Genomic DNA, 113,210 nt, shown 5'->3' with positions numbered 1-113,210 from the left:
GCCGCAGGCGCGCCCGCCTCGCGGCAGGTCCCCCCTCCTGTCGGCGCCCCCGGCGGGAGGGCGGCCCCCGGCGCCCACGCTCCCCCCACGGGAACGGTCCCTGACACCGGCGACGCCACCGGGCCGGGACGACGTACCGGCGCCCCCGCCGGTGACGCCACCGGTGCGACCGCCCGCGCCCGGACCGTCCGCGCGAGAAACCGCCACCCCCGGAACGGCCACCCCCGGGACGGCCGCGACCGGAACGACCGCGCCCAGAGCGGCCGCGCCCAGGCCGGGCGCGTCCCCCTATCCGCCGGTGGCGTCCAGGCCGTCGGCCGCCCCACCGGGCACGCGGCGACCGGACGCGAGCCTTCCCGGCGCGGCGTCGTCCGCGACGGCACCGCCCGGCGCGCCACCGTCCCGCGCGACGTCTCCCGGCGCCGGCTCGTACGAAGCCGGCTCGGGGGGAACGACCGCGCCCGGGACCACCTCGCCGGGGTCGTCCCCGGCGGGCGGGCCCGCGGCGGGCTCCCCCCTCTCCTCGGGACTGCCCCCGCTGCCCGCCCTGCCGCCCCACCGGATCCGGCCGTCCCGCCCGCCGGTCGCACCCCCCGTCGCCGGGCACGACACCCCCCTCTACGACGCCCTGCGGACCCAGGCCTGGGCGCGCGAGGTCCTCGCGCAGAGCGAGGAGATCACCGGCACCATCCCCCGGCAGGCCCCCGCACCCGTCCCCGAGCCCGAGGTCAGGACCGAACCGGTCGTCCTCGCCGGGCAGGCGTCCGTCGAGATGCGGACCCCTGCCCCCGCGGACGACGACCAGGTCCCGGCCCTGCGCTTCCACACCGAACCCGACGACCGCCCCGAGGAGGCGCGGGACGAGCGGGCGGTCCACGTACTGGAGGCGATGAGCTGGGCGGGAACGCGGATCAGGAACACGACCGTCAAGATCGCCATCATCGTCGTGGCCGGTACGGCCGGCACCCTGACCGGAATGAACTTCCTCGGCCCGGCGATCGGGCCCGAGGAGCCCGCGAGCTCGCTGCAGTCCTCCACCAGCCAGGCCACCCGGCCGCCCCCGGCCGACGACGCGCCGGCACCCCAGGACGGACTCGCCTCCCGCCTGCGGGTCCCGCCCATCGTGGCGCTGGACGAGTTCGGCCAGGGAAACCTGGTCCTCGGCCTCTCGGGAGAACCGCTCACGTGGCGGATATCGGCTCCCGGGCTGGCCGTGAGCCCGTCCACCGGCACCCTGCGGCAGGGGACCACGCAGGTGATCAATCTTCGTGCCCACAGGGTCCGCAACTGGTGCGGCAACCCGGCCACCGTCACCGCCCCGCTGACGGTTCACGGCCCCGACGACTCGATAGGTACCACGGTGCGCTGGCGGACCTGCTGACAACCTCCCCTCCCCCCCGCGATCGCCCCCTGCGAAAGGACCTTGGCAATGACGGATACCTCCCCCCACATCCAGAAATCGCCGCCCACCCCTCCCGAACAGTTCCACGAGGTGGTCCCGCTCACCGCGGAACACCTGCTCACCAACCGCCGCCCGGAGCCCGCCGGAGGGTGGCGCCGCCTCGTCTGGCAGCTCTCCGGCAGGCGCATCATCCCGGCGGAGTCGGCCGCGGAGCTGGAACGCCGCACGCTGATGGCGCAGGCACAGACCCCGGTGGCCAGCGGTCACCACCGGATCGCGGTCATGAGCCTCAAGGGCGGGGTCGGCAAGACCACCACGACCGTGGCGCTGGGCAACACCCTGGCCTCCCTGCGCGGCGACCGGGTCATCGCGATCGACGCCAACCCCGACCGCGGCACCCTCGGCATCAAGGTCAAGTCCGAGACGGCCGCGACCATCCGCACCATGCTGGCCGAGGCCCCGCACATCCTGCGCTACGCCGACGCCCGCGCCTTCACCTCCCAGTCGCCGGCCCGCCTGGAGGTCCTCGCCTCCGACACCGACCCCGCGGTGAGCGAGGCGTTCAACGCCGAGGACTACCGTACGGTCGCCGGTCTCATCGAGCGCTACTACTCCATCTGCATCACCGACTGCGGGACCGGCCTGCTGCACGGGGCCATGGGGGCGACGCTGGAGCTGGCCGACCAGATCGTGCTGGTCAGCCTGGTCGCGGTGGACGGGGCGAGCTCGGCCGCCGCGACGCTGGACTGGCTGACCGCCCACGGTCACGCCGACCTCGTCAGGAACGCCATCGTGGTGCTGAACGCGGTGGAGCCCAAGTCCGACGTGGACCTGGACCTGCTGGAGCGGCACTTCAGCTCCCGCTGCCGCTCGGTGATCCGCATCCCCTACGACCCGCACCTCAAGGAGGGCGCCGAGGTGGACCTGGTCCGCCTGCGCCCGACGACCCGGGGCGCGTACCTGCGCCTGGCGGCGGCGGCCGGAGTGGCGTTCGGCCAGCGTTCCGACCGGAGCCACTAGTGCCACATGTCGCCGAGGATCCCTCGCTGGACTGGGATCTGGGCCCTCCGCCGACCAACCGGCGGAGAATGCTCATCGTGGTCGTCTCGATCGTGGGGGCGATCCTGCTGGCGGCCGGCGCGTGGCAGCTGCTGCGGGCCACCCTCGATCCCGCGGGTGCCACGGCCTCGCAGAGCACCGGGAGCGCCGGGAACGCCGGGGACACCATCCGGCTCGCCGCGCCCTCCGGCTACGAGGGCGCGGCCGGTTACCCCGTCGGGTTCCCGCACACCGAGCTGGGCGCGGCCTCGGCCGCCGCCGCGGCGCTGGAGGCGGCCTGGACCCTGGACGGCGAGCAGGCCGAGCAGGCCGCGGTGCTGTACGCCCCGCCGGACCAGCACGACGCGGCGCGGGCGGGGGCCCGCGAGGCCGCCGCCGGCTGGCGGGAGATCCTCGGCCTTCCCAAGGACGGGGCGCTGCCCGAGGGCGCCGCCATGCGGACGCGGACGATCGGCGTCCAGTGGCGGGCCCGGGAGCGGGACCAGATCCAGGTCTCCGTGCTGGTGCAGGTGACCGCCACCAAGGGTGTCAACGACACCGACCCGACCTACTCCAGCCCGTACGCCATGAGCCTGCTCATGGTCTGGCATCCCGGCCTGCGCGGCGCGGATCGGGGGGACTGGGTCAACGTCCCCGACCCCCTCACCACCTCGGTACCGCCCGTAGCCCTTCCGGGCACCCCCGAATTCACGACCGCGGGATGGAAGCCCGTCTCCGGTCCAGAGCCCACCTCATAACCCAGGAAGAGCCCCCCAATGCCCCAACGCAGCTCATCCCGGCGTGTCAGCCTGCTCTCCGGACTCCTGCTGGCCGCGGTGTCCGCGACGACGAGCGCGATCATCGCTCAGCCGTGGGCCGCCGTGGCGGACCCGGGCGTGAACGCCGGCGCGCCCTCGCAGGAGTACGCCCCCGCCCCCCGCGCCGAGCCTCGTTCCGCGCCCGAGGAGGTCGCGCCGCGGGGAAGCGTCTCCGAGGCGGACATGCCGCAGGCCGAGCCCCCCTCCCGATCGCTCCGCAACCCCCCCGTCGACGCCGACCCGCCCGCCCGATCGACCAGGAACACCTCGCCCGACGAAACGGGGAACCGCGGCGCTCCGCGGGAGCGCGCGCGGTCCCTCCCGGAGACCGAGGAGTTCCCCTCCCGTACCGCCGACCGGCCCACCGGCACCAGGGTCGCCCCCCGGGAGTCGCCCGACGAGCGAACCCGGACACCCAGGGAGGCGCCCGTCGAGCAGTCCCGGACGCCCCGCCGGGACAGGGCGGGACAGGAGCCCGCCCAGACCAGAAGTGCCAGGACCACGGCCTCCCCGTCCGGCAGGACACGTTCCACCGAGGAGGCACCGCGCACCACGGCGACGGCCCCCCGCAGAAACGCGGAGGCGCCCCGCACCACGGCGACGGCCCCCAAGAACGGCGCGCGTGCCGCGAAGCCGTCGGCCGCGCCGAAGTCGTCCCAGGCGGCGCCGAAGAACGCCGCGCCCACGCCCCCGCCCGACGACCGGGAACCCGCGACCAGACCCACCACGGACGGCAGCCCGGCGCCGTCGTCCAGCGCCGGCACTCCGCCGTCGAGCCCGGCCCCCTCCGGCACGGCCACGCAGCCGGCGCCGAAACCGACCACGAGCGCGAGCACCGCGCCCAAGCCGACCACCAGCACCACGCCCAAGCCGAGCACCAGCACCACGCCCAAGCCGAGCACGAGCGCGACCCCCAAGCCGAGCACCAGCGCGAGCGCCACCCCCAAGCCAAGCACCAGTCCCGCGCCGACCGCCACCCCGAAGCCGACCACGTCGGCCACCGTCAAGCCGGCCTCGCCGAAGCCCTCGACGAGCCCGTCCCGCCGGGCCACCACGCCACCGCCCACCGCGCCGTCCGCCACACCGTCCACCGCGTCGGCACGGCGGCCCTCGCACGCGCCGAGGCCCACCCCCGGCAGGACGGGCGTCCACGACGCCGACCCGCTGACCGACACGTCGGAACTCGTCCGGGTCCCGACGGTGGTCCCGTCCCCGACGCCCCCGGCCCGGGCCGTCGTGCCGCTCCCCCCGCTCCGGCGTTCCCTCGAACCCTGCCGTCCCGGGGATCTCGCCTCGTGCTGGAGTCTAGCGCCCTGGCTGGGCCGTACGGCGGAACCCGGTGTCCTGCTGATCGCGAACCAGGGGCCCGTGACGCCTGAGACACCGCGCTGGGTGTTCGCCCCGCCCGCGTCCCCCCTTCCGCCGTCGCCGAGCACGGCGCCGGCCCCGATGCCCAGCCCGACGGGTGTCGGCTGCTGGAGCTTCAGCCCGTCCACGCTCTGCGCCAGATCCTGGGAGGAGTAGCCATGGTCACCAGGTCCCACATGCGCGTGGCCGTACTCAGCATGGTGGCCGCGCTGACGGTCAGCACCCTCAGCTCGGCCCAGGGCCAGGTGGCCTCGGCGGCGCCCTGCGCTCCCGCCGCGTCCGGCGAGACCAGCGCCGCGCAGGCCCTCGGCTGGGGCGCGCCGGCCTGGTGCGCGGAGTTCGAGGACTACCTCGACGAGTCCGACTGGGTCTTCTACGACTCCGCCGGGCACGCCGGCAACGGCCGCCGTTCCCCGCAGCAGCTCTACCTCGGCAACGGGGCGCTCTACCTGCACGGCCGCGAGGACGGGACGACAACCGGCCTGGCCGCGCGTCACGACCAGGCCTACGGGCGCTGGGAGACCCGCGTCCGGCTGTACCCGGGCGCCGGCTCGTACCATCCGGTCGCCCTGCTCTGGCCCAAGGACGGCGGCGGCAACGTGCGCAGTTCCACCGGTGAGGAGGTGGACTTCCTGGAGGTCATCGACGATCCGGAGCGGCGGCGGCCGAACTTCTTCCTGCACACGCCCCAGGGGCAGGAGCAGGCCCACGCCGACATCGACATGACCACCTGGCACACCTACGCCGTGGAGATCACCCCCGCCGCCGTCGTCGGGTACATCGACGGCAAGGAGTGGTTCCGTTCGGGCAACGCCACCCGCAGCTCCATGTCCGTCTGCCTGCAACTGGACTGGTTCCCCGGCCAGGGCAGCGCGGGAGAGGCGTGGATGGAGGTGGACTGGCTCCGCATCTACCCGGCGTCGGGCACGGCGGGCTGAGCCCGTACCGGCGGCACGAAGGGCGCGGGACCCCGGTCCCGCGCCCTTTCGCGGTCCGGCGCCGTCCCCCGGTGGTGACCCCGGGCGACGGCGGCGCGGTCACACGGCGCGGAGGAAGTCGCCGAGGATCTCGTCGAACTCCTCGGGACGCTCCATGTTGGGGTAGTGCGCGGCCCCCTGGATCGAGACCGCGCGACCTCCGGCGACGGCCCCGGCGAGACGCTCGGCCATGCCGACGTGGTCGGGCGAGTCGGCGGCGCCGTTGATCGCCAGCACGGGGACGCCGATCGTGGCGGCGCGCTCCCAGGTGTCGCGTACCGGGACGAGCAGGTCGGGCTCGCCGCCGGTGTGCTTGGACATGGTGGCCCTGGCCATCCGGCGCAGGCGGCCCGCGACCTCGGGGTCGAGGTCGTCGAGAGCGCGGTGCGGGCCCGCGGCGAAGAGCATGAACCCCTCGACCGAGGCGTCCAGATCACCGGCGGCCATCGCCGCGTGCCAGGTGGCCAGCCCCCGGGTGGTCCAGGGGTCGGTGAAGTACGGCTCGCTGGTCCCGGCGCCGCTGACGACCACGGCGTCGACCAGTTCCGGGTGCTCCAGCGCGGTGTCGACCGCGATTCCCGCACCCATCGAGACCCCCACCAGGATCGCGGGCCCGGTGTCCAGACGGCGCAGCAGCGCGGCGAGGTCGTCGGTGGGCCGGTAGGGCTCGGTGGCGTTGGCGGACCGGCCGTGGCCGCGGGCGTCGGGCGCGACGACGCGGTACCGCGAGGCGAGGACCGGGATCTGGTCGTCCCACATGTGGTGGTCCACGAAGCCGCCGTGCAGCAGGACGACGGGGCGGCCGGTGCCGGTGTCCGTCCAGAACAGATCATTCATGACACCTAAGGTGTCATTTTTGCGCCAGTATGACAACCCAGGTGTCATGATGGTGAGATGAGAGAGACCGGAGACGGCCCGGCGGCCGCAGCGGTGACCGACCGGCTCACCGAGGTGTTCGACCTGGTGGGGCCGCTCTACCGGCGCGCCCAGCGCAAGGTCGAGCAGGACGTGCCCCTGGAGGGCCTCTCGGTGGGGACGCGGGCCGTGCTCACCATGCTGCACGGGCACGGGCCGATGACCGTCCCCCAGATGGGTCGCGCCCAGGCGCTGAGCCGCCAGTTCGTGCAGCGCATGGTCAACGAGGCCGCGGCACGTCACCTGGTCGAGTCCGTCCCCAACCCGGCGCACAAGAGGTCCTCGCTCATCCGGCTCAGCGAGACGGGCCGGGCCGCCGTCACCGCCGTGACCGACCGCGAACGCGCGATGCTGCGCCAGGTCGGCGACGACCTGACCGACGCCGAGGTCACCGCCTGCCTGCGGGTGCTCTCGCGCCTCCTGCGACTCCTCGACGACGTCGACATGGACTGAGGACCGACGTCGGGCAGCGGGGACGACCGCCGGGGGCCGGGTGAACCGGGACCGCCGCCGGCCTGCGCACCGCGATCGCCACCCGGGCGCGGCCGGCACGGTCGGGGTCAGGACGGTCAAGGTCGGGACGGTCCGGGTGGCCCGTATCTTTCGTGTGTGACAATCAGGCCATGCACAGGGTCGTCATGTTCGCGATGGACGGTGTGATCCCCTTCGAGCTGGGCATCCCGCCACGGATCTTCGGCGGTGCCCGCGGGCCGGCCGGCGAACGGCTCTACGAGGTGATCACCTGCAGCGTCGACGGCGCCCCGGTACGCTCCGACGCCGACTTCTCGATCACGGTCCGGCACGGCCCCGAGGCCCTGTCGGACGCGGACACCGTGGTGATCCCGGCCACCTACGGGCTCGGTCCCATCTCCGCCGAGGGGCGGCTGCCCGCGCCCGTGGCGGACGCGTTCGCGCGCATCCGGCCGGGCACCCGCCTGGTCTCGATCTGCACGGCCGCCTACGTGCTGGCGGCGGCCGGGCTGCTCGACGACCGCCCGGCGACCACGCACTGGAGCAGCTCGGAGCACTTCCAGCGGCTCTTCCCCCGGGTCAGGGTCGATCCCGACGTGCTCTTCGTCGACGACGGGGACGTGCTCACCTCGGCCGGCGTGGCCGCGGGCATCGACCTGTGCCTGCACATCGTCCGGCGTGACCACGGCACCGAGGTGGCCAACCGGGTGGCCAGGCGGTGCATCGTCCCGCCGTGGCGCGACGGCGGCCAGGCCCAGTTCATCGAGCGCCCGCTTCCCGCGCCCGCCGCCACCACGACCGCCGCCACCAGGACCTGGGCGCTGGAGCGGTTGCACGAGCCGCTCCCGCTCGGCGAGCTGGCCGCCCACGCCCGGATGAGCCGGCGCACCTTCACCCGGCGGTTCCGCGACGAGGTGGGCCTCAGCCCGGGCCAGTGGCTGACCCTGCAGCGGGTGGAGCTGGCCCGGCGGATCCTGGAGACCAGCGACCTGCCGGTCGACGGCGTCGCCCTGCGTGCCGGGTTCGGCACCGCCGCCTCGCTCCGCCAGCATCTGCAGGCGACCGTCGGGGTCTCACCGATGGCCTACCGCCGTACCTTCCGGACCGCGGACGCCTGAGACGTCACCGGCCCCGCGACGCCCCAGGACGTCACCGCCGGTACGTGAACGCCTGGGACGCCCCAGGACGTCACCGCCGGCCCGCGGGCGCCCGGGGCTCCGGCGGGCCGGGAAGGTCACTGGCCGCGCGACCACTCCTTCTGCAGGCGGTCGGCCGCCTTGCGTGCGGTGAGCCTGCCATGGGCGACGTCGAGGATGATCTCGCCCTCGGCCCGCTCCAGGAACACGGTGTCGGGAACGTTCGCGGAGTCGCCGTCACGGACCAGCTCCTCGATCGCGGTGTACCCCTTCTTGCCCTCGGGGGTGGCGAAGGTGGACGACTCCACCCGGAAGCCCTCGCGCGCGGGGACCATCGTCAGGTCCTTCGCCCAGGCGGAGACACCGTCGCCCACGGTCAGGAACTCGACGAGCGCGGCCGCCTCGGCCACGTGCTTGGAGCTCCTGGTGACGGCGAGACCCACCTCGGGCGTGCTGCGGACGGCCGGCTCGGCGTCGGGCAGGATGGTGGGGAACGGACCGGCGCCGACGTTCTTGACGGAGATCTTGCCGGTCTTGCGGTGGGACGCGGACAGCATCGTGCTCTGGCGCGAGTCGTCCACCAGGAACAGCGCCTTGCCCGAGCGGAAGAGCTCGGCCGGGCGGTCGCCCTTGAGCTTCAGCGCCGACCTGGCCAGCACCCCGCGCTCGAAGAGCGATCCGTAGGCGGTCAGCGCCGAGACCATGCCGGGGCCGTTCCACTTCCCGCGGCCGGCGAGCAGCTCGTCGGAGAGGTCGGGGTCGGTCTGGCCCGCGAGGGTGAAGAGCAGTTCCTCCTGCCGGCGCGGCTCTCCGGAGAAGACGACCGGCTGCACGTCGGGCAGTTCCCTCTTGAGCCGCCTGACGATGGTCTCCAGGTCGGCGGCCCTCTTCGGGAAGGACATCCCGAGCTCGGAGAGCAGCCCGGCGTTGTAGTACATGACCGCGCCGCCGCTGGACCCCATCGGGACGGCGTAGAGCTTCCCGTTCCGGGCGGCCTTCTCGGTCCGGTCGATCGCGGTCTCGTCGAGTTCGTCGAGCCAGTCCGCGGAGACCGTGTCCTTCCAGTCGGCGACCGGGCGGAGCCGGTCCCTGATCTCAGGGGTCATCGCCGGGATCCGCAGGCCCACGACGTCGGCGGCCTTGTCCACGGCGAGATCCTTCGGCAGCCGCGCGTGGTAGCCGGACTCGTCGAGGACGCGCAGCTCGACCTTGACCCCGGGGTTCGCCTTCTCGAAGGCGGTGAGCGCCTCGCGCAGCGCCGCCTCCGGCAGGAACGAGGTCTGGTAGGTCAGGGTGACGGGCTTGGCGGGCTTCTTGCCTCCCGTGGGAACGGCCTGCTGGACCGGCGTGCGTCCGTCGGCCGTCCCGCTCGGGGAGCAGGCCGCCAGCCCGAGGGCGAGGGCGGCGGTAGTGGTCACGGCGAGCGCGCGAGTGGTGCGACGCATGCATACCTCCAGCGGAATCGTGGTGCGGCCGACGACGTCAAGCCCGGGGAGGCCCACCGCGGAAAACGATCTTAGGGGTCCACTGCCACCACAGAAGGGGATCAAACGCGCCGAACGTCCGACCGGGACGCCCTCAGCCCGTGACGATCTCGTGGCGGAGGTGCTCGCGGCTGAGGTCGAGAAGCATCCGGACATGGGCGTCTGCCAGGCGGTAGTAGATCATCCGGCCGGAGCGCCGGCCGGCCACGATGCCCGCCGTCCGCAGCAGCCTCAGCGCGTGCGACACGGCGGTGTCGCTGACCTCGACCGTCTCGGTGAGATCGCAGACGCACATCTCCCCGGCCTCCAGCAGCGCGTACAGCAGCTGGGCGCGGGTCTGGTCACCCAGGAGCCGGAACAGGTCGGCGAGCCGGGCGGCCTCCTCGGGGGTGACGAGCCGGTCCCGCGTCGCCGCCACCTTGCCCTCGTCCGGCTGTACGGTCGCGCACGTGTCCAGGGCGGTGACGGCTTCCATGACAACTCCTGAACAGATGCTCAATGATAACGACTATCGTATCAAGGTCATCAATCGGGAAAATCGCCCCAAGCCCGGTCCCACGCCGCACCGGGGGTGGCACGCGGTCCGACGCCGCGTCACGCCACGCCGTGCCGTGCCGTGCCGTGTCACGCCTTACGCCCCGCCTCACCCCAGCGGACGCGAACGCCCCACCGGACGCGACGCCCGGCGGCTCGTGTCCCCGCCCTCAGTCCGACGCCGGAGCGGACGCGGTGCTCAGCGGTGCGGCGATGTCCTCCAGCCCCTTGCCCTCGGCCTTGACGCCCAGGAAGAGCTCCACCAGACCGGCGGCGATCATGAGCGCGGCACCGATGCTGAAGGCCAGCGCGGTTTCGCCGGGCCTGCCGCTCTCCACGAGACTGGCGAAGATCAGCGGGCCGGACACGCCTCCCACGAAGGTGCCGATCGCGTAGAAGAACGCGATGGCCATGGCCCGCGTCTCCATCGGGAAGATCTCGCTCACGGTCAGGTAGGCGGAACTCGCCCCGGCGGAGGCGAAGAAGAGCACCACGCACCAGCAGGCGGTCAGCGTGACCGCGGTCAGCATCCCCTGGTTGAAGAGCCAGGCCGTGCCCAGCAGCAGCACCCCCGACCCGATGTAGGTACCGGAGATCATCGGGATACGGCCGACCGTGTCGAACAGCCGCCCGAGCAGCAGCGGGCCCAGGAAGTTGCCGACCGCGATGACCGCGAAGTAGTAGCCGGTCTCGGTCTCGATGCCGAAGAAGGTCGACAGGATCTGCGCGTACCCGAAGGTGATGGCGTTGTAGAGGAACGCCTGGCCGATGAAGAGCGACAGGCCGAGGACCGTGCGCCTGGGGTAGCGGGCGACCATCGTGTGCGCGATCCTGCCGAACCCGATCGCCTTGCGCTGGTGGATGGTCATCGACTGCGACGGCTCGTCGAGCCGGACGCCCTTCTCCCGCTCGATCCGCGTCTCGACCTCGCCGACCAGGTCCTCGGCCTCCCGGTCGCGGCCGTGGATGAACATCCAGCGCGGGCTCTCCGGCACGTGCCTGCGGACCAGCAGGATGGCCAGGCCGAGCACCACGCCCAGGCCGAACGCCACGCGCCAGCCGATGTTCAGCGGCAGGTTGTTGAGCAGCGGCACGGTCAGCAGCGCGCCGCCCGCGGCACCGAGCCAGTAGCTGCCGTTGATGATGATGTCGATCCTGCCCCGGTGGCGGCTCGGGATGAGCTCGTCGATGGCCGAGTTGATCGCGGCGTACTCACCGCCGATGCCGAAACCCGTCAGGAACCGGAACAGGAAGAACCACCAGGCGGAGAACGAGAACGCCGTCGCGGCGGTGGCCACCAGGTAGACGACCATGGTGATGATGAACATCTTCTTGCGGCCGAACCTGTCGGTGAGCCAGCCGAAGAACAGTGCCCCCAGGCACGCCCCGGCCACGTAGAGGGCCGCGGCCGTGCCCGCCACCTGGGCCTGCGTGATCGCCAGCCCGCTGCCCTCCTTGGCGAGGGTGGCGGAGAGGTTTCCGATGATCGTCACTTCGAGACCGTCGAGGATCCAGACGGTCCCGAGGCCGATCACGATCATCCAGTGCCAGCGCGACCATGGCAGCCGGTCCAAACGCGCGGGGACCTTCGTGGTCACCGCCTTCGCCTGAGCGTCGTTCATGTCGGCTCCGATTACCCCGGCGGGATCGGCTCATGCGGCGGAGGAGGGCCCTTTTTTTTTCCTGATTTCCGGCGGTCCCGCCGTCCCTCCCCACCAGGCAATCAGGACAAATACCTGCGTTTTAGATACATTGCGCCAAACAGAGCGATACATGACGCCGTTCAGGGGGATCAATGAGGGCCCGGATCACGGGCGTGGCGACGTACCTGCCCGAACGGACCGTGTCCAGCGCGGACGTGGAACGGCGGATCGAGGGCTACACGCCCCGTCGCGGCATCGTCGAGCGCATGACCGGTGTCAGGCGGCGCCACGTGGCCGGTGACGGCGAGCAGGCCTCCGACCTGGCCGTCCGCGCGGTACGCGAACTCGACCACTCCGGCACCGACCTGCTGATCTTCGCGTCGGCCTCGCAGGACATGATCGAACCCGCCACCGCGCACATCGTGGCGGCCAAGCTGGGGCTCACCTGCCCGGTGTTCGACGTCAAGAACGCCTGCAACAGCATGCTCAACGGGATCCAGATCGCCGAGGCGCTGATCCTGTCCGGCGCCCACCGCAAGGTCGTGGTCTGCGCCGGGGAGATCCCGTCGCGGGCGATCCGGTGGCACGTCAGGGACCGCGCGCAGTTCGCCGACTCCTTCGCGGGCTACACCCTGTCGGACACCGGCGCCGCCGTGACGGTCGCCGCCGATATGGAACGTGGCATTTTCTACCGCGACTTCGCGGCCGACTCCACGGCCTGGGAGATCGGCACCCTGCCCGGGGGCGGCTCGGCGCACCCCCGCGACCTGGAGTACTCCTACTTCCGCGGCGACGGGCGCGCCCTGAAGCGGGCCTTCGAGGCGGTGGGCCCGGACATCTTCCTCAACGCCCTCAAGCGCACCGGCCTGACCTGGGACGACTTCGCCATTGTGGCGGTGCACCAGGTGGCGCTGCCCTACCTGCGCTTCCTGGCGGAGGTGCTGGACATCCCCGAGGACAGGCTGGTGGTCAGCCTGACCGAGCACGGCAACTGCGCCTCGACCACGCTGCCGCTCCAGCTCGCGCTGGGCGGCTGGAGCCCCGGCGACCGGGTGGCGCTGCTCGGGCTCGGCGGCGGGATCAGCACCGGCGTGATACTGGCGGAGATGTGATGGACCTGTGGGTGATCGTCCCCGCGTACGACGAGGCCGCGGGGATCGAGGCGACGCTGCGGGCACTGGCCGGGCAGGACGACAGGGACTTCACCCTGCTCGTGGTGGACAACGCGAGCACCGACGGCACCGCCGACGTCGTCAGGCGGCACGGCGTCCAGGTGATCGTCGAGACCCGTAAGGGCACCGGCGCCGCCTCCGACACCGGGATGCGCCACGCCATCGCGCACGGGGCCACGCACCTGGCCAGGACCGACGCCGACTGCCTGCCCCGCCCCGACTGGACGCGCAACATCCGCCGCGCGTTCGGCGACGGGCTGGAGATGGTCGGGGGACAGTTGCGGCCCCGGACCGACGAGTTCCGGCTCAAGCTCTGGGAGCGGCACCTCATCCCGTTCGTGATCGGGGTGGCGGCGTCCTTCGGGCGTTTCCGGCCGGGCAACAGGGACCCGCGCTACCTGGGGCCGTACGTGATGATGCCGGGCGCGACGCTGGCCATCACCGCGGACCTGTACGTGCGGGCGGGCGGTTTCCCCAGGACCGCGATCGAGGAGGTCCACGAGGACCGCGCCCTGGTCAACCGGGTGCGCGCGCTCACCCCGGCGTACGCCTCGCGCCGCGACGTGGTGGTCTTCGGCTCGGTGCGCAGACTGCGCGCGTACGGCCTGGCGGGCACCCTCGCCTGGTACGCCGACCACCACTACCGGCCCGACGTGGTCGACGTCCGGTGAACCACGAGAGCAGGCTCCAGCTCGCCGCCCACCCCTTCGCCTACCCGCTGATGCGGCTGCTGGCCCGTCTCGGGCCGGTGGTCCGCGTCCCCGGCCTGGGCGTCGTGGTCAACGACGCGGCCGTGGCGCGCGCCGTGCTGATGGACGAGCGCTTCCGCAAGGACGGCCCAGGATCGCCCGGCGACCTGTGGACGCCCGTGCTGGGCCCGTCCGTGCTGCTCAACATGGAGGGTCCCGGTCACCTCGCGCTGCGCAGGAAGCTGACACCGCTGTTCACCCCCGCCCACGTCTCCGCGCTGGTGGACGACGTGCTCCGCGCCCCCCTGGCGGACCTGGAGGCGCGCCTGGCGAGGGGGGAGACCGTCGACCTGGTGGACGCCATGCGGCTGATGGCCGGGGCGGTGATCTGCCGGGTGATCGGCCTGGGCGAGGTCTCCGAGGCGCGCGCCAGGGAGTTGTTCGCCGACGGCGAGCGGGTCGTCTCGATGGTCTCGCTGCGCTCGCGCCGGCTGTCGGAGCGGCAGGTGGCGGCCGCCCGGCGGGTGCTGGACCGGATCGGCGACATCGCGCAGGCCGCCTACGAGGCCGGGGATGAGTCCACGGTGATGGGCCGGATGCGCGCGCAGGGGCTGTCGGCGGCGGAGGCCAGGGGCGCGGCCGGGGCGTTCTTCCTGACCGGTACCGAGACGGTCGCCACGTTCGTCCCCCGGCTCGTCGCCCTCGTGCACGACCACCGCACCCCGGTCGCCGACCCCGCCGGCCCCGGCGGCCCCGGCGCGCTGGACGCGCTCGTCGAGGAGGCCATGCGGGTCACCACGCCGACGCCGGTGATGCTGCGCTCGGTCTCCGCCGCCGCCCGCGTCGGCGGGGTCGTGGTGCGGCCCGGCGACCGGGTGCTGATCGTCACCCACAACTGCGCCAGGGCGTACGGCCCGTTCGACCCCTCCCGGCCCCACCCGCCCGAGCTGCGCAGGCTCTGGTTCGGCGCGGGGCCGCACTTCTGCATCGGCTACCCGCTGGCCCTGGCGGAGATCCGGGCGGTGGCCTCCGTCCTGCTCCCCCACCGGGTGCGCGTGGTACGGCGGCGCGCGGCCAGGGGCGTCCTCATCCCCACCTACGAGAGGCTGTGGGTGAGCGCCGCGTGAACGACGTCATCGCCGGGATCATGGCCGTCGCCGCCCGGGAGCCCGCGCGGACCGCCATCGTCGACGGCCGGGGCCGCGAGGTCACCTACGGCGAGCTGGCCCGCCGGGTGTCGGCGGTACGCGACGCCATGGGCGGCCCCCCGTCACGGCGGGCCCCGTCCGGGAACGGGTCTCGACCCGGGAACGGGTCTCGACCCGGGGAAGGGTCTCGGCCCGGGGAAGAGCCGGGGTCCGAGCCGAGAGCCGGGGACGGGCCCGGTGGCGGGAAGATCCGGCCGGGAGACGGGGTGCTGTTCGCGGTGCGGCCCGGGGTGGACGCGGTGGCGCTGGCGCTGGGAGCGGTGGCGGCGGGCGGGACGCTCGTCCTGGCCGACCCCGGCCTGGCGCCCGACGTCCTCGCGGCCCGCATGACCGCCGCCCGGCCCGCCTGGGTGGTCGCCGAGTCCCTGCTCTACGCCCTGGGCGGCCCGTTCAGGAGCCTGGCCCGCCGCCGCGGCCTGCTCCTGCCGAACCTCGCGGACCCGCTCCCCGGCCGGCCCGTCCGTCACCTGTACACGGGTCCCTGGCTGCCCGGGGTCCCCCGCGGGGCGCTGCGGCTCTCACGGATCCTGCGTTCCTCCGGCCGCCTCCGGCCCGGAGGTCCGCCGGACCCGGCGGGTCCGTCGGGTCCGTCGGGTCCGTCGGGTCCGTCGGGTCCGTCCGGATCATCCGGATCATCCGGATCGTCCGGGGAAGGAGAGCTCTCCTGGGAGCGGGAGGCCCACGGCCCCGACCCGGACCGCCCGGCGGCGGTGATCTTCACCTCGGGGACGACGGCGAGCCCGCGCGGGGTGGTGCACACCCGCGGGTCGCTGGCGGCCGGGCTGGAGATGTTCAGGAGCGCGTTCCCGCTGGGACCGGGCGACGTCGTGCACACCGACCAGCTCATGCTCGGGCTGCCGGCTCTGATGGCCGGGGCGACCTGGTCGCTGCCCGGCGGCGGGGACCTCGCCACGGAGCTGGCCGAGCGGAGGGCCACCCACACCTTCGCGGTCCCGGTACGCCTTGACCGGCTGCTGCGCGAGACGCCCCGGCTCCCGAAGACCCTCCGCTACCTGCTGCTCGGCTCCGCCCCCGCCCCGCCGGGCGTGCTGCGCCGCGCGATCGAGGCCGGGCCCGAGGTGCTGTCGGTCTACGCGATGACCGAGGCGCTTCCCGTCGCGATCGCGTCGGCGGGCGAGAAGCTCGCCCACGACGAGGGCGACCTGCTCGGGACGCCCCTGCCCGGCGTCGGCGTCCGGATCGCCGAGGACGGCGAGCTGTTCGTCTCCGGTCCTCACCTGGCGCGGTGCTACCTCGGCCAGGAGCCGCTGCGGGAGGTCGCCACCGGTGACCTGGTCCGCCTGGACGGGGACCGGCTGGTGCTGCTCGGCCGGAAGAAGGACATGATCCTCCGCGACGGGTTCAACATCTACCCGGGCCTGTACGAACCCGGCGTCGCGGCGCTGCCCGGGGTGGCCGAGGCGGCGATCGTCGGGCTCGCCGATCCGGAGACCGGGGACGAGGAGGTCGTGCTGGCCGTCGTCCCGGCCGACGGCTACGACGAGGCCCTGCTGCGCCGGGCGCTCCCCGGCATCGTCGACGCCGCGGCCCTGCCCGACCGGATCGAGCCGCTCGACGCCTTCCCTCGTTCGGGACGGTCCGACAAGCTCGACCGGGCCGCCCTGCGGGACCTGGTCACCCGCCGTGCCTGAACCCAGCGAGCCTGAACCCACCGTTTCCGAGCCCACCGTTTCCGAGCCCATCGTGCCTGAACCCGCCGTTCCTGAACCTGCCGGATCTGAGCACGCCCGGCCCTGGTTCACCGAGCCCCGGCCCGCCAGGCCACGCGACGAACCCCGGTCCGACGAACCCCGGTCCGGCGGGCCGGTGGGCCGGGGGCGGATGGCGGTGACCGGGGCGTCGGGGTTCGTGGGGGGCGCGATCTGCCGGGCGGCCGTGGCGGAGGGCTGGACGGTGTCGGCCTTCGGCAGGCGTCCCTCCGTGCCCGGGGAGCACGTCGGCGGCGCCCCGTACACCTCCTGGGATCTCCTCGGCGCCGCCCCGAGGCCGTACGGGACGGACGTGGTGGTCCACTGCGCCGGGAGCGTCACGGACTGGGGCCCGCCGGGCGCCGTCTGGGCGGCCAACGTGGACGGCACCCGCAACGCCGCCGCCGCCTTCCCCGGCGCCAGGTTCGTGCACGTCAGCACGGCCAGCGTCTACGACCCGTTCCGGCCCACCGTGATGGCCTCCGAGGACGAGGCCCCGGTCCTGCGGTACGTCAACGCCTACGGCGCCTCCAAGGCCGCGGCGGAGAGGTGCCTGGACGGGGCGGTCATCCTGCGGCCCCACGCGGTCTACGGCAGGGGTGACACCACGCTGCTCCCCCGGATCCTCGGCGCCGTCAGGGGCGGCAGGCTGTTCGCGGTGGGCGACGGGCGCCAGCGGATCAGCCTGACCTCGGTGGAGAACCTGGTCCGGGCCTGCCTGCTCGCCGCCTCCGGCCCGGTCGGCCACGGCGTCTTCAACGTCACCGACGCCGAGCCCGTGGTGCTGGACGACGCCCTGCGCGCCCTTCTCCGGGAACGCGGCCTGGACGTCGAGCCCCGCTACCTGCCGCCGGGGCCGGTCGGCACGCTCGCCGCCGTGGCCGAGACCGCGTTCAGGGCGCTCCGGCGCCCGTACCCGCCCCGGCTGACCCGCTACGCCGTGGGACACCTCGCCGTCGAGCGGACCCTCGACATCACCGCCGCCCGGACCCGGCTCGGCTACCGGCCCTCGGCGACGTCCTTCGCGGGCGCCGCGGGCTGGTGAGGAACGCTCTCCTGGACCAGGGGGGACACAGGCGATACGGACGGCACCGGGGACGCCGGGGCCACCGGGGGGCCGGAGTCGCCGGGGACCGTGGAGGGCCCGGGGGCGCGATCGGGGCGGGTGAGGCCGTTCCCGGCGATGAAGGTCGCCGCCGCCACCGCCAGCCCCAGTCCGAAGAGCACCCGCAGGCCGCTGCGGAGCGAGCCCGTCAGCGTGTCGAACATCGCGAGCAGGGCACCGACCCGCAGGCCGTCCCTGGGAGTGGACTCCGGCAGGTAGACGTTGCGGAGCGCGGACAGCGTGATCGCCAGCACCAGCATGCCGAGGGCCGTCCCGAGACCCGCCCCGATCAGCCCGACGTGCCGGTCGCGCACGAGGAACATCCCGACGGCGATCAGGAGCGGTGAGGCGCCGGCCAGGATCCACCTCAGCGAGAGCAGTCCCCCGCACACGTGGTGGGCGCCGTTCGCCACGGAGGGCGGGATCAGCCGGGCGGTGAGGCGGGTGTCGGGCAGGCGGCCGGCGGCCTCCAGGCCGGTCTGCCGCAGCCGCTGCTTGACCAGTTCGTACATCGGGGCGAGGTCGTACCCGACGCCCTCGCGCCGCGTGAAGGGATCGGAGCCTCCCCCGCCGCCCAGCACGGCGAGGAACCGGCGGTGCGCCACCCGGTTGATCTCCACCCAGGCCGCGGCGAAGTCGTCCCCGGAACCGGTCCGCGCCGTCTCACGGATGAGCTCGCCGCGCGCCGGGACGCCCAGCTCGCGCAACCGCAGGGTGACCTCGTCGGCGACCTGCTCCGTGACGGCCTGCCGGACGGCGGGGTGACCCGCCAGCGGGGCCATGGTGCGCAGATACCCTCCGGGATCGGCGACCTCGCTCGCCGCCCATCCGGCCATGAGGGCCAGGGGAGCGAGGAGACAGCCGATTGCGATCACCAAAGAGCCGATCAGGGTGCGCACGGAGACCTCCTGCCTGCTTTACCAGCAAATCCCCCCTTTTGCCTGCTAAAACCATCTATGCAGCATTTTTGACGATAACTTGAGACTTGTTGTCAATGTGGCGGTGAGACGGGGTTGACAAACCTTGACCGACCCTCCTCAGCGCGTCGAACGACCACATGGCCCATTGATCCGAAAACCATTACTAACCTGCGACGTAACGGGTTTACGGACAGCGGGGACAGGGTCATGACCGGCGATACGGGGCGGACGGACGTGAGGTCGAGCCTGGCCCTCACGCTGGGATCCGCCGTGCTGTGGGGCCTGGCCCACCTCTGGGTCGGCCGCCGCCTGACCGGCGCCTTCCTGCTGGGCATGGAGCTGGTCCTCGCCGCCGCCGCGGCGACCGCGATGCTGACCGCCGGTCCCGCCCTGCTCGCCCTCGCCGTGCAGCCGGTCTGGCTGTGGTCCTTCGCGCTGGCCGCCCTGCTGGTCGCCGGGACGACGGTGGCCGTGGTGATCCGCTCCTACCTGCTGGTCCGCCCCAGGAGGGCGTCCCGGGCGGCGCGGTACCTCTCGGCCGCCGCCATCGGCCTGCTCTGCGTCCTCCTGGTCACCCCCCTGGTGTACGTGGCCCGGCTGGCGTACGTCTCGCAGACCGTGGTGACCTCGGTGTTCGCCGAGAGTGTCACGCCGATCCCGGTCGACGACCCGTGGCAGGGCACGGAGCGGATCAACATCCTGCTCGTCGGCGCCGACGCCGCCGCCAACCGCGTCGGCGTGCGCACCGACAGCATGACCGTGGCCAGCGTCGACACCAGCACCGGCGACACCGTGCTGTTCGGCCTGCCCAGGAACCTGGAGAACGTCCCGATGCCGCCGGGACCCGCCCGCTCCCGCTTCCCCTACGGCTTCGAGGGCCTGCCGCCGTACACGCCGGGCATGCTCAACGAGGTCTACCAGTACGCCGAGGACCATCCCGAGATGGCCCCACGGCTGGGCAGGCGGCAGCGTGGTCCCGCGCTGCTGAAGAGAACGGTCGGCGGCATCCTCGGCCTCGACATCCCCTACTACGCGATGGTCGACATGCGAGGGTTCACCGAGATCGTCGACGCGATGGGCGGCGTGCGGGTCCGCGTCAAGGACCCCATCGTCTACGGGCTGTACAACGAGGGCCGGATCGAACCGGGCAGGCGCCGCCTCTCCGGCGAGCAGGCGCTCTGGTACGGCAGGTCCCGCACCTACAGCGACGACTACGTGCGGATGAGCCGCCAGAAGTGCCTGCTGAACGCGGTCGCCAAGCAGGCCGACCCGGCGACGGTGTTCAGGAGCTTCGAGAGGCTGGCCCGCGCCGCGGTCGACGCGATCTCCACCGACATCCCGCGCGAGCTGCTGCCCGACCTGGTGGAGCTGTCGGAGAAGGTGAAGCACTCCAGGATCAGGAGCCTGCAGTTCGTGCCGCCGCTGATCTACTCGGGCGCGCCCGACTACCCCCTGATCAGGCGCGAGGTCGCGATGACCCTGGCCGCGCCGCCTCCGGTTCCGCGCGCCGCCGTACCGGCCGGTAACCGTGGCAGGAACGCGGGCGGGCGCGCCGGGGCGAGAGCCGTCGTGCTCGACTCCGCCTGCGACTGACGTCCGGCGGACCCCGGCCCTCGAGGACGTCCAGGGCGTCCGGAGCGACCGGGGTACGCCGGGCGCGGGCCCGGCCGAGGTGCCACGCCGTCTCCGACCGGCGGGTCCCGTGCCGGGCCCGGTCCATGGATCCTCACGCCCGGCGGGCGAGGACTCCCGCCGGGGTTCCATGACCCGCTCGATCGGCGGGCCCCGCGGATCCCGCGAGCGGCTCGATCCCGAGGTCTCCCGGGGATCTCGTGCCCGGTTCGACCGGGAGTTCCCGCCGAGGGGATCCCGGGCTCGCCCGGCCGGAGGTCTCCGTACCGGGACGGGTCAGGGACGCGGCACGCCGGGCCCCGTCACGGGGCGCCTCGGCGGGTGCACCGCCGCAGGACCAGGCCGAGGAGGATCAGCGACAGTCCCGCCGGGAGCGGGTCGAGCCGCGATCCGGTGAAGGGGAGGACCGGAACGACCGCCGGGTCGCAGGAGCCGCCGACACCGCAGGCCGCAGGGAAGGGCCCTTCCGCGTCCGGCTCCAGAAATCCTCCCGCCTCCTCGTCGAGGTGATCCCCCGCCCTCCGCGACGGGACAGGCCCGCCCCGGGTCCCCTCACTCCCGGCCGGGGCCTCCTCGAGAACCGCGTCCGCCCCGGCGGCCGGAACCTCCCCGGGTGACGCCTCCGTCCCCGTGACGGCGTTCACCCCGGTAACCGTGTCCGCCGTGACAGCGTTCACCCCGGCCACCGCGTCCGCTCCCGTGACCGCGTTCACCTCGGGCACCGCGTCCGCTCCCGTGAGCGCGTTCACCTCGGGCACCACATCCGCCGCGACGGCCGTTGCCTCCTCGGGAGCCGCATCCGCCCCGGCGGCCGGAACCTCCTCGGGCACCTGCTTCGGGGGGATCGTCGCGTCCTCCACGGGGATCCGCTGGGCGCAGCCGAGATTCGTCCCGGGAACGGGACCGGAGAGCCTGGCGGCCCCGGCCCCGGTCCCGGCTCCGGGCATCGGTGCGGGTGCCGGAGCCGGGCAGTTCGTGCCGCCTCCACCGGCCTGAACGGCGCTGTCCAGCACGCGGTCCCCGGTACCGGGAGCGTTGACGGTCACGCCGTAGGTGATCGTGACCGTGTCGCCCGCGGGGACGTCGCCGGTCCACACCAGCCTCGGCGCGACGTAGGAGACGACCCCGTGCGTGGCTCGCGCGTCGCCGTTGTAGGTGGCGTCGTCGAGCACCCGGGAGAGCAGTCCGGTGAGCGAGGCGCCCTGGTAGGCGGCGGTTCCGACGTTGCCGACGGTGACGGTGTAGGTGACCACCTCACCCGGCACGGCCCTGTCGTGGTCGGCGGTCATCAGGACGTACAGGAGCGGCAGGCCGGGCGCCTCGGCGCCCTCGCAGGGGGGGTCACCGGGACCGGATCCGCAGGCGGCCCCGCCGGGACCCGCCGGTTCCGTGGACAGGCGCAGATCCCCCGCCGGGGGATCGTTCACCACGATGTCGTAGGTGAGCGTCACCGCGTGCCCGGCCGCCAGGTCACCGGTCCAGGTAACCTCCGGCGCTTCGAAGGAGACCGTGCCCGAGGTGGCCGACAGGCCGGGGCCGAGGACCGCGTCGTCCAGCAGGCCCGACAGGTCGTCGGTGAAGGTGACATCGGCGCGGGGGACGTCTCCGGTGTTGCGCAGCCGGACGGTGTAGGTGACCTTCTGACCGGGTTTGGCGAGAACGGGCGAGGACGTCCTCACAACCTCGATCTCCGATCCGGCATCCTCCGGTCCGGCATCCTCCGGTCCGGCATCCTCCGACCCGGCATCCTCCGACCCGGCGTCCGCCTGTGGCCCGTCGGCATCCGCTCCGGGGACGGCAGAAGTGTCCCGCGAACCCCCAGGCGCCGTCGGCGCCCCCGGTGTCGCCTCCGGAACCGGCACGACCTTCACGGAAGGCGCGGTCTTCGGGGCCGGAACCGCCCGCGTGACCGACACGGCCGCCGTGGAGGGCACGGGCACCGGACGGGACGCGGCCGGCGCGACCGACGGCGTCGCGAGCACCGCGAGGGTCGCGAGCACCGCCCCCCACGCGGCGATCCCGCCGGCTCCGCCCATCCGGGCGGGACGTGACCAGGTACCGGTACGCAACACCACAAGCCCCTCGCTGACCCTTGTCCTCGATCTCGCCGGGGGGCTCAAGATCCACTGATTCGGTGGGGGATACCCGCGCCGGTGGCGCCTCACCGGCGGCGACGGCAAACTTCTGGCCCGCCGATCCCCAAGACCACCACCGAGTCCGGACAGGAGACCACGGAACGGGAACCACGGATCTCCGGCACCGGTCATGACATGGCACGCGTTCCTCCCACGCGTTCTGTCGGCGATGTCAGCCGAGGTCGCTCCTGCCCGCATATCCGCCCTGGTCGTGGACGCGCCGCCCGTGGCCGTAACCGCCGCGCGAGCCTCCCGGCCGTGCCATGATGTTCCCCGAACCGACCGTAATGATTTTCATAATCAGATGGGAACGTCGTCGTGAGGGTGGCATTCGTCGGCAAGGGCGGCAGCGGCAAGACGACTCTGTCGGCGCTGTTCGCGAGGTACACGGCGAGCCGGGGCGGCTCCGTCGTCGCCGTCGACGCCGACATCAACCAGCACCTGGGCATGGCACTGGGGCTGGACGAGAGGGCGTCACCGCGGCCCATGGGCTCGCACCTGACCGAGATCAAGGAGTACCTGCGGGGAGAGAATCCCCGCATCTCCTCGGCTTCGGCCATGGTCAAGACCACCCCGCCGGGGCGCGGCTCGCGGCTGCTCAGGCTGGACGGGCGGGACGACCCGATCCACTCCGGATTCGCCGTCGCCACGCCCGAGGGACCCAGGCTGATGGTCACCGGGCCGTTCGACGAGGACGACCTCGGGGTGGCGTGCTACCACTCCAAGGTCGGCGCGGTGGAGCTCTATCTCAACCACCTGCTCGACGGCGCGGGCGAGTACGTGGTGGTCGACATGACGGCCGGGGCCGACTCCTTCGCCTCGGGGCTGTTCACCCGCTTCGACATGACCTTCCTGGTGGCCGAGCCGACCCGGCAGGGCGTGGGCGTCTACCGCCAGTACCGCGACTACGCCGCCGACTACGGCGTGCCGCTCGCGGTGGTGGGCAACAAGATCCACGGTCCCGGCGACGTGGCGTTCCTGCGCGACCAGGTCGGCGACGACCTGCTGGTCTGCCTGGAGCACTCCGCCGCGATCCGCGCGATGGAGCAGGGCCGTCCCTTCACGCTTCGCGACCTGGAGCCGGCGAACTCCCTGGCGATGGGCAGGCTTCTGGACCATCTCGACGCCCAGGAGAAGGACTGGCCCCGCTTCGGACGCCAGGCCGTGCTGTTCCATCTGCGCAACGCGAAGGCCTGGGCGAACAGGGCCACCGGCGAGGACCTCGCGGACCAGATCGACCCCGGGTTCGTCTTCGGACCCACGCGAGTGTCGCTCTCCGGCTAGATGGAGTGATCACCGTTCCACACTTACTGTCTGAATGATCCCCTTTTGAGAGGAGAACGCAGCATGTCGCTGACCGTTTCCAACGATCTTCTCGTTCAGGCCAAGGCCGGAGAGGTGGACGACGCGGCCTTCGTGACCTGCGTCAGAGACTCCCTGCCCTACGCCTGGGCGTTGATCACCGGCCTGGTCGAGCAACGGGAGCGCACCGGCGCCGAGTTCGCGGACAACACCGTGCCCCCGCCGGACGAGACCGCACGCGGCCAGCTCCTGCGTGCCCTCGCCAGCGACGCCATGCGCGGCGCCCTGGAGCGTCACTTCGGGGTACGGCTCGCCTTCCAGAACTGCCACCGGGTCGCGGTCTTCGACCCGGCCGCCACCGGCGCCCACGCGGAGTTCGTCACCGCCAGGTCGCAGATCCTGAACCAGACGCCCGAGCTCGTCGACTGCTGACGGGCCTCATCCCGTGGTCGTGCCCGTCCCGTGCGGACGGGCGCGGCCGCGGACCCGGGGCAGCACCTCCGCCCCGAGCCGCTCGATGTTCTCGATGACGCGCGCGCGGTCGCCCGCCCCCTCGACCAGGAGGATCAGGTGCCGCAGGCCGGTGGCCGCGGCGGTCCGCTCGATCATCTCGACGCAGCGGCCGGGCGAGCCGACCGGATGCGTCTCGCAGAGGAAGTCCACGTACCCCCGGACGTCACGCGCGGGCCGCGCCCGCCCGTCCACGGGAACGTAACCCGCCAGGCCGGGTCCCAGCCAGCGCGGCATGGCCTCCCGCAGCTCCCGCACGGCACGCTCCGTCGTGTCGGCCACATGGCCCACCGCCGCCGCGAGATGCGTGGGCCCGGCGAACGGGTCCGCGGTCCCGTTCCCGCGCGCACCGGGGGCCCGTACACCTGTCCCGCGCGCACCGGGCGCCCGCGCGTCCGTCCCGCCCCCACCGGGTGTCCATGCACCGCTCCCGCGCCCATCGGGTTCCGGTGCCCCGGCCTCGTCCTCGTAGCGCCGGAGCATGACGGCCTTCTCCTCGTCGCCGATGTGCATGCCCAGCAGCATCGGCAACCCCCGCCGGGCGGCGAGCGCCACGGTCTCCGGAGAGGTGCACGCGACGACCGGCCGCAGCCTGGCCGCCGGGACCATCGGGACCCTCCTGAACCCGAAGAACTCCCCTCCGGCGGAGACCGCCCCCTCGGAGAGCGCCTCGCACAGCAGGTCGAGCGACTCGGCGAAACCGCGCTCGAACCTCGCCAGCCCCGTGCCGAACACCTCCAGGTCCACCCACGGCCCGCCCCTGCCCACCCCCAGGGTGAACCGGCCACCGGACACCTGGTCCAGGATCGCCGCCTGCTCCGCCAGGTCCACGGGGTGCCGGGTGGACAGCACGCTCACCGCCGTGCCGACCCCGATCCTGGTGGTGCGGCCCAGCGCCACACCGGCCAGCGTCGCCGCCGACGGGCACACGCCGTACGACATGAAGTGGTGTTCGGCGATCCAGGCGTCGTCGAAGCCCGCCCGCTCCGCCGCGACGACCGCCTCCACGGTGTCGCGCAGCACCTCGCCCGGCTCCCGGCCGGGGAACCCGGCGGCGACCAGGAAGACTCCGATCCGCATGCTCCGATGATGTCCCCGCCGCGCGGCTCCCGGTACCCGGTCCCGCGTACGGGTGCGTGCGACGGGGGGGCGGAAAGCCCGCAGGCGGGGGAAAAGAAGACGCCGGGCGTCCAGGTCACGCGCACGGCTCGCGCGGCACGGGCGGTGCCCGTCAGAAGAGGTCGAGCTGTCCTTCCCCTGCCAGCGGGTTGCGATGCCTCTTCAGGTGGCGCCACCGGGGCAGGTCGTCGAGGTAGGACCAGGAGAGCCGGTGGTGTTCCGTCGGGCCCAGCTCGGCCAGGGCCGCCTGGTGGACCGGCGAGGGATACCCGGCGTTGGCGGCGAACCCGTACGCGTCCAGGCCCAGCGAGGCCATGTGGGCGTCCCTGCGGACCTTGGCGACCACGGAGGCGGCGGCGACGGAGACGCACGACAGGTCGCCCTTGATCTCGCAGCGTACGGCCCAGGGGGCGCCCAGGTAGTCGTGCTTGCCGTCGAGGACGACCACGTCGGGCCTGACGGGCAGGGCGGCCAGTGCCCTGCCGGCCGCCCGGCGCAGCGCCTCGGTCATCCCCAGCTCGTCGATCTCCCGGTGGGACGCCTCGCCGTAGCCGATCCCTGCCGCCCAGGCGGTGATCTCACCCACCATGGCGGCGCGGCGGGCGGGGGTGAGCAGCTTGGAGTCGGTGAGCCCGGCGGGCGGCTCCGACAGGTCGGTGACGACGGCGCAGACCGCCACCGGGCCGGCCCAGGCCCCGCGCCCGACCTCGTCCACCCCGGCGACCAGCTTGGATCCGCCGTCGTTCAGCAACCGTTCGAGCGCGTAGGAGGGAGGCACGTGCCGACGGTACCGGGAGGCGGGCCGCCGGGCGGGAACGGGAACACGGCGACCCGCCGGACCCCCGGAACCCTGAGGAACGTCCGGAACCAAAAAAGCCCGAGTCCCGACAAAAGGAATGAATAACGTTAACACCTCCAATAAAGGAGGAATAAGCATTCCAGTGCTTGAACCAGAACCGTCCGGCGGGCCCGCCCGGGCCCGCCGGAGGTCCCGCCGTCACTCCTCGCCGTTGTCGGCGTCGGCCTCGTAGATGTAGCGCCACTTGCCGCACAGGGTCTTCCTGCCCTCGTGCCTGTCCCAGTAGCACACCCTGACCTGCAGGTTGTCGATCTCGTGCTGCGTGAAGTGGAAGGGCGCGTACCCGCTGGAGCCGCACTTGCGCGCCCAGTAGTTCTTCTCGTCACCGTCGTGCGTCTCGAACTTGAACTGGGCGTAACCGCACAGGCGGTTCGGCGAGTGCGGGTCGTAGAGCCTGCCCTGGAGGTGGACGCGGTCGTCGTCGTCGGTCCAGACGTGCCCCTTGGCCTTGGCGCGGGAGTCGTCGTCGTACTTGGAGTAGTGGTAGCCCCAGTACTCGTCGTAGTCGCCGGAGGCGACCACGGCGGCGGTCCGGGGGGCGGCCGCGGGGGCGGCGAGGGCCGGGGAGGCGAGGGCCGGGACGCCGAGCGCGAGGACGGCGGTGGCGGCGGTGAGTCCGAGGAACGTTCGGGTGGAGGGGCGCATGGTGGTTCTCCTTGGGGAGCCGGGCTCCCGTTCTTTCGGGGGAGCCATGCCCCAATTGATAGGGCCTGTCGCCTGCACCGGGCCTGCAGCGCCTTTACGCGCACCTGATACCTGCATGCAATCTGCTGACATGTCGGGCATGGCCGCCCCCGTCAGGGGCCACGCCCGACATGCGGAGCATGACAAGCACGGCTCAACGACCGATCAACGGAGAATCAACGCCCCCGTTAACAGGCATCTCTGCGCCTATGTGGTAAGCAAGGGAGGACTTATTATTTGTCAATAGAACTTTCCGGTGGGGTGGAGATCCAGGTAATGGCTGTTCAGGACGGCGAAGACGGGCTGAGATTCGCCGTACTGGGTCCCGTCCGGGCCTGGCGTGCAGGGTCGGAACTCGATCTGGGAACCCCCTTGCAACGCTCCATTCTCGCGATGCTGCTGCTCAGGGAGAGCCGGGCGGTGACCCCGGCCGAGATGATCGACGCGATCTGGGGGGAGGACGCGCCGCCCCGGGCGCTCGGCGCGCTGCGCACCTACGTCTCCCGGCTGCGTTCGGTGCTGGAGCCCGGCAGGTCGCCGCGCACCCGCCCCGAGCTGCTGACCTCCGTCGGCAGGGGGTACGCGCTGCAACTGGACCCCGAGACCCTCGACCTGACCCTGTTCGAGCGCGGCGTCTCCGAGGCCGAGACCGCGCGTCGCGCGGGTGACCTCGCCGAGGCCACCCGGAGCCTGCGCGCGAGCCTGGCGCTGTACACCGGCGAGCCGCTGGCCGGAGCCGTCGGCCCCTACGCCGAGCATCAGCGCGGCCGGCTCGCCGAGCGCCGGATGAACGTGCTGGAGGTCCTGATGGACCTGGACCTGGAGCTGGGCAGGCACGCCGACGTCATGTCCGAGCTGGTCGCCCTGGTCGGCGACCACCCGCTGCGCGAGCGGCTCCGCGTCCAGCTGATGCTGGCCTACTACCGCTGCGGGCGCAGGGCGGAGGCGCTGTCGACCTTCGCCGGCACCCGCGCCACCCTGATCGAGGAGCTGGGCATCGAGCCTGGCCCCGACCTGACGAGCATGCACCGGCGCATCCTCGCCGACGACCCCTCCCTCATGCCGGCCCGCACCGACCGGCCCGGCCAGGCGGGCCGTACGGGTGACACCTCCGGGCCCGGCGCGGCCCGCGACCCCGGAGCGGGAACGGGGACGGCGCGGGACGCTCCCGAGGGCCACCGGGGACGCGCCACGCCGGCGCCGGGGGACGGGGACACCCCCCGGGGCGACCGGACGGCACCGGAGTCCAGGGCCGCACCGGCGGTCGCGGAGCTGCCGCGCCCGGCGCAGCTGCCCGCCGCCGCGAGCGACTTCACCGGCCGGCGCCAGATCATCGCCCGGCTGCGCACCCTGCTGTCGGACCGCAACGGCTCCGAGGGCGTGCCGGTGGCGGCCATCTCCGGCATCGGCGGCGTGGGCAAGACGGCCCTGGCCGTGCACGTCGCCCACGCCATGCACGACCTGTTCCCCGACGGGCAGCTGTACGCCGACCTGCGCGGGTACGGCGAGGAGCCGGCCGCTCCCGACTCGGTGCTGGCGGCCTTCCTGCGCGGCCTCGGCCTGCCCGGCGACGCCCTCCCCGACGGCCTGGCGGAACGGTCGGCGCTGTTCCGCTCCCTGCTGGCCGAACGCCGGATGCTGGTGCTGCTGGACAATGCCCGCGACGCCGCCCAGGTGAGCCAGCTCCTGCCCGGTTCGACCGGTTGCGCGGCGATCGTGACCAGCCGTGGCAAGCTCGCCGACCTGGCCTCGGCCCGGCTGGTCGACCTGGACGTCATGGAGCCCGAGGAGGCCCTCGCGCTGTTCGGCACCGTCGCCGGCGCCGAGCGCGTGGAGGCGGAGCGCGGCTCGGCCATGGACGTGGTCGCCGCCTGCGGTTTCCTGCCGCTCGCGGTGCGGATCGTGGCCGCCCGGCTGGCCTCCCGGCCGTCCTGGACCGTCGCCTCGCTGGTGGCCCGGCTGGCCGACGAGCGCCGCCGCCTGGACGAGATGCGCGTGGGCGACCTGGCGGTGGAGGCGACCTTCGCCCTCGGGTACGGCCAGCTCGGCCCCGCCCAGGCCCGCGCGTTCCGGTTGCTCTCCCTGCCCGGGGGGCCGGACATCTCGGTCCTGGCCGCGTCCGCGCTGCTCGACCTGGACCCGATGGACACCGAGGACGTCCTGGAGTCCCTGGTGGACGCGAGCCTGCTGGAGGCCCCCACCCCCGGCCGCTACCGCTTCCACGACCTGCTCAAGCTCTTCGCCCGCCGTACCGCGGAACGGGTCGGCAACGCCGAGGAGGAGAGCTGCGCCGCCGGCGAGGTGGAGCACGGGGGGCGGCGCGGCTCCGAGGTGAGCGTGACCATCGGCGGCGAGGGCGAGAGGGCCCTGCGCCGGCTGCTGGAGTTCTACCTGGCGTCCGCGCGTTCGGCGCACCGCCTGGCCTACGAGGGCAGCACGGTCGCCGACCGGCTCGCGGTCACCGGGACCGGGCACGTCTTCGCCTCCGTCGACGAGGCCGTGTCCTGGCTGGCCGTGGAGGCGGAGTCGCTGTTCGCCTCGATCGCCAAGGTGACCTGCGCGGACGAGCCCGGCGAGCTGCTGGGAGGGGCCGACCTGCTGCTGGCCATGGAGCCGCTGCTGGAGTCGGGCAGCCACGCCCGCGAGTTCGAGAACCGGGCCCGGGAGATGCTGGCCGTCGCGCGGCGGCTCGGCGCCGCCGGCGGTGAGCTGCGCTGCCGCTACGTGCTGGGCCGCGTGCTGTTCGGCGCCAACCGGCTGGCCGAGGCCGAGGAGGAGTTCCGGATCTCGCTGGAGCTGTCGGACGCGGGCGACCGCATCGTGGCCGGGGAGGCGCTGAACGCGCTGGCCGTCGTGGCCGGGCGCATGCGGCGGCACGCCGAGGCCCTGACCTGGTTCGAGGCGGCGCGCGAGGAGTTCCGCCGGACCGGCGCACGGGGCGGGGAGGCCCTGACCCTCAGCTACTCCGCCCGCGACCATCTCTTCCTCGGCCAGCCGGAGGAGGCGATCGCCGCGGCGGAGCGCGGCCTGGCGCTGTTCATCGAGATGGGCTCCAACGCGGGTACCGCCAGGGCCCGCTACCACCTGGGGATGATCCTGTCGCGGGTCGGACGGCTCAACGAGGCGGTCCACCACCACGCCGAGTGCCTCGCCTTCTTCCGCGCCAGTGACCAGCGCGTCTGGGAACAGCGGGTCTGCTCCCGGCTGGCCGAGACGTTCATCCACGCGGGCCGCTTCCCCGACGCGACCCGCTACGCCGAGCAGGCGCTGTCGGTGAGCCGCGAGATCGGTCATCCCTACGGTGAGGCGCAGGCCCTATCGGTTCTCGGCAGGGCCCTCGCCGGTCTCGGTGACGCCGGGCGGGGCCGTGGCTGCCTGGAGAGGGCCCACCACCTGTTCACCAGGCTCGGGGCGCCGGAGGCCGAGGACCTGCGCCTCCTGCTGGAGCGCGAACCCGCCGACGCCGCCGACGCCGCCGACGGTGACCGGATCGGTGGTGCGAGTGCCGGTGCCGAAGGCGCCGAGCGTGACCGGGTCGATCGCTGACCCCAGGTCGTCGTACAGGTCCTCGTCGAGACGTGTCATCCAGACGTGGTTGATCAACGGTTGTCCCCTCGACGTGGCCCGCGGTCCCGGTGTGCGTGGATGTCCGGCCGGCCGTCTGAGCCGGGCGACGTGTAGGGGGCCCGGGTTGTCCGGTACGTCGCCCGCGGCTCGGCCGCCTCACCAGGACGACCGGCCGGACACGGCACGGCCCCTTCACCCCCGGGTCCGTGCCCCACGACCCACAGACTCCCTCGCCGCGTTTGACATTCGATTGACAGGCGTTAGCCGAGATATCCACAGCCTGTGGACGATCACCCTGTGGATATGTGGAAAAACCCTTCCGCGATCAGCGGGCGGAGTGCCGCGGGGGCCTTGGAGCGCAGGTCGGAGGGGTCCTCGCCGGTGAGCTCGGCGATCGCGGCGAGCAGCGGGCCCAGTGGATAGTCTCCGTCGCAGACACCCGCGAGAGCGGCCTCGACCGTCCCGACCCGCACGCTGCGGCCGAGCCCCGTGGTCTGCCGCAGCACGATCCGCGCCGGGTCCTCGGCGCCCGGCGGGCCGGTCCGCTCCTCCACCACCCCGTCGGCGACCACGAGCCGGGCGTCCAGCAGCTCGGCGTCGGTCAGCCGGTGGGCCGTGGTGACCGCCTCCAGCACCCGGTCCACGTACCCGCCGACCGGGAGCTCCACCGGCAGGCCGTACTCCTCCACCCGGACGACCGGGTCGAGGCTTCCGGAGTCGTTCAGCGTGATCCAGCCGAAGCCGATCCCGGTGACGTTCTCGGCCTCGAACCAGCCGAGCCAGTCGTCGTAAAGCTCGCGGTGACGCGCGGTGCCCTGCTCGGCGGCGTCCCGCAGCCACAGCTCGACGTACTCGGCGGGGTCCTGGACGTCGCGCTGGACCACCCAGCCGTCGCAGCCGGTCCCGGTGAGCCAGCCTCCCACCCGGTCGCGCCAGTCCTCCCCGGCGACGTGCATCCAGTTGGCCAGCAGGTGACACGTGCCGCCGGGGGCGAGGTGGCGGGGCGCGCCCCGGACCAGGTCGCGGCAGAAGTCGTCGGCGCGCAGGCCCGACTCGCGGTAGGTGAACCGCCCGGCGGGGGAGATCACGAACGGCGGGTTGGAGACCACCAGGTCGAAGCGCTCGCCCTCCACCGGCTCGAACAGGGAGCCCTGCCGGGCGTCGACCCCGTCGATCCCGGAGAGCGCCCAGCCGAGGCGGGCCAGTTCCAGGGCGCGCGGGTTGACGTCGGTGGCCGTGATCTCCTCCGCCCTGCCGTTCAGGTGCAGGACCTGCACCCCGCATCCGGTGCCGAGATCCAGGGCGCGGCCGACCGGGCGGCGGGAGGCGAGCTGGGCCAGGTTCGCCGAGGCGCCGCCCGCGCCCACGACGTGGTCCGGGCGCAGGGCCGGGTCGCCCGGCCTGACCTTGCGGTCGGAGACGAGGTAGCCGCCGGTCTCCCAGGGCTGCAGGTGCACCGTGGAGGTGACCCGGCCGTCCTCGACGCGGACCAGGCCCGCCGCGGCCAGCTCTGCCGCCCGCGGGCCCGGCGGCATCGCGCGCTCGTCGACGGGGACGCCCAGCCACCACAGCCGGATCAGGGTCGCCAGCGGGTCGCCCCCGGCGGTGGCGCGCAGGGCGGGGACGGTCTCCTCGCGGGACAGCGCGGTGGCGGCGACGTCGCCGAGACGCGTCCGGACGCCGTCGATGGTGTAGCCGGTCGCGAGCAGGAGCTCTCCGAGCCGGATCGGCAGATCGTTCACCGGGCAATCCTCGCACCGGGCGGGTCCCGGCCCTGCGGCGACCGGATCGTCACCCACGAGAACAAGCGTCCTGCAAGCACGGCTCAAGTGCCGGGCGGTAGTTCTGTACGACCGCACCACCCGCTCCAAAGGATCCACGATGCTGATCCCCTGCCTCGCCTGCGAGTCCCGTTTCCGGCCCGACGAGTATTTTCGCGCCTGTCACGACTACCACCGCGGCAAGGACGTGGTCGCCTGGACGTGCCCGCGCTGCGGCAACCAGGACGAGCTGCGCGTCTTCACCGGGGAGCTCGGGTTCGGCTACGCCCGGCACGGCGGGTTCGACGTCTCCGACCGGGTGCGCGTCCCCGGCCTGCGGCGGCGGCGCGAGGACCTGCGGCTGGACATCTCCCTGGACCACGAGGTCTGGCGGGTCTCGACGCGGGCGCACCGGCTCGCGGACGCGCGGCACCACCTCGTGCCCGCGTACTGACCACGGAGGTCCGCGTACGGGCCGGGGTGGGTCAGGAACCCTGCTGCCGCAGGCTCTGCCAGGCCGCCTCGCACAGTCCCGCGATCTCCTCGGAGGTGGGCTGGTGCGCTCCCGCGAACCACAGGCGGCACATCTCGGTCGCCGGTCCCAGCCACAGCACGTAGCACATCGTCGGGTGGACGGGCTGGAGCAGCCCGTCCTTCATGTGCGGGCGCCACCAGTCGGCGACCTTCCTGAAGAACGCCCTGCGCGACTCCGCCACGTCGGTGCCCCCGGGCTCCTCGCGCCGGGGCGGCCGCTCGCTGATCAGCAGGTGGGCCCGCTCGCGGTGTTCGCCGCACCAGGACATGTGCAGCGCGACGATGGCCTCGAGGCCCTCCCTGGCGCCCTCGTGGCGCTGGAGCTCGGCGAGGAACGCGTCCTGGTACATGTTCAGGGTCTCGGCGTACAGGACGCCGAAGACGTGTTCCTTGCTGGCGAAGTGGTGGTAGAAGCTGCCGACGCTGACGCCGCTCTCCTCGCGGAGGCTGGCGAGCGTGGTGGCCGAGACCCCGTCCTGGCTGAATCGGCGGAGGGCACCCTCGACGATCCTGGTGCGGCCGTCGCGGCCGTTCTTGGCGGTCTTCACGTTCCAATGGTGGGGCAACAGAACCTTGTTCCGCAAACTCTCCGGGAAACGGCGTGGACCACGTCGATCCTATCGCCGTGATCCCCACCCGGGTCCCGTCCCCGCTTCGCCCCCTTTCCCGTCCCCGTCCCCTGTCGCGTCCCCGCCCGTCACCGTTCTCACTCCGTCCGCGGACCGCTCAGGTGAGGATCCCGGCGGTCACCTCCACCGTGCCCGAGGAGACGCGCATGGTCGCGTCCGGCCAGATCCTGTGGATCATCGCCAGTACCGTGCGGTTGTCCCCGAGGACGTCCATTCCCACCGTCGTGGCCCCCTGGGCCGCGGCGCGGCGCATCAGCGCGCGGGCGAGGCGGGAGCCGAGTCCCATCCCCTGCCACTCGTCGCTCACCACCACGGCGATCTCGATGTCGGTCTCCTGTCCCCGGTAGCTCATCGCGTGACCGACGAGCAGGTCCCCGTGCACGGCGAGCAGCGCGTCGCGCCGCCCGTCCACCGCCAGGAGCGCGCCGACGAACCTCGCGTCGGGGCGGTGCATCTCGGTGAAGAACCGCCTCGTCCGGGTCCGGGACGACAGGCCCTCCAGGAAGCGGCGGATCCGCTCCTCGTCCTCGGGCCGCGCGGGCCGGATCTCCACGGCCGCGCCGGAGACCGTCGCCACGCGACCGGGCAGCGCCAGGTCGCAGCCGGAGACGTGGTGCGACGACACCTGCTGAGTTCGCGTCATGGACTCAGAGTCCCGTGGAGGGCTGAGTATGTCAAGTAGACTTAGCAACATTGGAGGTGGCGTCATGGCGACCTACGATTCGCACATGAGCGAGGCGAGACCCGGCAACCTGCCGCTGAGGATGCAGAACTGCTCGATCGAACGCACCCTGGGCGTCGTCGGGGAGAAATGGACGTTCCTGGTGCTGCGCGAGGCGTTCGCCGGGGTGCGGCGCTTCGCCGACATGCAACTCGCCACCGGAGCCCCCCGCCAGGTGCTCAGCGCACGGTTGTCCCGGCTGGTGGAGGAGGGGCTGCTGCGCAAGGTCCCCTACCGCGAGCCCGGCCAGCGTCAGCGCGACGAGTACCGGCTGACCCAGATGGGCCTGGACCTGTATCCGATCATGATGGCCCTGATGCACTGGGGCGACCGCTATCTCAGCGGCGACGACGGGCCCCCGGTGCTCGTCACCCACCGCGGCTGCGGCGCCCCGGTGGAGCAGTACTTCCGCTGCGCCGACGGACACGAGATCTCCGGCCCCCAGGAGGTCACCCCTCTTGCCGGCCCCGGGCTACGTCCCCTCGCGATCCCCGGGGCCACGCCCGGCGCGACCGTGTCCGGCTAGGTCACGTCCGGTGTGACCCCACGCGAGAAGGCCACGTCCAGGAGTTCGCGTCCGGCGGGTCGCGCGTCCGGGGCGGCCGCGTGCGGGAAGGCAGGGTCCGGAGAGGTCGCGTCCGGGAAAGGCGTGTCCGGGGAGGTCACGCCACCTGGGGCGCCGGCTCCGCGTCCGCCGTCCGCGCCAGCCTCCGCAGGCAGTGCCGGAAGCAGAGGATCGAGACGAGCGCCGCGCCGCCGAGAAGCACCGCGACCGCCGAGGTGCGTACCAGCAGATAGGTCTGCAGGCTCTGGCTGAGCAGCAGCCACAGGCTCAGCGCCGCGTTGAGCAACTGCGCGCACCCCCACAGCACCGACTGCCACACGAAGAAGCGCCGCATCCGCGGGTGCTCGGTCACGTGGTCGGGCAGCGGCACGAGATCGGCCACCACCCGCCGGATCAACGGCCGCCGCAGCGGCGCGGTGAGCAGGAAACCCATGCTCACGCAGAACACCCCGAGGCAGGGCTGCAGGAAGAACACGATGGGATTGCCGGTCGCCACGGTCAGCGCCACCCGCACGGTGATCGTGCCCGCAGCCAGCAGCAGCGTGCCCGGCGCCTCGTCGCCCCTGACCAGCCGCCAGGCGACCCCGCCGTACACCCAGGCCGCCGCCACGCCGAGCGCCACGCCGGGGCCGGTGAAGAGCAGCGCGACGTAGAAGACGAGAACGGGAAGGATCATGCTCTCGAACACCCTGGGGACGGCATGCCGCAGCAGGGGGCCGATACGGGGAAGGACGAGCGGAGTCACGGGGGCGGACATGAGCACGGTCATCAGGGGCGGACTCCGGAGGTGGTGGAACGTCCCGGGGGAGATCTCACCCGACCGTATGTGATGTCCGGTGTGTCCGGCGAACCTTTCCATGACATCAGACGATCCAGCGATTCCGGGCACCTTACTACGCCCTACGGCACACCCGGCTCCCCTCAAAGGCATACGCGGAGGACGGGGCGGTGCCCGCGGTGCCTACCCTTGGGTGCGTGTACCGGTTCCTGCTGACTCCCCGATGGCTGGCTCTCCACGTGGTGGTGCTGCTGGTCATCCCCGCTTTCCTGCTCCTGGGCCAGTGGCAGTTCGGGCGCTTCGAGGAACGGTCCGCGAACAGCGACCAGGTCACCACCAACCTCGCCGCCCCCCCGGTCCCCATACGGGAGCTGACCTCGCCGGGCGGTACCGTCTCCCCCCGGGACCGCCACCGTGCCGTCACGGCCGCGGGGACGTACGACACCGGCGCGTCGCTGCTGGTCAGGCGCCGCACCCAGGACAGGAAGGTCGGCTTCTACGTGCTGACCCCGCTGACCCTCGCGGACGGCACCGGCGTGCTGGTGAACCGGGGCTGGATCAAGGCGGGCGCCACGGCCGACTCCGTCCCCCCGGTGCCGGCGCCGCCCTCGGGTGAGGTGACTGTCACCGGCAGGTTACGTCCCTCCGAGACCGAGGAGAGCTCGGGCATCCGCGACCGGGCGGGCCTGCCCGCCGGCCAGGTGCTGCTGATCGACACCGCGGCCATCGGCCGCCGGCTGCCGTACCGGCTTCTGGGCGGGTACGTCGAGCTGACCGGGCAGTCACCGGCGGTGGAGCCCGCCCCGGCCCCGGTCCCGGCGCCGGAGGTCGGCGGGGGAGGCGGGCTCAACCTGGCCTACAGCGTGCAGTGGTGGCTGTTCATCGGGATCGCGATCGTCGGCTGGGCGATGCTGATCCGCAGGGAGGCGGCCGACCTGAGGACGGCGGCCGCATCGACCTCCCCGGCCGGTCCCGATCCCGGCCCCGATCCCGGCCCCGACTCCGGCTCCAGCTCCAGTGGAAACTCCGGCTCCAGCTCCGGCGAGAACTCCGGCTCCGGCGGGAACTCCCCTGCCGGAGGGGAGCGCGGTCCCGGACAGGCCGTTGCACCCGGGCGGGATCCCGCACCCGGTCAGGGCCCCGGTTCCGGACGCGATCTTGAGTCCGGACAGGGCTCCGCGTCCAAGGGGTCCCCTGTCCGATAGAAGTCCATCACCTCGGGAAATCCCTTTCCGATGTGACGGTCCAGCCCCTTGGACGGTCACCCGTCGACCGTCGCCGTGCCGGACGGTCAGGCGCCGGCCATCGCCGTTCCGAACAGGATCGCCACCGCGATCGCGAATCCCCGCGTCCCGTCGATCCTCTCCGGGGCGGGCAGCACCTCGTGCGGTCCCCGCCACAGCGGGCGCGGCTCCAGCAGGACGTACAGCAGCGAGCCGCCGATGAGGAACATCCAGAACCAGGCCCAGCGGCTGGCGTAGCGCGGGCCGGGCCCGGCGAGCATGAGCAGCCAGGCCAGCGCCTCGGCCGTCACCGCCACCGGGGCGAAGGGCTTCCACCAGCGCTCGTAGGCGGGCGAGCCGATCAGGGCGCCGGCGCCCCGGAACCCCTCGGTACGCACGATCTCCACCGAGGGGTCGGCGGCGGCGCGCACCTGGGCCAGGAACGCCTCCTGGCGCCGTCGCAGGGCCTCGCGGTCCAGGCGGGTGGTCCGGGGGTCCCAGACATCGTCGGGCTGGTCGAAGCGCGCCTGGGTCCAGGAGAGCGGACCGTGGGACCACGTCAGCGTGCCGTAGGCGGGCCAGTCGCGGTCGTAGACCACCCGGCTCACGCCGCCCGCCCGCAGATCCGGGATGAGCTCCCCGGCCGGGCGCAGGGCGGGGGCCTGGTTGAGATGCACGACCACCGTGGAGAGGGCCAGCACGAAGAGCAGCACCAGGCGCACCCCGAAGGGGGTCTCCTGCCGTGCCGGAACCACCACGCGCATCCGCCGCCCCCGTCCCCGATACCCGCCCGTTGAATAGGTTAGGGGGCGTGACCCGGCATATCGAGTTCGCGCGACTGCACAACTTCCGTGACGTGGGCGGCTACCTGACGGACGAGGGGCTCCAGGTGCGCTGGCGGCGGCTGTACCGGTCCGCCTCGCTGCACCTGCTCTCCGGTGACGACCTCGACCGCTTCGACGAGCTCGGCGTGCGCACCGTGATCGACCTGCGCCACCCCGAGGAGATCGACCGCCGCGGCCGTGCCCCGCACGGACCGAGCTACCACAACCTCTCGGTCGAGCACCGGTTCTGGAACGTCCGGGACGACTACAGTCCCGACGCCGGCCTCGCCAGGTTCTTCACCGACCGCTACCTGGAGGTGTCCCGGGACGGGTGGGCCGAGCTCGCCACCGCGCTCACGGTGATCGCCGACGCGGGCAACGCGCCCGTGGTGGTGCACTGCGCCGCGGGCAAGGACCGCACGGGAGTGCTCGTCGCGCTGGTGCTGCGGCTGCTGGGGGTGCCCGAGGAGGACGTGGTCACCGACTACGCGCTGACCGGCCTGGCCCGGTCCCGCATGGTCGCGTACTGGGAGGAGACGCACCCGGGCGAGCCGCTGCCCTGGGCGGGGTACGGCGAGGCTCCCGCCGAGGCCATGCGCCTGTTCCTGGCGGAACTGGGACCGGTGCGGGACTACTGCGCGCGGACCCTCCGGATCGACGAAAGCGTCATAGCCGGTCTTAAGAGCCATCTTCTGAAAAATCCTAATATTTAGCGGATCTCTGGGTAGGCGCCGACGAGGGCCCGCCATGGGCAGCACCCTCCGGCGGGCCCGCCCCCGAGGCTGCCGCCATCCTCCTGCGGCGGTCTCGGGGTCCGCCCTCCGCGTCTCACGGGGTGGACAGAGATACCAAGCGGAGACCTTGCGGCTTGATAGGTGTTATTCCAGCGTCATACGGTTGACCGCGTGACTACGCCGCTGCTCCCCGACCCTGAGCCAAGGCGGCGGGACTATGTGATCATCTCGGCCGACGACCACCTGATCGAGCCGCCCGACATGTTCGACGACCGGCTGCCCGAGAAGTACGCCGAGTTCGCGCCCAAGGTGGTCGAGACCGACTCCGGCCACCAGGTCTGGCGCTACGGCGGGGCCACCTACCCGTGCGCCGGGCTCGACGTGGGCGCCGGCCTGCCCCGCGAGCAGTGGACGCTGGACCCGGTCAGGTTCGAGCACATGCGTCCCGGCTGCCACGACGTCGAGGCCAGGATCGAGGACATGGACCGCGCCGGCGTCTGGGCGGCGCTCTGCTTCCCCGGCATGCTGGCCGGGCAGGCAGGCATGGTGTTCGCCAAGACCCGCGACCAGGAGCTGGGCCTGTCGGTCCTGCGCGCGTGGAACGACTGGCACGTGGACGTCTGGGCGGGCACCTACCCGGAGCGGATCATCGCCCTGCAGCTGCCCTGGCTGACCGACCCGGAGGTCGCCGCCAAGGAGATCAGGGACAACGCGGCACGCGGGTTCAAGGCGGTGCTCTTCCCGGAGTTCCCCACCCGGCTGCGCCTGCCCTCCATCCACGGCGACCACTGGGACCCGTTCTTCCAGGCGTGCGAGGAGACCGGCACCGTGGTCTGCCTGCACGCCGGTGCGGGCTCCTGGGCACCGGTCCCGTCGCCGGACACCCCGATCGAGGCGATCACCACGCTGATGCCGGCGAGCGCCATGTTCGCCTGCGCCGACTGGCTCTGGTCGGGCATCCCGCTGCGCTTCCCCGCGCTGCGGATCCTCATCGTGGAGGGGGGCGTGGGCTGGCTGCCGATGCTGGCGGACCGGGCCGACTACGCGCTCGACCACCCCGTCGCGGGCGAGGCCTCGTGGGAGGGCGGGCTCAAGCCCAGCGAGGTGCTGCGCAGGAACTTCTTCTTCGGCACGCTCAACGACCACGCGCTGTCCGGCGTACGGCTCGCCGTCGGGCTGGAGCACGTGCTGCTGGAGAGCGGCTACCCGCACTCCGACTCCACCTGGCCCGACACCCAGCAGGCCGTCGCGACGAACCTGGGCGGCCTGCCGCCCGCCGACATCGCCCGGGTGGCCTACGGCAACGCCGCCCGCCTGTTCGGCCACCCGCTGCCCTCGCGGGCCTGGCTCAGGATGGAGACCCTGTGACCCGCGCGACGCGCCCGCGGCTCCGTCCCCGGCTCAGGAGGGGACGCCCGTGACGCGCGCGACGCGCTCGCGCTCCCAGTCGACGTAACGGCCGCCCTCGCCGAGCAGCGAGCTCATCAGCCAGAGGAAGACCCCGAAGTCGTCGACCACCCCGAGGAGCACCAGGAAGTCCGGGACGACGTCCAGCGGGGAGACGATGTAGAGCACGCCCATGCCCATCATGGCCAGCTTGCCCTTGCTCATCCCGGCGTACTCACCCCGCATCACCGCGCCGATCAACCTCGGCAGGGCCTTGAGCCGGTCGCCGACACCCGGGGAACCGGGCTGCGACACACTCCGGTACGTCCGCCACACCTGTGCCGCTCGCGCCGCCTTCGCCATGGGAGTCCTCCTTGGAAGCACGTTCGCCTGGCGGCGTACTACCCCGCCGTTTCACGATATAACGCGTGATTTTCCCGGAGGGTTCCCGGAGGACTCCCCACCTGCCGCGTCCCACCGGAACGATCCGCCGGTACGAGACCGCGTGCGGCGCGCGCCTGCCCGATCGCGACCGGCCCGGCACCTCGTGCGACGCCTCACTCCTTGGTGGGGGCCAGGTCTCGCACGGCCTGCGCGATCGAGACCTCGCCGCCGGGGATGGGGGCGAGGACGGGGGTGTTCAGGCCGTTGCTCACGTACTCCCGGATCCTGGCCCGGCACGTGGCGGCGTCGCCGTGCACGATGAGCGCGTCCACGACCTCGTCCGGGATCGCCTTGAGCGCCGCCCGGCGGTCACCGGCCGCCCAGGCCTCGTGCATCGGCCGCAGCACCTCGCCGCGTCCCAGCCAGTCGTGGAAGGCCGCGTACACGGGGACGGTCAGATAGCCCGCGAGCATCCGGCGCCCGAGCTCGCGCACCTTCTCCGCGTCCTCGCTGACGCACACGAACAGCCGGGCGATCAGCTCGGTGTCCGGCCCGATCTCGGCCCTGACCTTGTGCACGTCCTGCGGCGAGAGCCAGTTGGTGATCGCGCCGTCGGCCTCCTCGGCGGCCAGGCGCAGCATCCGGGGGCGCAGCGCGGCCAGCACGATCTTCGGGGGGATCCGGGGCGCCCGCTCCAGCTTGAAGCCCTTGATCTCGAACGTCTCGTACCGCTCGGTGACCTTCTCACCCGCCAGGGCGGCGCGCAGGAAGCGCAGGGTGTCCCTGGTCCTGGCGAAGGGCTTGACGAACTCACCGGCGTTCCAGCGCTCCACGATGGCCGGGGAGGAGGCTCCGACGCCCAGCACGAAGCGTTCGGGGGCGAGGTCGGCGAGGGTGGCCGCGGACATGGCGAGCAGGCCGGGGCCGCGGGTGGAGACCGGGACGATCGCGCTGCCGAGCCGCAGGCCGGGCGCCCATTCGGCGGCCATCGCCAGCGGTACGAAGCCGTCGACGCCGTTGACCTCGGCGGACCAGGCGTCGGTGTACCCGAGCTCCGGCAGCTCGCCGATCAGCTCCCTGGAGTCGGCCAGTGAACGGTCGTAGAAGGGGATCGTCATCCCCCAGCGTGGGCCCGTAGCCATCGTGCCGCCTCCCTGTCGGTGGTCGCCGTCCCTAGAACGACGTTCTGCTGTAGCTTGCCGCACCCGCTCCGGGGGGCGTCAACAGAGCGACCGTACCAACCGGACGGTATGACGCGCGACCAGGGCGGCGCGGACCGTTCGTTTACCGTCTCATCACCATCCGTATGATGTTAGAAACGGTACGTGATGAAGCATCGGCGGACGAACCAGCGACGAAGCCTGCTCGGCGTGGCCGTTCTCGCGACCTGTGCGGCGGCCCCCCTGCTGGCCGGGGCGGCCCCCGTCTTCTCGCCATCGGCCCTCCCGGTCTCGGCCCTCCCGGTCTCGGCTTCCCGAGCCGGAGACGGCGCCGGGTCCTCCCTCCCGAAGGTGACCCGGTACGTCGGAAGGATCCGGCACCCGGGGGAGGAACGGCGGGCCGGGGAACCGGCCGGACGCGGGGTGGGGCAGGGCACGCCACCGCAGCCGGAGCACGGGACGGGAACCGCTGCGAGGACGGCGGCGCGTCGCCCGGCGACACCGCCACGAACGGCGGGACGATTCTCACGCCCCGACCACCGGACGGCACCGCCCCGGGCGGAAGGGGATCCGGAAAGGGGCACCACCGCCCTCGGGGCGAGACCGGGACCGGCCCGCCCCTCCGCCCCCGCACCCGTCCCTCCCTCGACGTCGGCAGCGACCGGGACGGCCGGGTCCGGGCAACCGGCACACCTCCCCTGGAGAGCGCGACCGGCCGGACCCCTCGGAGACCTGGCGGGGGGATCGTCGAACGGCCCCGTGGGCGGGCTCCTGAAGAACCTGATGGGCGGATCGACCGCGAACGGACCGGCCCTGGGTGGCCTGACCGGGAAAGGCGAGTCCCCGGGAGGCGGACCCGGGAAGGGCCGGAGCGAGAAGGGACCCGTCCCGAACGGACGGGGCGTCCACGATCCGGCCGCGGGCGGACCGGCCTCGAACGAACCGACCGGCGTGAAACCGAAGCAGGAGGCCAAGACGGGATCCGCCTTCAAGCCGGACCCCGACATCGAAGTGGACCTCGACATCAAACCCGGCCTCGGCTCTCTTCCGGGCCTCGACACCAAACCGGACCTCGGCTCACTGCCCGGCCCCGGCCTCGAACCGGAACTCGACCCGAAGCCCGACCCGAAGCCCGACCCGAAGCCCGAGCCGACACCGTGGCCCCCCGCGGTCTCACCGTCGCCCCCGCCCTCGCCCCCCTCGCCCGAGCCCACCCGGCCCGTGCCGCCCACACCACCCGTGCCGTCCGCCCCGGCGCCCCGGCCCGTCCCCTCACCGGTCGTTCCCGAGGCTCCCGCCGCCTCGAAACCGCCGGAGACCCGCACGCCCCGGCCGCCCGCCGGAACGCCTTCGCTGCCCCCTCTGCTGCGGCAGCGGCTGGTGCTGGACCGTTACGCCGCCCGGCGCGAGGGCACCGACCGCACGCTGGTCCTGGTGGTGATGTTCACCGGCGTGATCTCGGTCACCGCCGTCACCATGCTCGACGGCAGGAACCACAGATAGCCGTCCGGCCGAGCCCGCCGGGGGAGGACCACCGGCGGGCTCGGCCGGGCCGTCGGCCGCGGCCGGTCACGGCAGGGACGGGAAACGGCCGTCGATGTGGTCGTACTCCCGCTGCGCGGCCTGGAAGGCGTCGGGTCCGACGGCGCCGAGACCGCTGAACGGGTGACTGATCAGGATGATGAAGCACACGCCGATCACGACCACGCTCACCCGCACCAGATCACCGACGATCGACGCGCTCGTGGGCCGTACCCCGTGCATCCAGGGCAGCGCGATCACCAGCAGGCCGGAGACGACCATCAGGATCACGAAGGTGTTCTCCAGGCCGGTGCCCGCGTCGTCGCCCCGCACGATCCGGGCGTGCGAGATCTCGGAGGCCCTGTCGAGCGCGTCCTGCTTGAGGTTCCTGCTCTCCTCCCCGGCCGGACGGAGCCGGAGCAGGGTGGTCCGCGCGTCGGCGAGCGTCTGCCCGGGGATGGGGGACATGGTCTTTCCGGCCATGAGCGGCCAGTCGAGATCGATGCTCTGCGCGGTGTACTGCCGAATCCGGGTCCTGACGGGCGCGGCCTCGGGAATGGGCGCCACCGCCCAGTACATCTCGGTGAGACTCTCGGCCTCGGCCTGGACGTCCACCTCGGTGACCGAGAGGCTGTCGCGGCACAGGACGGCCGCGTAGGCCAGCACCAGCAGGTAGACGGCCAGGGCGATGTTGACGGAGAAGTCCACCGACGACGAGGCGTGCCCCTCGTCCTCCCGCCCCCTCCGCCGGAGAACGCGATACGCGATCAGCGTGATCGCGACGAACAGCACCACCAGTACGGCTATCCAACCCATGGGACTCCTTCGAACCCGTCATCGAACCGACCACTCAGGGTAATCGGTTGGATACGGATATTCCTGCAGTTCCCCAGGGATTCACTCGCGAAGTTCGTGGACCCCCGCGATGAAGTCACGCGCGACACCGCGCAGGCCGGGCAGGTGCGAGAGCCCGACCAGGCGGTCGACCAGCGGCACGGTGAGCTCTATGAAGCGGTACGTCCGCCGGCACCCCTCCGAGTGGTCGTGCACCCAGAACAGCACGACGCCCATCGACATCAGCCAGAGCAGCTCGGGCAGCTCGGCCCTGAGCTCGGCGTCGATGCGGTCGGAGGATCCCTCCACGACCCGCCGGTAGATCCCGATCGACGCGTCCCGGGAGGGTGAGGACTCGGCGCTGAACGGGTTGAGCGGATTACCCGGCTCGGCGGCGTGCTTGAAGAACTTCACCGCGAACTCGTGGTACGGCTCGGACACCAGCACCCACTGCCGCAGCACCCCTTCCAGCCGCGCGGCGAACCGGCGCTCGCCGGCCAGGAGCTTCTCGCACGCGGCCTCGTGCTCGGCCTGCGCGCGGTCGTAGTACGACTGGACCAGGATCTCCTTGGAGGCGAAGTAGTAGTAGGCGTTGCCCACGGACACCCCGGCCTCGGCCGCGATGGCCCGCATCGTGGTCGCCTCGTACCCTCGCTCGCGAAAGAGCCGCAGGGCCGTCTCCACGATGACCTCACGGGTCCTGTCTGATCCACGGGTTCTCGGGGTCGGCTCGGTCATGGGGCACTTGTCACCTGTCGATCAAGGCTGGGAGACGGGCTCGGCTGATCTCTCCCTGCGACGAACCCTAGATCATCCGTCCTGTGCCATCCGGGAGAAGCCCTTGTGAACGACCCTAAGCGCGTCACATCGACCCCGCCACTGATATCGGTGATTGCCACGTCACTCTCCCGTACCTCCCGCCCGCCCCGGCACCGCGCCACAGGCCCGGGACCGCGCCCCGGTCAGGCGGTCGGCCCGATCGGTTCCTTCGGATCGCCTGGACCGTCCGGGTGCCGGAACCGCTCCTAACTTCTACCGTCTCGTGCCCGCGTACGGGGTGACGGGCTCGAAGCCGCGGGGAGCACGTGACACCCGACGGACGCTGACCGCGCCGGGCACCGCGTCGGACATCGTGCCGTCTACGGTCCCATCAGGTCATCAACCCGCACGATGATCGCCATTACCGGGCAAAATTCGCGCTTCGGGAGGGATCATCCGGCTTCGGGAGTGGGATTGATCCATTTGGTGGAAGGGCTCCCGCAACAAGGGATACATAAATGGGGATACGTCCCTGTAGACGGCGGGCTACCCGGTTCATCACGGGAACACTGCTCGCTCTGCAGATAGCCTTCATCGCGTCGATCCCTGACGCGGACGCGGAGAGCCGGTACGCACCGGGAACCACCATGACCCGGAGCCGGCCGGCCGTGCCCGGCGGCACGGGCGCCGGTGGGCCGGTGACCGTCACGCCGTACACGGCCGGCCCGTGGACGGTCACCCGGCACCGGTTATCGGAACTGTACCTCCGGGCGGCCGCCCCGCACGGAGGACAGAAGGGAGAGACCGCATCTCTCCTCGCGGCCCCCCGGACACCGGCACGAAACCGCCGCGACCGGCCGAACCGGCCGGACCTGCCGGGACGGCCAGACGGCCCGAACAGATCGAGTAAGCCGGACAGACCGGAAACATCGGGAGAGTCCGGAGCCACGACCCGAGCGGGCGAGCCCGGGGGCGGCGGAATCGCACCGCGTACGCGCACCGGGACGTCGAAGACCTCGTCACCGGAGCGGAAGTCCCCTTCGGCCCCGAGAACCGCACCACGCCGACAGACGACCACCGCCACCACTGCTCCCGCGCGCGAGGCCCCCGCCACCCCGCCACGCGAGCGCACGACCTCCGCCACGACCTCGGCACGCGGACAGGCACCTTCCACCACGACCGCGCCCCGTACGGGGGCGGCCACCACGGTATGGAAGGGCGGAACACCGGAGAAGGGCGCGGCCCAGGCCGCCGGGACCGCTCCCGCGGTCGCCCGGCCCGCCGAGACGTCCCAGGCCCGGCGGGGCGAGCCCGCCGCGGCCCCGCCGCCCACCGTGAAGGAGCGGACGCCCTCCGGCGCTGCAAAGCCCGCCGGGAAGACCCCCGCGAAACCCGCTGCGAAGACCATCGTGAAGCCCGCCGGGCAGACCGCCGCGAAACCCGCCGTGAAGGCCGTCGCGAAACCCGCCGTGAAGGCCGTCGCGAAACCCGCCGTGAAGGCCGTCGCGAAACCCGCCGTGAAGCCCGCCGAGAAGGTCGCAGGGACGGTCGTCGCGAAGACCTCCGAGAAGGTCGTCGAGAACACCGCGGGGAAGACGGCCGGGAAGGTCGCCGAGACCGGGGCCTCCCCGGCGCAGCAGGCCCTCCGGCAGGGACCCCTGCGACTCCAGCAGGTCGACGCCGAGCGGTTCCTCCGCCAGGCGGGCCTGCGCGTGACCTCCTCCGGCAAATGTTCGAACCGCCAGGGACGCACCTGCACCTCGTTGCAGGCGGTGCGGAGCGGCACCGTCTCCAGCGCCATCGACCTGAAGCGCCGTAGCGGCTGCCGTCTGGTGGTCACCGGCGGCACCGAGGTGGGCCACGCCCCGGGGCCGTACAGCCATTTCGCCGGCTACAAGCTCGACATCAAGCCCAACCGGTGCATCAACCGGTACATCACAAAGAACCATCCGGCACAGGGGGTCCGGGGCGACCGTGCCCGCCTGTACGGGGCGGAGGGAACATCAGGACCGCTCTACGCCCGGGAGGCCGACCACTGGGACATCCTCTTCCGCTGACCCGCGAGGAGTCCCGGCCCGTGGGAAGTCCGCGTTTCGCGGAGGGTTCTCGGTCCGCGAAGAGTCCCGGCCCCCGGTAAGCCCCGGTCCGTGAAAAGCCCTGAGCCCGTGAGGAGCTCCCGGTCCGTGCGGCGGCGCCGGGTGCCGCCGCACGGACCGGAAGGTCACACGAACTCGGCCGCGACCAGCTCGGCGATCTCCGCCGCGTTCAGGGCCGCGCCCTTGCGGAGGTTGTCGCCGCAGACGAACAGGTCGAGCGTGTTGGGGAAGTCGAGCGCCTGACGGATCCGGCCCACGTAGGTGGGGTCGGTCCCGACCACGTCCGCCGGGGTCGGGAAGACGCCGTTCTCCGGGTCGTCCATCACGACCACGGTCGGGGCGGCCTCCAGGATCCGGTGGGCGTCGGCCACCGTGACCTCGCGCTCGAAGGTCGCGTGCACGGCCAGCGAGTGCGTGGTGATCACGGGGACCCGGACGCACGTCGCCGAGACCTTCAGGTTCTCGATCCCGAGGATCTTCCGCGACTCGTTGCGGAGCTTGAGCTCCTCCGACGCCCAGCCGCCGTCCTTGAACGAGCCCGCCCACGGCACCACGTTGAACGCCACCGGCGCCGGGAAGGGCGACTCGGCCTCCCCCAGCCTGTTCTGCAGGGCCTTGCGCACGTCCCCGGCGCTCTGACCGATCGTCCGGTCGCCCGCAAGGGCCTCGACCTCGTCGTAGAGCCGGGCCGAACCGGCCACGCCGGCGCCGGAGACCGCCTGGTAGGAGGCGACGACCAGCGCGTTCAGGCCGTACACCTCGTGCAGGGCGCCCATCGCGGCCATCATCGACAGGGTCGTGCAGTTGGGGGTGGAGATGATCCCCAGGGGCCGCGTCCGGGCCGCCTCCGGGTTGACCTCCGGCACCACCAGGGGCACCTCGGGGTTCATCCGGAACGTGCCGGACTTGTCGATGACGACGGCGCCGCGCCCGGCGGCGATCGGCACCCACGTCGCGGAGACCTCGTCCGGCACGTCGAAGATCGCGATGTCGACGCCGTCGAAGACCTCGGGGGTCAGCTCCTGGACGACGACGTCCTCGCCGCGGACCCGCAGGACCTTGCCGGCCGAGCGGGCGGACGCGACGAGCCTGATCTCGCCGTACACGTCGTCGCGGTTGGAGATGATGTCGCGCATCACGGTGCCGACGGCGCCGGTGGCGCCGATCAGAGCGAGGGTCGGCTTGCGGCTCATCGCCCGGTACCTCCGTAGATAACGGCTTCCACCTGGTCGGCGTCGAGGTCGAACGCGCGGTGCGCGGCGCTGACGGCCGTGTCCACCTCGTCCTGCCCGACGATCACCGAGATGCGGATCTCCGAGGTGGAGATCATCTCGATGTTCACCCCCGCGTCGGCGAGGGCGGCGAAGAACGTCGCGGTGACGCCGGGGTGCGAGCGCATGCCCGCGCCGATCAGCGAGACCTTGCCGATCTGGTCGTCGAAGAGCAGCGACTCGAAGCCGATGCGCTCCTGGATCTTCTTCAGCGCGGTGAGCGCGGCCGAGCCGTCGCTGGTGGGCAGCGTGAAGGAGATGTCCGTCCGGCCGGTCGTGGCCGCCGACACGTTCTGCACGATCATGTCGATGTTGATCTCGGCGTCGGCGAGCGTTTTGAAGATCGTCGCAGCCTCACCGACCTTGTCGGGCACCCCGACAACGGTGATCTTGGCCTCGCTCCGGTCGTGCGCGACGCCGGAGATGATCGGCTGCTCCATCTCTTTTCCTTCGCTGTCGGGGTCGGAGACGACCCACGTGCCTTCCTTGGTGCTGAACGAGCTTCTGACGTGGATCGGCAGGCCGAATCGGCGAGCGTACTCGACGCAGCGCAGGTGCAGGATCTTCGCCCCGCAGGCCGCCATCTCCATCATCTCGTCGTAGGAGATGCGAGGGATCTTACGGGCCGCCGGGACGATGCGCGGATCGGCGGTGAAGACGCCGTCCACGTCGGTGTAGATCTCGCACACGTCGGCGTCCAGGGCGGCGGCCAGCGCGACCGCGGTGGTGTCGGAGCCGCCCCGGCCGAGGGTGGTGATGTCCTTGGTGTCCTGGGAGACGCCCTGGAACCCGGCCACGATCGCGATCTGGCCGTTGTCGAGAGCCCCGCGGATCCTGCCGGGCGTCACGTCGATGATGCGCGCGCGGCCGTGCGAGGAGTCGGTGATCACGCCGGCCTGGGACCCGGTGAAGGAACGGGCCTCCTGGCCGAGGTTGGCGATCGCCATCGCCAGCAGGGCCATCGAGATGCGCTCACCCGAGGTGAGCAGCATGTCGAGCTCGCGGCCCGGGGGCAGCGGTGAGACCTGCTGGGCGAGGTCGAGCAGTTCGTCCGTGGTGTCGCCCATGGCCGAGACGATCACCACGACGTCGTTGCCGGCTTTTTTCGTCGCGACGATCCGCTGCGCGACCCGCTTGATGCAGGACGCGTCGGCGACGGACGAACCACCGTACTTCTGAACAACGAGCGCCACGAGATGTCTCCGAAGCAATCTAGGGCTGTGGAGCTCATAGTCTACTGGCGCCCTACCGGAGGGCCCGTGATGTAGCCCAGCATGTGGACGATCACACGGTTGTGCGCTCCTCGGCCACATCCAGGCGGGTATGGGCGACAAGCGCCTGAAGCGCCCGCATCGCCGCCCCGGCGTGGTTGCCCCAGGTGTTGAAGTAGGAGTACTGCCACCACCACAGGGCCTCCAGCGGACGGCCGGCCTTGTAGTGCCGCAGGCCGTGCAGGAGGTCGGCCGCCACCGCCGTCAGGTCGTCGGAGAGACGGTAGGGGGTGACCACGGTGTCCTTGTACGGGTCGAAGACCTCGGCGTAGTCGTCGACCGGCCCCAGACGCTCGGCGATCGCCGTGCGGACGGCGTCGACGTCCGGGTCCTCGCCCAGGTGCGGCTCCCAGTTGCCCGACAGGATGACGTCCCGGCTCGCCCCGAGCTGCGCCCCGGCCGAGCAGACCTGCCCGACCTCGACCAGCAGCAGCGACAGGATGGCGTCGCCGCCCTCGCCGCCCGCCAGGCGGGTCAGGCCGTCGATGTAGTTCTCCGCGTGCTCCGCGATCCGCTCCGCGAGAGCGCTCCAGGCGTCGTCAGACATCCAGGAGTCTCCTTCCTTCGAACGCGCGGCCCAAGGTGACCTCGTCGGCGTACTCGAGGTCACCGCCTACCGGCAGACCGCTGGCCAGTCGTGTCACTTTCAGTCCCATCGGCTTGACCAGACGGGCGAGGTAGGTGGCCGTCGCCTCCCCCTCGAGGTTGGGGTCGGTGGCGAGGATCAGCTCGGTGACCTGGCCGTCCGCCAGGCGGGTCATCAGGTCCCGGATGTTCAGGTCGTCGGGGCCGATGCCGTCGATCGGGCTGATCGCCCCGCCGAGCACGTGGTAGCGGCCCCGGAACTCGCGGGTCTTCTCGATGGCCACCACGTCCTTGGACTCCTCCACGACGCAGATCACGTGGAGGTCGCGCCTGGTGTCGCGGCAGATCCGGCACTCCTCCTCGGCCGCGACGTTGCCGCAGACCCGGCAGAAGCGGACCTTGTCCTTGACCTCGAGCAGGGCGTGCGCGAGCCGCTTCACATCGGCCGGCTCCGCGGCCAGCAGGTGGAACGCGATGCGCTGCGCGCTCTTGGGACCGACGCCCGGCAGCATGCCGAGCTCGTCGATCAGGTTCTGGACGACCCCCTCGTACATGACCTAGAACCCGGGAAGCTGGCCGAGCCCGCTCCCGCCGCCCAGCCCCTGAGCCAGGGGACCGAGCTTCTCCTGCTGAAGGTCGGCCGCGGCGCGCACGGCGTCCCGGATCGCGGCGATGACCAGGTCGGCGATGGTGTCAGCCGTCTCCTGCGGATCGCCGGGGTCGACGGCCTCGGCGCTGATCTTGAGTTCGAGCAGCTCGCCCCCGCCGTTGACGGTGGCCACGACCAGCCCGCCGCCCGCGGTCCCCTGGACCTCCGCGTCGTTCAACTCCTGCTGGGCGCTCACAAGCTGCTGCTGCATGAGCTGTGCCTGCTCCAGCAGCTGCTGCAGGTTGACATCCCCTGGGTTCACCGTGGTGTGCTCCTCGTCCGTGGCATCGGTCGTCACGAGCCTACGGGGTCCGGGCCGGGTGTTGCACTGGAGCCCGCACGCCTTCCCGGGGAACGGGACTTAAACCCTCGCCGGCCCCCCTTCCGGGCGTCAGGTGTGGTCGATCTCCTCGATGATCCGGCCGCCGAGCTCGCGCTGGATGAGGGCCATGCCGGTGAGCGCGTCGACGTCGGCGTCCGCGTCGTTCAGCGGGTCGACCTCGTCGGCGTCGGGGGCGGCGCCGCGCGGGGTGCGGCCGGGCACGGCGTCCGGCCAGGCCGCGGCCTTGGCACCGTTCCTGGCCGGTGCCCTCGGGCCGCTCTGGGCCGCCGCCTTGGCGGCCGAACGGGCGGCGGCCAGCCCGGGACTCGGCGGGGGAGGCGAACCGGGATCCTCCGGCATCGGCTCGTCCGGCCAGGACTCGTCCGTGGGGGGCGAGACCGGCCGGGTGGACGCCGCCCGTCCCGCCGCGGGCGGTGCCGCCTGGACCGCCACGGGGGCGGCGGAGGCGACGGGAGCGGCAGGGCCCGAGGCACCGGGGGCGACGGTGGCGGTGGACGCGGTGACGGACGCGGTGACGGCGGTGGCGTCCGGCTCACGCGGCGGTGACTGCGGTGGCGGTGACTGCGGCGCCTGCGGCATCGGGGACGCGGGCTGCTGGGGCGCCGTGGGGTGGGGGCCGGCCGGCCGGCGCGGCGCCGGGGAGCGTCCCCCGGCCGACGGGGCGGGACCGCCGCCGACGACGGCCTCGACCTTCCACGTACCGCCGAGGACCTCCTTCAGGACCTCGGCGACGACCACGTCCTTGCCGCCGCCGGTGAAGTTCCTCATGGCGCCGACCTGGGCGAACCCGAGGGTGACGATGTTGCCCTCGACCCCGGCGATCTGGGCGTTGGTGTTGACGTTGGCCCACACCACGATGCTGCGCCGTTTGAGCGCGGCGAGCACCTGGGGCCACGCCTGCTGCACCGTTCCGCCGGCCGGATCCGGGCCGGCGGCACCGGACGGCGCGCTCTCGACGGCGGGGGCGTCCGCCGGCGTGCCGGTGGACTGCCGGGCGGACGGCCCGGCCTGCCGCTCCTGGACCGGCGCGCCGGGCCTGACCGCCTCGGGCCAGTCGTCGTCGCGGGCGGCGCCCCCCTCGCCGGGGGCGGGCACCGCACCGGCCTGCTCGCCCGGGGCCGCCGGGGCCGCCACCGGCGGCCGCGCGGGGGACGGGGACATCGGGGACGGGGGTGCCTGGGTCGCGGGAGCGGGCGCCGGAGCCCGTGGAGCCACGGGTGCCGGGGAGCGGGGGAGCGCGGGGGCGGCGATCCCGCCCTGCTCCAGCCGTTCCAGACGGGCGAGCAGCGCCGCCTCGCCCTGGGCGGCACCGGGAAGCAGGATCCTGGCGCACATGAGTTCGAGCAGCAGCCGGGGCGAGGCGGCCCCGCGCATCTCGGTCAGTCCCGCGTTGAGGATCTCCGCGGCGCGGGTCAGCTCGGCCGGGCCCATCGAGGCCGCCTGCGCCTGGAGGCGCTCCAGCTCGTCCGCGGGCCTGTCGAGCAGCCCGCTGCCGGCCGCCTCGGGCACGTTGGCCAGGATCACCAGGTCGCGGAAGCGCTCCAGCAGGTCCATGGCGAAGCGGCGCGGGTCGTGGCCGCCCTCGACCACCCGGTTCACCACCTGGAACGCCTGGGCGCCGTCGCGGGAGGCGAAGGCCGCGACCACCTCGTCGAGCAGGTCGCCGTCGGTGTAGCCGAGCAGGGAGACCGCGCCGGCGTAGGTGATGCCCGCCTCGCCGGATCCGGCGTAGAGCTGGTCGAGGATCGACAGCGAGTCGCGGGCCGACCCCGCGCCGGCCCGCACGACCAGCGGGAGCGCGGCGGGCTCGAAGGAGACCTTCTCGGAGGTGAGGATCTCCTCCATGAGCGCGCGCAGCGCCGCGGGCGGGATCAGCCGGAACGGGTAGTGGTGGGTGCGGGACTTGATCGTCCCGATGACCTTCTCCGGCTCGGTGGTGGCGAAGACGAACTTCAGGTGCGGCGGAGGTTCCTCGACGAGCTTGAGGAGCGCGTTGAAACCCTCGCGGGTCACCATGTGCGCCTCGTCGATGATGTAGATCTTGAAGCGTGACGACACCGGTGCGAAGAAGGCCCGCTCGCGCAGGTCGCGCGCGTCGTCCACGCCTCCGTGCGAGGCGGCGTCGATCTCGATGACGTCGAGGTGGCCGGGGCCGGTGGGTGCCAGGGCCACGCAGGACTCGCACTGCCCGCAGGGGTCGGGCGTCGGGCCCTTCTCGCAGTTCAGCGATCGGGCGAGGATGCGCGCGCTGGACGTCTTGCCACACCCGCGGGGCCCGCTGAACAGGTAGGCGTGATTGATGCGCCCGCTGCGCAGCGCCTGGCGCAATGGCTCGGTGACGTGTTCCTGACCCTTGACCTCGGCGAAGGTCCCGGGCCGGTACTTGCGGTACAGCGCAAGACTCATGCGGCGATCCCACCTGCGAGGGCTCTGAAACGAAGAGACCCCTCGCACACCCGCCAGAGCCCGCTTATCCTTGCTGCCTTCCGGCCCTGGGGAGGTTCACAGGATGACGCCGCGCGAGGGGTCGGCCCCCAGTCTAGCCTCAGATCCGAGTGGTCTGTGTCGGAAATCGGTGGTCCACGCGCCCCGAAAGTTGGGTAAGCTTCTCCACGGAGGATTCGCCTAGTTGGCCTAGGGCGCACGCTTGGAAAGCGTGTTGGGGGCAACCCCTCAGGAGTTCGAATCTCCTATCCTCCGCCACGGTCGACAGCCGTAACGCGAAAGCCCGCTCCGCACCCGGAGCGGGCTTTCGCGCGTCAGGCCCCGGTCCGGGTGCGGGGCGTCCGGCCTCAGCACCCGATCACGATCTCGTGACGACGAGCAGTCGATCGGTCATGCGGTGTCAGGTCCGTGCCGGGCCGACCTCCCGGGTCATCGCGCCCCGGCCGGCGTCGCCGGGACGTTCCGGCGCACCCCCGCGTCCCGGCTCACCACGCGGCTGGCTCATCGCATTGTTCGATTTTCGGGACTAATCCCCACAAAAGGGTACATAAGACATCAGGTCACTGACCTCCTGTCCGGCATGTCGCGCGATTCCCGGGGCAGGGGGAGCGCCCAAGCGGATCGAAGGGACGTCGGGCGATGGATTTCAAGGATGACGCCCAACTCGACAGCTCGCAGGTCGAGAGTCGTGGCCGGGGGCGTATCCCCGGCGGTGGTCTGGCCGTCGGCGGCGGCGCGGCCGGGATCGTCGCGCTCATCGTGGCACTGGTGTTCGGGGTCGACCTCGGAGGCATCACCGGCAGCGGTGGCGGCGAGCCCGCGGCCGTGGGCCCGAGTTCCGACCTGTCCGCCGAGTGCAAGACCGGGCAGGACGCCGACCAGAACGAGAGGTGCCGGGTGGTCGGGGTCGTCAACAGCATCCAGGAGTACTGGCCCAAGGCCATCCAGGGGTACGAACCCGCCAAGACCGTGATGTTCTCCGGACAGGTCAGCACCGCCTGCGGTGACGCCGACTCCGCGGTCGGGCCCTTCTACTGCCCGGCCGACCGCCAGGTCTACCTCGACCTCAGCTTCTTCAAGGAGCTGGAGAGCAAGTTCGGCGCGAAGGGCGGCCCGTTCGCCCAGGCGTACGTCATCGGGCACGAGTACGGCCACCACGTGCAGAACCTGCTCGGCACGAACGCCAAGGCGCAGCAGGGCGAGCAGCAGGGACCCCAGAGCGCCTCGGTCCGGCTGGAGCTGCAGGCGGACTGCTACTCGGGGGCCTGGGCCAAGAACGCCTACGAGACCGGCCTGTTCGAGAAGCCGTTCACCAAGACCGACATCGAGGAGGCGCTCAGCGCCGCGTCGGCCGTGGGTGACGACAGCATCCAGGAGAAGACCCAGGGCCGGGTCAACCCCGAGGGCTTCACCCACGGGACCTCGGCGCAGCGCGTCAAGTGGTTCACCACCGGTTACGAGGGTGGCGACCCCGCCAAGTGCGACACCTTCGCCGGCTCGATCTGACGCCGGCGGCCCGGCCGGCCGCGACCCCGCACCGGCCGGGCCCCGAACCCCTGCGGGATCACGGGACCGGGTGTCCCGGGCACGGCGTGCCGGGCGGCTCACCCCCGGTCACGAAGGCGCGGGCCCGGCCGGGCGCCGGATCGTCACCGGCGGGGCCGGAAGGCCCCCGTGAGCTGGCACGGGAGGGCGACAGGGCGAAGTGCGGGATTCTCTCCTAAACTACGTACTGTGATCTTCAAGCTGATCGGCGATGAACGGCCCTATCCCGCGCACGGCCTCTCGCACCGCGAGTGGGCGCAGATACCGCCCCGGCAGGTCCGGCTCGACATGTTGATCACCACGAAAGCGGTGCTCGACCTGCACTCCCTGCTGGCCAAGGACTCCACGTTCTACGGCGACCTGTTCCCGCACGTGGTGCAGTGGCGCGGCGAGCTCTACCTGGAGGACGGCCTGCACCGTGCCCTGCGCTCGGCCCTGCACCAGCGCTCGGTCCTGCACGCCCGGGTCCTGGAGCTGTCCGACCAGGGCTGACGCGCGGCCCCGCCCGCACGCCCGCGTCCCGGAGGCGCCCGGCCAGGGCTGACGCCGACGGCGCGAGGAGAGCCGCCCCGGGCCTCGATCACACGTCCCGAAGCCGCCCGGGCAGGCTGAGGCCCCGCTCCGGCTACCCGCGGCCGATCCGGTGCAGCGTCCAGTCCGCGTCCAGCCAGCGGGGCTCGTCCAGCGCGCCGCGGGCGTCGATCACGACCCGCTCGGCCACGGCCGCGCCGATCGCCACGGGGTCGACGGCCCGGAACTCCGGCCAGGCGGTCACGACCACGAGCGCGTCCGCCCCGGCCGCGGCCGCCGGCGCGTCGGCGGCGTAGCCGATCTCCGGGTGGGCGGCCCTGGCGTTGTCCAGCGCCATCGGGTCGTAGACGGTGACCGCCACCCCCTGGGCGTGCAGGCGGACGGCGACGTCGAGCGCGGGCGAGTCGCGGATGTCGTCGGTGCCGACCTTGAACGCGGCCCCCCACAGGGCCACCTTCTTCCCGGACAGGTCGCCGCCGCACGCCTTGCGGACGGCCTCGACGACCCGCTGCCGCCGCCCGGCGTTGATCCGGTCGACGGCGGTCAGCAGGCCCACGGCGGATTCCGCGCCGAGCTGCCCGGCGCGGGCGGCGAAGGCGCGGGTGTCCTTCGGCAGGCACCCGCCGCCGTACCCGATTCCGGCGTCCAGGAAGGCGCGGCCGATCCGCGGGTCCAGCCCGATCGCGTCGGCGAGCTGGGCGACGTCGGCGCCCGCGGCCTCGCAGAGGTCGGCCACCGCGTTGATGAAGGAGATCTTCGTGGCCAGGAACGCGTTGGCCGCCCCCTTGACCAGCTCGCACGTGGCCGGGTCGGTGAAGATCAGCGGCACCCCCGCGTCGGTGATCGGCCGGTACACCTCGCGGAGCCTCTCCTCGGCCGCGGCCGAGGTCACCCCGGCCACGATCCTGTCCGGGCGCAGCGTGTCGGCCACCGCGTGGCCCTCCCGCAGGAACTCGGGGTTCCACGCGACCTCGACGCCCTGGCCGGCCGGGGCGAGCTCGCGCGCCAGCTCCTGGACGGCCGCCGTGGTCCCGACCGAGACGGTGGACTTGCCGACGATCAGGCACGGCCGGCGCAGGTGTGGCGCGAGCGCGGACACCGCCGCCCACACCTGGGACAGGTCGTAGTCGTCACGGTCGGCCATACCGGGGGTGGCGACCCCCAGGAAGTGCGTCTCGCCGAACGCGCCGGCCTCGGCGAACGATGTCGTGAACCGGAGCCGGCCGCCGGCGACGTGCCGGGCGAGCATCTCGTCCAGCTCCGGCTCGTGGAACCAGGCGCGCCCCGACCGCAGGACGGCGACCCTGCCGGGGTCGATGTCCACGCCGATCACCTCGTGGCCGATCTCCGCCATCGAGGCCGCGTGTGCCGCGCCCAGATGGCCGCACCCGATCACGGTCATTCGCATGTGCTCATTCCTTTCCCTGCGGGAGGTACGGCGACGGGAGCGGTGACGAGGCCGGTGACGGGACCGGTGGCGGTTGCGGGGACGAGACCCGCGACGGGCCGCCCCCGTGGTCCCGCGTCCGCGAACGGGCCGCCCCCCTGTGGTCCCGCGTCCGCGAAAGGAGGCCCCTGCCGCGAGAAGATCCTGACATGCGAAGAGCCTCCGCCCTGCTCACGCAGGTCGAAGGCTCTCGGTGGCGGTGGAGGTGGGATTTGAACCCACGGATAGGTTGCCCCATCACACGCTTTCGAGGCGTGCGCCCTCGGCCACTAGGCGACTCCACCGCGGAGCAGCTTACCGGATAACCGCTATTGCTCGCGCATCCGGCGAGCGGTGAAGAATTCCGTGAGAACCGCCGCGCACTCGTCGGCCAGGACCCCGCCGACGACCTCGGGGCGGTGGTTGAGCCGGCGGTCGCGCAGCACGTCCCACAGCGACCCCGCCGCGCCGCCCCTGGCGTCCTCGGCGCCGTAGACCACGCGGTCGACGCGGGCCAGCACGGCGGCCCCCGCGCACATGGTGCAGGGCTCCAGCGTGACCACCAGCGTGCAGCCGGTCAGCCGCCACTGCCCGCGCAGGCGCGCGGCCTGCCGCAGGGCGAGGATCTCGGCGTGCGCGGTGGGGTCGGCGGAGGCCTCCCTGTCGTTGCCCGCGCCCGCGAGCGGCGTGCCGTCCGGGCCGACGACGACCGCCCCGACGGGCACCTCGCCACGCGCCCCCGCCTCGGCCGCCCGTTCCAGGGCGAGCCGCATCTCCCGTACGTAGACGGCCGGCGCCGTCACCGCAGCCGGTCGAGCTCGTCCGCGAAGGCCAGCCGCTCGGCGATCACCGAGAGCGTGTCCCCGGGAAGCGCGCCCTCCTCCATGCTGAGCTCGACGAGCTCGTCGGAGCTCAGGCCGAGGTCCTCAAGGAGCTCGAAGTCACCCCCCGGCCGTACGCCCAGGTCGGGGGTGTCCTTGTCGACCGCCACCCCGGCGAGCTCGGTCAGCAGCTCGCCCAGGCCGTCGGTGAGCCCGGCGTTGACGTCGGACAGGAACGCGCGCGGCTCCAGGTCGCCCTGGTAGCGGACGACCGCGAACCACTCGTCCTCCACCTCGACGCAGAGCAGGACCAGTTCGTCGCCGGCGAGCCCCAGGTGTTCCTGGACGGCGTCGCCGAGGTCGTCGACGAGTTCCGCCTCGCCGAGGTCGACCTCCGCGCCGTTCCAGCCGTCCTCCGTACGGACGAAGGCCGCGGAGAACACCGTGTTGCCGGATGGTGTGGAGGGCATGGCCGATCTCCCGGGTTCAACCGAACACAGAGTCGATGGCGCGCTCGAACGGCTCGGAGAACCCGAGCCGCGCGGCGATGCTGGACAGGACGTCCTCGGGCAGGAGGTCGATGTCCCCGGACAGGATGCCGAGCTCCATCTCGTCGAGCCCCAGGTCCGCGAAGATCGACAGGTCGCCCGCGGGGAGCGCCGTCTCCTCGTCCTGGAGGATCGCGTCGAGCTCGTCCTCGTCGGGGACCGGCACGTCGAGGTACTCCAGCGCCTGCTGGGCGAGCGGGAAGTCCCAGGACGCGGCGATGTCGGAGAGGAAGACCTCGACCCGCTCGCCGAACACCCGTAGCGCCACGAAGAACTCGTCCCCGACGGCGACCAGGCCGATCGTGCCGCTCATGCTCGGCTGCTGGCGAAGGGCGTGGACGAGGCCCTCGAGGTCGGAGGTGAGGGCCACCGGGAGCATCTCCGCCTCCCAGCGGTCGTCCTCGCGGTAGATCACGATGGCAAAGTCCAGCGAGTCTTCGTCTGACATGGCCATCCCCACCGAATGCTTTCTCTACGGAGGTCAATGCTTTCAGAAGCGGGGCGCCGACGTGTGCCTCTCCGACCAAATTGTGATCAAATCCGAGTGAGCGGGCGATGTCCAGCGGGTACCCGGCTCAGGGCGGCCCCGCGGCCCAGGATACCTTTGGCCACCATGGAAACCCTGGTCGTCGACCATCCCCTGGTGGCCCACAAGCTGACCGCGCTGCGCGACGTCACCACGGACTCCCCCACGTTCCGCCGCCTGGCCGACGAGCTGGTCACCCTGCTGGCGTACGAGGCGACCAGGCAGGTCCGCGTCACCGAGCTGACGGTGCGGACCCCGGTGGCCCCGGCCACGGGGGTGCGACTGGCGCAGCCCTACCCGCTGGTGGTCCCGATCCTGCGCGCGGGGCTGGGGATGCTGGAGGGCATGACCCGGCTGCTGCCCACGGCGGAGGTCGGCTTCCTCGGGATGATCCGCGACGAGTCCACGCTCCAGGCGCAGACCTACGCCACCCGGCTGCCCGAGGACCTCTCCGGACGCCAGGTGTACGTGCTCGACCCGATGCTCGCCACCGGCGGCACCCTGGCCGCCGCGATCCGGTTCCTCTTCGACCGGGGCGCCGACGACGTGACCGCGATCTGCCTGCTGGCCGCCCCCGAGGGCATCGCCCACCTCGACGAGGCCCTCTCCGACGCCGGCAGGCCGGTCCGGCTGGTGACCGCGGCCCTGGACGAGCGGCTCAACGAGAACGGCTACATCGTCCCCGGGCTGGGGGACGCGGGAGACCGCCTCTACGGCGTGGTCTGACGCGCTCCCGCCGGCCGCTCCGGCGGCGTCCCGGCCTTTGACGTTTCCGGAACCGATCCTTTCCCCTGGTGGACGGTTCCTCTACCGCGCGATGGTTACGCAAGGTCAATGGCCGGGTACGAAGCGTGGCGAAGACATCTCTTCTGTGTCCCCGGTCCGCCGAGGCCGCGGGCGCACACCAGGGAGAACCATGAGCGAGCGAATCATCCCGGCCACCGAGCCGGACCCGTACGCGGACTTCAGCGCCGCGCTCAGGGACGAGTTCTCGAAGATCCATCCGGCCTCCACGGTGACCCGCTGCATCGAGGCGGCTCACTACGGGGCGCTGGAGGTGGTCGGTCACGCCCATCCGGCGCTGGTCGAGCGGATCGCCCGCAAGCATCTCGAGGTCCTCGCGCTGGTCGCGAGCGAGCGCGGGTGACCGAGCGGGCGGCGGAACGGGTGGCGGAGCGGGTGGCGGGTGACGGAGATCGCGGACGCGGAGGTCACGGGAGACCGGGATGAACGCGTGACCCCGGGGCGAGGGTCCGGGACGGGTCTCACGGGACCCGGCCGGGAGATCGCCTCGACCGGTCCGAGACCGGATGGGCCGAGACGCTTTACCGCGGCACGGCCCTGGGTAATGTATAAGACGGGTGCAGTGGGTGAGTGGTAGCAGGAGGCCAAGGTGCAGGTCAAGAAGGTCCTATCGTATAGCGCAGTCGGTTTCGTGGCGTTTTTCCTGTTCACGCGACCAGACGACGCAGCCAACGCCGTGAGGGGCGCCATGGACACGGTTTACACGGCGGCCGATTCACTGGCCCAGTTCGTCTCACATCTCGCATGAGGCTCGTGACCCACGGGGACTCCGCTCCCTCGTCGGTCAACCGCTACCTGCTCCCCCACGAACACCAGGTCATCATGGTGCGGCGTCACCCGGCCGTACTGCTCCGTGCCGTCGCCGAGGTCTTCGGCGGTCTCATCCTCGCCGGGCTGCTGAGCAAGTGGTTCGGCGACCAGGGCGGCGGTGGCGTGCTCGTCGTCGTCTGGTGGGCCTGGCTGCTGTTGCTGATCCGCTTCGTGTGGAAGGTCGCCGAGTGGTCCGTCGACTACTTCGTCGTGACCTCCAAGCGAATGCTGCTCACCACCGGCCTGATCACCCGCAAGGTCGACATGATGCCGCTCGGCAAGGTCACCGACATGAGTTTCCAGCGCTCGATCCTCGGCCGAATGCTCGGTTATGGAGAGTTCGTTCTGGAGTCGGCCGGCCAGGACCAGGCGCTGTCGAGGGTCAATTACATCCCCTACCCGGAGACGCTCTACCTGGAGGTCTGCCAGATGCTCTTCCCCGGGGGTAATGACTCGGATGATTAAGGGCTTATGTCCTTGATGCCACTATTGTCCGCGATGACAGTAATACTGGAGATCGCTGACACTTTCTGGTGAGGATTTTTCAGGTGGGGTTACCCGATTCGGTAGCTTCATGCCATCATGGCCAGAACATTGACCATCCCCCGCCCTGAGAGATCAGATGCCGAGTCAGGGAACCATAGGTGACCGCGTCCGCGGGCTGAGACTGAGCAGGCGCATGTCCCAGGCTCAGCTCGCCGGGCCCGACCTTTCCGACAGTTACGTCTCCCTCATCGAGTCGGGCAAGCGCACGCCGACCCCCGTGGTCGCGCGCCTGCTGGCCGAACGCCTGGGATGCACCACCGAGTTCCTGCTGCACGGGATCGAACCGCGCCAGCGCATCGACACCGAGCTCGGCCTGCGGCACGCGGAGCTGGAGCTTCTGCACGGCGACCCGGGTGTCGCGGCGGACCGGTTCGGCGAGATCGTCAAGGTCGCCGGCGAGGAGAACGCCATGCTGGCCGCGCACGCGCGGTTCGGCCGGGCACGCGCGCTGGAGCTGCAGGGACGGCTCGGCCCGGCGGTGGAGGCGTTCGAGTGGCTCCGCCGCGAGGCCGTCGCCCATCCCGAACGCCTGGCCGACCTGCCGCTGGCGGTGGCGCTGAGCCGCTGCTACCAGCGCGCCGGGGACACGCTTCGCGCCCAGGACCTGGCCGCCCACGCGCTCGCCGAGGTCGCCAAGCTGCCCCTGGCGCACGGGGAGCTGGCCGTCGAGCTGGCCGCCTGCCTGGCGGAGGCCCCGGTCACCGGCGAGACGGGCATGGCCTACGTCCGGCACGTCCTCGCGGTCAACGGCGTCAGGACGGCGGTCAACCGCTCCGCCGAGATCCACGCCCTGTGGCAGGCGAGCGTCGCCGCCGCCGACGGTGAGGACTCGGCCCTGGCCGTCCGCCTCGCCGACGACGCGATCGCGACCGGGCGCTCGGCACGGATGGCGTCCCAGCTCGCCCTCGTCGCGACGCACTGGGCACGTCAGAGCGTCCTGGAGGGCGGGTCGCTCGACGAGGCCGCCCGGTTCGCGACCCGTGCGGGCGAGGTCTTCTCGGCCTTTCCCGAGCGGGCCGGGGAACACGTCGCGAGCCTCGTCGTCCTCGCCCGGGTACGGCTGGCGTCGGGCGACGTGGCGGGCGCGGCCTCGCTGGCCGAGACCGCCCTCGGCACGCCGGCCGGGCGGGCGGGCGCCACCGCGGCGACCGCGCACCTGGTCCTGGCCCGGATCGCGCTCGACCACGGCCGCGGCGACGCGACCGGTGCCCTGGACGCCGCCCGGCGGACCATGGGGAGCGCCCCCTACGAGCTGTCCAGTCCCGACCGGGAGGCGGCGCGCGTCTGGCGTGATCTCGGCGACCTGTACGGCGAGGTCGGTGCGGACGACGAGCGGACCGCCGCGTATCGTAGGGCTCTCGAGGCCGCCGGAGTGCGCGAGGCGATGGTGGGCGTGACGGTCGACCGGGCTCTGGCCCGGTAGTCCGGTCTCGTTCGGGCGGTTCTGGATTTGTTCTCGCGCCTCCGGAATAACTAGGGTCTACCAGTCATTGATTCGTAGGATGACCGGTTTCCCAGGAGGAGGCGGACGGTGAGTCTGCGTACTGCGCAGCGAGCATCCCTCGTCGACCAAGTGATCGACCAACTCAAGGAGCAGATCACTTCTGATTCCTGGCGGATGAACGCGAAGATCCCCACCGAGACCGTCCTCGCCGAGCAGCTCGGGGTCGGCCGCAACACCGTGCGCGAGGCGGTGCGGGCGCTGACCCACGCCGGTCTGCTGGAGTGCCGTCAGGGCGACGGCACCTACGTCCGGGCCACCAGCGAGCTGTCCGGGGCCATGCTGCGGCGCCTGCGCACGGCCGAGCAGCTGGAGATCCTGGAGGTGCGGCGCGCCCTGGAGGTGGAGGCCGCCAGGCTGGCGGCCACCCGTCGCACCGAGGCCGACATACTGCTGATCGAGGCCGCGCTGGCCGACCGGGACCGGGCCTGGGAGCTCGGGGAGCCGAACGCGTTCGTCGAGGCCGACCTGGCCTTCCACATCGCGGTCGTCCGCGCCACGCACAACCTGGTGCTGATCGAGCTCTACGAGGACTTCTCCGCGGCGCTGCGTGCCAGCATCACCGCGGCGGGAACGTCGCTGAGCAGCACCCTGAACACCACCTACATCCCGCACGACGCGATCGCCCGTGCCATCGCCGCCGGTGACGCCGCCGCCGCCGAGCACGCCGGCCACGCGTGCATGGAGCACATCCTGATCGCGCTGACCGAGGAGCAGGAACTCTCCGCCTGACCCCCTATCCCCTTCCCCGCCGCCGCGGTACGGAGCCCCTGTGGCCCCGCGTCCCGGCGGCGGTCGCGTTCTCAGGGCAGGCGCAGGGACATCACGAGATAGCGGAAGGCCGGGTCGGCGTCGCCGGGGACCTCGGTGATGAGCGCGGGCCGGCTCGGCGACTCCATGTTCAGCCGGACGAACTCGGTCTCGACCCCGCTCAGGCCGTCCAGCAGGAACTGGGACTGGAAGGCGATCTGGATGTCGTCGCCGGACAGCTCGGCGTCGACGACCTCGGTGCCGCGGCCGATGTCCCCGCCGCCCGCCTGGATCAGGACCTGCCCCTGGCCGAAGGAGAGCCGGACCGCGGTGTTGCGCTCGGCGACCAGCGCGACCCGCTTGATCGCGTCGACGAACGGGGCCGTCCGCACGTCGGCCCGGATCGACCAGTCGTCGGTCAGCCGCGCCCGGTAGTCGATGAACTGCTCGTCGAGCAGGCGGACCGTGGTGCTGCGGCCGACGCTCTCGAAACCCGCGATGCCGTCGCCCAGCGCGATCGACACCTCGCCGCCGCGCAGCGACCTGGCCACCTCGACGAGCACCCGCGCGGGCACCATGGCGGCGGCCGTGCCGTCCGGCCGCTCGGGCCGCCAGTCGAACTCCCTGGCCGCGATGCGGTAGCGGTCGGTGGCGGCCATGGTCACGCCCTCGCCGGAGATGTCGACCCGGATGCCGGTCAGCATGGGAAGGGTCTCGTCCCGGCTGGCGGCGGGGGCCACCTGATTGACCGCGGTGGCGAAGATCCCGCCGCCGACCGCGCCGATCCTCGGTGGCATCGCCGGAAGGGCCGGGAAGTCCTCGACCGGCATGGTCAGCAGGCCGAACTCGGCGCTGCCGCAGGTCAGGACCGCCTCGGAGCCGTCGGCGACGACCTCCACCGCCTCCCCGGGCAGGCTGCGCGTGATCTCGGCCAGGATCCGGCCCGGGATCAGCGCCCGGCCGGGCTCCGCCACGACCGCCTCGATCGAGACGCGGGCGGAGACGTCGTAGTCGAAGGCGGAGATGACCAGATCGTCCTCGTCGGCCTCCAGCAGCAGGCCGGACAGGACGGGCAGGGCGGGCCGGTTCGGCAGTGCCCTGGCCACCCAGGCCACCGCGTCGGCCAGGACATCACGGTTAACCTGGAACTTCACCTGAGCATCCCTCCGTCCCGAACGGCGATCCCACACGGAAGCCGTACATGCAGCACGGTATCCGCTGCCACCGACGAAACGTCAGGGGGTGCGGGGCCCGGATCGGGGGTGAGGCCGGGCGGGAGCGGGGACGGGCGCGGGTGAGGGCCGGGACGGTGGCAGGCGGGGCCGGTCAGCCACGGGCGGCGTTGAGGTAGGTCAGGACCGCCAGGACGCGGCGGTTGTCGTCGTCGGAGGGGGCCAGGTCGAGCTTGGCGAAGATCCCGGCCGTGTGCTTGCCGACCGCGCTCTCGCTGAGGAACAGGCGCTGGGAGATGGCCGCGTTGGAGCGGCCCTCGGCCATGAGCTCCAGCACCTCGCGCTCGCGCGGCGTCAGCGCGCCGAGCGGCTCGTGGCGGGCGGTGCTGGCCAGCAACTTGGCGATCACCTCGGGGTCCATCGCCGTCCCCCCGGCGGCGACCCGGCGCACCGCGTCGACGAACTGCTCGGCCTTGAAGACCCGGTCTTTGAGGAGGTAGCCGATCGCGCCGGAGCCGTCGGCCAGCAGCTCGCGCGCGTACAGCTGCTCGACGTGCTGGGACAGCACCAGCACCGGCAGGCCGGGGACGGCGCGGCGGGCCGTCAGCGCCGCCTGGAGCCCCTCGTCGGTGAACGTGGGCGGCAGGCGCACGTCGACCACGGCGACGTCGGGCCGCAGGTCGAGCAGCGCCCGCAGCAGCTCGGGCCCCGACTCGACGGCGGCGACCACCTCGAACCCGTGCGCCTGGAGCAGGTGGACGAGGCCGTCGCGCAGCAGGTAGAGGTCCTCGGCGATGACGACCCTGGGACTCAGCACCGGCCCAACCATAGGCGAGTCGGCGCGACCTCGGCCAGACGGGTGCGGCGGGCGTGCTGGAGGGGGATGAGCATGGCCGCGGCGTACATGGACAGGCCCAGCAGGATGTTGAAGGCGATCAGCGGCCACTGCAGCGGTTCCGGCAGGTAGAGCGCGAGGAACCAGCTGCGGTGCTCCAGGTCGATGATCTTCATGACGCCGGCCACCATGCCCTGCGGGAAGAGCGGCAGCCAGCCGAGCCCCCAGCCGAGCCCGACGATGATCATCTTTCCGCGCGGCAGGGGCGGCGCCTTGTGGTTCTGATGCCTCTCGGCGAGCGCGTTGGGCAGGTCGAAGGTGACGGTGGTCGGGCCGCCCTGGGGGCTGTTGACCGCGAGCACCCCGTCGAAGGCCGCGAGCCTGCGCTCGATGCCGCGCAGGCCGCTGCCCCGGGAGGGATCGGCACCCCCCGAGCCGTCGTCGGTGACGACGACGCGCAGCGCGTGGTCGTGCCCGCTGATGTCGACCCACACCCGTTCGGCACCGCCGTGCCGGGCCGCGTTGGTGAGAAGCTCGCTGATCGAGAAGTACGCGGCCGACTCCACGGGCGAGTCGGGACGGGAGGCCAGGTCCACGGTGACCGTGACCTTGAGCGCGCTGTCCAGCGCCAGGGCGCGGATCGCGTCACCGAGGCCGCGCTCGGCCAGCACCGGCGGATGGATGCCCCTGACCAGGTCGCGCAGCTCGACGAGCGCGGTGGAGGAGGCCTCCTTGACCTTGCCGAGCAGCGCCCTGGCCGCGGCCGGGTCCTTGTCCATGAGCTCCTCGACCGCGCCGAGGGTCATGCCGATCGCCACCAGCCGGGCCTGCGCGCCGTCGTGCAGGTCGCGCTCGATCCGCCGCAGCTCGGACGCCTGGGAGTCGACCGTGGCCAGGCGTGCCTGGTCGAGGCGCTGGATCTGCCCGGCGAGCACCGACTCGGCCGTGGGGGAGAGCAGCAGGAGGTTCCACCAGGCGTACCCGCGCAGCAGGTGGGGGGTCGCGGCCAGTGCCACGACGGCGGCGCACGCCAGGGCCACCGGCCACGCGGGTGAGTCCTGGGAGCCGACGGCGAGCGCGGCGCATCCGGCCAGCGCGAGGGGGAGCAGCAGGAAGGCTCCGGCCAGCGGGCTGAGGAACAGCCACAGACCGTCCCGCCAGGTGGCCGGGTCGCCGATCAGCCACTGCCAGCGGTTCTGCCAGTCGGGCCAGCGGCCCGTCTTGTAGAGCTGACGGTCGTGCCGGTACCAGCCGTCGGGCTGGGGCCGCACCGGCAGCGGCGCCGGCAGGTACGGCGCCGGGATCGCGATCCCGAGCCACTCGGCGTTCAGCTTCCTGGCCTGGCCCGTACGGCACCTCATCGCCTTGGTCAGCGACGGGAAGACGAAGACCATCCCCAGGCCGAAGGACAGCACGACCCCGACCAGCATCAGGGCCACCAGCATCACGTCCCCCAGGGCCATCGCTCCCAGCGTCAGTGCCCTGCGGACCGCCACCGCATACGTCCTCATGGCCACCAGTGTCGGTGATGCGGCCCGGTGTTCCCAGGGGTGCCGCGTGCCGTCCGAGGGTGGGGCTAGCTCCACCCCCGGCGGGTGCCTGGCCCGCCCCGGACGGGTGCCCAGCCCGATTCCCCGTGTCCCGCCGGACTTCTAGCGTCGTCGTCATGAAGGTCATCGAGGTCAGCGACCTCCGCAAGCGGTACCGCGACCAACTGGCGGTGGACGACGTCTCGTTCACCGTGGACGAGGGTGAGATCTTCGGGGTCCTCGGTCCCAACGGCGCCGGCAAGACGACCACCGTGGAGTGCGTCGCCGGCCTGCGCGTCCCCGACTCCGGCACGGTGAGCGTTCTCGGCGGCCTGACCGGCACCGCGCTCAGGGAGCAGCTGGGCGTCCAGCTGCAGAGCTCCACGCTGCCGGAGAAGCTCAGGGTGCGGGAGGCGCTCGACCTGTACGCCTCCTTCTACCGTGACCCCGCGGACTGGGGGGAGCTGCTGGAGCGGGTCGGGCTCTCCGCCAAGCGCGACACCCCCTACGGCAAGCTCTCCGGCGGCCAGCAGCAGCGGCTCTCGATCGCGCTGGCCCTGGTCGGCAGGCCCCGCGTGGCGATCCTGGACGAGCTCACCACCGGCCTGGACCCGCAGGCCCGCCGTGACACCTGGGAGCTCATCGAGCGGGTCCGCGACAGCGGCGTGACGATCCTGCTGGTCACGCACTTCATGGAGGAGGCAGAACGGCTCTGCGACCGGCTCGCGCTGTTCGACGCGGGCCGGGTCGTCGCGGTGGACAGCCCCTCGGGGCTGATCGCCAGGGTCGACGGCCGGCAGACCATCAGGTTCCGGCTCACCGGCCCGCTCGACGAGGCCGTGCTGCGCCGCCTGCCCGAGGTCACCTCGGTCGGGCAGACCGGCGGGCAGGTGACGGTCACCGGCACCGGCGACCTGCTGCTCGCGGTCGCGACCGCCCTGGCCGCCTCGGGCGTCAACCCCGTCGACCTGCGCGTGGAGCGGGCCACCCTCGACGACGCCTTCCTGGGCCTGACCGGAAAGAAGATTTCCTGATGAAGAAGATAATGCTGACCGAGGTCAAGCTCTTCCTGCGGGAACCGGCAGGCCCGATCTTCGCGATCCTGCTGCCGCTCGCGCTGCTGCTCGGGCTGGGGAGCACCCCGGGCCTGCGGGAGGTCGATCCCGGCCTGGGCGGCCAGCGGGGCATCGACACCCAGTTGCCCGGCCTGATGCTGGTCCTGGCCGTGGTGACGATGGCGCTCACCGTCCTGCCGGGGACGCTGGTGAGCTACCGGGAGACCGGCGTGCTCCGGCGGCTGTCCACCACCCCGGTCGGCCCGTTCCGGTTGCTGGTCGCCCAGGTCGTCAACAACCTCGCGATGGCGGTCGTCGCCGCCGTCCTGCTCATCGTCCTGGGCCATCTCGTCCTCGGTACGGCTCTGCCGAAGAGCCCGCTGGCCTTCGCGGGCGTGTTCCTCCTGGGCACGGCCTCGATGTTCGGGCTGGGGCTGCTGATCGCCGCCGTGGCGCCGAACGCGAAGTCCGCCCCCGCCATCGGCTCGCTGCTGATGTTCCCGCTGTTGTTCATGGCCGGGATGTGGATCCCCCGGGAGCTGATGCCCGAGACGCTGCGCGGGATCGGGGACTTCCTGCCGATGGCGCCGTTCGCCGACGCGATCCGTGCCACCTGGGGCGGGCAGCCGCCGCAGGTGCTGCACCTGGTGGTGATGGCGGTGACCGTCCTGGTCACCGGGGCGCTGGCGACGCGGTTCTTCCGGTGGGAGTGACGGGCGCGTCGTGATCGCGCACCGCCGCGATCGCGTACGTGCGGGGGTCACCGTGGTCCGTCCTTCGCAGGGGCGAGGACGGGCCACGGCTTTTCGCGCGGGCCCTCCGGATCGCTCCACGGCTTTTCGCGCGGACCTTTCCGATCACTTCACGGCTTTTCGCGCGGGTCCTCCGGATCGCTTCACGGCTTTTCGCGCGGACCTTTCCGATCACTTCACGGTCACCGCGGAGTGAGGACGACCCTCCGTGCCGGATGCCGGACACCGGGGAGATGGATATGTCACTCTTGAGCGATGCTGACCCTGGCCCATGTGAGTGACGTCCACATCGACGGTTCTCCTCGCAGCATCGACAGGACCCGATCCGTCATGCGGCATCTGGAGAATCTGCCCGGCCCCCTGGACGCGGTCCTGGTGACCGGCGACATCGCCGACCACGGTCTGATCGAGGAGTACGAGATCGCGCGCGAGCTGCTGACCACGCGCCATCCCACGCTCATCTGCCCGGGAAACCACGACGTCCGCCCGGCCTTCCGCAAGGTCATGCTCGACGAGGACGGCGACGGCCCGATCAACCAGGTCCTCCGGCTCAACGGCCTCACCGTGGCCCTGTGCGACTCCAGCGTCCCGGACCGGCCGGAGGGGCTGCTGGACGACGAGACGATCGGCTGGCTGCACCGCGTTCTCGGCGAGGCCCCGCACACCCCCGCCCTGGTGGGCATGCACCACCCCGCGGTCCCCCTGGGCGTGCCGTACGTCGACGGGATCCGGCTGCGCAACCCGGAGCGGCTGGAGGGGATCATCCGGCAGTACCCCCAGGTGGTGGCCGTCCTGGCGGGACACGCTCACACCGCGGCGAGCACCGTCTTCGCGGGCCTGCCGCTCGTGGTCGCCCCCGGTGTCGTCTCCACGCTCCGGCTCGGCCAGGAGATGAGGACGCCGGTTCCCGTCGACTACGACCTTCCGCCGCAGATCGCCCTGCACGTCTTCGACTCCGGCCGTCTCGTCACCCACTTCCGCCCGGTCCTGTGAGATCGGGGACGGCAGGTCCTTTCCCGCTCCGACCGGTTCTCCCTGCCTGACCGGGTCCAGGACCGATTGGCTTGCCCGATCCGGCCGACTTCCCCGATCCGGTTGGCCTGCTCGATCCGGTCGGCCTGCTCGGTTCGGTTGGCTTCCCCGACCCGGTTTCCTCGATCCGGCAGGGCCGGCGATCCGTCCGCCTCCGGATTGAGGGCCGACCCGAACCCTCCTTTACGGTGGGTCGTTCTGGCCGACAATCCGGGAATCCGCGTGATCTTTGAACCAGGCCCGGGCCCGCCGCCGTACTGCCTGCCGAGACCGGAATCGTCCGGTGACCGGAACGGGAGGGCAGAACGTGATCACGAACGCCCGGCGGTGGTCCGATCCAGCGGACACCGGCACGACCGCGGCCCCTTCCGGCGGCCCGGGTGACCGCCGAGCGGTGAGTCCCGTTCCGCCCATCGGCGTCCACCGGTCCGCGCGGGCCGTGAGAGACCGGTCGTGATGCGCCACGGCGCCTGGCCCTCCCCGCCGGCCGGCCTCCCCGGGGAGGACGTCGCGAAGGCCTCCCCGTGGCACGGCGACCGGCGGATCCGGAACCGCGGGGCCGCGCGTCCCCGCGGGACGGGTGAGGGACCACCGGAGAGCGTGCCCGTGCCCGGCCGGACGGAGAACCTGCTCCGGACGGTCGTGATGCCGGACGCGCTGGCGTCGCTCTCCCCCGCCCACCTCGAGATCCTCGACGAGACCGTACTGCGGAACCGGTCGGTGAACGACGCCGCCGAGGCGCTGGGCATCGGGGTCGAGACCGTGAAGGTCAGGGTGTACCACGCCCTCCGCGCGCTGCGCGCCGCCCTTGAGGAGAGGGGGGTGACGGCATGACCGCGCGGGTGGAGCACACCGACGTGGGCGCCTACGCCCTCGGCCTGCTGGAGGAGGACGACCGGGTGGCCTTCTCGGCGCACCTGCGTACCTGCGCGGTCTGCGCGGTGGAGTTGCGGGAGCTGTCGGGGGTGGCGGACGCGCTGGGTGGCGTCGGGCGCCTGAGGAACGGCGGCGCGGCACCCTCCGGCGGGAGGCGGGCCGAGGTGATCGACCTGCCGCGCCGCCACAGGGCCACCGGCCGGCGTGCCCGCCGGGGCACGTTCGTGGTCGGTGCCGCGGCCGCGGTCACCCTGTTCGCCGGCGGGGTCGCGGCCGGGGCCGCCCTCTCCGGCGAGGACGCGGGCATCCCCACCGGCCACTCGACGCACGGACCGGCTGAGGACGCCTACCGGAGAGGCGTGCCGGTCGCCGGTACCGGAACCGGCGGTGTCATCGGCGGGCTCGTGATCGAGACCAAGGGCTGGGGCACCCACGCCGTCCTCGAACTCGGAGGGGTCACGGGGCCGCTGGAGTGCGAGCTGATCGCCGTCTCCCTCACCGGCGAGCGGCGGGTGGTCACCGGGTGGGCGGTGCCCGAGCGGGGCTACGGCGTCCCCGGCTCCCCCGATCCCCTCTACGTCCACGGCGGGGTCGCCTGGGACCCCGCCGGGATAGCTCGTTTCGAGGTGCGTACGACGGGCGGGGACACGCTGCTCACCGCCACCGTCTGACCGGGCGTCCCGGCTTTCCTGGAGCGCGCCCCTTCCTGGAGCGCGGTCCATCCCGGAGTGCGCCTTTTCCTGGAGCCGCAGCCCCTTTCCCGGAACGCGGCCCCGTCCGCCGCGCCGCCGGGACGATCGCGCGGCTCCCCTGCCCCCTGCCGGGAGGGCGGGCGCCGGATCAGGCGGCGTACGGGTGCGCGGCCCTGCCCTCGAGCAGGGTTCGCGCCCACCAGGTGAGCTGGTCGAGCAGGACCTTCGCCGCGCCCTCGCAGCCCTGCGGATCGTTCGGAACCCCGGCGTCGTCGAACCGGCTCCAGACGCCGTGGAAGCTGACGGTGTCGCGGACGGTCACCGCGTGCAGTTCGGCGAAGACCAGGCGGAGCTGCTCGACCGCCCGCAGCCCGCCGGAGAGACCACCGTAGGAGACGAATCCGACCGGCTTGGCGCGCCACTGCCGGTCGTGCCAGTCGATGACGTTCTTCAACGAGGCGGGGAAGCTGTGGTTGTACTCGGGGGTCACGACCACGTAGGCGTCGGCCGCGGCCAGCCTCGGGGTCAGGGAGCCCAGGGTGCGTGCCGCCTCGGGATCGGGGGCCGAGCCGAACCCCGGCAGTACCAGCGACAGCGGGAAGTCGGCCAGGTCGACGAGGTCGACGTCCAGGCCCTCGTGCCCCCGGGCCTGGTCGGCGAGCCAGTTCGCGACGGTCAGGCCGATGCGTCCCTCCCGGACGCTGCCGACGATCACAGCGAGCTTGACGGTCTGCTCGGTCATGGGACTCCTCCACCGTTCACGAGGCCCCGCGTCCTTTGCGGTGCCCCCCTCGGGACAAGGGTCGTACCTGAACTTTGGTTCAGGTCAAGGAGGAGAGGCGAACGGCCGTCGAAGGGCCCGGTCGGCCCGTCATGTGGGACGACCACCCCCGCCCCACGTGAGGCGACGGCTCCGCTCGTGCGAGGTCCGGGATTCGGTGGGCATCGGCTTCCGTGGGAACACCGAGAATCCGGGAACATGAGCACCCGGACATACGTGGCCGACGAGCGTTCGGCCTGGTTCGCCCCTCGACCCCGGTTACCTGACGGGTGTTTCCAGGAGCCTCGGAAGGTGTCGTGCCTTACGTGAGAAAAGCGTGCCCGGCCTCGGTGGGCGCCAGGGATCGAGCGCCGTCGACAACGGCCAAGCCGTGTCCGTGAAACCGGTCACCGGCGTGGTCGACCGGTGAGAAGATCGGGGGTGCTCCGAATGGCAGACGTGGTACTCGCGAAATTACCGGGACCGCTGTACGCACGTGCGCTGAGGCACCGTGAACCGCTGAAATTCGCGGTGGTCGGCGGGGCGGCGTTCCTGGTGGACAACACGGTGTTCTACGGGTTGAAACTGACCGTCCTGGAACCGAAGCCGGTGACCGCGAAGGTCGTCGCGGTACTCGTGGCGACGATCGTGTCCTATGTGCTGAACCGCGAATGGTCGTTCCGGACCAGGGGCGGTCGCGAGCGCCGTCACGAGGCGGCGCTGTTCTTCCTGGTCAGTGGCGTCGGTCTGGTGCTCAGTTCCGTGCCGCTGTGGATCTCCCGATACGTGTTCCTGCTGGAGACCCCGGCCGTGCGCCTGGTGACACAGGAGATCGCCGACTTCGTGAGCGCGCAGGTCATCGGCACGCTGATCGCCATGGTCTTTCGTTTCTGGGCGTTCCGGAAGTGGGTCTTCCCCGACGACGAGGCCCGGTCCGGCGGCATACGGCCTGCTCCCGTTCCCGATTCCACGGAAGAGACGGAAGAGGCGGATTGACGGCGGCGGATTCAGAAGCCCTTCCGGCGACCGGACCGCTTCATGCCGCCGCGCGGTCGATCCCGTCGACCACCGAAGCGATCGCGGGCGTAACGAGAACGGGTGGAGGGGGAAGGGATCTCATCGTCTCGTCGACCGCCTGTTCGTTCCATTGGTGACGGCCACGCGCCGCACATCACAAAAAGCGAAGAATCAACAACGGAAAGTCACATCCAAGGCATGCCGCGTACGAAAACGCGGATCTGCGCGTCAAGCACAGGCAGTCGCGGGGAAGCGCGGATCCCACGGGCCGTCCCTAGTGAGGAGCCATGTCGACGAAGCGGCTGTAGTGGCCCTGGAACGCCACGGTGACCGTGGCGGTGGGGCCGTTACGGTGCTTGGCCACGATCAGGTCGGCCTCTCCCGCCCGTGGCGACTCACGCTCGTAGGCGTCCTCCCGGTGCAGCAGGATGACCATGTCAGCATCTTGCTCGATACTTCCGGATTCACGTAGATCGCTCACCATGGGCCTTTTGTCGGTCCGCTGCTCGGGGCCACGGTTGAGCTGTGAGATCGCGATCACCGGCACCTCCAGCTCCTTGGCGAGGAGCTTGATGGCCCGGGAGATCTCGGAGACCTCGTTCTGGCGGCTCTCGGTCTTCTTCGGCGAGGACATGAGCTGCAGGTAGTCGATGATGACGAACCGCAGGTCGTTGCGCTGCTTGAGGCGGCGGCACTTGGCCCTGATCTCCATCATCGACATGTTGGGCGAGTCGTCGATGAACAGCGGGGCCTCGGCGACCTCGCCCATCCGCCGGGCCAGCTTGGCCCAGTCGTCGTCGGTCATCGTGCCCGATCGCATGGCGTGCAACGCCACCCGCGCCTCGGCCGACAGCAGGCGCATGGTGATCTCGTTGCGCGACATCTCCAGAGAGAACACCACGGTCGTCATGCCGTGCTTGATCGCGGCGGATCGGGCGAAGTCCAGCCCGAGCGTGCTGTTGTGCGTGGGGACGCACGTCGGCCCGGCGAGGTACATGTGGTCGGCGGCGTCGACCTCCACGCACCTCACCGGCGTCGAGGGCACCGGCCGCACGTCGACGACGCGCCGGACCGGCGTCGCGGGACGACCGCCGGTCGCCTGCCGGGCCGCCTTGCCGGACAACCGGAACACCTTGTCGCGCGCCAGGAAATCGATCATGTGGTCGGTACGGGTGCCGGTGACGCCTTCGACGGCCCGCGTCGTCATGGTGGCCGGGTGTCCCAGGCTCAGCACCAGCTCGAAGGCGTCCCGGGCGAGACCTTCGCCGGCGACCGGAAGCCGGACCCGGCCGTCGTCGCCGACGTGCCCGAGGGTGTCGAGGAGCCCGGCGAGCAGGGCGCTCCGCTGCTCGGAGGAGGCTCGCAGGTACGTCCCGGGGATGCGCTCCTCACCGAGGACGCCGAGAGCGCCGAGAGCGCTGAGAGCGCTGAGGGCGCTGAGGGCGCTGAGGGCGTCGAGAGCGCCGAAGGTGCCGGGGAGCCGGCCGGAGGCGCCCCCGGTCGCACCGGAGGCGCCCGGCCCCTCGCCGGCGATCCACACCCCTTCGGCCTCCAGGTTGAGGACGATCTCCGGGTCGAGCGCGGCCGGCCACGAGCCGTGGCCTCCGGCGGCCTTCTCCGCGTTCCCGATGACCGTGGCCACACCGACGTCCCGGGCACGGCCGGTGCCCGTGTCGTCCGCGTTCCCGATGCCCGTGGCCACGTCGACGTGTCCGGCGGTGTGGCCGGTGCCCGTGGCCACCTCGGCGTGCCCGACGTCACCGGCGTCCCCGGCGCCGGTGGCCGCCCTGTGGCGGCCCTTCCCGGTGGTGCCGGGCCGGATGTCGAGACCGGCACCCAGCGCGACCCCGAGCGCGTAGGGAGAAAGGGGCAGATCCCGCTCGGGCAGGTCGAACCCGGCGGCGACGGCGACCGCGTGGCCCCCCGGCCCGCCCGCCGATGCGCCGTGCAGGGTGCGGGCGATCTCCTCCGTCGTGACGACGCGCTGGTGCGCGGCGACATCCGGATGCGTGGTGATGTCGTGGTGGGGCGCGACGTCCCGGTGGACGGAGGCACCTGGATGGACAGTGGTCACGGAGGCACTCGTCGTCCGCCACTGGTGCAGCGCGTCGGCGACGATCACCGTGCCGTCGTCGAACTCCACCTCGTAGCAGGGGCGCCCGTGCATCACGTCGGTCGCCGCGACCACGCGCGTCGGCCTGCCGTCCGCGCCGATGAGACGGTCGCCCGGCCTCACCTCGCCCATGGTCGTCCAGCCGTCCGGGGTGGGGAGCGGCGTGTCGAGGGCGAGCGCCTTGCCGATGGCGGGACGTGCGGCAACGACGATCATCTGGCCGGGGTGCAGGCCGTTGGTGAGCGAGTCGAGGTCCTGGAAACCGGTGGGGACGCCGACCATCTGGCCGCCCCGGCCGCCGATGGCCTCCAGCTCGTCCAGGGCGCCCGGCATGATGTCGGCCAGCGGGACGTAGTCCTCGGAGGTGCGGCGCTCGGTGACCTTGTAGATCTCCGCCTGGGCGCGGTCGACCAGGTCGTCGACCTCCTCGTCCTGCCCCCCGTACCCGAAGGAGACGATGCGGGTGCCGGCCTCGATCAGGCGGCGCAGGATGGCCTGCTCGCGGACGATCCTCGCGTAGTAGCCGGCGTTGGCCGCGGTCGGCACGACGGCGGTCAGCGTGTGCAGGTAGGCGCCGCCGCCGATCCGGGCGACCTCGCCCCGTTTCTGCAGCTCGTCGAAGAGGGTGACGGAGTCGGCGGGGTCACCCCGGCCGTAGAGGTCGGTGATGATGTCGTAGATGATCTGGTGGGCCGGCCGGTAGAAGTCGTCGGATCGCAGGATCTCGACCACGTCGGCGATGGCGTCCTTGGAGAGCAGCATGCCGCCCAGGACCGACTGCTCGGCCTCGATGTTGTTCGGCGGGGTGCGCTCGAATCCCGGTTGGAAGACCGGTGGCTCCGCGATGCTCACCGCACACCCCCTCTTTCGAACACAGTTACGTTATCCCCATTTGTAGCCCACCGGGCTGACAGTTTCCCGGCTCCGTGCCCACACTGGCAACGCGGCCTGTAGACAGAGGTGTGGATAAGCTGTGCAGTTCTCCCCCCAGGGTGTGGGCACCCTGGGGACAGCCCTGTGGATAACTCTTGCCCACAACTGTGGATAACCCTGTGACCAGGGAAAACGTCATCCACTGCCTGTGGAGAAAAGAAAGTTGGGGCGACACGCCGAGAGTGGCCCCAGATGGTATGACCCGACCGCTTCCTCCCGCCGGTGATCCACCCGAGGGTAACGGGCACAATGCACATGTGCCTCTTACCTCTGGTCCCGGGCGCTCCGGTGCCCCCGGTCGCGCGGGTCGCCGGTACGACCGGCAGATCCTGCGCCTCGCCCTGCCCGCGTTCGGCGCGCTGGTGGCCGAGCCGCTCTTCCTGCTGACCGACACCGTCGTGGTCGGCCGCCTGCCCGCCCCCGCCCTCGGCGCCCTCGGGGTGGCGAGCACGGTGCTGAGCTTCCTGGTGGGGATGTGCGTCTTCCTGGCCTACGGGACGACCGCGGCGGTGGCCCGGCAGATCGGGGCGGGAGAGACCGGCCGTGCCCTGCGGCAGGGGGTGGACGGCCTCTGGCTGGCCGCCGGGGTCGGATCGCTGATCATCCTGGTGGTCTGGCCGCTGGCCCCCTGGCTGGTCCACGTGATCGGCGCCGAGGGCGAGCTCGCCCGGCAGGCCGTGACCTACCTGCGGATCAGCCTGCTGGGCGTCCCGGCCATGCTGCTGGTGCTGGCGGGCACGGGCGTGCTGCGGGGCATGCAGGACACCACCACCCCACTGCTGGTCTCGGTGGGCGCCTTCGCGCTGAACGCCGGCCTCAACGTCGTGTTCGTCCTGGGACTCGGCTGGGGGATCGCGGGCTCGGCCTGGGGCACCGTGCTGGCCCAGTCACTCGCCGCCGCCGTCTACCTCGTCCTGATCCTCGTCCGGCACCGGGCTCCGTTCCGCCCCGACCTGGCGGGTGTGCGCGCCGCGGGTTCGGCGGGGATCGCCCTGGTCATCCGTACGGTCTGCCTGCAACTGGTGCTCACCGTCGCGGCCGCCGCGGCCACCCGCATGGGAGAGGACCAGATCGAGGCGCACACGATCGCCATCCGGATCTGGACCCTGCTGGCGTTCGCCCTGGACGCCATCGCGATCGCCGGACAGGCGATCACCGGCCGCGCGCTGGGCGCGGGGGACGTGGCGGGAGCGCGTGGGGCGACCTGGCGGATGGTGCTGTGGGGCATCGGCTCCGGCGTGCTGTTCGGCGTCGTCGTGGCGGCCGCCGGGCCGTTCGTCCCCGGCCTGTTCGACGCGGGGCCCGCGGTCACGGAGCACCTGCTCGGCGTGCTGTGGGTGGTGGCCGCCCTGCAGCCGTTCGCCGGGGTGGTGTTCGTGCTGGACGGGGTGCTCATCGGCGCCGGGGACCGGCGTTATCTCGCCTGGGCAGGGATGTGGACGACGCTCGCCTACCTGCCCGCCGCGTACCTGGTGGATCTGGGCGGCGGCGGCCCGGTGGCGCTCTGGCTGGCGCTCGGCCTGTGGATGATCGCCCGGCTCGTCACCCTGTCGGTCCGCGCGTACGGGACGGCGTGGCTGGTGGTCGGCGGCTGACCGGCGCGCGGCCCGGCGGACGGGGAGCGCGGATTCCCCGCCCCCGCAGGGGATGTGACACGATTCGGCGCCGCGCGGACGTCGGATGACATGCCCGTGACGGGCGGTGTCCGCCGGTCGGGTGATCCACGCGTGACACTGTGGTGTCCACCACGTGACCGGATAGCCCTTGTCCAGCGGAACTCTCCTACGGCACTGTGAAACGAGTCCGACAATACGGGTCATGCACCCACCACGATTGGTCACATCGTGCCCGAAGGTTCTTCCCTTTCGATAGTGCGCCGCATGCCACCGAGTCATGCCACCGGCCGATGGACCGGTGCGCGCCACGGCCTGCCCACCGCCTACCGCATGAAGGACCTCATCGTCCTCGGCCTCGGCGTCATGATCGGCGCGGGCATCTTCAGCCTCGCCGGCCGCCAGGCGGCCTCCATGGCCGGTCCCGGCGTGATCCTCTCCTTCATGATCGCTGGAATCACCACCCTGCTCGTGGCCTTCTGCTTCGCGGAGCTGTCCTCGGCCATGCCGAGCTCGGGAAGCGCCTACACCTTCACCTACGTCATCTTCGGCGAGGTCTGGGCGTGGGTGGTGGGCTGGTCCCTGGTGATGGAACTCCTGCTGGCCACCTCGGTGGTGGCCCGCGCGTGGTCCCTCTACGCCTCCCAGATGCTCACCGACTTCGGCGTGACCTTCCCCGACGCGATCGCCGGAGTGGTCGGTCAGCCCGAGGGTTTCGACCTTTTCACGATCTTCATTCTGGTCGTCCTGACGGCCGTGGTGGCCCTGGGCGCCCGTGTCGGCCTGCGCGCACTGTGGATCATCGTGGTGGCCAAGCTGCTGGCCATCGGCGCGGTCATCGTGGTCGGTGCCCTCCACTTCGACCAGGACAACCTCACGGCCATCCCGGTGCCGGCGGTGGCCGCGGCCAAGGCGGCGGACACCATGGACTCCCCGGTGCTCGGCATCATCTTCGGCCAGACGGGCGCCTTCGGCTGGTTCGGCATCTTCGCCGCCTCGGCGGTCATCACCTTCGCCTACATCGGCTTCGACGTCGTGGCCACCGGTGCCGAGGAGGCCGAGGACGCCCCCCGCTCCATGCCGAAGGGCATCATCCGCAGCCTGGTGATCACCACGGTCCTGTACATCGCGGTCGCCGTGGTGATGGTCGGCATGACCCCGTACGACAAGATCAACAAAGACGCGCCGCTCGCCAACGCCTTCCGCAGCGCCGGCGAGGGCTTCATGGTGCACATCATCAACATCGGCGCGGTGCTCGGCCTGACCACCGTGATCCTGGTGCTGCTCGTCGGCCTGACCCGTGTGCTGTTCTCCATGGCGCGCGACGGGCTGATGCCCCGCTCACTCGCCAAGATCAACCGTAGCTACCACAGCCCGACCCGGGTCACCCTGATCATCGGTTTCCTGGCGATCATGCTGGCCGAGTTCGTGAACGTGCTCACGCTCGAACCGCTGGTCGTGATCGGCGCCCTGTTCGTGTTCATCGCGGTGGCGGCGGGGGTGATCAGGATGCGCAAGACGATGCCGGACCTGCCTCGCGGGTTCCGCACACCGCTCTCCCCGGGCGTGCCGATCGCCTCGATCCTCGCCTGCCTCTGGCTGATGGTGAACCTCCAGCTCATCACCTGGCTGTACTTCATCATCTGGATGGCCTTCGGCGTCCTGGTCTACCTGGTGTACGGCAGGCGCAACAGCGTGCTCGCCGAGCTGTCGGACCCGCTGTCTCCCGGGGGACCCGGCGACCGCCCCGCCCCCCGGGGGCCCTTCGACCCGCCGCCCGGCCCTCCCGGACCGCCGGACCCCTTCGGCCCGAGCGGACCCGGTGGACCCTACGGCCCTCCGGGACCCTACGGCCCGCCCGGCTCGACCGGTCCCTACGGATCGCCCACACCCTACGGGCGTCCGCCCGGATCCTCGGGCCCCTACGGACCCGGCGGTCCTTCCGGGCCATCCGGATCGCCCGGTCCCTACGGGCCGCCCGGACCCGGCGGTGGTTCCCGGGGCAGGCACCGCCGCTGAGGAACCCCGGCGCCGAGGGCTCTGAGAGCCCCTCGGCGTTCCGCTTCGGACTTCTCACGCCTTTCCGGGCGTACGGGGCTCAGGGAGGCGGCGGAGACACGCAGGAGAGGCTCGCGGGCCCGTACGGGAACCTTGCCGAGCACGGGTGGGCGGCCCCGAACCCGGTGTCCGCGCGCGGGCGCTCGGCGGCTCACAGCCGCCGGGCGTCGATCACGGTCTGCACGAACTCCCTGGTGCGCGTCTCGCGGGGATCGGTGAAGATCTGCTCCGGGGTGCCGCGTTCCAGCAGCACCCCGCCGTCCAGGAAGCAGACGGTGTCGGCGATCTCGCGGCAGAACCCCATCTCGTGGGTGGTCAGGATCATGGTCATCCCGCCCGCCTTGAGCTCCCTGATGATCTCCAGCACCTCCTTGACCAGTTCCGGGTCCAGTGCGGAGGTGACCTCGTCCAGCAGCATGAGCCGGGGCTTGGTGGCCAGGGCCCGGATGATGGCGGCGCGCTGCTGCTGGCCGCCGGAGAGCTGGTCGGGGTAGGCGCCCGCCTTGTCCGCGAGGCCGAACCTGGTCAGCAGCTCGCGCGCCTGCCGCTCGGCCTCCTGCCGGCCCGTGCGGTGCACCTTGCGGGGGGCCAGCGTGATGTTGTCCAGCACGGTCATGTGCGGGAACAGGTTGAACGCCTGGAACACGATGCCCATCCGCTTGCGCACCTCGTCCGGGTCGGCCCGGACGTCGGTGATCTCCTCGCCGTCCAGGTGGATCGTGCCGTCGTCGGCCGTCTCCAGCAGGTTCACGCAGCGCAGCAGCGTGGACTTGCCCGACCCCGAGGCCCCGATCAGGCAGACCACCTCGTGCGGCTCGACCTCCAGGTCGATGCCGCGCAGCACGCTGTGACCGTGGTAGTTCTTCCACAGGCCCTCGATGCTCAGCAGGCTCATGCGCGCCTCGTCCCCTCCGCCACCGTCGTCCCCGTCGCCGTTCCCGCGGTCACCGTCACCGGGCGGGACGCCGGGCCATGACCCCCGTGGACCCCGTGGACGCCATGACCGCCGTGGACGCCATGACCGCCGTGGACGTCGTGGACGCCATGACCGCCGTGGACGTCGTGGACGCCGATCCGGCCGTTCACTGGCTCCGCCGTCGCTGCGAGCGCGCCGCCAGGTAGTCGGTGAAGCGCGCCATCGGGATGGTGAGCAGGATGAACAGCAGCGCCGCCACCAGGTAGGGCGTGTAGTTGAAGGTGCTGGCCACGTGGATCTGCGCCTGCCGCAGCGCCTCCAGCGGGCCGATCGTGGCGACGAGCGCGGTGTCCTTCTGCAGCGAGACGAAGTCGTTCAGCAGCGGCGGCACCACCCGTCGCGACGCCTGGGGCACCACCACGTAGCGCATGGTCTGGCCGTGGCTCAGTCCCAGGGAGCGGGCGGCGGCCCGCTGGCTGGGGTGCACCGACTCGATGCCCGCCCGGAAGACCTCCGCCACGTACGCCCCGTAGGAGAGGGTGAGCGCGATGATGCCCAGCGTCGACAGATCCGTCGGCGTGCCCTGCAGGCCGAGGGCGGGCAGGCCGAACCCCACCAGGTAGATGATCAGGATCGTGGGGATGCCGCGGAAGATGTCGGTGTACAGCACCGCCAGGGCGCGCAGCGGGAAGAACACCGGGGCCTGCAGGTTGCGGATCAGCGCGACCACCAGTCCCACGACGAGGATCAGCGGCTCCGCGATCAGGAAGATCTTGATGTTGAGCAGGAAGCCGCTCAGCACGTCCGGCAGCGCCACGAGGAACTGCTCGGAGTTGAAGAACGTCTCCCGGACGCGGGGCCAGCCCGGGGAGGTGGTGAAGAGCCAGGCGAGCAGGACGATGACGAGGACCGTCGAGGCCGTCGCGACCGATCCGGAACGGATCGACGACCGCCTGCGCAGTCGTTCCCGCTCGACCTGGCGTTCGCTCTTCGCCCAGCCGTCGGGGACCCGCAGGCGCTCGTCGTTCCTCATCGGGCGCCGTCGCGCGCGCCGCCCGCGCGGCGCGCCCGCAGGCGCGCCTCCACGGGGTACGGCATCGGTACGGGGGGCGGTGACGTCACTTCAGCTCCGGGGCACCCGCGGCCGACCCGAGCCACCTGGTCTCGATCTTCGCGAGCTCACCGGACGTGGCCAGCTCCTCGATCGCCCCGTTCACGCAGCTCACCAGGGGGCTGCCCTTCTCGAAGACCGCGCCGAAGACCTCGGGAACACCGGAGGCGGTGCCGAACTGACCGACGATCTTGGAGTTCTCGACCTGGGCCGCGGTCACGTAGAACGCGGTGGGCAGGTCCACCACCACGGCGTCGACCTGCTTGTTCTTCAGCGCGTTCACGGCGTCGATCTGCTCGTTGTAGACGTTGGGCTCGGCCGAGGGACGGATGACGTCCTTGACCGCCTGCAGCGAGGTGGTGCCGACCTGCACGCCGATCTTGGCGTCCCTCAGGCCCGCGAGGTCCGTGGCGGAGGCGATCTTGGAACTGTCCAGCGCGACCACGGCCTGCTTGACCGTGTAGTAGCCCTTGCTGAAGTCGACGACCTTGGCCCGGTCGGGTGTCACCGAGACCTGGTTGAGGTCGAAGTCGAACTGCTTGGCGCCGGGGGCGAACGCGGAGTCGAACTTCACCGTGGCCCAGGTGACGTCGCCGGTCGCGAAGCCCAGCCGGTCGGCGACGGCGTAGGCCACGGCGCTCTCGAATCCCTTGCCGTTGGACGGGTCGTCGTCGGAGAACCAGGGGTCGTAGGCGGGCTTGTCGGTGCCGATGGTCAGCGTGCCGGGGGTCTTCAGCGGCAGGCTCTCCTTGGCGCAGGGGTCGGCTCCGGTGGAGGCCGACCCGGTGCTCGGGGCCGAGGGGCTCGCCTGGGTCGTTTCCGAGGCCGGGGCACAGCCCGCGACGGCCACCGCCAGGGCGCCGAGGGCGAACAGCGTCGAAGGACGGACCATGACAAGACCTCCAGGATGAAGCAGCGACCCACGAATTGTACGTATCCCCGGTGACCTGGAGCGACGGGGTCCCACCGGGCACTTCTCACCGGCCGTGCGGGACACGCCGGCGCGGGTCCGGAAACGGGAAAAGGCCCCCTTCCCGTGAGGGAAGGAGGCCCGTTCCGATACAGCCGGTCAGGCCGCGACGACCTCGATGTCGAGGGTGGCGGAGACCTCCGGGTGCAGCTTGACGCTGACCCGGTGGGTGCCGAGGCTCTTGATCGCAGAAGTGATCTCGATGCGACGGCGGTCGAGCAGGGGGCCACCGGCGGCCTTGACCGCGTCGGCGACGTCGCCCGTGGTGATGGAGCCGAAGAGACGACCGGACTCGCCGGCCTTCGTCTTCAGCTGCACCTTGAGGGCCTGGAGCTGGCCCGCGACCTCCTTGGCGGTGCCGAGGTCGCGGATCTCGCGGGCGTCGCGAGCCTTCTTGATCGAGGAGATCTGCTTCTCGCCGCCGCGCGACCACAGGATCGCGAAACCACGGGGGAGCAGATAGTTGCGGCCGTAGCCGCTCTTGACCTCGACGATGTCGCCGGGCGTGCCGAGGCCGGTGACCTCACTGGTGAGAATGAGCTTCATCTGTCCGACCTCCTTAACGCGCGGTGCTCATGTACGGCAGGAGCGCCATCTCACGAGCGTTCTTGATAGCGGTCGCCACGTCACGCTGGTGCTGGGTGCAGTTGCCCGTCACCCGGCGGGCACGGATCTTGCCGCGGTCGGAGATGAACTTCCGAAGCAGTCCCGTGTCCTTGTAGTCGACGTAGGAGATCTTGTCGTGGCAGAACAGGCAAACCTTCTTCTTGGGCTTGCGCAGTGCCGGCTTGGCCATCGTGGTGCTCCTTTCAGAGCCCCGCCGTCAGGCGGGAATGGTCGCTGCGGATAGGGACTGGGGTGCGGGGCGCGATCGTGGCCGCCCGCGCGAGTCGTGGTTAGAAGGGCGGTTCGTCGCTGAAGTCGCCGCCGCCGAAGCCGCCGCCACCCTGCTGGCCGCCCTGCTGACCGCCGCCCCCGTAGTTGTTGCCACCGCCGCCTCCGCCACCGGAGAAGCCGCCGCCACCTTGCGGTGCGGCGGGTGCCGCGGAGGACCACGGGTCGTTGGCCGGGCCGCCGCCGAAACCGCCGCCACCCTGCTGACCGCCCTGACGGGCGGTCTTGTTGACCTTGGCGGTCGCGTTCCTCAGGGAGGGGCCGACCTCGTCGACCTCGACCTCGTAGACGGTGCGCTTCTCGCCTTCCTTGGTCTCGTAAGACCTCTGGCGCAGCCGTCCCTGGACGATGACCCTCATGCCGCGCTGCAGGCTCTCGGCGACGTTCTCCGCCGCCTGGCGCCACACGTTGCAGGTCAGGAACAGGCCTTCGCCGTCCTTCCACTCGTTGGTCGTCTTGTCGAGGAACCTCGGAGTGGACGCGATGCGGAACCGGGCCACCGCTTGCCCCGTGGGGGTGAAGCGCAGCTCGGGATCGTCGACGAGGTTGCCGACGATGGTGATCGTGGTGTCGCCTGCTGCCATGGCTGGAGCTGCCCTTCCTGCGGCTTCGCTGGTTATCGGCTCAGAGTACGGCCGCCGCCCGACAAAAGCCGGGGTTTAGTGCACGTCCGGGCGCAGGACCTTGGTCCGCAGGATGCCCTCGTTGAGGTTCATCTGACGGTCGAGCTCCTTGACGGTGGCCGGCTCGGCGCTCAGGTCGATGACGGCGTAGATGCCCTCGGGCTTCTTCGCGATGTCGTAGGAGAGCCTGCGGCGACCCCACACGTCGACCTTCTCCACGGTGCCGCCGTCGTTGCGGACGACCGTGAGGAACTGGTCGAGGGAAGGGGCGACCGTACGCTCATCGAGCGAGGGGTCAAGAATGACCATCACTTCGTAACGGCGCATGCTGACTTCCAACCTCCTCTGGACTGTTGCGGTCACGACACGGTGCCGTGACAGGAGGACGCTGACGTGCTGCACCCCCGACGCCCATTTCGGCGTCCGGGGTGGAGGGTGGGCGATAACACACCCGTTCGACGTAGCCGTGTCAGCCTACCAGCCCGGCGGAGGTCGGCCCGTCGACTCGCCGGGCGGGTCGCGCGGTGGGCGGGGAGCCGCCGGGCAGGTCACCGGCGGCGGGGGAAGTCAGGAAGAAGGGGCCGCGCCTCGTGCGGGCGGCCCCGAGGACGCGCGGCCACGACATGGCCGCATCACAGCGGCCGGACCCGCCCGCGTCTCACGGTGAACGGGGCACGCGTCGCCGCCCCGTTCATCGGTGTGGCCTTCGGCGTCCATCACGGGGTCGTCTCCCCCGTGAGGCCCCGACGGCGGCCGGGGCCACACCGGCGAACGGGCGGCTAACCCAGGTTCAGATCCACGCCCAGCAGGACGAGGAACCACAGGAAGATCGCGAGCAGGGCCTCTGCGATGTCCTTGAGCAGGGCGGGTGTGATGTAGTCGTACACCCAGGCGACGTAGAGGCCGATCAGGATGTAGATCAGCAGGACGAGACTCATCCCTCGGCGACGGTAAGCCATGTGAACTCCTCGTTCTGGCCCGTGGGGGCGGGCGGTGGGGCGCGCCCTGCGACTGCCCCGGCTCCGGGCGTTGAAACGGCTACTCTCGGATACATGCCGCTTATCGGAGCTCATGTCGACCAGGACGACCCGCTGGCGCACGCCAGGGCGCGCGGCGCCGAGGTGGTGCAGTTCTTCCTCGGTGACCCCCAGGGCTGGAAGGGCCCGGTCATCGGCGACAGGACCGCGCAGATCAAGGACTCGGACGTGGCGGTCTACGTGCACGCCCCGTACGTGATCAACGTGGCGACCGCCAACAACCGGGTGCGCATCCCCAGCCGGAAGCTGCTCGGCTCGAACCTCGCCGCCGCGGCCGAGCTGGGCGCGCGCGGGCTGATCGTGCACGGCGGGCACGTGGGGGCCGGCGACGACCCGCAGACGGGTTTCGACAACTGGCGCAAGGTGTTCGAGCGCCTGGAGGGGCACGACGTCCCGGTGCTCATCGAGAACACCGCGGGCGGCGGCAACGCGATGGCCCGCAAGCTGGAGCGCATCAGCAGGCTCTGGGACGCCCTGGACGGGTTCGACGTCGGCTTCTGCCTCGACACCTGTCACGCCCACGCGGGCGGCGAGGAGCTGGCGGACGTGGTCGAGCGGGTCATGGCGATCACCGGCCGCATCGACCTGATCCACTGCAACGACTCGCGCGACGCCTTCGACTCGGGCGCCGACCGGCACGCGAGCCTGGGGGCGGGCACGATCGACCCCGAGCTCATCCTCCAGGTGTGCCGGAGCGCCGGCGCGCCGATCGTGGTGGAGACGCCCGCCGACGGCCAGGCACAGGACATCGCCTTCCTGCGGTCGAAGCTGTAGACGGGGCCGGGTGCGGCGCGGCGATTCGTCCACAGCCTGTGGATAACTTCATGGGATTACTTCACCGCGATAACGGGTAAGGGATCGTGCCACATCGGCCCGTCGCAGGTCAGCCCACCCAGGCGCCGTCGACGAAGATCAGGGTGTTGAGGGCCATCAGCGGTCCCACGAGCAGGGCGTAGACGACGATGACCCATTTTCGCCAGGGCGCCGGTCCGTTGCTCGCCCTGGCGATCAGGATGAAGAGCGGCCACCACAGCAGCGCCGAGCGCGGGACGGACAGGTAGTAGGCGGAGCAGAGCAGGGCGCCCACCTGGAGTCCCACGTACACGAACTCGCTCCATCGGCGCATGAGGAGCAGCGCCAGCACCAGCACGATCCCGATGACCGCTCCGGCGATCTCCAGCCGGAACGCCCAGGCGGCCCTCCCCTCGCCCGAGGCCGCGTTCCACGTCGTGATCAGCGAATCCCAGGGCCAGACCATGTGCCGTCCCCAGCCGGCCTCCTGCGCGGTCTTCCAGGCCAGCCAGTCACCGGTACGGGAGTGCTGGTAGGCGGAGTAGAGCGCCAGCGGCACGAAGGGCAGCAGCAGCCACCCGGCCTGCCGCAGGGGCTGCCGCCGGGCGAAGAACTCCACGATCAGCGCGCAGGCCAGGAACAGGCCGGTGATGCGCACGCAGGAGGCGCCCGCGGCCAGGGCGGCGGCCAGCGGCCAGCGGCCCCGGCGCGCCGCGAGCCACGCGGGCAGGGCGAAGGCCAGGAAGAGCGACTCGCTGTATCCGGCGAACAGGAACACCGCCATCGGCCAGAGCAGCAGCGCCAGCACCGCGCGCCACCCCGTCCCCGGCCGCCCCTCGAACTCGGCCAGCCTGGCCAGCGCCATCATCGCGACCGCGCCGGCCGCGAACGAGATCAGCAGCCCGGCGACCGTCCAGTCGTCCACCAGCAGGTTCACGGCGCGCAGCATCAGGGGCATCCCGGGGAAGAAGGCGGGCAGTCCCCTGTCGGGATCGGCCCCCGGTACCCCGTCGTAGCCGTGCTCGGCGATGGTGACGAGAAGGTTGGCGTCCCAGTTGCGCCAGCGCTCCAGGAAGGGCCGCGGGACGGCGTCCCCCTCCATCAGCGCCTGGGCGCCGATGACCGTCAGGACGACGATCCCCACGCGGGAGGCCAGCCAGAGCAGGAGTCCCTCGGTCGCGGTGTCGCGCGGGGGCTCGACGGGTGTGTTCACCTCGGCAGGAGCGGTCACAAGGTGGAATTGTGACGGATCATCCGCTCTCGCGGCCAGTCCTGGCGTTCATCGGATGGATCACCCGTTCCGCGTGGCACCCCAGGAGCCGATGAGACACGGAGAACCCGCGGGAACGGGAGAACCCGCGGGAACAAGAGGACACACGGGAACGGGAGAACCCGCGGGAACGGAGGACCGGCGTGCGCGGGGCGCTAGGAGAGCGCCAGCCTGAAACGGTCCGGGGCGCCGTCGAAGACGCCGCCCGCCCGGTCGTCGCTCCCGTCCTCGCGGATCACGTCGCCGTCGGGGGAGAAGATGTCCCGTACGACGAACGCCATCATGATCAGGATCGTGATAACGCGGCCCCACACGGCGGTGAAGTACGTGTCACCGGCGATGCCCAGGGCCTCGTTGCCCGGCTGGAGGCCCAGCAGGTAGAGCCAGATCGCGAAGAAGTACCAGCACTCGGCGATCTGCCAGAGCGCGATCGGCTTCCAGCCCGGCCTGGCCAGGACCGCGAAGGGCACCAGCCAGAGCACGTACTGCGGCGACCAGACCTTGTTGGTCAGCATGAACGCCGCCAGGGTGAGGAAGCACAGCTGCATCAGCCGGGGACGCGTCCTGGCGGTCAGCGCGATCACCGCGACGGCCAGGCAGAACACGGCCAGGGAGACGACGCCCAGCTTGTCGAGGAGCTCGCCGTCGCCCAGGATCGGCCACTGCTTCTGCTGGAAGAAGTACCAGATCGAACCCCAGTCGGCCGGGCGTTCCTGGCTGAAGACGTAGAACCTCTTCCAGCCGTCGAAGGCGAAGACCATGATCGGTACGTTGACGACGAGCCAGGCGCCCGCGACGCCGCCGAGCGTCTGCAGGAACGGCTTCCACCGGCCGGTGCGCAGTGTCAGCAGGAAGAGCGGGCCGAGGAACATCAGCGGGTAGAACTTCGTGGCGATCGCCAGGCCCAGCAGGATGCCCGCGAGCCACTGCTTCCGCTTCGACCAGGCCAGCAGCGCGCCCAGCGCGAGGGCGTTCGCCGCCAGGTCCCAGTTGATGTACGCGGTGAGGATCAGCGCGGGCGCCAGGGCGTACCAGAGCGCGTCCCAGCGCCGGGCCGGACCGGCCAGCGTGGCCATCAGCAGCACGCCGACGACCAGGCAGATCGCCATCAGGACCACGGTGAGGTCGTAGAACGCCGTCCCCGGATCGCTCATGGGGGTCACGATCCGGCGGAAGAACTCCATGATCCCGCCGATGCCGACGGGGTACTCGACCGGGTAGTCGAAGTAGGGGATCTTGCCCTCGTTGAGCTTCTCGTTCCACCACAGCGGATAGATGTCGGTGTAGCAGAAGTTCGTGAACTGCTTCGTTCCGTCGTTCCAGGCCCCGCCGACCCGGCACGGCCACTTCCAGAACCAGGCCAGCACCGCCCCCAGCCCCGCGAACAGGGCCAGGGGCACGTACGGGAGGGCCCGGGAGCCGAACTCGGGCAGCGTGCCCGGTGACGGCGGCGTGAGGTCCTTCAGCTTCTCCATCAGGGTCGCCGTCCACTCGTGGCGGGTGCCGGCACGGCCGCGCCGGGGGCGCCGTTCTGCTCGAAGCCCCCGTCCGGCTGTGGTTGGGGTTGCTCCGGTTCTCCCCCGCCGTCGCCGATTTCCCCGCCGCCGCCGTCACCGCCGCCGTTGTCGCCGATGCCGCACGAGCTGTCCCCGGGCATGCACTCGCCGCCGTCGGGGGTGGGGTTGTCGACCGTCCCGTCGTCGCCGTCCTCGGGCCAGCCGTTCTCGTCACCGTTCTCGTCGGGGAACGGGTTCTCCTCGGCCGTCGGTGTCGGGCTGGGGGTCGGGGTGGGGGTGGCCAGGTTGCTCTGGGTGCCGACGTCGGCCCTCGGCGGGAAGGGGACGACCTCCTGCCTGGCGGTCGCGACCTGCATGAAGTCGTGCCAGATCAGGGTCGGGGTGCCGCCACCGCCGATGGTGGGGGGCATGGGCTCCTCCTTCCACAGGATCTTCTCGTTGGCGATCTTGCGGTTGGGCAGGCCGTACTTGTCGACCTTGAGCCTGCGCGTCCCGGCCCTGTTGTAGGGCACGTCCTTGGCCATGCCGACCGCGGTGACCAGCTGCGGGGTGTAGCCGACGAACCAGGCGTCCTTGTAGTCGTTGTTGGTGCCGGTCTTGCCGGCCACCGGGCGGCTGCCGATGTTCGCGGCGCCGCCGGTGCCGCTCCTGACCACGGCCTGGAGCGCGACGGTCGCGTCGGCGGCGGACTCGGGGCTGATCACCTGCTCCGGCACGGCGATCTCCGGGAGCGCCACCGCGCCGTTGGCGTCGACCACCTTGACGACGGTGTGCCAGTCGACGTGCTTGCCCTCGTTGGCGAAGATCGAGTAACCGGCGGCCTGCTCGACCGCGGTGACCGACGCGACGCCGATGGTGGCCTGGTAGTTCTGCTTCTTGACCGCGTAGTCGACCCCGTTCATGCCCTCGTAGGCGGGGTTCAGCTTGGCCGTCTCGCCCACGCCCGCGTCGATGGCGACCTCGGCCACCTTCTCGAGAGTGACCTCCTGACCCATCTGCGCGAAGACGGTGTTGACCGAGCTGGCCATGGCCTTGACCATGTTGATCGGCCCGAAGTTCTGCTTGCCCGAGTTGCTGATCGGCTTGGTGTCCGGCATGTTGACCGTGGGCTTGCCGTCGACGTAGCTGTTGAGGGACCTGCCGCTCTCCAGCCAGGCCGCGAGCACGTAGGGCTTGAAGGCCGACGCCGCCTGCTTGGTGGTGTCGAACGCGCGGTTGACGGAGTACTTGATGAAGTCGTCGGCGCCGCTGTAGAAGGCGAGCACCCGGCCGTTCTTGGGGTTCACCGTGGCCGTCGTGGCGTGGATGGTCGGGTCCATCCCGGCGGTGCGGGCCTTGACCGCCTCCCTCGCGGCGTTCATGAGTTTCTCGTCGAAGGTCGTATAGACCTTGTAGCCCCTGGTGTCCAGGTCCTTGCGCTCGATGCCGCGCCCCTTGAGCTCCCGCAGCACGATGTTGAGCATGTAGCCCTTGAGGCCCTTGAAGGGTTGGCTGATCTTGTAGTCGGCGAACTTCAGGTCCTCGAAGGGGCTGTTGACGTACTTGCCGTACTTGGCCGGGTCCATCTCGGCCATGTTCTTCAGCGCGATCCCGTAGCGCTCCTTGGTGGCGGCGTACTTCCCGGCCTGCTCCTGGACGTCGAAGGCGTCCGGGCTCTGGATGTGGCCGGCGAGGTAGGCGCCCTCCTGCACGGTCAGCTCGTCGACGTTCTTGTCGAAGAACTGCTGGGCCGCGGCCTGGATGCCGTTCGCGCCACGGCCGAAGTAGATGGTGTTCAGGTACTGCTCGAGGATCTCGTTCTTCGGTAGTTCCTTGCTGATCTTGACGGCGACGAAGATCTCCTTGATCTTGCGCTGCACCGACACTTCCTGGTTGAGGCCCTCGTAGTAGGCGCGGGCCATCTGCTGGGTGATGGTCGAGGCGCCCTGGAGCTGGGCGCCGCTGACGGTGCTCCAGACCGAGCGGGCCATGCCGTACGGGTCGATGCCGCTGTCGGTGCGGAAGGTCTGGTTCTCCAGCGCGATGACCGCGTCCTCGACGTGGTCGGGGATCTTGTCGATCGTCACCGGGGTGCGCTTGACGCCCAGGCGGGACATCACCTTGCCGTTGGCGTAGTAGATCACGCTGCCCCGGTCGTTCACGCTCTCCTTGGCGGTGGGGACCGGGGTGTTGGCGTAGGCGACCGCGATCATGCCGAAGACGCCGGCGGTGAGGACCACGAGGCTGGCCATCAGGATCTTCCAGTTGGGCAGGAAGCGCGTCCACCTCTTCTTCTTCGGCGCGTCCTCCTCCCCGTCCCCGTCATCGGGGCCGTGCCCGCCCGGCCCCGCAGGACCGCCGGGACCGGTCGCCGCCGCGCCCGGGACGCCCGAGGCGGCCGCGCCGCGCCGGCGCCTGCGCCCGCCGCCCTCTCCGGGTCCGGAGCGCCCGCCGGGTCCGGAGCGTCCCCCGGCCGCCTGGGCGGCCATCATCGACTGGGTGTCCTCGAACGCGGCCGCGGCCCGGCGGTCGTCCTGGCCGGTGTCCCCGCGACGCGGATCGCCATCCCCGGCCGGCGCTCCACCGGGCGCCGCGATGCCGGGCCCGGTCACGGGGGGCCCGGCCGCCTGCCGGGGCGCGCCACCGGGATAGGGTGCCCCCGGACCGGCGCCACCGGGATGAGGGACGCCCGGATGGGGAGCGCCCGGACCCGCACCACCGGGACGGGACGCGCCACCGGAGGCGGGGTAGGGCATTCCTCCGGACTGAGGCATTCCTCCCGGCTGGGGCATCATCGCGGTCCGGGAATCGGCGCCCGCGCCCTGGGACGGGCCGGGCTGCCAGGGCTGCGACGGCGCGGGCCCCGGCTGCGGCCGAGGGGACGGGTCCCACTCGCCGCTGCCGGTTTGTGCGCTTTGCGATGGGGGAACTGCACGGGGAGCGGCTGCTTGGCCTGAGCGACGGCGCCGCCCCTGACGAGCCGAACCGTCCGCGCCCTCCGGGCGCCCGTTCGGCTCCGGGTCATTGCTGTGGCTGTAACTCACGCGTCCTCGTTCGGTCATCGGGGTCTACACGGCGTGCAGGCGGGCGAGACTACCTCCTGGGCCACCTTCCGGTCGCCGGGGACCTCGTCGCCTTGGCTCACTGCTGGCCGGCCTGTTCGGGTGGATCTCCGTTCCCGGGGACGAACGAGATCGTCAACTGGTCACGACCACAACCTTGGCAGACCTCTCCCGCGCCGACGCGGGATTTCCCGTATTGAAAAGCGGTCCGCGTCCCGCGGAGGCCGGGCCTCATCACCGTCTGCTGTGACCACATACGCGCCAGACTACGGCTTTTTGGTGTTTGCTCCCAACCTCTTCGGAAAGTCGCTGATTGCAGACCTATATTGAATGGACGTATCCTGCGGATGTATCGGTTCGATACATCGACGCGAGAGGTGGTGGTTTCCAGTGGCCGGCGGACGAGGCGGCGTGCTGGAGCTGGCCGTGCTCGGGTCGTTGCACGAGACCCCGCTACACGGCTATGAGCTGCGCAAACGGCTCAATGCCCTGCTCGGCATGTTCCGGGCGTTCTCCTACGGCTCGCTCTACCCCTGCCTGCGCCAGCTCCTGACCGACGGGCTGATCATCGAGGACGGCGACGGCGCCGCGGCGACCGCGCCCGCGGACGCGCCCACCGTGCTCTCCGGACGCCGATCGAAGATCGTCTACCGGTTGACCGCGGAGGGCAAGGAGCGCCTGCAGGAGCTGCTCACCCAGGCCGGCCCGTCCGCCTGGGAGGACGAGAGCTTCGGCGTGCACTTCGCCTTCTTCAGGCACACCGAGGCGGAGGTGCGGCTGCGCATCCTGGAGGGACGCCGGAGCCGGCTGGAGGAGCGGCTGGACGGTGTGCGCACGGCCCTGGCCCGCACGCGCGAGCGGCTGGACAGTTACACCCTCGAACTTCAGCGTCACGGCCTGGAGTCGGTCGAGCGCGAAGTGCGCTGGTTGAACGAGCTGATCGCCACCGAGCGGCGGGCCTCGCCGCCGGAGGCCGAACGGCTACGGCTCCCGGCGCCCGAAGAGTCGTTCCGGGCGCCCGCGCCCGGGACGGGCACGACGGGGCGGCGTGCCGTCCCCGAAGAGAACTGACATCACAGAGAACTAAAGGGGAGCGAGTGCCATGGGTTCGGTGCGCGTAGCCATTGTCGGGGTAGGCAACTGTGCCGCGTCGCTCGTGCAGGGCGTGCACTACTACCGGGACGCCGACCCCGGCGCCAGGGTGCCGGGCCTGATGCACGTGAAGTTCGGCGACTACCACGTCGGCGACGTCGAGTTCGTCGCGGCGTTCGACGTCGACGCCAAGAAGGTCGGGCGCGACCTGTCCGAGGCGATCGTGGCCTCGGAGAACAACACGATCAAGATCTGCGACGTGCCGCCGCTGGGCGTGACGGTGCAGCGCGGCCACACCTTCGACGGCCTGGGCGAGTACTACCGGGAGATGGTCGAGGAGTCCGACGACGTCCCGGTCGACGTCGTGCAGGTCCTGCGGGAGGCCCGGGTCGACGTCCTGGTCTCCTACCTGCCGGTGGGCTCTGAGGACGCCGACCGCTTCTACGCCCAGTGCGCCCTCGACGCCAAGGTCGCCTTCGTCAACGCGCTGCCGGTGTTCATCGCCTCCGACCCGACCTGGGCGCAGAAGTTCGTCGACGCCGGGGTGCCGATCGTCGGCGACGACATCAAGTCGCAGGTCGGCGCGACCATCACCCACCGCGTGATGGCCAAGCTGTTCGAGGACCGCGGGGTGGAGCTGCTGCGCACGTACCAGCTCAACTTCGGCGGGAACATGGACTTCATGAACATGCTGGAGCGCAAGCGCCTGCAGTCCAAGAAGATCTCCAAGACGCAGTCCGTCACCTCGCAGATCCCCCACGAGATGCGCAAGGCCGACGTGCACATCGGCCCGTCGGACCACGTGCCGTGGCTGGACGACCGCAAGTGGGCCTACGTGCGCCTGGAGGGCAGGTCCTTCGGCGACACCCCGCTCAGCCTGGAGTACAAGCTGGAGGTCTGGGACTCCCCCAACTCCGCCGGCGTCATCATCGACGCGGTCCGCGCCGCCAAGATCGCCCTCGACCGGGGCATCGCCGGCCCGATCCTGTCGGCCTCCTCGTACTTCATGAAGTCCCCGCCGGAGCAGTACTCCGACGAGGAGGCCCACGAGTACGTGGAGAAGTTCATCCGCGGCGAGGTCGAGCGCTGACATACGGCCCGGAACGGGGTGACGGACCTCGACGTCCGTCGCACTCCCCGAGCCGGGGTGTCGCGACGACCACGTGAACCCAGGCAGGGCCGGGGCCTTCGCGCGTGCGGAGACCAGCTCGAAAACATGCGGTGCCCTCGCCACCCCTGACGAGGGCACCGCACTCCTCCCCCGGACGACCCTCCTGACGGCGACCCTTCTGGCCGCACGCCGTCGCCCGCGGGAGTGAAGACGTGGCGGTACGGGAGAGCCGGTCGCCGCACCGCCACGCTGCTCATGGAGCCGTCTTCGGCTCGGGGTCGCGCTCGACGATCCGGCACGCGACCCGTGCCGGATCGTCGGCCGGGGCGTGGTCGTCGGGCTCACCCATGGAGAGTTCCGGAAGAAGGCCGTCCCGGCGCGGTCGGCCCATACAGGGTGTGGGCGGCCGGTCGCCTTGGGGCCGGGTCCGCCACAGGTCGAGGTTCACCTGTTGCATCAGGTCCCACAGTTCACCGGCGCTGTCGGCGTGGACGGCGCGCTGCTGTTTCGGGTCGGTGCACTCCCACGCCTCGAAGCGCCGGTGGCGCAGGCTCCAGAAGACCATCCACGTCGGCGCGTGCTGCTGTACCTGCCGGGCGGCTCGCGCCGCCAGGGCGTCATCGCGGGACGACATGATCGGCCACCAGAACGTCGGCCAGCAGCGGCAGTTCACTGCCCAGCACGTCGGTGAGCGGGCGAGAGCGCAGGATCCGGTAATCGTGAACGAGCCGGTCGATGACGGCGGCCATCCTCGCCTCCGCGTCGGGTACCGGCCTGCCCCGGCACGAGGACTTCGGAGAGGTCCACCGGAACTCCTCGCCGTCGGTGACGGCCACCAGCCCGTAGTAGACCGACACCGCCACCCGGCCGGAGGCCAGCTCGTGGACATCGGCCGAGATGCCGTGACAGGCCAGCGCGGCGGTCAGCTCCTCGGCGCGGCGCAGGGCGGCGGACCGGTGCGCCGCCCCCTGCGTGGTGGTGGTGGTGGTCGACGGCGCGGCGGCGTGCGCATGGGAAGGAAGTCCGCCGCCGCGCCTGCTCATGGGGGCCTCGCCCTGCACCGGTGCCGCGTTCATGCCGCGACCTCCTGCCGGGAGGACTCGTACCGTCGGGGCGAAGAGGTGTCCGGGAGATGGCTCCGGCCGAGGGCGACGGCGAGCCCCGGCCGGAGGGCCTGGTGCCGGTGCTCGGGCGGGACCGGCAGCAGGGTGAGCGACGACCGGGCGGGTCCCCCCTCGGGACGCGGGGGCGGGGCGCCCATGTTGGCCGGGTGCAGGGCGTGGGCCGCGGCGCGGGCGCGTCGCCGGGCGAGGGGATCACGGGCCAAGGCCAGGCGGAGCGCGCGGTCGGCCCGCGTCTCGACCGGCCGGTACGGGCGGGCGCCGGATGCCGGGCGCCGGAGATCGGTACGGCCGGCGGGCCGAGTGCGCGACGGCGCCGCCTCGGGCTCGGCGTGACGGGGTGCGGGCACGAGCGTCGGCCGCGCGGCGGCCTCGCGGGCGGGCCCGAACGTCGGCAGGGTCCGGCCGAGGCCGAGCCAACGACGCGCGTCGAGACGCTGGGCCATCAGCTCGCCGGACGGCTGGAGGTACTCGTGATCGGAGGCTTGGCCGGGGCAGCCGTGCGCGTAGGGGGCGTGTCCGCAGGTGGCGCACCCCATCGGCAAGGGTGAGACGTCGGCGAAGCAGGGGCAGCCAGCCGTTGTAGGCCGGTCAAGCAGTGGAGCACTAGGGTTGCTCATGGGTCAGGACCACCTCCTGATCAAGGGCCCGTCCGGACGTCGCAAGCGCTGGGCGGGTCCGCTATAAAAGTGTCGTAGGACACTAGACGTTAGAGGAGGTCAGGACGGCCGTCAAGGAAATGGCGTATGACACTTAGGTAGGGTGTTTCGTATGCATATGGATGAGCATTCGCCCGCACGTCGCATAGCAGCCGACCTACGGGCAGACATCACTACTGGTCGCTTTCCTGCGGGTGGAAAGCTGCCGTCCGTTCGGGATCTTGCCGATCGCTACAGCGTGTCTCGCAACACGGCCAGTAAGGCATTGGTCCTGCTCAAGACGGAAGGGCTGGTGGTCACCCGGCATGGGTCGGGTGCCTACGTGCGCGAGTCGCATCCGATTCGACGCCTCGGGCCGGATCGTTACGCCCGGCACCGCTGGGAGCGAACGACGGTTGAAGTGTTCGCTACCGAGCAGCCGGAAAGCGGATCCGCCCAGCAACAGGGACATCAGACGCAAGACGTCTCCGTGATCGCTGCTGACGAGTCGATCGCCGCTGCTCTCGATGTCGAGGTCGGGTCTTCCGTGTACGAGCGGGCTCGCGTCATGACCCGCGATGACATCCCCACTCACACGATGACCTCGTACTACCGTCCCGAGGACGTCGAAGGTACACCCCTGGTCGATCCTTCACCGGGGATCGCCGGTCAAGGCGGTGGGTTCCGAGTGCTGGCCGACAAGGGCCTCTCGCCCGATGAGATCACCGAAGAACTCCACGCTCGGATGCCTACAGCCGACGAGACGCTACTTCTCGATCTTCCGTCAGGTGAACCTGTCATCGAGGTACGCCGGGTGACTCGTACGGCTGACGGCCGGGCGGTCGAGTATGCCCGAGGCGTTCACGCAGCGAGCCGGTTCGTATGGTCGTACACCTTCGCCATTCCCGACTGATGCCTCCCTTGTGAGGCGTACGGCGCCCTTCCTGTGCCGTTCCTGCGTGCCCCCGCACGGAATTCTTGAGCAGTGGTCCGGCGGCGGCGCGCTGACCACAGCTCGAATCATGGCGGGAGCTTATGGGGGCCCTGGATGTGTCGGCCAATCCCCGGTGAGGCACGGCGGCCTGCGGACGTGTTCCTCCCGCGGGCCGGAGCTTTCACTCCGGTACTCCGCGGGACTCTCTTACATCAGCGAGCGGCAGGCGGCAGGTCGGCCGGGTCGGCGGACGGCCAGGTGAGCGGGTCGGCGCCGAGCTCGGTGAGCTGGGCGACCTGCTCGCGGCACCAGGGGGAGATCGCCAGGTGCCCGCCGAGCACCCCGTCGGTGAACTCCTTCCACGGCATCCAGCGCACCTCGCCGACCTCGTCGGGGTTCGGCGCCGCCTGAGCCACGGCGACCACCCGGTAGACCGGGCAGAGCTCGTGCTCGACGATCCCGTTCTCCATGACCGCGCGGTAGGCGAAGCGCGGCAGGAGCAGGTCGAGGCGTCCGCCCTCCAGGCCCAGCTCGTAGGAGAGCCTGCGGGTCACCGCCTCCGACAGCGGCTCGCCGGGCAGCGGGTGGCCGCAGCAGCTGTTGGTCCACGCCCCGGGCCAGGTGATCTTGTGCGAGGCGCGGCGGGAGAGGAGCACCCGGCCCTGCTCGTCGAACACGTAGCTGGAGAAGGCCAGATGGAGGGGAGTGTCCGGACCGTGCACCGTGGCCTTGGCCGCCGTGCCGATCGCGTTTCCGTCGGTGTCGACGAGCACGACGTGTTCATCAGGCGTCACTCGACAGAGGGTACGTGACCATGTCGGCCCCTCGCGCCCCCACATGGATACGTCATCAAAGGTCGGGAATGTTCGGCGTACATTCAGGGAGGTTCCCGATGCCCTCTCAGGGGAGCCGCACATAGGCTGAGCACGTGTCCTTCGTATCCGATCTACGCGTCGTCCTGGAAGGCCGGGACTTCAGGAAGCTGTACGCGACCCGCCTGGTCTCGCAGTTCTCCGACGGGATCTTTCAGTTCGCGGTGATCGGTTTCGCCTTCTTCAGCCCCGAGACGAGCACCAGCGCGGTGCAGGTCGCCACCGGCCTGGCCGTGCTGCTGCTGCCGTACTCGATCCTCGGCCCCTTCGTCGGGGTGTTCATCGACCGCTGGTCGCGGCGGCAGATCCTGGTCGTCGCCTCGCTGGTGCGCGGGCTGCTGCTGCTGGGCGCGGCGGTGCTCGTCGTCGCGGGCGCGCCGGACGGGGTCTTCTACGTCGCCGCGCTCGGCGTGCTCGCGGTGAACCGGTTCTTCCTGGCCTCGCTGGGGGCCTCGCTCCCGCACGTGGTCCCCGCCGACCGGCTGATGGTAGCCAACGCGGTCACCCCGACCTCCGGAACCGTGCTCACCTTCGTCGGGGTGGGTTCCGGCTTCCTGCTGCGGTCGCTCCTCGGTGCCGGCGACCGGGGCACGGCGGTGCTGCTGGTCGTCGCCGGGATCGTCTCGGCCTCCAGCGCGCTCATCGCCCTGACCCTGGGCAGGCACCTGCTCGGTCCCGCCCACGACCCCGACCGGCCCCAGGCCCGCGAGGCCGCGCGCCACGTGCTGTCCGGCCTGGCCGACGGCGCCAGGCACATCGTCCACCACCGGTCCGCCGCCGCCGCGATGGGCGCGATGGCCACCCACCGGTTCATGTACGGCATGTGCACGGCCATGCTCCTGCTGCTGTCGCGCTACTACTTCGCCACGAACGCCGAGGACGGGCTGGCCGTGGCCTCCCTGGTGGTCGCCACCTCCGGGGTCGGCTACTTCCTGGCCATCCTGGTCACGCCGTGGGCCACCGAGCGGTTCGGCATGGAGCGGTGGATCCCGGCCATGCTGGTCAGCGCCGGGGTGCTGACGCTGGCGCTCGGCCTGCCGTTCCAGCGGTGGGGGTTCGCGGCGGCGGGCCTCGTGCTGGGCATCGCCGGGCAGAGCGTCAAGATCTGCGCCGACACCGCCGTCCAGCGGGACCTGCGCGACGCCTACCTCGGCCGGGCCTTCTCCATCTACGACATGCTCTTCAACGGCAGCTACGTGCTGGCCGCCGCGCTGGCCGCCGCCCTGCTCCCGCCGAACGGCAGGTCGGTGGCGGTGCTGGTGGTCATCGCCGCAGGCTACGCCGGGGGCGCGGTGCTCTACCGGGTCCTCACGCCGGCCCGAGCTCGCGAGCCGCTGCCGTCATCGCCGTCGTGACCCGCGCCAGGTCCTCGTCGCCGATCGCGTAGGGCGGCATCGCGTACAGCAGCCGCCCGAACGGCCGCAGCCAGACGCCGTGCCGCACGACGGCGGCCTGGACCGCCGCCACGTCGACGGGTTCGCGGGCCTCGACGACCCCGATCGCACCCAGGACCCGCACCTCGCGGACGCCGGGCGCGTCCGCGGCCCCGGCCAGGCCCTCGCGCAGGCCCGCCTCGATCCGCGCGACCTCCTCGCGCCACGGGCGCTCCGCGAGCAGCTCCAGCGAGGCGTTCGCGACGGCCGCGGCCAGCGGGTTGCCCATGAACGTGGGCCCGTGCATCAGCACGCCGACCCCCCGCGCCACCCGCTCGGTGCACAGCGTCGCGGCCAGCGACAGGTAGCCGCCGGTCAGGGCCTTGCCCAGGCACATGATGTCGGGGCGGATCCCGGCGTGGTCGCAGCCGAACAGCTCCCCTGTCCTGCCGAAGCCGGTGGCGATCTCGTCGGCGATCAGCAGGACGCCGTGCTCGTCGGCCAGCTCGCGCAGCAGCCGCAGGTAGGCCGGGTGGTAGAAGCGCATGCCGCCGGCGCCCTGGACGACCGGCTCCACGATGATCGCGGCCAGCTCGTGGGCGTGCCGTGCGACCAGGTCCGCCAGCCGGGCCGCGTAGCCCTCGTCGTACTCGCGCGGCGGCAGGTCGGCGAACACGTGGCCGGGCAGCACCCCGGAGAACAGGTGGTGCATGCCGCCGACCGGGTCGCAGACCGACATCGCGCCGAACGTGTCGCCGTGGTAGCCGCCCCGGACGGTGAGCAGCCGTCCCCTGCCGCTGAACTGGAACGCCATCTTGATCGCGACCTCGACGGCGACCGATCCGGAGTCGGCCAGGAACACCCGGGGCAGCCCGGTCATGTCCGCGAGCGTGGCGGCCAGCCGCACGGCCGGCTCGTGGGTGAGCCCGCCGAACATCACGTGCGCCATGTCGTCGAGCTGCTCGCGCAGGGCCCGGTTGAGGCGGGGGTGGTTGTAGCCGTGCACCGCCGCCCACCAGGAGGACATGCCGTCGATCAGCTCGCGGCCGTCGTCGAGGGTCAGCCGGACCCCGTCCGCGCGGCGGACCACGTACGGCGCCGCCCGCGGGGGCGACGCCGCGTAGGGGTGCCAGACGTGCTCGCGGTCGAGCCGGACGATCTCACGCGGCGCGCCCCCGGGGCGAGCGAGGACGCCCTCAGGGCGGGCGGGGACGACCGGGCCGGGGTCACCGGTCAGGAGGTCACCCCGTTCTCGCGCGCCCACGCGCGCAGGGCCTCCTCGGCGGCCTCCCTGCCCAGGACCCCCTGGTCCAGGCGCATCTCCAGCAGGAACCGGTAGGCGCGGCCCACGGCCGGGCCCGGCGGCAGGCCCAGGACCCGCTGGATCTCGTTGCCGTCGAGCTCGGGACGGATCTTGCCGAGCTCCTCCTCCTCGGCCAGCCGGGCGATCCGCTCCTCCAGCTGGTCGTAGGTCACCGACAACGCCTGGGCCTTGCGCCGGTTGCGGGTGGTGCAGTCGGCGCGGGTCAGCTTGTGCAGGCGCTCCAGCAGGTGCCCGGCGTCGCGGACGTAGCGGCGCACCGCCGAGTCGGTCCACTCGCCCGAGCCGTACCCGTGGAAGCGCAGGTGCAGTTCCACCAGGCGCGAGACGTCGGCCACCACGTCCTTGGGGAACTTCAGCTCGGTCATCCGCTTCCTGGCGAGCTGGGCGCCGACCACCTCGTGGTGGTGGAAGGAGACGCGCCCGCCGGGCTCGTGCCGCCGCGTCTTGGGCTTGCCCACGTCGTGCAGCAGCGCGGCCCAGCGAAGGACGCGGTCGGGGCCGCCCTCCTCCAGGTCGATCGCCTGCTCCAGCACGATCAGCGAGTGCTCGTAGACGTCCTTGTGCCGGTGGTGCTCGTCGATCTCCAGGCGCAGGCCGGGCAGCTCGGGCAGCACGTGCGCGGCCAGGCCGGTCTCCACCAGCAGCCGCAGCCCCTCGCGGGGGTGGTCGCCGCAGATGAGCTTGTCCAGCTCGTCGCGGATGCGCTCGGCCGAGACGATGTCGATCCGGTCGGCCATGGTGCCCATCGCGGCCAGCGCCGCCCGGTCCACCGTGAAACCGAGCTGGCTGGCGAACCGGGCGGCGCGGAGCATTCGCAGCGGGTCGTCGCCGAACGAGCGCTCGGGCGGGCCGGGGGTGCGCAGCACCCGGGCGTGCAGGTCGTCCAGGCCGCCGTGCGGGTCGACGAACTCGCGGGACGGCAGGCGCAGCGCCATCGCGTTGACCGCGAAGTCGCGCCGGGCCAGGTCGCCCTCCAGCGTGTCGCCGTAGGCCACCTCGGGCTTGCGCGACTTCGGGTCGTAGGACTCGCTGCGGTACGTGGTGATCTCCAGCAGCCAGCCGCCCTTGCGGACGCCGACCGTGCCGAAGTCGATGCCGATCGTCCAGACGGAGTCGGCCCAGTCGCGGACGAGCTCCAGGACCGTCTCGGGCCTGGCGTCCGTGGTGAGGTCGAGGTCGTTGCCGATCCGGCTCAGGAAGACGTCGCGGACCGAGCCGCCGACCAGGGCGATCTGGTAGCCCCGGGCGGCGAAGAGCTCACCGAGCTCGTCCGTCACAGGAGCGATCTTCCGGAACAGCTCGCTCATGCCGTGGCGCTGGCTCTGGGTCAGATTTGAAAGGGACAAGCCGGGTAGGTCCTTCGGTTACGGAACATGTTCCCCTGCGGGCATACACCTGATGCGATCACCAGGTTACGGTCGGTAGGGGAACCTCGGGGGCCGTGCGTCGAGGCAAGGAGCACACACATGAAGGATGCGCTCACGATCCACCGCTGGCTCCTCGCCCACCAGGTCCATCATGAGATCGTACGCCTTCCCCGCGCGATGACATGTTCGGACGAACTGCCCGAGGTGCTGGCGGCCGATCCGGAGCTCTGCGTGGGGGTGACGGTCTTCGAGGTCACCACGCGGACCGGCCGCGAGACCGTGGCGGTCGTGGGCTCGGTCGGCACGCCCCCGCGCCCCGGGGTGATCGGCGGCCTGCTGGGCGCCCGACGGGTCCGCCCGGCCCCGGCCTTCACCGTCAACTCCGCCACCGACTACGCCGCCGGCCTGGTCTGCCCGCTGCTGCTGCCCGCCTCCCTGACCGTGCTGGTGGACGAGCGGCTGACCGAGATCGCCACGCCCGTGTACGCGGCCACCGGAGAGCGCCGCACGGCGCTGTCGATCCGTGCGGATCACCTGCTCAGACTGGTCGCGGGCAGGGTCGTGGACCTGACACGGCAGGGTGCCCGCGGGGAGCCGGCGACCTTTCCCCTCGCCGGTTAGGCCATAGCATTGCGATCGTGTGCCGTACTCGACCCCTGGCCGGAACGTGATCAACAAGGCCGCTCTGCTCGCCCTGCTCGCCACGCTGCTCATACCCGCGGCCGTGGTCCTTCCGGGCACGGCGAACGCCCGGACGACCTCGCTGAACCGCGCCGGCCTGCAGGTCGTGCTGGAGGCGATCGGCCCCGACGTCCCGCGTGACCCGGCCACCGAGATCGAGATCTCCGGGTCCCTGGTCAACACGGGAAGCGAGCCGCTGACCGGGCTGCGCATCCAGATGAACTACTCCTCCCAGCCGTTCACCCGGCGTGACGAGCTGACGGCCTACCACACGGGACAGAGCCCCCTGCCGGCCTCCTGGTGCTGCCAGAGCTACATCCAGGCCCCGATCGCGCCCGCGGGGAAGCTGCCGTGGGAGTTCACCTTCACCCCCGCGCAGCTCAACATGACCCGCTTCGGCGTCTACCCGGTCGTGATCGAGGTCATCGACTCCCTCCAGCAGGAGGTCGCCGCCCTGCGCACCACGGTGACGTACATGCCGCGCGACGTCCGGGTGCCCCGCACCCGGCTCGCCGTGGTGCTGCCCGCCGTCGACCAGCCGCGCCGCAGCGGTGACACCGTCTTCACCGACGAGGGCCTGGCCGCGGCGATGGCGTCCGGCAAGCGCCTGGACGACCTGCTCACGATCGCCCGGGACACCTCCTCGGCCAAGGGCCTCACCTGGGTGGTCGACCCCGCCCTGCTCGACGACGCGCGCGCCCTGGGCAGGCCGCACGCGGTCAGGAGCAAGGACCGCCTCCAGCAGCGCCCGGCGAGGCCCGAGGCCGCCCGGTGGCTCGCCGACTTCCGCGAGGCCGTCGCCGACCATCCGGTGATCGCCACCCCCTACGGCGACCCCGACGTGGCCGCGCTCGCCCACAACGGCGTCGACGACATCACCGCGACCGGCATCGACGCGGCCCGGATCATCTCCCGCGAGACCCTCGGCCGCGACGTGATCACCAACGTGAACTGGCCGGTGAGCGGGCTGATCGACCACGACGGGCTGGACCTGCTGTCCACCGGCGGGGTCGGCACCGTGCTGCTGGCCGCGCCGAACCTTCCCCCCGCGACGCCCCCGGGGACCCCCGTGGGCACCACGGGCACCTCCCCGGCGACCTCCACGGGCGTCGCCCCGGCCACCACCCCGGACGCCTCGGCGACGCTGGACAGCGTCAGCGGCCCGATCACCGCCCTGGTCGCCGACGAGCCGCTGAGCGAGACCGTCGGCGCGGACACCTCCGTCTCCGGCGCGGCCCTGGCCGGGCGCCGGCGCTTCATCGCGGAGACGGCCCTGATCGCCTCCGAGCCCGTGACCACGGCCAGGACCGTGATCGCGGTTCCGCACCGCCGCTGGGACCCGGACCCGGCGTACGTGACCGGCCTGGTGAAGACCGCCGCCACCCTGCCCTGGCTGGCACCCGTCACGCTGGACGCGGTCAAGCGCGGCAAGGGCGTCCCGGCTCCGCGCGCCGGGCTGACCTACACCGAGCAGGACCGGCGCCTGGAGCTGCCCAAGGCGTACCTGACCTCCGTCAAGAAGGTCGGCGCCCGCGCCGACCTGACCGCCGCCGTCACCGTCGCGCAGGACCTCGACGCCTTCGACCTGGCGATGCTGCGGCTGACCTCCTCGGCGTGGCGCGGCAAGACCGCCGCGGCGGCGCCGTACGTCCAGCAGGTCGGGGAGGCGGTCGACGGCCGGATCGCCATGGTCACCATCACCGGCAGCGAGCAGTCACGGCTGCGCACCCTGGCCGGCCGCGACGGCGACGTGCCCATCAGCGTGCGCAACCAGCTCGGCCGCGGCGACGCCGGCCGGGTGGAGGTCCGCCTCCGGGTGACCTCCGCGCAGCCCGAACTGCTCAAGATCGAGCCGTACGAGGACCGGCTGCAGATCGAGGGCGGCCAGAACGAGACCATCCGGATCCCGATGACCTCGACCACCGCCAGCGGCCAGACGACGGTGAAGGTCCAGCTCACCACCGAGGACGGCCGCGCGTACGGCAAGCCGATCGAGCTGACCGTGCGCACCACCGGCTACACCGCGGTCGCGCTGGTCATCGTGGGAGCGGCCCTGGTGGTGATGCTGGCCGCCGTGGTGCTGCGCGTCCTGCGCCGCCGGGGAGGCCGCCGTCCCGTGGCCGTCCCGCCGGTGGAGCGGGAGCGCGAGCCGGCCGGCACCGAGTCCTGAGCGGCCCGGGGCGGCGCAGTGCGGTCCGGTGCGGCCCAGTGCGGCCCGGTGCGGCCCGGTGCGGCCCGGTGCGGCCCCGGGCGTCCCCTGAACGATCCTGAGCCACCCTGAACGGGTCCTGGCCGATTCCGGGCCGCCCAGACCTATCCTGGGCAGTCCCGAACCATCCCGAACCAGTCCAGACCGATCCCGAACAGTTCCGAGCCCCGGCGGAGGAGAGCGCATGAGCAGGGTCCTGCGCGCGAGCGCGATCATGGCGGCGGGGACGATGGTCTCGCGCGTCACCGGCTTCGTCCGGACGGCGGTGCTCGCGGCGGCCATCGGCACCTTCGCGCTGGGCGACGCCTACAACGTGGCGTACACGATCCCGCTCGTGCTGTTCGACCTGCTCATCGGCGGGGTCCTGAGCAGCGTCGTGATCCCGATGGTCGTCCGGCGGCAGAGGAACGACCCCGACGGCGGCCGGGCCTACGAGCAGCGCCTGATGACGCTGGGGGTCCTCTCGCTGACCGTGCTGGCACTGGTCGCGACGGTGCTGGCCGGCCCGCTGGTCGGCCTCTACAGCACCGGCTGGAGCGCCAGGAAGATCGAGGTGTCGATCACCCTGGCGCACTACATCCTGCCGCAGATCGCCTTCTTCGGGATCGGCGCGATCGCGGGCGCGATCCTCAACACCCGCGACAGGTTCGCCGCGCCGATGTGGGCGCCGGTGCTCAACAACCTCGTGATGATCGGCGTGGCGGTCTTCTACTACGTGAAGCTCGGCGGGGCGGGCACCGACGTGGACACGGTGACCGACGGCGACCTGATGCTGCTGGGTCTGGGCACCACCGTCGGCATCGTGGCGCAGTGCGCGGTGCTGGTCGTCTCGCTGCACCGGGTCGGCTTCCGCTTCCGGCCCCGGTTCGACCTGCGCGAGGCCGGGCTCGGCGAGATGGGCCGGACCGCGGTCTGGACGTTCGCCTACGTGGGGATCAGCCAGCTCGGCTTCCTGGCCACCACCAGGTTCGCCACGGGGGCGGGCGAGCGGGCGCCCGGCGCGGGCAACTCCGCCTACGCCTACGCCTACCAGTTCTTCCAGCTCCCGTACGGGATCATCGCGGTCTCGGTGATCACCGCCATGCTGCCCCGGATGAGCAGGGCGGTGAGCGAGGGGAGGCCGCACGAGATCGGCGGGGAGTTCGCCTCGGGGGTGCGGCTGGTGTCGGTGCTGCTGGTCCCGGCCGGGCTGCTGCTGATGGTGCTGGGCCCCGCGGTGACCGTGCTGATCTTCTCCTGGGGCAACATGACCGTCGACGCGGCGGTCCACATCGGCGGCGTGCTGCAGATCTTCGGCCTGGCGCTGGTGCCGTTCTCCCTGTTCCAGCTCCTGCTGCGCGTCTTCTACGCCTTCGGCGACACCCGCACCCCGGCCTTCCTGGCCCTGGGCAACGTGACCGTGAACGCCGGCCTCGGCCTGGTGGCCTACGTCGTGCTGCCCGCGCGCTACGTCGTGATGGGCCTGGCGGCGGCGTTCACCGTCGCCTACGTGGTGGGCACCGCGGTCGCCTGGACGATGGCCGCGCGCCGCGTCGGAGGACTGGGAGGGCGCGACGTGGCCGCCGGGTTGTCCCGGATGTACCTGGCCGCCCTCCCCGCGGCGGCGCTCGCGCTCGGCGTGCTGTGGGCCACCCGGGAACTCACCGGGCTCAACGCGCTGAGTGCCGCCGTCATGCTGGCGGCGGGCGGCGGACTCGGTATGGTTCTTTACTTGGCGATCGCCCACCGGATGCGCATCCCCGAGGTGAGTTCGATCGTTGGAATGGTGGCAGGACGGGTACGCCGGTAAGCCAAAGGCTTGTCTCAAACGTCTGACAAGGCGAACACGGGCGGAACCGGTGCGGGACTACCATGGTGCGACGCGTGTGGTGACATGCGGCTAATGGAAGCAGGAGGGCGTGGGCGGATCCACCCGGCATCGCGTGATGTGTTGTGACGTGCCGACTTGGCGGGATGCCGTCGTGTTCTTGGATGCGGGGAAGGTATGAGTTCACCGGGGGTCGAACCCGGCACCAAGCTGGCAGCGCGTTTCCGCCTTGAGGACCGTGTCCACGAGGCGGGCGGGGCCACGCTGTGGAAGGCCATCGACGAGGTGCTCGCCCGGCCCGTCGCCGTCCACACCTTCGATCCCGACTTCCCGCGCCTGGACGAGGTCGTCACGGCGGCCCGGGTCGCCAGCCGGCTGACCGACCCCCGCCTGACCCAGGTCTTCGACGCGACCGAGGACGACGGCCACACCTACGTGGTCAGCGAGTGGGTGAGCGGCGAGACCTTCGGCGACATGATCGCGGGCGGCCCGCTCGACCCCGAGCGCGCCGCCGCGATGGTCGCCGAGGCCGCCGAGGCCATGGCCCACGCGCACGAGGCGGGCCTGGCCCACCTGTGCCTGACCCCGGGTCAGCTGGTGTGGACGGCCGGCGGCACGGTCAAGCTGCTCGGCCTGGGGGTGGACGCGGTCCTGGGCGACGTGACGAGCGACGACCCGGCCCGCGCCGACACCGAGGGGCTCGGGCGGCTGCTGTACGCCGGGCTGACCGGTCACTGGCCCGGCGACGAGCACGACGGCGGCGGGCTGCCCGTGGCCCCCGTGGGCGACGGGCACTTCTGCACACCGCGCCAGGTCACCGCGGGCGTTCCCGGCTACCTGGACGCCATCGTCTGCCGGGCGATCCTGCCGGAGACCCGGCGCGCGCTGGAACCGCTGACCACGCCCGCCGACTTCGCCGAGGCCCTGGCCTCGGTGGCCAGGCCCAGCCCGATGCCGATGCCGGCACCGATGCCCATGACGGCGCTGCCGGTGGCGGCCTCCCGCTCCGAGGGCCTCGACACCGAGGCGCCGAGGCGTCACACGCCGCCCCCGCCGCACCACCAGCAACAACACCACCAGCAGCACCACCACTCCGGCAACCGCCCCGCCGGCGGCGGGATGCTCAACAAGGTCGCCATGACCGTCGTCGTGCTGCTGGTGATGGCGGCCGTCGGCCTGGGCGCCTGGACGCTGGGCCGCAGCATCGGCAACGCGGGCACCCCGTCCGCGGGTCAGAGCAGCACGCCCACGCCGACCGTGGCCGCCGCCGTGCGGGAGGTGAAGCCCTCCTCGGTCACCGGCTTCGACCCGCTGGGCGACCGGGAGGAGGGCAGCAGGTGGGCCTCGGGCGCGGTCGACGGCAAGGAGTCCACCGACTGGCACTCCGAGACCTACGACTCCGCCGACTTCGGGCGGCTCAAGAAGGGCGTCGGCCTGCTGCTGGACCTGGGCAGGAGCGTCCCGGTCAAGCAGATCTCGGTCGACTTCGGCGACACCTCGGGCGGCACCGCGGAGCTCAGGGTCGGCGACTCGGCGGAGCTCACCGCCATGGGCGTGGTCGCGAAGTTCAGTGGGCTCTCGGGCAAGAAGACGTTCACCGCCGAGTCCCCGGAGAAGGGCCGGTACGTGCTCGTCTGGTTCACCCAGATGCCCACCTCCTCCGAGGGGTACCGGGGCCAGGTGCTGGAGGCGAAGATCATGGCCACCAAGTGACATCGGTTGATTCGATCTCTTTTAGTCTGCTTCTTACAGATCATCGATGAATTCGTGGCACCATCTATCCCGTAGTGGTGTTCTCCCCGGACCGGCAGCAGGACTCTCCTTGTGAATTCCCCACCAGACACCCCGCAGGCGGCGGACGAGCAGACGGCGAAGGGCCCCGTGCCGGACGCCGAGCTGCTCACCCGGCACATCGCCGGAGATCCGCACGCCTTCAGCGAGATAGTCAAGCGACATCGGGACCGCATGTGGGCCGTCGCCCTGCGCACGCTGGGCGACCCCGACGAAGCGGCCGATGCCGTCCAGGACGCCTTCGTCTCGGCCTACCGCAAGGCCGGGACCTTCCGCGGCGAGGCCGCGGTGACCACGTGGCTGCACCGGATCGTGGTCAACGCCTGCCTGGACCGCATGCGCAGGAAATCGGTGCGGCCCGTGGCCGACGACGAGCTCGTCGAGGCCGCGGAGCGCGAGACCCCCGTGCTCGACCAGACGGCCGAGCGCGAGGTGTCCATGGAGGTTTCGGCGGCCCTGAAACTGCTGCCCTCCGACCAGCGCGCCGCGCTGGTGCTCGTGGACATGATGGGTTACTCGGTCGAGGACGCGGCCCAGGTACTGGAGGTGCCGAGCGGCACGGTGAAGAGCCGGTGCGCGCGTGGCCGGGCGAAGCTCGCCCCGATTCTTTCCCATTTACGGAACCGATCAGACCTGACCCGCGTCTCATCCGCGAAGGGAGCAGAACTTCGTGACGGCTGATACGCACTACGACCTGGAGATCTTGGCCGAACTGGCCGAGGGGCTCCTCGACGACACCACGGCCATGCGGGTACGCGAGCATCTCGCGATCTGCGATCCGTGTGGCGAAAGCCTGGCCGACCTGGCAGCGGTACGTGAGATGCTCGCGGCGACGACCACACCGGCGATGCCGATGGGAGTCGCGCTGAGGATCGACCGCGCGCTGGCCGCCGAGGCGAAGAGCTTGCGTGGAGGTGGTGGAATCGGGCTGGTGGAGGCACCGGCCTGGGACGACATGATGCGCGACGCGCCCTGGGAGAGGACCTCTTCCGAGCCGGCGCCCTGGGAGACTCCCCTCCCCGAGAACGAGCCCGAGCCCGTCGTGCGGCTGGGAGTCGTCGGCGACGACGGCACCGTGACCCCGGTGGTCCCGGTCAGGCGCCGCGGCGCGAACCGGCGACGCCGGTGGGGGCTGCCCGCCGTGGCGGCGGGAGCGGCGGCGGCGGTGATCGGCGGAGCCGTGCTGGCGACCGGGACGCTCACCGCGACCGACCCGGTCGGTCCCCCCAGCTCCGCGACCGTGGCGCTGGAGCCGGTCAGGTACTCGCTGACCGACAGCAACTACAACTACACCGACGCCGAGCTCAGGGGCGCGCTGCTCAACTACATCGGCCCGGCGGCCATCCTCGTCGGGAGCGGCGAGAAGTCCGGGATCGACGCGTGTGTCAGGAAGGTCGCCGCGAAGGTCGGCGCACCGCCCTTCGCCGTGGACCAGGGGTTCTACAACGGCCAGGAGGCGAGCATCATGCTCTTCTGGAAGGACCAGGCCAAGAAGACGGTCAGCGTCCACGTGATGGGACCCCAGTGTGACGTGGTGAGAAAGCCCGGCCTCGCCCGCTGGGAGTGACGGGAGTGACCGGCGTCACGAACGCCGGAGGATCGTGATGAGGCCGGAGCCGCTCCGGTCCCGCGAGGCCCGGCACGGACACGTTCCGTGCCGGGCCTTCGCGCCTTTCCACGCCGGCCGGCTTCCGAGGCGGTACGCCGCTCCCGGGTCCGCCGCGATCCGGTGCTCCGGCGATCCGATCCCTCGGCGATCCGGTCCCTCGGCGGACCGGCCTCGGCGGGCCGGTCGGCGCGGGGCCGGACCGGTCGGCGCGGTACGAGGGAATCACCGGCGCCTAGGATCTGTTGACGCCGGTGGCAACGACAGAGGGAGAGGCGCGAGCACTGATGGACGTCCGGAATGTGATCATCATCGGATCGGGTCCCGCCGGGTACACGGCAGCGGTCTACTCCGCGCGCGCCGAGCTCAGCCCGCTGGTCTTCGAGGGCTCGGTCACCGCCGGGGGCGCCCTGATGAACACCACCGAGGTGGAGAACTTCCCCGGCTTCCCCGACGGCATCATGGGGCCCGACCTGATGGACGGGCTGCGCAAGCAGGCCGAGCGGTTCGGCGCCGAGCTGGTCGCCGACGACATCGTGGAGGTCGACCTGACCGCCGACCCCAAGGTCGTCAAGACCGCCACCGACACCTACCTCGCCAGGTCCGTCATCCTGGCCACCGGCTCGGGCTACCGCGAGCTGGGGGTGCCCAACGAGAAGCGGCTCTCCGGCCACGGCGTGTCCTGGTGCGCCACCTGTGACGGTTTCTTCTTCCGCGGCCAGGACATCGTGGTCGTCGGCGGCGGCGACACCGCCATGGAGGAGGCCATCTTCCTGACCCGGTTCGCCTCCTCGGTCACCGTCGTGCACCGTCGTGACGAGCTGCGCGCCAGCAAGATCATGCAGGACCGCGCGTTCGCGAACGAGAAGATCCACTTCCTGTGGGACAGCGAGGTGGTCGACGTGCTGGGCGAGAACAAGGTGAGCGGGGTGCGGGTGCGCAACCTCAAGACCGGCGCGGAGGCCGACCTCGCCGCCACCGGCCTGTTCATCGCGATCGGCCACGACCCCCGCAACGAGCTCTTCAAGGGCCAGATCGAGCTCGACGACGAGGGGTACGTCAAGGTGGACGCCCCCACCACCCGCACCAACCTGGACGGCGTCTTCGCCGCCGGTGACGTGGTCGACCACATCTACCGGCAGGCGATCACCGCCGCCGGCACCGGCTGCGCCGCGTCGCTCGACTCCGAGCGCTGGCTGGCCGAGCACGGCGCCTGACACCCCGACGAGGGTGGCGGGCCGATGTCACCGGGATGGAAGCGGCGGGCCGGTGACACACCGCCCGCCGACGGGGGACCGGTGAGAGAACGGCGAGAATTCGCCGACTGCCACGCCTCCCGGCGTACTCCGGATTCCCGCCCCGGACGTCTATAGGACGGAGAGTTCGCGAGGCGGATCGTCGGCGTCGAGCCGAGGGCCATCCCGCTCCGCGAACTCGAGGGCATCGTCCAGGCCCCCTGCGGCAGGTGACTCCCCACGGTCTCCGCCGTATCACCCGCTTCCGAGCGGCACACCCACCCACGAGAGCCCTCCGCCCCCACGACGGAGGGCTCTCGGCATGACGGGGCTCCACAGGGCGCGGTTCCACAGGGCGCGGTTCCACAGGGCGCGGTTCCACAGGGACGGGAGCGCACCGGACTCCCCCGCCGGGGCTCAGACGGCTCTCAGACGGGTCGCAGGGCCCTCTCCGGACTCATGGACCCCAGAAGCCTCTCCAGTGCCACCTCGACGTCCTCACGCCACGAGACGGCGCTCTTGAGCTCCAGCCGCAGGCGCGGGAAGCGCAGATGGGGACGTACCGTCTTGAATCCCACGGACAGCAGGTAGTCGGCGGGCATCAGGCACGCTCCCGGCTGCTCCCACTTCAGGTCGCCGAACGCCTCGATCGCCCGTACGCCGCGCCGGGTCAGGTCCTTGGCCATGCCCTGGACCAGCATCCGGCCCAGGCCGCCGCCGGAGAACTCCGGGATGATGTGCGCGGTCATCAGCAGCACCGCGTCCGCGCTGACCGGCGAGGTGGGGAAGGCCACCGCGCGCGGCACGTGGTGCGGCGGTGCGTAGAGCACGAAGCCGGCCGCCACCCCGTCCACGTAGACGATCTTTCCGCAACTTCCCCACTCCAGCAGCGTGGAGGAGATCCAGGCCTCCTTCTCCAGCCCGGGATCACCCGCCTTCACGGCCCGCTCTGCGTTGACCGGATCCAGCTCCCAGAAGACGCACCGGCGACAGCGGCGCGGCAGGTCGTCGAGATTGTCGAGGGTGACGTTTGCCAGCCGACGCGACACCTGTTGGCCCCAATCCTGGCGAGACGAGTGCAAGCCATGGCGAAAAACGCGCGAAACCGGCGTCCTCGCTGGCATCGTAGCCCAGTGGGGGTGCCGGTTTCAGGAGGTCCCGTCCCCCCACGCGGGCGACCGCAACCCCTGACGTAACCTGGTTTATCTACCATGAGCGCTTTAGCTCCAACAACCGAGGAGGTGGACCGTGCCCCAGAACAAAGATCACGGTCAGGCCATCGCCCCCACCCAGGGCTCACGCATCGACTCCTACGTCGACCGCTACGCGGCCCGGGCAACCGGGATGGTCGCCTCCGAGATCCGAGCTCTCTTCTCCGTCGCGTCGAGGCCCGAGGTGGTCTCGCTCGCCGGCGGGATGCCCTACGTCACCGCCCTCCCCCTGGACGTGGTGGGTGAGCTGGTCGCCGACCTGGTGGCCCGGCGCGGCACGGTCGCGCTGCAGTACGGTTCCGGCCAGGGAGACCCTCACCTGCGCGAGCAGATCTGCGACGTCATGCGCATGGAGGGGATCGAGGCCAACTCCGACGACGTCGTGGTGACCGTCGGATCCCAGCAGGCCCTCGACCTGATCACGCGGATCTTCATCGACCCGGGTGACGTGGTGCTCGCCGAGGGGCCCTCCTACGTCGGGGCGCTCGGCACCTTCGCCGCCTACCAGGCGAACGTCATCCACATCGCCATGGACTCCGAGGGGATCGTCCCCGAGTCGCTGGCCCAGACCATCTACGCCCTGAAGAGCGCCGGCAACCGGATCAAGTTCCTCTACACGATCCCCACCTTCCAGAACCCCGCCGGGGTCACCCTCAACGCCGCGCGGCGCCAGCAGGTCCTGGAGATCTGCCAGCGGGCCGACGTGCTGATCGTCGAGGACAACCCGTACGGCATGCTCGGCTTCGACGGTGAGCCCATGCGGACGCTGCGCGCCGACAACGCCGACGGCGTGGTCTACCTCGGCTCGTTCTCCAAGACGCTGGCCCCGGGTTTCCGAGTGGGCTGGGCGCTCGCCCCGCACCCCATCCGGGAGAAGCTGGTGCTGGCGATGGAGTCGGCGGTGCTGTCGCACTCCTCCTTCACGCAGCTGGCCGTCGGCCAGTATCTGGCCACGCAGCCCTGGCGCGAGCAGATCAAGACGTTCCGGGAGCTGTACCGCGAGCGCCGCGACACCATGCTCACCTCGCTGGAGGCCCTGATGCCCGACGGCGTCACGTGGACCCGCCCGGCCGGCGGGTTCTTCGTCTGGGCCACCCTTCCCGAGGGGCTCGACTCCAAGGCCCTCCTGCCCCGGGCGGTCGCCGAGCGGGTGGCCTTCGTTCCGGGGACCGGTTTCTTCTCCGACGGCAGCGGCGCGCGGCACATGCGGCTCTCCTACTGCTACCCGGAGCCGGACCGCATCCGGGAGGGCGTCCGCCGCCTGGCCGGGGTCATCGAGCAGGAGCTCCGCCTGCGCGACACCTTCGGCACCGGGTCCTCCCCGGAGCGGGCCGGGGTCGACACCCCCGCGCCCGACATCGCCTGACCCGTCGCGATCGACGGTCCGCCCGGGTGGCCCGCTCACGCGGCCTCACCCGGGCGGCCTCACCCGGCGCTCTTCGCCCTGTGCTCTTCGTGGGGTGCTCTTCGCTCGGTGCTCTTCGCTCGGTGCTCTTCGCTCGGTGCTCTTCGCTCGGTGCTCTTCGCTCGGTGCTCTTCGCTCGGTGCTCGTC

Annotated in this window: 104 protein-coding genes, 2 tRNA genes and 1 other RNA gene (1 of these 107 only partly in view); 53 read left to right on the top strand and 54 right to left on the bottom strand. The window is 71.7% G+C overall.

Translation table 11 applies throughout. The annotated features are described in order from the left end of the window. The 3 genes in view from ACLQ2R_RS04800 to ACLQ2R_RS04790 are tightly spaced (at most 48 nt apart) and all read left to right on the top strand, a layout consistent with a single transcriptional unit that may run on beyond the window. Positions 1-1,381, top strand: the 3' portion of a protein-coding gene (locus ACLQ2R_RS04800; protein WP_425958036.1) for a hypothetical protein. The gene continues 839 nt to the left of window position 1, outside the view; the window shows 1,381 of its 2,220 coding nt (coding positions 840-2,220); its start codon lies off the left edge, out of view; its stop codon occupies positions 1,379-1,381. A gap of 48 nt (positions 1,382-1,429) precedes the next feature. Continuing rightward, positions 1,430-2,422, top strand: coding sequence for an AAA family ATPase (locus ACLQ2R_RS04795; protein WP_425958035.1), 993 nt, complete (start codon positions 1,430-1,432; stop codon positions 2,420-2,422). Continuing rightward, positions 2,422-3,198, top strand: coding sequence for a hypothetical protein (locus tag ACLQ2R_RS04790; RefSeq protein WP_425958034.1), 777 nt, complete (start codon positions 2,422-2,424; stop codon positions 3,196-3,198). The genes ACLQ2R_RS04795 and ACLQ2R_RS04790 overlap by 1 nt, the downstream gene beginning before the upstream one ends. Positions 3,199-3,305: 107 nt before the next feature. Here the strand turns inward: ACLQ2R_RS04790 and ACLQ2R_RS04785 are convergent, their stop codons facing one another. Then, positions 3,306-4,802, bottom strand: coding sequence for a hypothetical protein (locus ACLQ2R_RS04785; protein ID WP_425958033.1), 1,497 nt, complete (start codon positions 4,800-4,802; stop codon positions 3,306-3,308). Between ACLQ2R_RS04785 and ACLQ2R_RS04780 the strand changes: the two genes are divergently transcribed. Next, entirely contained in the window at positions 4,785-5,564 is a 780-nt protein-coding gene (locus ACLQ2R_RS04780; protein ID WP_425958032.1) for a glycoside hydrolase family 16 protein, read from the top strand. The genes ACLQ2R_RS04785 and ACLQ2R_RS04780 overlap by 18 nt on opposite strands. Before the next feature lie 99 nt (positions 5,565-5,663). Here the strand turns inward: ACLQ2R_RS04780 and ACLQ2R_RS04775 are convergent, their stop codons facing one another. After that, positions 5,664-6,440 (bottom strand): alpha/beta fold hydrolase, encoded by a 777-nt coding sequence (locus ACLQ2R_RS04775; RefSeq protein ID WP_425958031.1) that lies wholly within the window; start codon positions 6,438-6,440, stop codon positions 5,664-5,666. Positions 6,441-6,497: 57 nt separating this feature from the next. On the opposite strand from ACLQ2R_RS04775, the gene ACLQ2R_RS04770 reads away from it, so the two are divergent. Together ACLQ2R_RS04770 and ACLQ2R_RS04765 are read left to right on the top strand one after the other, a co-directional pair. Continuing rightward, positions 6,498-6,971: a MarR family winged helix-turn-helix transcriptional regulator gene (locus ACLQ2R_RS04770; protein ID WP_425958030.1), complete on the top strand. Its 474-nt coding sequence runs from the start codon at positions 6,498-6,500 to the stop codon at positions 6,969-6,971. A gap of 170 nt (positions 6,972-7,141) precedes the next feature. Further along, complete coding sequence (locus ACLQ2R_RS04765; protein WP_425958029.1) at positions 7,142-8,107, top strand: GlxA family transcriptional regulator; 966 nt, start codon at positions 7,142-7,144, stop codon at positions 8,105-8,107. 116 nt (positions 8,108-8,223) lie between these two features. Here ACLQ2R_RS04765 and ACLQ2R_RS04760 read toward each other — a convergent pair whose 3' ends face one another. From ACLQ2R_RS04760 to ACLQ2R_RS04750, 3 genes are all read right to left on the bottom strand, one after another. After that, complete coding sequence (locus tag ACLQ2R_RS04760; protein ID WP_425958028.1) at positions 8,224-9,570, bottom strand: ABC transporter substrate-binding protein; 1,347 nt, start codon at positions 9,568-9,570, stop codon at positions 8,224-8,226. 133 nt (positions 9,571-9,703) lie between these two features. Next, entirely contained in the window at positions 9,704-10,084 is a 381-nt protein-coding gene (locus tag ACLQ2R_RS04755; protein WP_425958027.1) for an ArsR/SmtB family transcription factor, read from the bottom strand. Between the two features lie 229 nt (positions 10,085-10,313). Then, positions 10,314-11,765, bottom strand: a complete 1,452-nt coding sequence (locus ACLQ2R_RS04750) for an MFS transporter (protein ID WP_425958026.1) — start codon at positions 11,763-11,765, stop codon at positions 10,314-10,316. A gap of 173 nt (positions 11,766-11,938) precedes the next feature. Here ACLQ2R_RS04750 and ACLQ2R_RS04745 point away from each other — a divergent pair, with 173 nt between their 5' ends. From ACLQ2R_RS04745 to ACLQ2R_RS04725, 5 genes are all read left to right on the top strand, one after another. Next, positions 11,939-12,898 (top strand): 3-oxoacyl-ACP synthase III family protein, encoded by a 960-nt coding sequence (locus tag ACLQ2R_RS04745; protein ID WP_425958024.1) that lies wholly within the window; start codon positions 11,939-11,941, stop codon positions 12,896-12,898. After that, positions 12,898-13,629, top strand: a complete 732-nt coding sequence (locus ACLQ2R_RS04740; RefSeq protein WP_425958023.1) for a glycosyltransferase — start codon at positions 12,898-12,900, stop codon at positions 13,627-13,629. Before ACLQ2R_RS04745 ends, ACLQ2R_RS04740 begins: the two co-directional genes overlap by 1 nt. Further along, the gene (locus ACLQ2R_RS04735) at positions 13,626-14,774 is read left to right on the top strand and encodes a cytochrome P450 (protein WP_425958022.1); all 1,149 of its coding nucleotides are present in this window, start codon (positions 13,626-13,628) and stop codon (positions 14,772-14,774) included. Before ACLQ2R_RS04740 ends, ACLQ2R_RS04735 begins: the two co-directional genes overlap by 4 nt. Next, positions 14,771-16,507 (top strand): class I adenylate-forming enzyme family protein, encoded by a 1,737-nt coding sequence (locus ACLQ2R_RS04730; RefSeq protein WP_425958021.1) that lies wholly within the window; start codon positions 14,771-14,773, stop codon positions 16,505-16,507. Before ACLQ2R_RS04735 ends, ACLQ2R_RS04730 begins: the two co-directional genes overlap by 4 nt. A gap of 190 nt (positions 16,508-16,697) precedes the next feature. Then, positions 16,698-17,609 (top strand): NAD-dependent epimerase/dehydratase family protein, encoded by a 912-nt coding sequence (locus tag ACLQ2R_RS04725; protein ID WP_425958020.1) that lies wholly within the window; start codon positions 16,698-16,700, stop codon positions 17,607-17,609. Here the strand turns inward: ACLQ2R_RS04725 and ACLQ2R_RS04720 are convergent. Further along, on the bottom strand, positions 17,564-18,568 hold the full coding sequence (locus ACLQ2R_RS04720; protein WP_425958019.1) for a hypothetical protein: 1,005 nt from the start codon (positions 18,566-18,568) through the stop codon (positions 17,564-17,566). The genes ACLQ2R_RS04725 and ACLQ2R_RS04720 overlap by 46 nt on opposite strands. Positions 18,569-18,796: 228 nt before the next feature. On the opposite strand from ACLQ2R_RS04720, the gene ACLQ2R_RS04715 reads away from it, so the two are divergent. Then, positions 18,797-20,182, top strand: a complete 1,386-nt coding sequence (locus tag ACLQ2R_RS04715) for an LCP family protein (RefSeq protein WP_425958018.1) — start codon at positions 18,797-18,799, stop codon at positions 20,180-20,182. Positions 20,183-20,523: 341 nt separating this feature from the next. On the opposite strand, the gene ACLQ2R_RS04710 is transcribed toward ACLQ2R_RS04715, so the two are convergent. Further along, positions 20,524-21,900, bottom strand: a complete 1,377-nt coding sequence (locus tag ACLQ2R_RS04710) for a hypothetical protein (RefSeq protein WP_425958017.1) — start codon at positions 21,898-21,900, stop codon at positions 20,524-20,526. A gap of 124 nt (positions 21,901-22,024) precedes the next feature. On the opposite strand from ACLQ2R_RS04710, the gene ACLQ2R_RS04705 reads away from it, so the two are divergent. From ACLQ2R_RS04705 to ACLQ2R_RS04695, 3 genes are all read left to right on the top strand, one after another. Beyond that, complete coding sequence (locus ACLQ2R_RS04705) at positions 22,025-22,351, top strand: hypothetical protein (RefSeq protein WP_425958016.1); 327 nt, start codon at positions 22,025-22,027, stop codon at positions 22,349-22,351. Positions 22,352-22,674: 323 nt separating this feature from the next. Beyond that, entirely contained in the window at positions 22,675-23,640 is a 966-nt protein-coding gene (locus ACLQ2R_RS04700) for an ATP-binding protein (protein WP_425958015.1), read from the top strand. 63 nt (positions 23,641-23,703) lie between these two features. Next, complete coding sequence (locus ACLQ2R_RS04695) at positions 23,704-24,090, top strand: SCO5389 family protein (protein WP_425958014.1); 387 nt, start codon at positions 23,704-23,706, stop codon at positions 24,088-24,090. Between the two features lie 6 nt (positions 24,091-24,096). On the opposite strand, the gene ACLQ2R_RS04690 is transcribed toward ACLQ2R_RS04695, so the two are convergent. The 3 genes from ACLQ2R_RS04690 to ACLQ2R_RS04680 all read right to left on the bottom strand — a co-directional run bounded on the left by ACLQ2R_RS04690 (position 24,097) and on the right by ACLQ2R_RS04680 (position 26,791). Next, a complete protein-coding gene (locus ACLQ2R_RS04690) occupies positions 24,097-25,248 on the bottom strand; it encodes an LLM class flavin-dependent oxidoreductase (RefSeq protein ID WP_425958013.1) in 1,152 nt (383 codons plus the stop codon). A gap of 151 nt (positions 25,249-25,399) precedes the next feature. Beyond that, positions 25,400-26,065, bottom strand: coding sequence for a ribonuclease HII (locus tag ACLQ2R_RS04685; protein WP_425958012.1), 666 nt, complete (start codon positions 26,063-26,065; stop codon positions 25,400-25,402). 219 nt (positions 26,066-26,284) lie between these two features. After that, positions 26,285-26,791, bottom strand: a complete 507-nt coding sequence (locus tag ACLQ2R_RS04680; RefSeq protein ID WP_425958011.1) for a hypothetical protein — start codon at positions 26,789-26,791, stop codon at positions 26,285-26,287. A 411-nt stretch (positions 26,792-27,202) separates the two neighbouring features. On the opposite strand from ACLQ2R_RS04680, the gene ACLQ2R_RS04675 reads away from it, so the two are divergent. Further along, positions 27,203-30,376 (top strand): AfsR/SARP family transcriptional regulator, encoded by a 3,174-nt coding sequence (locus ACLQ2R_RS04675; protein WP_425958009.1) that lies wholly within the window; start codon positions 27,203-27,205, stop codon positions 30,374-30,376. 311 nt (positions 30,377-30,687) lie between these two features. Here ACLQ2R_RS04675 and ACLQ2R_RS04670 read toward each other — a convergent pair whose 3' ends face one another. Continuing rightward, positions 30,688-32,139, bottom strand: a complete 1,452-nt coding sequence (locus ACLQ2R_RS04670; protein WP_425958008.1) for a DUF7059 domain-containing protein — start codon at positions 32,137-32,139, stop codon at positions 30,688-30,690. 139 nt (positions 32,140-32,278) lie between these two features. Here ACLQ2R_RS04670 and ACLQ2R_RS04665 point away from each other — a divergent pair, with 139 nt between their 5' ends. Further along, positions 32,279-32,611 carry a hypothetical protein gene (locus ACLQ2R_RS04665; RefSeq protein ID WP_425958007.1) on the top strand — a complete coding sequence of 111 codons (333 nt, stop codon included), beginning with the start codon at positions 32,279-32,281 and terminating at the stop codon, positions 32,609-32,611. Positions 32,612-32,642: 31 nt separating this feature from the next. On the opposite strand, the gene ACLQ2R_RS04660 is transcribed toward ACLQ2R_RS04665, so the two are convergent. Both ACLQ2R_RS04660 and ACLQ2R_RS04655 read right to left on the bottom strand, forming a co-directional pair. Next, positions 32,643-33,239: a TetR/AcrR family transcriptional regulator gene (locus ACLQ2R_RS04660; protein WP_425958006.1), complete on the bottom strand. Its 597-nt coding sequence runs from the start codon at positions 33,237-33,239 to the stop codon at positions 32,643-32,645. Between the two features lie 178 nt (positions 33,240-33,417). Continuing rightward, entirely contained in the window at positions 33,418-33,963 is a 546-nt protein-coding gene (locus tag ACLQ2R_RS04655; protein WP_425958005.1) for a GNAT family N-acetyltransferase, read from the bottom strand. Between the two features lie 64 nt (positions 33,964-34,027). Here ACLQ2R_RS04655 and ACLQ2R_RS04650 point away from each other — a divergent pair, with 64 nt between their 5' ends. Further along, complete coding sequence (locus ACLQ2R_RS04650; protein WP_425958004.1) at positions 34,028-34,567, top strand: winged helix-turn-helix transcriptional regulator; 540 nt, start codon at positions 34,028-34,030, stop codon at positions 34,565-34,567. 136 nt (positions 34,568-34,703) lie between these two features. Here ACLQ2R_RS04650 and ACLQ2R_RS04645 read toward each other — a convergent pair whose 3' ends face one another. Then, positions 34,704-35,363 (bottom strand): VC0807 family protein, encoded by a 660-nt coding sequence (locus ACLQ2R_RS04645; protein WP_425958003.1) that lies wholly within the window; start codon positions 35,361-35,363, stop codon positions 34,704-34,706. A gap of 218 nt (positions 35,364-35,581) precedes the next feature. Here ACLQ2R_RS04645 and ACLQ2R_RS04640 point away from each other — a divergent pair, with 218 nt between their 5' ends. Next, on the top strand, positions 35,582-36,589 hold the full coding sequence (locus ACLQ2R_RS04640) for an SURF1 family protein (RefSeq protein WP_425958002.1): 1,008 nt from the start codon (positions 35,582-35,584) through the stop codon (positions 36,587-36,589). Between the two features lie 86 nt (positions 36,590-36,675). On the opposite strand, the gene ACLQ2R_RS04635 is transcribed toward ACLQ2R_RS04640, so the two are convergent. Next, positions 36,676-37,371, bottom strand: coding sequence for a hypothetical protein (locus ACLQ2R_RS04635; protein ID WP_425958000.1), 696 nt, complete (start codon positions 37,369-37,371; stop codon positions 36,676-36,678). Between the two features lie 47 nt (positions 37,372-37,418). On the opposite strand from ACLQ2R_RS04635, the gene ACLQ2R_RS04630 reads away from it, so the two are divergent. Further along, positions 37,419-38,144: a tyrosine-protein phosphatase gene (locus ACLQ2R_RS04630; protein WP_425957999.1), complete on the top strand. Its 726-nt coding sequence runs from the start codon at positions 37,419-37,421 to the stop codon at positions 38,142-38,144. A gap of 192 nt (positions 38,145-38,336) precedes the next feature. After that, on the top strand, positions 38,337-39,533 hold the full coding sequence (locus ACLQ2R_RS04625; RefSeq protein ID WP_386239374.1) for an amidohydrolase family protein: 1,197 nt from the start codon (positions 38,337-38,339) through the stop codon (positions 39,531-39,533). A gap of 33 nt (positions 39,534-39,566) precedes the next feature. On the opposite strand, the gene ACLQ2R_RS04620 is transcribed toward ACLQ2R_RS04625, so the two are convergent. Both ACLQ2R_RS04620 and ACLQ2R_RS04615 read right to left on the bottom strand, forming a co-directional pair. Further along, the gene (locus tag ACLQ2R_RS04620) at positions 39,567-39,914 is read right to left on the bottom strand and encodes a YkvA family protein (RefSeq protein ID WP_425957998.1); all 348 of its coding nucleotides are present in this window, start codon (positions 39,912-39,914) and stop codon (positions 39,567-39,569) included. Between the two features lie 194 nt (positions 39,915-40,108). Next, positions 40,109-41,077: an LLM class F420-dependent oxidoreductase gene (locus ACLQ2R_RS04615; protein WP_425957997.1), complete on the bottom strand. Its 969-nt coding sequence runs from the start codon at positions 41,075-41,077 to the stop codon at positions 40,109-40,111. A 969-nt stretch (positions 41,078-42,046) separates the two neighbouring features. On the opposite strand from ACLQ2R_RS04615, the gene ACLQ2R_RS04610 reads away from it, so the two are divergent. Next, entirely contained in the window at positions 42,047-42,598 is a 552-nt protein-coding gene (locus ACLQ2R_RS04610) for a hypothetical protein (RefSeq protein WP_425957996.1), read from the top strand. Positions 42,599-42,664: 66 nt separating this feature from the next. Here ACLQ2R_RS04610 and ACLQ2R_RS04605 read toward each other — a convergent pair whose 3' ends face one another. Together ACLQ2R_RS04605 and ACLQ2R_RS04600 are read right to left on the bottom strand one after the other, a co-directional pair. Further along, the gene (locus tag ACLQ2R_RS04605; protein ID WP_425957995.1) at positions 42,665-43,432 is read right to left on the bottom strand and encodes a hypothetical protein; all 768 of its coding nucleotides are present in this window, start codon (positions 43,430-43,432) and stop codon (positions 42,665-42,667) included. An 81-nt stretch (positions 43,433-43,513) separates the two neighbouring features. Beyond that, entirely contained in the window at positions 43,514-44,188 is a 675-nt protein-coding gene (locus ACLQ2R_RS04600) for a TetR family transcriptional regulator (protein WP_425957994.1), read from the bottom strand. Positions 44,189-45,618: 1,430 nt separating this feature from the next. On the opposite strand from ACLQ2R_RS04600, the gene ACLQ2R_RS04595 reads away from it, so the two are divergent. Further along, positions 45,619-46,266, top strand: coding sequence for a hypothetical protein (locus ACLQ2R_RS04595; RefSeq protein ID WP_425957993.1), 648 nt, complete (start codon positions 45,619-45,621; stop codon positions 46,264-46,266). 164 nt (positions 46,267-46,430) lie between these two features. On the opposite strand, the gene ACLQ2R_RS04590 is transcribed toward ACLQ2R_RS04595, so the two are convergent. The 7 genes from ACLQ2R_RS04590 to ffs form a co-directional block, all read right to left on the bottom strand. Further along, complete coding sequence (locus ACLQ2R_RS04590) at positions 46,431-47,498, bottom strand: aspartate-semialdehyde dehydrogenase (RefSeq protein ID WP_425957991.1); 1,068 nt, start codon at positions 47,496-47,498, stop codon at positions 46,431-46,433. After that, positions 47,495-48,769 (bottom strand): aspartate kinase, encoded by a 1,275-nt coding sequence (locus tag ACLQ2R_RS04585; RefSeq protein ID WP_362798683.1) that lies wholly within the window; start codon positions 48,767-48,769, stop codon positions 47,495-47,497. Before ACLQ2R_RS04585 ends, ACLQ2R_RS04590 begins: the two co-directional genes overlap by 4 nt. Positions 48,770-48,860: 91 nt before the next feature. After that, positions 48,861-49,394 carry a DUF5063 domain-containing protein gene (locus tag ACLQ2R_RS04580; protein ID WP_425957990.1) on the bottom strand — a complete coding sequence of 178 codons (534 nt, stop codon included), beginning with the start codon at positions 49,392-49,394 and terminating at the stop codon, positions 48,861-48,863. Beyond that, on the bottom strand, positions 49,387-49,986 hold the full coding sequence (gene recR, locus ACLQ2R_RS04575) for a recombination mediator RecR (RefSeq protein ID WP_344892578.1): 600 nt from the start codon (positions 49,984-49,986) through the stop codon (positions 49,387-49,389). The genes ACLQ2R_RS04580 and recR overlap by 8 nt, the downstream gene beginning before the upstream one ends. A 3-nt stretch (positions 49,987-49,989) precedes the next feature. Continuing rightward, on the bottom strand, positions 49,990-50,343 hold the full coding sequence (locus tag ACLQ2R_RS04570) for a YbaB/EbfC family nucleoid-associated protein (RefSeq protein ID WP_344892575.1): 354 nt from the start codon (positions 50,341-50,343) through the stop codon (positions 49,990-49,992). 129 nt (positions 50,344-50,472) lie between these two features. Next, positions 50,473-52,830, bottom strand: coding sequence for a DNA polymerase III subunit gamma and tau (locus tag ACLQ2R_RS04565; protein ID WP_425957988.1), 2,358 nt, complete (start codon positions 52,828-52,830; stop codon positions 50,473-50,475). A gap of 30 nt (positions 52,831-52,860) precedes the next feature. Further along, positions 52,861-52,956, bottom strand: an RNA gene (ffs, locus tag ACLQ2R_RS04560) — signal recognition particle sRNA small type. 82 nt (positions 52,957-53,038) lie between these two features. Between ffs and ACLQ2R_RS04555 the strand changes: the two genes are divergently transcribed. The 3 genes from ACLQ2R_RS04555 to ACLQ2R_RS04545 all read left to right on the top strand — a co-directional run bounded on the left by ACLQ2R_RS04555 (position 53,039) and on the right by ACLQ2R_RS04545 (position 54,906). Then, positions 53,039-53,127: transfer RNA gene (locus ACLQ2R_RS04555), tRNA-Ser, on the top strand. Between the two features lie 381 nt (positions 53,128-53,508). Then, complete coding sequence (ypfJ, locus tag ACLQ2R_RS04550; RefSeq protein WP_425957987.1) at positions 53,509-54,375, top strand: KPN_02809 family neutral zinc metallopeptidase; 867 nt, start codon at positions 53,509-53,511, stop codon at positions 54,373-54,375. A 228-nt stretch (positions 54,376-54,603) separates the two neighbouring features. Continuing rightward, positions 54,604-54,906, top strand: coding sequence for a type II toxin-antitoxin system VapB family antitoxin (locus tag ACLQ2R_RS04545; protein WP_425957986.1), 303 nt, complete (start codon positions 54,604-54,606; stop codon positions 54,904-54,906). A gap of 133 nt (positions 54,907-55,039) precedes the next feature. On the opposite strand, the gene ACLQ2R_RS04540 is transcribed toward ACLQ2R_RS04545, so the two are convergent. The 5 genes from ACLQ2R_RS04540 to ACLQ2R_RS04520 form a co-directional block, all read right to left on the bottom strand. Continuing rightward, positions 55,040-56,353, bottom strand: a complete 1,314-nt coding sequence (locus ACLQ2R_RS04540) for a UDP-glucose dehydrogenase family protein (protein WP_425957985.1) — start codon at positions 56,351-56,353, stop codon at positions 55,040-55,042. Between the two features lie 233 nt (positions 56,354-56,586). Continuing rightward, positions 56,587-56,676 (bottom strand) — tRNA-Ser (locus tag ACLQ2R_RS04535). A gap of 24 nt (positions 56,677-56,700) precedes the next feature. Then, entirely contained in the window at positions 56,701-57,144 is a 444-nt protein-coding gene (gene tadA / locus ACLQ2R_RS04530) for a tRNA adenosine(34) deaminase TadA (RefSeq protein ID WP_425958170.1), read from the bottom strand. A gap of 26 nt (positions 57,145-57,170) precedes the next feature. Then, positions 57,171-57,662 carry a tRNA adenosine deaminase-associated protein gene (locus ACLQ2R_RS04525; RefSeq protein WP_425957984.1) on the bottom strand — a complete coding sequence of 164 codons (492 nt, stop codon included), beginning with the start codon at positions 57,660-57,662 and terminating at the stop codon, positions 57,171-57,173. Between the two features lie 16 nt (positions 57,663-57,678). Next, the gene (locus tag ACLQ2R_RS04520; RefSeq protein ID WP_344892554.1) at positions 57,679-58,188 is read right to left on the bottom strand and encodes a tRNA adenosine deaminase-associated protein; all 510 of its coding nucleotides are present in this window, start codon (positions 58,186-58,188) and stop codon (positions 57,679-57,681) included. 165 nt (positions 58,189-58,353) lie between these two features. Here ACLQ2R_RS04520 and upp point away from each other — a divergent pair, with 165 nt between their 5' ends. The 5 genes from upp (at position 58,354) to ACLQ2R_RS04495 (ending at position 62,659) form a co-directional block, all read left to right on the top strand. Beyond that, positions 58,354-58,992 carry a uracil phosphoribosyltransferase gene (gene upp / locus ACLQ2R_RS04515; protein ID WP_425957983.1) on the top strand — a complete coding sequence of 213 codons (639 nt, stop codon included), beginning with the start codon at positions 58,354-58,356 and terminating at the stop codon, positions 58,990-58,992. Positions 58,993-59,182: 190 nt separating this feature from the next. Continuing rightward, entirely contained in the window at positions 59,183-59,413 is a 231-nt protein-coding gene (locus ACLQ2R_RS04510) for a hypothetical protein (protein WP_344892548.1), read from the top strand. Between the two features lie 401 nt (positions 59,414-59,814). Further along, positions 59,815-60,345, top strand: coding sequence for a PH domain-containing protein (locus ACLQ2R_RS04505; RefSeq protein WP_344742919.1), 531 nt, complete (start codon positions 59,815-59,817; stop codon positions 60,343-60,345). A gap of 157 nt (positions 60,346-60,502) precedes the next feature. Continuing rightward, a complete protein-coding gene (locus tag ACLQ2R_RS04500; RefSeq protein ID WP_425957982.1) occupies positions 60,503-61,849 on the top strand; it encodes a helix-turn-helix domain-containing protein in 1,347 nt (448 codons plus the stop codon). 108 nt (positions 61,850-61,957) lie between these two features. Beyond that, positions 61,958-62,659 (top strand): FadR/GntR family transcriptional regulator, encoded by a 702-nt coding sequence (locus ACLQ2R_RS04495; protein WP_425957981.1) that lies wholly within the window; start codon positions 61,958-61,960, stop codon positions 62,657-62,659. Between the two features lie 71 nt (positions 62,660-62,730). Here ACLQ2R_RS04495 and dnaN read toward each other — a convergent pair whose 3' ends face one another. From dnaN to ACLQ2R_RS04480, 3 genes are all read right to left on the bottom strand, one after another. Next, complete coding sequence (gene dnaN, locus ACLQ2R_RS04490) at positions 62,731-63,831, bottom strand: DNA polymerase III subunit beta (protein WP_425957980.1); 1,101 nt, start codon at positions 63,829-63,831, stop codon at positions 62,731-62,733. Between the two features lie 172 nt (positions 63,832-64,003). Beyond that, positions 64,004-64,663, bottom strand: a complete 660-nt coding sequence (locus ACLQ2R_RS04485; RefSeq protein ID WP_362798958.1) for a response regulator transcription factor — start codon at positions 64,661-64,663, stop codon at positions 64,004-64,006. After that, entirely contained in the window at positions 64,660-66,195 is a 1,536-nt protein-coding gene (locus ACLQ2R_RS04480; protein ID WP_425957979.1) for a sensor histidine kinase, read from the bottom strand. Before ACLQ2R_RS04480 ends, ACLQ2R_RS04485 begins: the two co-directional genes overlap by 4 nt. Positions 66,196-66,350: 155 nt before the next feature. On the opposite strand from ACLQ2R_RS04480, the gene ACLQ2R_RS04475 reads away from it, so the two are divergent. The 5 genes from ACLQ2R_RS04475 (at position 66,351) to ACLQ2R_RS04455 (ending at position 70,599) form a co-directional block, all read left to right on the top strand. Further along, positions 66,351-67,247: an ABC transporter ATP-binding protein gene (locus tag ACLQ2R_RS04475; RefSeq protein WP_425957978.1), complete on the top strand. Its 897-nt coding sequence runs from the start codon at positions 66,351-66,353 to the stop codon at positions 67,245-67,247. Then, the gene (locus ACLQ2R_RS04470; RefSeq protein ID WP_425957977.1) at positions 67,247-67,981 is read left to right on the top strand and encodes an ABC transporter permease; all 735 of its coding nucleotides are present in this window, start codon (positions 67,247-67,249) and stop codon (positions 67,979-67,981) included. Before ACLQ2R_RS04475 ends, ACLQ2R_RS04470 begins: the two co-directional genes overlap by 1 nt. 312 nt (positions 67,982-68,293) lie before the next feature. Further along, a complete protein-coding gene (locus ACLQ2R_RS04465; protein ID WP_425957976.1) occupies positions 68,294-69,013 on the top strand; it encodes a metallophosphoesterase in 720 nt (239 codons plus the stop codon). Positions 69,014-69,652: 639 nt separating this feature from the next. After that, entirely contained in the window at positions 69,653-69,886 is a 234-nt protein-coding gene (locus ACLQ2R_RS04460; RefSeq protein WP_425957974.1) for a sigma factor-like helix-turn-helix DNA-binding protein, read from the top strand. After that, positions 69,883-70,599, top strand: coding sequence for an anti-sigma factor family protein (locus ACLQ2R_RS04455; protein WP_425957973.1), 717 nt, complete (start codon positions 69,883-69,885; stop codon positions 70,597-70,599). The genes ACLQ2R_RS04460 and ACLQ2R_RS04455 overlap by 4 nt, the downstream gene beginning before the upstream one ends. A gap of 169 nt (positions 70,600-70,768) precedes the next feature. Here ACLQ2R_RS04455 and ACLQ2R_RS04450 read toward each other — a convergent pair whose 3' ends face one another. Next, positions 70,769-71,362 carry an NADPH-dependent FMN reductase gene (locus ACLQ2R_RS04450; RefSeq protein ID WP_425957972.1) on the bottom strand — a complete coding sequence of 198 codons (594 nt, stop codon included), beginning with the start codon at positions 71,360-71,362 and terminating at the stop codon, positions 70,769-70,771. Between the two features lie 468 nt (positions 71,363-71,830). Between ACLQ2R_RS04450 and ACLQ2R_RS04445 the strand changes: the two genes are divergently transcribed. Next, positions 71,831-72,376 (top strand): GtrA family protein, encoded by a 546-nt coding sequence (locus ACLQ2R_RS04445; RefSeq protein WP_425957971.1) that lies wholly within the window; start codon positions 71,831-71,833, stop codon positions 72,374-72,376. A gap of 295 nt (positions 72,377-72,671) precedes the next feature. Here ACLQ2R_RS04445 and dnaB read toward each other — a convergent pair whose 3' ends face one another. Continuing rightward, positions 72,672-75,362, bottom strand: coding sequence for a replicative DNA helicase (gene dnaB / locus ACLQ2R_RS04440; protein WP_425957970.1), 2,691 nt, complete (start codon positions 75,360-75,362; stop codon positions 72,672-72,674). 338 nt (positions 75,363-75,700) lie between these two features. Between dnaB and ACLQ2R_RS04435 the strand changes: the two genes are divergently transcribed. Continuing rightward, positions 75,701-77,038: an MATE family efflux transporter gene (locus tag ACLQ2R_RS04435; protein WP_425957969.1), complete on the top strand. Its 1,338-nt coding sequence runs from the start codon at positions 75,701-75,703 to the stop codon at positions 77,036-77,038. A 285-nt stretch (positions 77,039-77,323) separates the two neighbouring features. Next, positions 77,324-79,075, top strand: a complete 1,752-nt coding sequence (locus ACLQ2R_RS04430; protein WP_425957968.1) for an APC family permease — start codon at positions 77,324-77,326, stop codon at positions 79,073-79,075. Between the two features lie 190 nt (positions 79,076-79,265). Here the strand turns inward: ACLQ2R_RS04430 and ACLQ2R_RS04425 are convergent, their stop codons facing one another. After that, positions 79,266-80,009 carry an amino acid ABC transporter ATP-binding protein gene (locus ACLQ2R_RS04425; RefSeq protein WP_425957967.1) on the bottom strand — a complete coding sequence of 248 codons (744 nt, stop codon included), beginning with the start codon at positions 80,007-80,009 and terminating at the stop codon, positions 79,266-79,268. 77 nt (positions 80,010-80,086) lie between these two features. On the opposite strand from ACLQ2R_RS04425, the gene ACLQ2R_RS04420 reads away from it, so the two are divergent. Then, positions 80,087-80,236 carry a hypothetical protein gene (locus tag ACLQ2R_RS04420; protein WP_425957966.1) on the top strand — a complete coding sequence of 50 codons (150 nt, stop codon included), beginning with the start codon at positions 80,087-80,089 and terminating at the stop codon, positions 80,234-80,236. On the opposite strand, the gene ACLQ2R_RS04415 is transcribed toward ACLQ2R_RS04420, so the two are convergent. The 7 genes from ACLQ2R_RS04415 to ACLQ2R_RS04385 form a co-directional block, all read right to left on the bottom strand. After that, positions 80,197-81,063, bottom strand: a complete 867-nt coding sequence (locus ACLQ2R_RS04415) for an amino acid ABC transporter permease (protein ID WP_425957965.1) — start codon at positions 81,061-81,063, stop codon at positions 80,197-80,199. The genes ACLQ2R_RS04420 and ACLQ2R_RS04415 overlap by 40 nt on opposite strands. 85 nt (positions 81,064-81,148) lie before the next feature. Next, the gene (locus ACLQ2R_RS04410) at positions 81,149-82,033 is read right to left on the bottom strand and encodes an ABC transporter substrate-binding protein (protein WP_425957964.1); all 885 of its coding nucleotides are present in this window, start codon (positions 82,031-82,033) and stop codon (positions 81,149-81,151) included. Positions 82,034-82,210: 177 nt separating this feature from the next. After that, positions 82,211-82,657, bottom strand: a complete 447-nt coding sequence (gene rplI, locus ACLQ2R_RS04405) for a 50S ribosomal protein L9 (RefSeq protein ID WP_425957962.1) — start codon at positions 82,655-82,657, stop codon at positions 82,211-82,213. Positions 82,658-82,670: 13 nt separating this feature from the next. Beyond that, a complete protein-coding gene (gene rpsR, locus ACLQ2R_RS04400) occupies positions 82,671-82,907 on the bottom strand; it encodes a 30S ribosomal protein S18 (RefSeq protein ID WP_344892480.1) in 237 nt (78 codons plus the stop codon). 100 nt (positions 82,908-83,007) lie between these two features. After that, complete coding sequence (locus ACLQ2R_RS04395) at positions 83,008-83,589, bottom strand: single-stranded DNA-binding protein (protein ID WP_425957961.1); 582 nt, start codon at positions 83,587-83,589, stop codon at positions 83,008-83,010. Positions 83,590-83,664: 75 nt separating this feature from the next. After that, positions 83,665-83,955 (bottom strand): 30S ribosomal protein S6, encoded by a 291-nt coding sequence (gene rpsF / locus ACLQ2R_RS04390; RefSeq protein WP_030919721.1) that lies wholly within the window; start codon positions 83,953-83,955, stop codon positions 83,665-83,667. Positions 83,956-84,407: 452 nt separating this feature from the next. After that, positions 84,408-84,566 carry a hypothetical protein gene (locus ACLQ2R_RS04385; RefSeq protein ID WP_425957960.1) on the bottom strand — a complete coding sequence of 53 codons (159 nt, stop codon included), beginning with the start codon at positions 84,564-84,566 and terminating at the stop codon, positions 84,408-84,410. A gap of 114 nt (positions 84,567-84,680) precedes the next feature. Here ACLQ2R_RS04385 and ACLQ2R_RS04380 point away from each other — a divergent pair, with 114 nt between their 5' ends. Further along, entirely contained in the window at positions 84,681-85,439 is a 759-nt protein-coding gene (locus tag ACLQ2R_RS04380; protein WP_425957959.1) for a deoxyribonuclease IV, read from the top strand. Positions 85,440-85,548: 109 nt separating this feature from the next. Here the strand turns inward: ACLQ2R_RS04380 and ACLQ2R_RS04375 are convergent, their stop codons facing one another. The 3 genes from ACLQ2R_RS04375 to ACLQ2R_RS04365 form a co-directional block, all read right to left on the bottom strand. Further along, on the bottom strand, positions 85,549-86,688 hold the full coding sequence (locus tag ACLQ2R_RS04375; protein ID WP_425957958.1) for a hypothetical protein: 1,140 nt from the start codon (positions 86,686-86,688) through the stop codon (positions 85,549-85,551). A 194-nt stretch (positions 86,689-86,882) separates the two neighbouring features. Further along, positions 86,883-88,202: a glycosyltransferase family 87 protein gene (locus ACLQ2R_RS04370; protein WP_425957957.1), complete on the bottom strand. Its 1,320-nt coding sequence runs from the start codon at positions 88,200-88,202 to the stop codon at positions 86,883-86,885. Beyond that, positions 88,202-90,835 carry a transglycosylase domain-containing protein gene (locus tag ACLQ2R_RS04365; protein WP_425957956.1) on the bottom strand — a complete coding sequence of 878 codons (2,634 nt, stop codon included), beginning with the start codon at positions 90,833-90,835 and terminating at the stop codon, positions 88,202-88,204. Before ACLQ2R_RS04365 ends, ACLQ2R_RS04370 begins: the two co-directional genes overlap by 1 nt. Positions 90,836-91,675: 840 nt before the next feature. Here ACLQ2R_RS04365 and ACLQ2R_RS04360 point away from each other — a divergent pair. Continuing rightward, positions 91,676-92,356 carry a helix-turn-helix transcriptional regulator gene (locus tag ACLQ2R_RS04360; RefSeq protein ID WP_425957955.1) on the top strand — a complete coding sequence of 227 codons (681 nt, stop codon included), beginning with the start codon at positions 91,676-91,678 and terminating at the stop codon, positions 92,354-92,356. 31 nt (positions 92,357-92,387) lie between these two features. Next, positions 92,388-93,467 carry an inositol-3-phosphate synthase gene (locus ACLQ2R_RS04355; RefSeq protein WP_425957954.1) on the top strand — a complete coding sequence of 360 codons (1,080 nt, stop codon included), beginning with the start codon at positions 92,388-92,390 and terminating at the stop codon, positions 93,465-93,467. A gap of 274 nt (positions 93,468-93,741) precedes the next feature. Here the strand turns inward: ACLQ2R_RS04355 and ACLQ2R_RS04350 are convergent, their stop codons facing one another. From ACLQ2R_RS04350 to ACLQ2R_RS04340, 3 genes are read right to left on the bottom strand one after another with little or no spacing between them, the layout of a single operon-like run. Beyond that, a complete protein-coding gene (locus tag ACLQ2R_RS04350) occupies positions 93,742-94,122 on the bottom strand; it encodes a hypothetical protein (protein ID WP_425957953.1) in 381 nt (126 codons plus the stop codon). Then, complete coding sequence (locus ACLQ2R_RS04345; protein ID WP_425957952.1) at positions 94,106-94,564, bottom strand: hypothetical protein; 459 nt, start codon at positions 94,562-94,564, stop codon at positions 94,106-94,108. The genes ACLQ2R_RS04350 and ACLQ2R_RS04345 overlap by 17 nt, the downstream gene beginning before the upstream one ends. Further along, the gene (locus ACLQ2R_RS04340) at positions 94,561-95,229 is read right to left on the bottom strand and encodes a hypothetical protein (RefSeq protein WP_425957951.1); all 669 of its coding nucleotides are present in this window, start codon (positions 95,227-95,229) and stop codon (positions 94,561-94,563) included. Before ACLQ2R_RS04340 ends, ACLQ2R_RS04345 begins: the two co-directional genes overlap by 4 nt. Before the next feature lie 157 nt (positions 95,230-95,386). Between ACLQ2R_RS04340 and ACLQ2R_RS04335 the strand changes: the two genes are divergently transcribed. Continuing rightward, positions 95,387-96,160 carry a GntR family transcriptional regulator gene (locus ACLQ2R_RS04335; RefSeq protein WP_425957950.1) on the top strand — a complete coding sequence of 258 codons (774 nt, stop codon included), beginning with the start codon at positions 95,387-95,389 and terminating at the stop codon, positions 96,158-96,160. Positions 96,161-96,393: 233 nt separating this feature from the next. Here ACLQ2R_RS04335 and idi read toward each other — a convergent pair whose 3' ends face one another. Continuing rightward, on the bottom strand, positions 96,394-96,975 hold the full coding sequence (idi, locus tag ACLQ2R_RS04330; protein ID WP_425957949.1) for an isopentenyl-diphosphate Delta-isomerase: 582 nt from the start codon (positions 96,973-96,975) through the stop codon (positions 96,394-96,396). A 134-nt stretch (positions 96,976-97,109) separates the two neighbouring features. Between idi and ACLQ2R_RS04325 the strand changes: the two genes are divergently transcribed. After that, the gene (locus tag ACLQ2R_RS04325; protein WP_425957948.1) at positions 97,110-98,408 is read left to right on the top strand and encodes an MFS transporter; all 1,299 of its coding nucleotides are present in this window, start codon (positions 97,110-97,112) and stop codon (positions 98,406-98,408) included. On the opposite strand, the gene ACLQ2R_RS04320 is transcribed toward ACLQ2R_RS04325, so the two are convergent. Both ACLQ2R_RS04320 and ACLQ2R_RS04315 read right to left on the bottom strand, forming a co-directional pair. Then, on the bottom strand, positions 98,362-99,585 hold the full coding sequence (locus tag ACLQ2R_RS04320) for an adenosylmethionine--8-amino-7-oxononanoate transaminase (protein WP_425958169.1): 1,224 nt from the start codon (positions 99,583-99,585) through the stop codon (positions 98,362-98,364). The genes ACLQ2R_RS04325 and ACLQ2R_RS04320 overlap by 47 nt on opposite strands. 74 nt (positions 99,586-99,659) lie before the next feature. Further along, positions 99,660-101,057 (bottom strand): CCA tRNA nucleotidyltransferase, encoded by a 1,398-nt coding sequence (locus ACLQ2R_RS04315; RefSeq protein WP_425958168.1) that lies wholly within the window; start codon positions 101,055-101,057, stop codon positions 99,660-99,662. Between the two features lie 159 nt (positions 101,058-101,216). Here ACLQ2R_RS04315 and ACLQ2R_RS04310 point away from each other — a divergent pair, with 159 nt between their 5' ends. The 7 genes from ACLQ2R_RS04310 (at position 101,217) to trxB (ending at position 110,428) form a co-directional block, all read left to right on the top strand. Continuing rightward, the gene (locus ACLQ2R_RS04310) at positions 101,217-101,738 is read left to right on the top strand and encodes an aminoacyl-tRNA deacylase (protein WP_425957947.1); all 522 of its coding nucleotides are present in this window, start codon (positions 101,217-101,219) and stop codon (positions 101,736-101,738) included. Between the two features lie 19 nt (positions 101,739-101,757). Next, positions 101,758-103,968: a hypothetical protein gene (locus tag ACLQ2R_RS04305; RefSeq protein ID WP_425957946.1), complete on the top strand. Its 2,211-nt coding sequence runs from the start codon at positions 101,758-101,760 to the stop codon at positions 103,966-103,968. Between the two features lie 223 nt (positions 103,969-104,191). Beyond that, the gene (murJ, locus tag ACLQ2R_RS04300; RefSeq protein WP_425957945.1) at positions 104,192-105,796 is read left to right on the top strand and encodes a murein biosynthesis integral membrane protein MurJ; all 1,605 of its coding nucleotides are present in this window, start codon (positions 104,192-104,194) and stop codon (positions 105,794-105,796) included. 195 nt (positions 105,797-105,991) lie between these two features. Beyond that, a complete protein-coding gene (locus ACLQ2R_RS04295) occupies positions 105,992-107,527 on the top strand; it encodes a protein kinase family protein (RefSeq protein ID WP_425957944.1) in 1,536 nt (511 codons plus the stop codon). Between the two features lie 111 nt (positions 107,528-107,638). After that, positions 107,639-108,286, top strand: a complete 648-nt coding sequence (gene sigM / locus ACLQ2R_RS04290) for an RNA polymerase sigma factor SigM (RefSeq protein ID WP_425957943.1) — start codon at positions 107,639-107,641, stop codon at positions 108,284-108,286. Further along, the gene (locus ACLQ2R_RS04285) at positions 108,276-109,172 is read left to right on the top strand and encodes a zf-HC2 domain-containing protein (RefSeq protein ID WP_425957942.1); all 897 of its coding nucleotides are present in this window, start codon (positions 108,276-108,278) and stop codon (positions 109,170-109,172) included. The genes sigM and ACLQ2R_RS04285 overlap by 11 nt, the downstream gene beginning before the upstream one ends. 323 nt (positions 109,173-109,495) lie before the next feature. After that, a complete protein-coding gene (gene trxB, locus ACLQ2R_RS04280) occupies positions 109,496-110,428 on the top strand; it encodes a thioredoxin-disulfide reductase (protein WP_425958167.1) in 933 nt (310 codons plus the stop codon). A 446-nt stretch (positions 110,429-110,874) separates the two neighbouring features. On the opposite strand, the gene ACLQ2R_RS04275 is transcribed toward trxB, so the two are convergent. Then, positions 110,875-111,495, bottom strand: coding sequence for a GNAT family N-acetyltransferase (locus ACLQ2R_RS04275; RefSeq protein WP_425957941.1), 621 nt, complete (start codon positions 111,493-111,495; stop codon positions 110,875-110,877). A gap of 295 nt (positions 111,496-111,790) precedes the next feature. Here ACLQ2R_RS04275 and ACLQ2R_RS04270 point away from each other — a divergent pair, with 295 nt between their 5' ends. Continuing rightward, positions 111,791-113,023 carry a PLP-dependent aminotransferase family protein gene (locus ACLQ2R_RS04270; RefSeq protein ID WP_425958166.1) on the top strand — a complete coding sequence of 411 codons (1,233 nt, stop codon included), beginning with the start codon at positions 111,791-111,793 and terminating at the stop codon, positions 113,021-113,023. Positions 113,024-113,210 lie beyond the last annotated feature (187 nt).

The sequence above is a fragment of the Streptosporangium sp. DT93 genome, from assembly GCF_049844535.1.
Classification (GTDB): Bacteria; Actinomycetota; Actinomycetes; order Streptosporangiales; family Streptosporangiaceae; genus Streptosporangium.
Note: the sequence above shows the minus strand (reverse complement) of the source record. Positions and strands in the feature narration are given on the sequence as shown.

Coding starts and splice junctions, on each gene's coding strand:
- ACLQ2R_RS04795 (WP_425958035.1), top strand. CDS start 1,430: ATGACGGATACCTCCCCCCACATCCAGAAATCGCCGCCCACCCCTCCC.
- ACLQ2R_RS04780 (WP_425958032.1), top strand. CDS start 4,785: ATGGTCACCAGGTCCCACATGCGCGTGGCCGTACTCAGCATGGTGGCC.
- ACLQ2R_RS04775 (WP_425958031.1), bottom strand. CDS start 6,440: ATGAATGATCTGTTCTGGACGGACACCGGCACCGGCCGCCCCGTCGTC.
- ACLQ2R_RS04770 (WP_425958030.1), top strand. CDS start 6,498: ATGAGAGAGACCGGAGACGGCCCGGCGGCCGCAGCGGTGACCGACCGG.
- ACLQ2R_RS04765 (WP_425958029.1), top strand. CDS start 7,142: ATGCACAGGGTCGTCATGTTCGCGATGGACGGTGTGATCCCCTTCGAG.
- ACLQ2R_RS04760 (WP_425958028.1), bottom strand. CDS start 9,570: ATGCGTCGCACCACTCGCGCGCTCGCCGTGACCACTACCGCCGCCCTC.
- ACLQ2R_RS04755 (WP_425958027.1), bottom strand. CDS start 10,084: ATGGAAGCCGTCACCGCCCTGGACACGTGCGCGACCGTACAGCCGGAC.
- ACLQ2R_RS04750 (WP_425958026.1), bottom strand. CDS start 11,765: ATGAACGACGCTCAGGCGAAGGCGGTGACCACGAAGGTCCCCGCGCGT.
- ACLQ2R_RS04745 (WP_425958024.1), top strand. CDS start 11,939: ATGAGGGCCCGGATCACGGGCGTGGCGACGTACCTGCCCGAACGGACC.
- ACLQ2R_RS04740 (WP_425958023.1), top strand. CDS start 12,898: ATGGACCTGTGGGTGATCGTCCCCGCGTACGACGAGGCCGCGGGGATC.
- ACLQ2R_RS04725 (WP_425958020.1), top strand. CDS start 16,698: ATGGCGGTGACCGGGGCGTCGGGGTTCGTGGGGGGCGCGATCTGCCGG.
- ACLQ2R_RS04715 (WP_425958018.1), top strand. CDS start 18,797: ATGACCGGCGATACGGGGCGGACGGACGTGAGGTCGAGCCTGGCCCTC.
- ACLQ2R_RS04695 (WP_425958014.1), top strand. CDS start 23,704: ATGTCGCTGACCGTTTCCAACGATCTTCTCGTTCAGGCCAAGGCCGGA.
- ACLQ2R_RS04690 (WP_425958013.1), bottom strand. CDS start 25,248: ATGCGGATCGGAGTCTTCCTGGTCGCCGCCGGGTTCCCCGGCCGGGAG.
- ACLQ2R_RS04680 (WP_425958011.1), bottom strand. CDS start 26,791: ATGCGCCCCTCCACCCGAACGTTCCTCGGACTCACCGCCGCCACCGCC.
- ACLQ2R_RS04665 (WP_425958007.1), top strand. CDS start 32,279: ATGCTGATCCCCTGCCTCGCCTGCGAGTCCCGTTTCCGGCCCGACGAG.
- ACLQ2R_RS04655 (WP_425958005.1), bottom strand. CDS start 33,963: ATGACGCGAACTCAGCAGGTGTCGTCGCACCACGTCTCCGGCTGCGAC.
- ACLQ2R_RS04650 (WP_425958004.1), top strand. CDS start 34,028: ATGGCGACCTACGATTCGCACATGAGCGAGGCGAGACCCGGCAACCTG.
- ACLQ2R_RS04645 (WP_425958003.1), bottom strand. CDS start 35,363: ATGTCCGCCCCCGTGACTCCGCTCGTCCTTCCCCGTATCGGCCCCCTG.
- ACLQ2R_RS04635 (WP_425958000.1), bottom strand. CDS start 37,371: ATGCGCGTGGTGGTTCCGGCACGGCAGGAGACCCCCTTCGGGGTGCGC.
- ACLQ2R_RS04620 (WP_425957998.1), bottom strand. CDS start 39,914: ATGGCGAAGGCGGCGCGAGCGGCACAGGTGTGGCGGACGTACCGGAGT.
- ACLQ2R_RS04615 (WP_425957997.1), bottom strand. CDS start 41,077: ATGGCTACGGGCCCACGCTGGGGGATGACGATCCCCTTCTACGACCGT.
- ACLQ2R_RS04605 (WP_425957995.1), bottom strand. CDS start 43,432: ATGGGTTGGATAGCCGTACTGGTGGTGCTGTTCGTCGCGATCACGCTG.
- ACLQ2R_RS04600 (WP_425957994.1), bottom strand. CDS start 44,188: ATGACCGAGCCGACCCCGAGAACCCGTGGATCAGACAGGACCCGTGAG.
- ACLQ2R_RS04590 (WP_425957991.1), bottom strand. CDS start 47,498: ATGAGCCGCAAGCCGACCCTCGCTCTGATCGGCGCCACCGGCGCCGTC.
- ACLQ2R_RS04580 (WP_425957990.1), bottom strand. CDS start 49,394: ATGTCTGACGACGCCTGGAGCGCTCTCGCGGAGCGGATCGCGGAGCAC.
- recR (WP_344892578.1), bottom strand. CDS start 49,986: ATGTACGAGGGGGTCGTCCAGAACCTGATCGACGAGCTCGGCATGCTG.
- ACLQ2R_RS04565 (WP_425957988.1), bottom strand. CDS start 52,830: ATGAGTCTTGCGCTGTACCGCAAGTACCGGCCCGGGACCTTCGCCGAG.
- ypfJ (WP_425957987.1), top strand. CDS start 53,509: ATGGATTTCAAGGATGACGCCCAACTCGACAGCTCGCAGGTCGAGAGT.
- ACLQ2R_RS04540 (WP_425957985.1), bottom strand. CDS start 56,353: ATGCGAATGACCGTGATCGGGTGCGGCCATCTGGGCGCGGCACACGCG.
- tadA (WP_425958170.1), bottom strand. CDS start 57,144: ATGCGGCTCGCCCTGGAACGGGCGGCCGAGGCGGGGGCGCGTGGCGAG.
- ACLQ2R_RS04525 (WP_425957984.1), bottom strand. CDS start 57,662: ATGCCCTCCACACCATCCGGCAACACGGTGTTCTCCGCGGCCTTCGTC.
- ACLQ2R_RS04520 (WP_344892554.1), bottom strand. CDS start 58,188: ATGTCAGACGAAGACTCGCTGGACTTTGCCATCGTGATCTACCGCGAG.
- upp (WP_425957983.1), top strand. CDS start 58,354: ATGGAAACCCTGGTCGTCGACCATCCCCTGGTGGCCCACAAGCTGACC.
- ACLQ2R_RS04510 (WP_344892548.1), top strand. CDS start 59,183: ATGAGCGAGCGAATCATCCCGGCCACCGAGCCGGACCCGTACGCGGAC.
- ACLQ2R_RS04505 (WP_344742919.1), top strand. CDS start 59,815: ATGAGGCTCGTGACCCACGGGGACTCCGCTCCCTCGTCGGTCAACCGC.
- ACLQ2R_RS04500 (WP_425957982.1), top strand. CDS start 60,503: ATGCCGAGTCAGGGAACCATAGGTGACCGCGTCCGCGGGCTGAGACTG.
- ACLQ2R_RS04480 (WP_425957979.1), bottom strand. CDS start 66,195: ATGAGGACGTATGCGGTGGCGGTCCGCAGGGCACTGACGCTGGGAGCG.
- ACLQ2R_RS04475 (WP_425957978.1), top strand. CDS start 66,351: ATGAAGGTCATCGAGGTCAGCGACCTCCGCAAGCGGTACCGCGACCAA.
- ACLQ2R_RS04470 (WP_425957977.1), top strand. CDS start 67,247: ATGAAGAAGATAATGCTGACCGAGGTCAAGCTCTTCCTGCGGGAACCG.
- ACLQ2R_RS04455 (WP_425957973.1), top strand. CDS start 69,883: ATGACCGCGCGGGTGGAGCACACCGACGTGGGCGCCTACGCCCTCGGC.
- ACLQ2R_RS04450 (WP_425957972.1), bottom strand. CDS start 71,362: ATGACCGAGCAGACCGTCAAGCTCGCTGTGATCGTCGGCAGCGTCCGG.
- ACLQ2R_RS04445 (WP_425957971.1), top strand. CDS start 71,831: ATGGCAGACGTGGTACTCGCGAAATTACCGGGACCGCTGTACGCACGT.
- ACLQ2R_RS04430 (WP_425957968.1), top strand. CDS start 77,324: ATGCCACCGAGTCATGCCACCGGCCGATGGACCGGTGCGCGCCACGGC.
- ACLQ2R_RS04425 (WP_425957967.1), bottom strand. CDS start 80,009: ATGAGCCTGCTGAGCATCGAGGGCCTGTGGAAGAACTACCACGGTCAC.
- ACLQ2R_RS04420 (WP_425957966.1), top strand. CDS start 80,087: ATGACCCCCGTGGACCCCGTGGACGCCATGACCGCCGTGGACGCCATG.
- ACLQ2R_RS04415 (WP_425957965.1), bottom strand. CDS start 81,063: ATGAGGAACGACGAGCGCCTGCGGGTCCCCGACGGCTGGGCGAAGAGC.
- ACLQ2R_RS04410 (WP_425957964.1), bottom strand. CDS start 82,033: ATGGTCCGTCCTTCGACGCTGTTCGCCCTCGGCGCCCTGGCGGTGGCC.
- rplI (WP_425957962.1), bottom strand. CDS start 82,657: ATGAAGCTCATTCTCACCAGTGAGGTCACCGGCCTCGGCACGCCCGGC.
- rpsR (WP_344892480.1), bottom strand. CDS start 82,907: ATGGCCAAGCCGGCACTGCGCAAGCCCAAGAAGAAGGTTTGCCTGTTC.
- ACLQ2R_RS04395 (WP_425957961.1), bottom strand. CDS start 83,589: ATGGCAGCAGGCGACACCACGATCACCATCGTCGGCAACCTCGTCGAC.
- rpsF (WP_030919721.1), bottom strand. CDS start 83,955: ATGCGCCGTTACGAAGTGATGGTCATTCTTGACCCCTCGCTCGATGAG.
- ACLQ2R_RS04385 (WP_425957960.1), bottom strand. CDS start 84,566: ATGAGTCTCGTCCTGCTGATCTACATCCTGATCGGCCTCTACGTCGCC.
- ACLQ2R_RS04380 (WP_425957959.1), top strand. CDS start 84,681: ATGCCGCTTATCGGAGCTCATGTCGACCAGGACGACCCGCTGGCGCAC.
- ACLQ2R_RS04370 (WP_425957957.1), bottom strand. CDS start 88,202: ATGGAGAAGCTGAAGGACCTCACGCCGCCGTCACCGGGCACGCTGCCC.
- ACLQ2R_RS04355 (WP_425957954.1), top strand. CDS start 92,388: ATGGGTTCGGTGCGCGTAGCCATTGTCGGGGTAGGCAACTGTGCCGCG.
- ACLQ2R_RS04350 (WP_425957953.1), bottom strand. CDS start 94,122: ATGTCGTCCCGCGATGACGCCCTGGCGGCGCGAGCCGCCCGGCAGGTA.
- ACLQ2R_RS04345 (WP_425957952.1), bottom strand. CDS start 94,564: ATGAACGCGGCACCGGTGCAGGGCGAGGCCCCCATGAGCAGGCGCGGC.
- ACLQ2R_RS04340 (WP_425957951.1), bottom strand. CDS start 95,229: ATGAGCAACCCTAGTGCTCCACTGCTTGACCGGCCTACAACGGCTGGC.
- ACLQ2R_RS04335 (WP_425957950.1), top strand. CDS start 95,387: ATGGATGAGCATTCGCCCGCACGTCGCATAGCAGCCGACCTACGGGCA.
- ACLQ2R_RS04315 (WP_425958168.1), bottom strand. CDS start 101,057: ATGAGCGAGCTGTTCCGGAAGATCGCTCCTGTGACGGACGAGCTCGGT.
- ACLQ2R_RS04310 (WP_425957947.1), top strand. CDS start 101,217: ATGAAGGATGCGCTCACGATCCACCGCTGGCTCCTCGCCCACCAGGTC.
- murJ (WP_425957945.1), top strand. CDS start 104,192: ATGAGCAGGGTCCTGCGCGCGAGCGCGATCATGGCGGCGGGGACGATG.
- ACLQ2R_RS04295 (WP_425957944.1), top strand. CDS start 105,992: ATGAGTTCACCGGGGGTCGAACCCGGCACCAAGCTGGCAGCGCGTTTC.
- ACLQ2R_RS04270 (WP_425958166.1), top strand. CDS start 111,791: ATGGTCGCCTCCGAGATCCGAGCTCTCTTCTCCGTCGCGTCGAGGCCC.